The sequence below is a fragment of the Leclercia barmai genome, assembly GCF_049312895.1.
Lineage (GTDB): Bacteria > Pseudomonadota > Gammaproteobacteria > Enterobacterales > Enterobacteriaceae > Enterobacter > Enterobacter barmai.
The window spans coordinates 1-103480 of sequence record NZ_JBMNWZ010000009.1; the positions used below are offsets into that span (position 1 = coordinate 1).

Sequence of the window (103480 nt, forward strand, 5' to 3'; positions counted from 1 at the left end):
AGCGTTCATCGCTGAACCCCGCTGACCCGGCGGCTTGCGTGCCGTTGTTCCGTGTCAGTGGAGGCGCATTATAGGGAGTTCTCGGACGGTGACAAGCGCTAAATTAAAAAAAACTTTCAACCGTCTGTTTTTTGCTCAAAACCGTGCTATAGCGCTAGTTTTTCGAGCGTTTCGAAGCCATAACGATGCAAAACGGGTAAAAGTTGCTCAGTTACCGGGGTCAATGCCATGCAATAAGCGATATTCGCGTCGGTGGATTTCGCATCTGGCGCTTCATGTTCAAGCAGCCATGCCGTGCGACGGGCAATTGCCGCTCCCGAATCCACCAACCGGGTACCTTCCGGAAGTACGGCAAGCAGCTCTTCCTGTAATAGCGGGAAATGCGTGCAGCCCAGCACCACCGTATCTGGCGGCTCCGCCATCCGCAGCCATGGACGCAGAATACGGCGCAGCTCTTCCAGCGATACCGCCTGGCCGTGCAGTTTAGCTTCGGCCATCTCAACCAGCTCAGCAGAACCTAACATCGCAATCTGGCATTCATTGGCAAAGCGCTCGATCAGCTCACGGGTATAAGGACGTTTAACCGTCCCGCGCGTCGCCAGCAGTCCCACCACGCCATTCGCCGTCAGGCGCGCGGCAGGTTTAATCGCCGGAACGACGCCGACAACCGGGAACGGGAATTTTTCACGCAGTGCCGGAAGGGAGACTGTACTGGCGGTATTGCAGGCAATCACCGCCAGTGCGAGAGGATACTGCTGTTGTACGGCGGTAACGATCTCGACGACGCGCTCGACAATAAACGCTTCGCTCTTTTCCCCATACGGGAAAGCCACGTTATCGAACGCATAGATATAATGAAGATCCGGCAGAAGTTGCCGAATCTCATCATAGACTGAAAGCCCACCGACACCGGAGTCAAACACCAGTACGGTGGGACGTGGGTCAGAAGGTGTAGCTGCCAGACAAGGTGTATTCCCGTCCTGCAGTTTCGTAGCCATAAACTGTCTCGTAGTCTTTATCGAACAGGTTGGCTATTTTACCACGAACTGTAAGGTGAGAGGTGACAGGATATGAAACGGCGAGATCCCACAGGCTTACGCCGCCCATCTTCACTCTGCGAGAGTTGTCATAATCATAGTCGTAGCGCTCACCCATATATTGATAAGTCACATCCCAGCCCAGATCGTAGATCTGGCCAGTAAGATCGTATTTCACCTGCTGCTTCGCACGGCGATAAAGCTGCTGGTCGGTTTCATCATCACGCGGATCAACGTATTGCAACGTCAGACGATGCACTACAGGTCCGGTCGTGAAATCGCCCGTCCACTCCAGCCCTTTAATGGTGGCAGATTTGACGTTGAAGTATGCGTTATTGTTGTAATCGATCAGGTTATCAATTTCGTAGCGATACGCTGACAGGCGCCAGTCGAGAGGACCCGTCTCACCTTCCAGACCCGCTTCCCACTGTTTCGACTCTTCCGGTTTCAGGTTCGGGTTAGAGGCGATACCAAAACGTTCAGCACCAAATTGCTGCCCCAGGGAAGGAGCCAGGAAACCTGTTCCGTAAGAGAGGGTGACTTTATAGTCTTGCACAAATTCCCAGCCGGCTGCCGTTTGCCAGGTTCCATGCCAGCCAAACTGTTCGTCATGATCTTCCCGACCAGAAGCCTCAAGCGTTACGCTTTCAATCTGCTGCTGACCGGTAAGATACAGGCCGGTGTTGTCTCGCTTATAGTCATCTGTGCTGGTTGTGCCCAGAGAGCTTAACTTCTCTTGTTTCCAGTCAACTCCGCCACTGACCGAGCCATGCCCAACGATTACGTTGTTCCCCCACTGGATATAACGCTGTTCCATGTCATCCAAAGAGTGGCCTGGCGCGTAGCGACCGGTCTCACTGCTGTAGTTATAATCTTTTATCCGCTGATAGTTAGCGACCAGCTGAGAAGAATAGATCCCGGAGTGGAAGCGCATCGCAGTATCCCAGGACTGGGTATAGTTCTGATGTTCATCGCCGCCGCCAGGATATCCCCAGTTACCCTGGTCATAATCCGCATTGCTGGCATAACCGTAGCCGCGGAAATAGCCGTCAACGTTTTCGTTGAACTTGTGCTCAACACCGCCCCAGAACAGTTTATTACGGTAGCCATCGCGATCGCTGTCGCCGCTATAAGATGAATTTGGCTGAACGTTAAAGCCTTTCGTTGTCTGGTAAGCACCTGCAGCAGTAATGACAGTGTCGTCAAAGCGCTGACGGTATGTCCCGTCATATTGCTGATAGCCTTTAGAGCCAACACCAGCATTAATCTGTGAGCGCTCTTCGCCCGTCATAGTAATGATATTAACGACGCCGCCAATGGCACCTGAGCCATAAACTGCAGAGCGCGGCCCACGGATATACTCAATTCGCTGGACCAGTGATACCGGGATCTGGTCGATATCAGAGCTATTAGAGATGCCCGGGCGCGCAACGGGGATCCCATCGACTAATACCAGAACATGTTTTGCCTCAGTACCGCGAACGAAAAGCGAAGAGCTTTGCCCCATTCCCCCGTTTTGTGCGATATCCACACCCGGCAGACGGCGCATAACATCCAACACCGTTTTTGATTGCCAGCGATCGATATCCTCACGGGTAACAATATCGGTAGGTGCCAGAACGGTATTTACTGGCTGTTGAAAACGGTTTGCCGTCACCACCAACGAGTCTGCGCTATCCTGCGCCCAGCCCGAAAATGCCGTGACGGAAAGCGCCGTCAACAGCGATACTTTTTTTATCATTGTAAAAGCATCCACAATATAAGAAGGATGCCGCAGGCCCCACCCATAGCACGCGATGATGAAACCAAATGCGACGTGATCCCGGCAGGTCTTCGGGCTAGGTGGCGTTAACTGGATGACGACTTCCCATTTTCACAGTGCCGATTAACTCATCCCGCCAGTCTTTACCGCTGCGCGTCAGCTCCAGATTTGCACTGGATTCCCTTTTCACTCATAAGAGACCGGAAACATAATGCTACATTTAGACACGTATAGATGTCCAGACTGCCGTTAACCATTAGGGCTGGACATCCCCTGTACAATCCCTACAATCCCCGCGTAATTCATCTTCAACAGGAAGCATCATGACTCCAGAACACCTCCCGACAGAACAGTACGACGCGCAACTGGCAGAGAAAGTCGTCCGCCTGCAAAGTATGATGACGCCTTTTGCTGCGCCTGCGCCTGAGGTGTTCCGCTCCCCGGTCAGCCATTACCGTATGCGTGCCGAATTCCGTATCTGGCATGATGGCGACGATCTGTACCACATCATTTTCGATCAGCAGACCAAAAGCCGTATCCGCGTGGACAGCTTCCCGGCGGCCAGCGAGCTGATTAACCAGCTGATGACCCTGATGATGGACGGCGTGCACAATAATCCTGTTCTGCGCCATAAGCTGTTTCAGATTGACTACCTGAGTACCCAAAGCAATCAGGCTATCGTCTCGCTGCTGTACCATAAAGCGCTGAATGACGAGTGGCGCCAGGCGGCAGAAGCCCTGCGCGATGCGCTGCGCGCGCAGAACATTAATGTGCATCTGATTGGCCGCGCGACAAAAACCAAAATTGCCCTGGATCAGGATTACATCGATGAACGCCTGCCGGTAGCGGGAAAAGAGATGATTTACCGCCAGGTTGAGAACAGCTTTACGCAGCCGAACGCTGCCATGAACGTGCAGATGCTGGAGTGGGCATTGAAGGCCACCGAAGGTTCCACTGGCGATCTGCTGGAGCTGTACTGCGGTAATGGCAACTTCTCCCTGGCGCTGGCGCGTAACTTCGAACGCGTGCTGGCTACCGAAATTGCCAAGCCGTCGGTCGCCGCCGCGCAATACAACATTGCGGCAAACCACATTGATAATGTGCAGATCATTCGTATGTCGGCGGAAGAGTTTACTCAGGCGATGAACGGCGTGCGGGACTTTAACCGTCTGCAGGGGATCGATCTGAAGAGCTATCAGTGTGAAACGATTTTCGTCGATCCGCCGCGCAGCGGGCTGGACAGCGAAACCGAGAAGATGGTGCAGGCGTACCCGCGTATTCTTTATATCTCCTGTAACCCGGAAACCTTATGCAAGAACCTGGAAACATTAAGCCAGACGCACAAGGTTGAACGTCTGGCGTTGTTCGATCAGTTCCCGTATACGCACCATATGGAGTGCGGGGTGTTACTGACGGCGCGGTAACCCGTTATTGCCGGGTGGCGCTGCGCTTACCCGGCCTACAACTACAAAACAGAACCGTTACTCTGGCAGCTGCTGCTTACGGTTACGCATTTTAAAGCCAATCCAGAACACCAGCGCCACCGACAGTACAGCCGGCAGGAAGTTAGAGCCAATGTCCGGGTACTCTGCGCGCACTACGGTGCTATACAGCAGGACGCCCAGAACAAAGAACGCTGCCGACAGCGCCGGTAAGCCTACCGGCATGGTGCGATTCTGATAACGCTGATGCAGACAGTAGACCGTCAGCACCAGAGAGATCATCGGGAAAACCGAGAACGGTACAATGGAGCTAAAAATCGCTGCGAACGTACCGTTAATGGATAAGCCAGCGATCAATGCCAGCAACAATGTTCCTTTATCCTGTCCTGTCTGTTTCATTACTCACCTTTCACTCATCGGATTGATGCGCCAGTTTTTCTTGTTCACGGCGATACCAGTAATAAGCCCCTTTAGAGATCATCCGCAGTTGCAATACCAGTCGCTCTTCGAGTTGCTTGCGTTGTTCAACGCTCACATCCAGTGCTTCGGCGCCCGCACTGAAGACTATTGTGACCATCGCCTCGGCCTGCGCCTCTGTGAAGGCGCGCGGCATATGGTTTTCGAGTTCAAGATAGTCGGCAAGTTCCGCAATAAAATGCTGAATCTCGCGGGCCACAGCGGCACGGAATGCTGCCGAGGTGCCAGAGCGTTCCCGTAACAATAAACGAAACGCGTTGGGATTATTGCCGATAAACTCCATAAAAGTGGAAACGGAGGTGCGGATCACGCTGCCCCCTTTGGCGATACGCTGACGCGCCTGGCGCATCAGCTGGCGCAGCATCAGCCCGCTCTCATCCACCATGGTCAGACCCAGTTCATCTACGTCACGGAAATGACGATAGAAAGAGGTAGGCGCAATCCCGGCTTCGCGTGCGACCTCGCGCAGGCTCAGACTGGCAAAACTCCGCTCAGCACTCAGTTGACTGAATGCGGCTTCCACCAGCGAACGCCGGGTTTTCTCTTTTTGTTGTGCTCTTACGCCCATCACGATAGTTGAATCCTTCCAAAGGCCCGCTGGCACTATACCAGAGAATAAAATTAATCGGTTTACCTGGCTTACAGAATGAAGGTTTCCATGTGGTTTGTGCTCCACCACGCGAAAAGAGCACAACGATAATTGGGTTATCCCGCCAATGATGTTACTATTCTGTTGCTTTTATGTATAAGAACAGGTAAGCCTTACCATGTCACATTCCTACGATTACGACGCAATAGTTATTGGTTCCGGCCCCGGCGGCGAAGGCGCTGCTATGGGACTGGTTAAACAGGGAGCCAGAGTAGCGGTTATTGAGCGCTACCATAACGTTGGCGGCGGCTGTACCCACTGGGGCACCATCCCTTCCAAAGCCCTCCGCCACGCCGTCAGCCGCATTATTGAATTCAACCAGAACCCTCTCTACAGCGACCACTCCCGTCTCCTCCGCTCTTCTTTTGCCGATATTCTCAATCACGCGGATAACGTGATTAACCAGCAGACGCGGATGCGCCAGGGTTTTTATGAACGTAACCACTGCGAAATTCTGCAGGGCAGCGCGCATTTTGTAGATGAGCATACGCTGGCGCTGGAGTGCCATGACGGTTCTGTTGAGACGATCACCGCAGAGAAATTTGTTATCGCCTGTGGCTCACGCCCGTATCGTCCGGCCGATGTCGATTTCTCTCATCCGCGCGTCTACGACAGCGACTCCATTCTGAGCCTGCACCACGAGCCGCGCCACGTGCTGATCTACGGTGCCGGGGTGATCGGCTGCGAATATGCCTCTATCTTCCGCGGCATGAACGTGAAGGTCGACCTGATTAACACCCGCGACCGTCTGCTGGCCTTCCTCGATCAGGAGATGTCCGACTCGCTTTCGTATCATTTCTGGAACAGCGGCGTGGTGATTCGCCACAACGAAGAGTACGAGAAGATCGAACCCTGCGATGATGGCGTGATCATGCACCTGAAATCCGGTAAAAAGCTGAAAGCAGACTGCCTGCTGTACGCTAACGGCCGTACGGGTAACACCGATTCGCTGGCGCTGGAGAACATCGGTCTCACCACCGACAGCCGCGGGCAGATCAAGGTTAACAGCATGTACCAGACCGCTCTGCCGCATATCTATGCCGTAGGCGATGTGATTGGCTATCCAAGCCTGGCGTCAGCGGCTTACGACCAGGGACGCATTGCGGCTCAGGCGCTGGTGAAAGGTGAAGCGACGGCGCATCTGATCGAAGATATTCCGACCGGCATTTATACCATTCCGGAAATCAGCTCTGTCGGGAAAACCGAGCAGCAGCTGACGGCCATGAAGGTGCCTTACGAGGTGGGTCGCGCCCAGTTTAAACATCTGGCGCGGGCGCAAATCGTGGGGATGAGCGTGGGTACGCTGAAGATTTTGTTCCATCGCGAGACGAAAGAGATCCTCGGCATTCACTGCTTCGGTGAGCGGGCGGCGGAAATCATTCATATCGGCCAGGCGATCATGGAGCAAAAAGGTGGTGGTAACACCATCGAATACTTTGTTAATACCACCTTTAACTACCCGACCATGGCAGAAGCTTATCGGGTAGCGGCGCTGAACGGCTTAAACCGCCTGTTTTAATTTACCGTCGAAATGGCCATCCATTGCACCACGGATGGCCTCTGCCAGCTGCTCATAGCGGCTGCGCAGCGGTGAACCCGGGCGATAAACCAGGCCAATGGTACGGCGCGGCTCCGGCTTGATGCAGGGCAGATAGACCACCCCATCACGCTTACGCTCGCGCGGCACGGCCAGCGCAGGCAGCAGCGTAATGCCGCTTCCCGCCGCCACCATGTTACGCAGCGTTTCCAGGCTGGTTGCGCGGAAGTGGGTATCTTCATCAGCACCCGCTTCAAAGCAGAAGCCCATCGCCTGATCGCGCAGACAGTGACCATCTTCCAGCATCAGCAGCTTTTCGCCGGCCAGATCGGCCATCGGGACGCGATCGCGGCTCGCCCACGGATGATCTTCATAGATCGCCAGCATCATCGGCTCATCAAACAGCGGCACTTCGATAAAGGCTTCGCTCTCTTTAACCAGCGCCAGAATGGCACAGTCGAGCTTGCCGCTATCAAGCTGCGCCAGCAGCTGATGGGTTTGCGCTTCATGCAGGTACATTTCGAGTTTCGGGAAGGTCTGATGCAGCATCGGAATGATGTGCGGCAGCAGGTATGGGCCAACGGTTGGGATCAGGCCAATATGCAGCGGGCCGGACATGGTCTCCCCCTGCTGGCTTGCCATTTCCTTGAGCACTTTGACCTCGCGCAACACGGTGCGCGCCTGATCCACCAGCAGGAGGCCTGCCTGGGTGAACAGCACTTTACGACTGGTGCGCTCCAGCAGCATTACGCCGAGCTCGTCTTCCAGCTTACGGATCTGACCGCTAAGCGTAGGCTGACTGACGTGGCAGGAATCTGCCGCGCGGCGGAAATGGCGATGTTCGGCTAACGCCACCAGGTATTCAAGATCACGAATATTCATTATTCATCCTCCGTCGCCACGATAGTTCATGGCGATAGATAGCATAGCAACGAACGATTATCCCTATCAAGCGTTCTGTTGAATAATGCATCACAGAGACGAGGCGGCACCGATTACCCTTGAAGTCCTGTCCCGTCTCACGAGTTTCTCTCAAAACTCGAACAACTAAAGCCAACGTGAACTTTTGCGGACCCCGTGGTCCGCATTTTTTTTGCGTAAAAAAGCCAGCGCATGGCTGGCTTTTTCCCCGGCGGCGCTACGCTTGCCAGGGCTACTCATTTTGTAGGTCGGGTAAGGCAAAGCCGCCACCCGACATATCACGGATCACACCAGACGGTTTTTCGCATCCGCGATGGCCTGCGCCACCTGCTTCGGCGACACGCCGCCTTTTGCGGCACGCTTGTCCAGGCACGACTGCAGGGCCAGAATCGGATAGACATCATCGCCAATCACGCTGCTGAATTTCTGCAGATCGGAAAGCGGCAGGTCTTCCAGCGCTTTGCCCTGACGAATGGCTTCCACTACCGCTTCCCCCACAATGTGGTGCGCTTCACGGAACGGCACGCCTTTAGACACGAGGTAATCCGCCAGCTCGGTGGAGTTAGCATAACCCTGCTGAGCCGCTTCCTGGCAGCGCGGACGTTTCACCTGGATGCCGTCCAGCACCAGGGTCGCCATATGCAGGCAGTCCAGCCAGGTGTCGAGCGCGTCGAACAGGCCCTCTTTGTCTTCCTGCATATCTTTGTTATACGCCAACGGCAGCCCTTTCAGGGTCATCATCATACCGGTCAGCGCGCCCTGCACACGGCCACACTTGCCGCGGATCAGCTCCAGCGCATCCGGGTTTTTCTTCTGCGGCATCAGGGAAGAGCCGGAGGTTACGCGATCCGACAGTTCAACAAACCCGGCTTCACCAGAGTTGAAGAAGATCAGGTCTTCGGCGAAGCGCGACAGGTGCACCATACCAATAGAGGCATTAGAAAGCAGTTCCAGCACGTGGTCGCGATCGGAGACGCTGTCCAGGCTGTTGCGGGTGGCAGAGGCGAAGCCCAGCCAGCCCGCCAGCTGTTCGCGGTCGATTTCATAGGCAGTACCTGCCAGCGCGCCGCTGCCCAGCGGGCTCACGTCCAGACGCTTTAAGGTATCCTGCAGACGGCTTTCATCACGCGCCAGCATCTCAACGTAGGCCAGCGACCAGTGGGCAAAGGTAACAGGCTGCGCACGCTGCAGGTGGGTATAACCCGGCATCACCGCATCCTGGTTGTTCTGCGCGGTTTCCACCAGCGCGCTCTGCAACTGACGGTTAGCCGCCAGCAGTTCCACCACGGTATCTTTGCACCACAGCTTCAGATCGGTCGCCACCTGGTCGTTACGGCTCCGGCCGGTATGCAGCTTTTTACCCAGCTGGCCGACTTTGTCGATGAGCTTCCCTTCCACCCAGCTGTGAATATCTTCGGCGTCGCTTTCGAGGATTTGCTGCGGGTTAAGACGCACCTCTTCCAGCAGATTATTCAGCGCCTCTTCCAGCTGCAGCTGTTCGTCTGCGGTCAGCACGCCAACGGTGACCAGCGCTTTGGACCAGGCCACAGAGCCGACGATATCCTGTTCGGCCAGGCGGTAGTCGAAGCGCAAAGAGTCGTTGAACTGTTTGAACCGTTGATCCGCTGCCTGTGTAAAACGCCCACCCCAAAGTGCCATAACATGCTTCCTTTATTCGTTAGTTCCGCCGGGTGGCGCTACGCTTACCCGGCCTACGGTCATTCAATAAAATCTTACGCCAGAATACGCGTGCCGATCGGCGTGCCGTTAAACAGCGCCGGCAGCTGCTCCGCGTGACGCCAGGAGGCGATATCCACCGGGCGACCCAGCGTGCGCGCAGCGTCCAGCGCCGCGTTCACTTTCACGATCATGCCGTCGGTGATAATCCCCTGGTCGATCAGCTGTTCGGCTTTCGCCGCGGTCATCTCCGCGATGCGCTGGCCTTTGCCGTCCAGAATTCCGCTCACGTCAGAGAGCAGGATCAGGTCTGCGCCCAGCGTCGCCGCCAGCGCGGTCGCCGCCTGGTCAGCGTTGACGTTCATCAGTTGGCCTTCTTCGGTCACGCCGATAGAGCTCACCACCGGCAGGAAACCGCCTTCCAGCAGCGTATTAATGAGTTTTGGCGAGCCCGGCTGCGCCAGACCGACGTGGCCAAGCTCTTCGTCGAGCTGGGTCACTTTAACGCTGTCGCCATCGCCCAGGTAGAGGCCCACGGATGCGATATGGTGTTTCTTCGCCCATGAAAGCAGGGTTTTGTTGGCCGTACCCGCCAGCGCACCGGTAATGATGTCAATCTGATCGGCAGGCGTCACGCGCAGGCCGTTCTTCTTTTTCACCGGCAGGTTCAGGCCTTTCATTAACTCATCCACCACACAGCCGCCGCCGTGAACAATCACCAGCGGACGTTGATGTGATTCGCGATAGTTGACCAGCGCGGTAAACAGACGCTCCAGCGCCTCTTCGCTGTCCAGCAGTACACCACCAAGCTTGATAATTAATGGGTTCATCATCACACCTTAAATAAGAGACTGCGTTTCAGCATAGCCAAAACGAATATTTGCGCACTGCATTGCCTGGGCGGCTGCGCCTTTGAGTAAGTTATCTTCTGCGGCCACCACAATCAGGTGCTCGCCCTGCACGGCAAAGCCGATATCGCAGAATGGCAGGCCAACCACGTTTTTCAGCGCCGGCACGCCTTTGTCATACAGACGCACCAGCGGCTTATCCGCGTACGCCCTCGTGAAGACCTCTTTCACCTGGTCTTGGGTCACGCCCGGTTTCAGGCGGCAGGTAATAGTTTCGAGGATGCCACGCGGGAAGCTGCCCAGATGCGGAGTGAAAATCACGTCCGTACCCAGATGAGTGGTGATTTCCGGATGATGGCGGTGGTTAAACACGCCATACGGTTGCAGGCTCACTTCGCAGAAGCTGTTGGAGATAGCCGCCTTGCGCCCGGCTCCGCTCACGCCGCTGGTGGCGTTGATCACCGGCCACTGGTTCAGATCCAGCAGGCCTGCGTCGATCAGGGGTTTCAGGGCGAGCTGCGCGGCCGTAGGGTAGCAACCCGGTACGGCGATCAGGTTCGCCTCTTTCAGCGCATCTGCGCTCCACTCCGCCAGACCATACACCGCTTTTTCAAGCAGATCCGGGTGCTGATGAGTGAAACCGTAGTATTTTTCATAGAACGCGGCGTCGTTCACACGGAACGCACCGGAGAGATCGAATACCACGCAACCGGCCGCCAGGAACTGCGGCGCCAGATCGTGGCTGACTTCGTGAGCGGTGGCTAAAAACACCACGTCCACGCCGTCGGTAAACTCGCTGATATCCGACATCGGCTGCAATGGCAGATCGACAACCCCTTTAAGTTGCGGATGTAAATCGGAAATTAACTTTCCTGCATCATTGCTTTGCGCTGAGACAGTCAAAGCGGTTATGGTCATATGAGGATGGCGATTCACGTAGCTTACAAGCTCTGCGCCCGCATAACCGCTAGCGCCTACAATCAGCGTATTCAACATCGGGTTCCTTTATGCTCAACGTTAATGTATTTTTATTCACATTTATTGCATGAATATTGATACTATCACGACCTAAGGTGTGTCAACAATGAAAATGAATTTACCGCCATTTATCGAGATCTACCGCGCCCTGATTGCCACGCCGTCCATCAGCGCAACGGAAGAAGCGCTGGATCAGAGTAATGAGACTTTAATCAATCTGCTGGCGGGGTGGTTCAGCGATCTCGGCTTTAAGGTGGAGGTTCAGCCGGTACCGGGAACCCGTAATAAATTTAACCTGCTCGCCAGTACCGGCCAGGGCGCGGGCGGTCTGCTGCTGGCGGGACACACCGACACCGTTCCGTTTGATGACGGGCGCTGGACGCGCGATCCCTTCACCCTGACCGAGCACGACAACAAGCTCTACGGGCTGGGCACCGCCGACATGAAAGGCTTCTTCGCCTTTATCCTCGACGCGCTGCGTGACGTTGACGTCACCACTCTGAAAAAGCCGCTCTATATTCTGGCTACCGCCGACGAAGAGACCAGCATGGCGGGCGCGCGATACTTCTCGGAAAACACGGCGATTCGCCCGGATTGCGCGATTATCGGCGAGCCAACGTCCCTGCAACCGATCCGTGCCCACAAAGGCCATATCTCTACGGCGGTGCGCGTGCTGGGCCAGTCCGGCCACTCCAGCGATCCGGCGCGCGGCGTCAACGCCATTGAACTGATGCACGACGCCATCGGCCGCATCATGACCCTGCGTGACGATTTGAAAGAGCGCTATCACTACGACGCCTTCACCGTGCCGTATCCCACGCTGAACCTCGGCAGCCTGCACGGCGGCGATGCGTCTAACCGTATCTGCGCCTGCTGTGAACTGCATATGGATATCCGTCCGCTGCCGGGCATGACTCTGAGCGATCTGAATGGCTTACTGACCGAAGCGCTGGCACCGGTGAGTGAACGCTGGCCGGGCCGTCTGACGGTGTCCGACCTGCATCCGCCGATCCCGGGTTATGAGTGCCCGCCGGACCACCAGCTGGTGGAAGTGGTGGAGAAACTGCTCGGCGAGAAAACCGACGTGGTGAACTACTGCACCGAAGCGCCGTTTATTCAGACCCTGTGCCCGACCCTGGTGCTCGGCCCGGGCTCCATTAACCAGGCCCATCAGCCGGATGAGTATCTGGAAACGCGCTTTATCAAGCCCACCCGCGAACTGATTACCCAGGTTGTGCATCACTTCTGCTGGCATTAATCACGCCTCCCCTCTCTTCGGAGAGGGGAAAATCCCGCGATCTTCGTCACATTCTCATAAGCATCTCTTATCTGACGCAAAGCGAATTAAATTTCGTAAATTGCCCGCATTTATTCGTTTGCTGAACCGTTTTCGCAGCAATTGACGACGGGGGTTTTACGTGGCTTTATAAAGGGAGATGACAAAATAATGTCCGTTAGATGTCTGGCAGGGCATAAACAAAAATGATGGGGTGACTGGGTTTTTATGAACGAACAATATTCCGCGTTGCGTAGTAATGTCAGTATGCTCGGCAAAGTGCTTGGAGATACCATCAAAGACGCGTTGGGGGAAAACATCCTCGATCGCGTTGAAACTATCCGCAAGCTGTCCAAATCTTCCCGTGCAGGTAACGAAGCCAATCGTCAGGAGCTGCTCACCACCCTGCAGAACCTCTCCAATGACGAACTGCTGCCTGTTGCCCGTGCCTTCAGCCAGTTTCTGAATCTGGCGAACACCGCCGAGCAGTACCACAGCATTTCGCCGAACGGCGAAGCGGCAAGCAACCCGGAAGTGATTGCCCGTACGCTCAGAAAGCTCAAGGACCAACCCGATCTCAACGAAGCCACCATTAAAAAGGCCGTCGAGTCCCTGTCGCTGGAGCTGGTGCTCACCGCCCACCCGACCGAGATCACCCGTCGTACCCTGATCCACAAAATGGTGGAAGTGAACAACTGCCTGAAGCAGCTGGATAACAAAGAGATCGTTGACTACGAACGTAACCAGCTGATGCGCCGCCTGCGCCAGCTGATTGCCCAGTCCTGGCATACCGATGAAATTCGTAAGCACCGCCCAAGCCCGGTAGATGAAGCCAAGTGGGGCTTTGCGGTGGTGGAAAACAGCCTGTGGGAAGGGGTGCCAAACTACCTGCGCGAGCTGAATGAACAGCTGGAAGAGAACCTCGGCTATCGCCTGCCGGTGGATTTTGTCCCGGTCCGCTTCACCTCCTGGATGGGCGGCGACCGCGACGGCAACCCGAACGTCACTGCCGACATCACCCGCCACGTGCTGCTGCTGAGCCGCTGGAAAGCGACCGATCTGTTCCTGAAAGATATTCAGGTTTTAATCTCTGAACTGTCGATGGTTGAAGCCACCCCGGAACTGCGCGAGCTGGCCGGTGAAGAGGGTGCGAGCGAGCCTTACCGCTATCTGATGAAAAAGCTGCGCGGCCAGCTGCTGGCAACGCAGGCCTGGCTGGAAGCGCGTCTGAAAGGTCAGCGCCTGCCGAAGCCGGAAGGACTGCTGAGCCAGAACGAGCAGCTCTGGGATCCGCTGTACGCCTGTTATAAATCTCTGCAGGCGTGCGGCATGGGCATCATCGCCAACGGCGAACTGCTCGACACCCTGCGTCGCGTGAAGTGTTTTGGCGTGCCGCTGGTGCGTATCGACGTACGTCAGGAAAGCACCCGTCATACCGAAGCGCTGGGCGAGCTGACCCGCTACCTTGGCATCGGCGACTACGAAAGCTGGTCAGAAGCCGACAAACAGGCCTTCCTGATCCGCGAGCTGAACTCCAAACGTCCTCTGCTGCCACGCAACTGGGAGCCGAGCAACGACACCCGCGAAGTGCTCAACACCTGCAAAGCGATCGTTGATGCCCCGAAAGGATCGGTGGCCGCCTATGTGATCTCCATGGCGAAGACCCCGTCCGACGTGCTGGGTGTTCATCTTTTGCTGAAAGAAGCCGGTATCGACTATGCCCTGCCGGTGGCACCGCTGTTCGAAACCCTTGATGACCTGAACAACGCCAATGACGTGATGACCCAGCTGCTGAACATCGACTGGTATCGCGGCTTTATTCAGGGCAAACAGATGGTGATGATTGGCTATTCCGACTCCGCAAAAGACGCGGGCGTAATGGCTGCCTCCTGGGCGCAGTATCAGGCGCAGGACTCCCTGATCAAAACCTGCGAGAAAGCGGGCATTGAGCTGACCCTGTTCCACGGTCGCGGCGGCTCTATCGGTCGTGGCGGCGCGCCAGCGCATGCGGCGCTGCTTTCACAGCCACCGGGCAGCCTGAAAGGCGGTCTGCGCGTGACCGAACAGGGCGAGATGATCCGCTTCAAGTACGGCCTGCCGGAAGTGACCATCAGCAGCCTGTCGCTGTACACCAGCGCCATTCTGGAAGCCAACCTGCTGCCACCGCCGGAGCCAAAAGAGGCCTGGTGCCATATCATGGACGAGCTGTCAGATATCTCCTGCGATCTGTACCGCGGCTACGTGCGTGAAAACAAAGACTTCGTGCCTTACTTCCGCTCGGCCACACCTGAGCAGGAGCTGGGTAAACTGCCGCTCGGTTCCCGTCCGGCCAAGCGTCGTCCGACCGGTGGCGTTGAGTCCCTGCGTGCCATCCCGTGGATCTTCGCGTGGACGCAAAACCGCCTGATGCTCCCGGCCTGGCTGGGTGCCGGCGCCGCCCTGCAGAAAGTGGTGGATGACGGTAAGCAGAGCGAACTGGAAACCATGTGCCGCGACTGGCCGTTCTTCTCCACCCGTCTGGGCATGCTGGAGATGGTGTTTTCCAAAGTCGACCTGTGGCTGGCGGAGTACTACGATCAGCGTCTGGTGAAACCGGAGCTGTGGAAGCTGGGTACCGAACTGCGTGAACTGCTGGAAGGCGACATCAAAGTAGTGCTGGCTATCGCCAACGATTCCCATCTGATGGCCGACCTGCCGTGGATTGCGGAGTCTATCCAGCTGCGTAACATCTACACCGATCCGCTGAACGTTCTGCAGGCCGAACTGCTGTACCGTTCGCGTAAAGCAGAAGAAGAGGGTCAGGAGCCGGATCCACGTGTGGAACAAGCGCTGATGGTGACCATCGCGGGCGTTGCGGCGGGGATGCGTAACACCGGTTAATGTTTTATGCCCGGCGGCGCTGCGCTTGCACGGGCCTACGATAAGTAGGCCAGGTAAGCGTTAGCGCCACCCGGCAATTCTGGTACTCCCACCATGCCCCACGATATCACCTCAATCCTGACCGATCTGATCAACGGCACGTCGCCCCTGCATCAGGTGCGATTTGCATCTCCGGTCGACCCGATCCCAAACGCTTCTCCTCGTCTTACGATTGTTCTTGAAGGCGAAACGCATGACGCGATGTTCTCTTCCGTCGGGTTTATTGCTGACCTTCAGCCCGCCACCCTGCTCAGCATCATTTTCGGGAAGCAGCAACTGACGCTTCAGCTCCAGCGCGACACCACCGTGTTGCTTCAGCAGCAGGTCGCCAGACGCGGGCCAAGAATCGGTGCCTTTTTGCTGCAAACCCTCGCTGAATTGCAAATGCAGCCGGACGAGCAGGCCACGGCGAGACTGGTGGTGTTAAGTCTGCTCAGCCACTGCCGCGATCTGCTGGGCAGCGACATTCACACCGCCTCCCGCAGTCGGGCACTTTTTGAAGCTATTCGCAGCCATATCGAAGAACATCATGCCGCACCGCTTACCCGTGAGTCGGTGGCGCAGGCGTTTTACATTTCACCCAACTACCTTTCTCACCTTTTTCAAAAGACCGGCAGCGTGGGGTTCAATGAATACCTGACCAGAACCCGTCTCGAGCATGCCCGACAGCTTCTCAAAGGCTATGACCTGAAAATTAAGGACATTGCCGCACACTGCGGCTTCACGGACAGCAACTACTTTTGCCGCCTGTTTCGCAGGCACACCGAGCGCTCACCTTCGGAATATCGCCGCCAGTATCACAGCCAGATTACCGCCAAAAACTAGCATTGTGATCGCCCTCTCACTTCGCTAAGGACCTTACATTTGTCCAGTATTTGGCAAATTTGACCTCTGGCTCACCCCGTCAGGGCCGCCGTATCCTTAATTCATACCCGCTGACTTAAGGAAAAATAATGGAATTGTATCTCGATACCGCCAACGTGGCGGACGTTGAACGCCTCGCCCGCATCTTCCCCATTGCGGGTATCACCACTAATCCGAGCATTATTGCCGCCAGCGGTGAACCGCTCTGGGATGTCCTGCCGCGCCTGCAGAAAGCCATCGGCCCCCAGGGGACCCTGTTCGCCCAGACCATGAGCCGCAGCGCCGAAGGGATGGTTGCCGAAGCCAGACGCCTGCGTGATGCGATCCCCGACATCGTGGTCAAAATCCCGGTAACCGCAGAAGGGCTTGTCGCCATCAAAGCGCTTAAAAAAGAGGGCATTACCACGCTCGGCACCGCAGTGTACAGCGCATCTCAGGGTCTGCTGGCGGCGCTGGCCGGGGCGAAGTACATCGCGCCGTACGTTAATCGCGTGGATGCTCAGGGCGGAGACGGGATCCGCACGGTGCAGGAGCTGCAAACCCTGCTGGAACTGCATGCGCCAGACAGCATGGTGCTGGCTGCCAGCTTCAAAACGCCGCGTCAGGCGCTGGACTGCCTGCTTGCTGGCTGTGAGGCGATCACCCTGCCCACTGATGTCGCGCAACAAATGCTCAATACGCCAGCGGTAGAGTCAGCCATAGACAAGTTTGAGCAGGACTGGAAAAACACGTTTGGTAGCCTCAACCTGTAAAGGAGATATGTGATGGATCGTATTATTCAATCGCCCGGCAAATACATTCAGGGTGCAGACGTGCTCTCACGCCTCGGTGATTACCTGAAACCGCTGGCCGCGCGCTGGCTGGTAGTGGGCGATAAATTTGTACTGGGCTTTGCCGAAGAGACGCTACGCCAGAGCTTTAAACAGGCGGAACTGTACGTAGAAATCGCGCCCTTTGGCGGCGAATGTTCCCAGAACGAGATTGACCGGCTGCGTCAGCTGGCGAAGAGCGCCGACTGCCAGGCGATCCTCGGCATCGGCGGCGGTAAAACGCTGGATACCGCTAAAGCGCTGGCGCATTTTATGGATGTCCCGGTCGCTATCGCCCCGACTATCGCCTCCACCGATGCGCCCTGCAGCGCGCTCTCCGTCATCTACACCGACAGCGGGGAATTCGATCGCTACCTGATGCTGCCCCACAACCCGAACATCGTGATTGTGGATACCAAAGTGGTGGCCGGTGCCCCTGCGCGCCTGCTGGCAGCTGGTATTGGCGACGCGCTGGCGACCTGGTTCGAAGCCCGGGCCTGCTCGCGCAGCGGTGCGACTACCATGGCGGGCGGTAAATGCACACAGGCGGCCCTGGCGCTGGCCGAGCTGTGCTATAACACCCTGATTGAAGAGGGTGAAAAAGCGATGCTGGCCGCGGAGCAGCATGTGGTGACTCCTGCCCTTGAGCGGGTGATTGAAGCGAATACCTATCTGAGCGGCGTTGGGTTTGAAAGCGGCGGGCTGGCGGCGGCGCACGCCATTCACAACGGGCTGACCGCCATCCCGGATGCCCATCATTACTATCACGGCGAGAAAGTGGCGTTCGGCACCCTGACCCAGCTGGTACTGGAGAATGCCCCGGTTGAAGAGATAGAAACCGTCGCGGCGCTCTGCCACAGCGTGGGGTTACCCATCACCCTGGCACAGCTGGATATCACCACCGATATCCCGGCCAAAATGCGCCTGGTGGCGACGGCATCCTGCGCGAAAGATGAAACCATCCACAACATGCCGGGCGGCACCACGCCGGATCAGGTATATGCGGCACTGCTGGTTGCCGACCAGTACGGTCAGCGATTTATGCAGGAGTGGGAGTAGCGGCTGTTGCCCGGCGGCGCTGCGCTTGCACGGGCCTACGGGTTTTGTAGGACGGGTAAGGCGTAGCCGCCACCCGGCAAAAAAAATCCCCGCCGAAGCGGGGATTTTCCTTTTACAGCAGATCAAACCGGTCGAGATTCATCACTTTCACCCATGCCGCGACAAAGTCGTTCACAAACTTCTCGTGAGCATCGCTGCTGGCGTAAACCTCTGCCAGGGCACGCAGTACGGAGTTAGAACCAAATACCAGGTCGGCACGGCTTGCCTGATATTTCACTTCTCCACTCACGCGGTCGCGGCCTTCAAACAGCTCGCTGGATTCATCAGTAGCTTTCCACTGCGTGCCCATATCCAGCAGATTGACGAAGAAGTCAGTGCTGAGGACGCCCACGCGATCGGTAAAGACGCCGCTCTTACCGCCGTCAAAGTTAGCGCCCAGCACACGCAGCCCGCCCAGCAGCACCGTCATCTCTGGCGCGGTCAGGGTCAGCTGCTGCGCTTTATCAATCAGCAGCGATTCGGTAGTCGACACGTCGATGGCCGCACGGTAGTTACGGAAGCCATCGGCAACCGGCTGCAGCAGCGAGAACATGCCGATATCGGTCTGATCCTGACGCGCATCTACGCGGCCTGGCGTAAAGGGAACGGTGATGTTGAAGCCCGCCGCTTTCGCCGCCTGCTCGACGCCCACCACACCGGCCAGCACGATGATGTCCGCCAGCGACGCTTTATGCGCAGATTTATAGATGCCTTCCAGCACCGGCAGAACGCGTGCCGCTACGGCGTTAACATCCCAGCTGCGCTGCGGCGCCAGTGCCAGACGTGCGCCGTTGGCACCGCCACGCTTATCGCCACCGCGGAAGGTGGAGGCCGACGCCCATGCTACGGACACCAGTTCACTCACCGACAGTCCGGAAGCCGCAATATCTTCTTTCAGGCTCTGGATATCGTCAGCGGACGGGTGGAAGAATGGCTGCGGCAGCGGATCCTGCCAAATCAGCTCTTCTTTCGGTACTTCCGGTCCGATATAACGGGAAATCGGCCCCATATCACGATGGGTCAGTTTGAACCACGCCCGGGCGAAGGCTTCGTTAAATGCCTGCGGATCGTTCAGGAAGCGGCGTGAGATCTTGTCGAACTCAGGATCGAAGCGCAGCGTCAGGTCGGTAACCAGCATGGTCGGCTTACGTTTTTTCGACGGGTCGAACGGATCGGGCATGATTTCCGGCGCGTTCACCGCTTCAAACTGAATCGCCCCGGCCGGGCTGCGGGTTTGCACCCAGTCGTATTTATAGAGGTTCTCGAAGAAGTAGTTGCTCCACTGGGTCGGCGTCTGCGACCAGATCACCTCCAGGCCGGAGGTAATCGCATCCGCCCCGATACCGGTACCGTGGGTGCTGGTCCAGCCCAGGCCCTGCGCCTCAAGCGGACCGCCTTCCGGATCGACCCCCACATGGCTGGCTTCCCCTGCCCCGTGAGTTTTACCCAGGGTATGACCACCGGCGATCAGCGCGACGGTCTCTTCATCGTTCATCCCCATATTGCCGAAGGTGGCGCGAATAGCCGCCGCCGCCGACAGCGGTTCGCCGCTGGCGTTTGGCCCTTCCGGGTTCACGTAAATCAGCCCCATTTCGGTAGCTGACAGCGGATTCTTCGCCAGCGCTTCCGGGTCACGATGGGTTAACCAGGCTTTTTCATCCCCCCAGTTAACGTCCAGATCCGGTTCCCACACGTCTTCACGTCCGGCACCAAAGCCAAATGTTCTGAAGCCGGAGTTTTCCAGCGCTACGTTGCCCGCGAGAATAAACAGGTCAGCCCAGGAAATTTTCTGGCCATATTTTTGTTTGATCGGCCACAGCAGACGACGCGCCTTATCGAGGCTGACGTTATCGGGCCAGGAGTTGAGCGGAGAGAAACGCTGCTGACCACGGCCCGCGCCGCCGCGTCCGTCGACTGAACGATAGGTTCCTGCACCGTGCCACGCCATACGAATGAACAGACCGGCATAGCTGCCCCAGTCCGCAGGCCACCATGGCTGTGAATCGGTCAGCAGGGCTTTAAGATCGCCCTTCAGCGCGGAATAATCGAGTTTGCTGAACTCTTTGCGGTAATTGAAATCTTTACCCAGGGGGTTAGAACGTTCGGAATGCTGATTGAGAAGGTCGATACGAAGTTGTTTAGGCCACCAGTCCCGGCTGTTGGTGCCAGCACCCGCACTCTTGTCATAACTGCCCTGGTGGAATGGGCATTTACCTGAATTCTGATTCTCGTCGGACTTACTCATCGCTCTGCTCCCTCTATGATTTTACCGTTAGGATATACACCACCGGGAGCAAGAGATAATTGAAACCATCCACAGATTTGATAGTTATTTCCGTCGAAATCGGACGAAAACAAAAAATCCCTCATATTTATGAGGGATTTGCTTTTACAGGCCCGGGCGAACCCCTAAAGTGTGGCAGATCGCGTAGCTCATTTCGGCGCGGTTGAGGGTATAGAAATGGAAATCTTTTACCCCTTCGCGGCTGAGAATTTTCACCATGTCCATAGCGATATTCGCGCCCACCAGCTTGCGGGTTTCAGCGTCATCGTCCAGACCTTCATACATTTTTGCCATCCACAGCGGGATACGCACGTTGGTCATGTCGGCAAATTTCTTCGCCTGTTTGAAGTTAGAGACCGGCAGGATCCCCGGGATAATCTCCACGTCGATACCGGCTGAAACACAGCGGTCACGGAAGCGCAGATAGCTTTCCACATCAAAGAAGAACTGGGTGATAGCGCGGTTCGCACCGGCATCCACTTTGCGTTTCAGGTTGAGCAGATCCGCCTGGGCGCTTTTCGCCTCCGGGTGAACTTCCGGGTAGGCCGCGACGGAGATATCGAAGTCACCGACCTTTTTCAAAAGGGCAACCAGATCGGTGGCGTACATTTCCGGCTTGCCGCTGCCTGGCGGCAGGTCGCCGCGCAGGGCCACGATATGACGAATACCGTTGTTCCAGTAATCCTGGGCGATGGCGCGCAGCTCGTCACGGGTGGCGTCAATACAGGTCAGATGCGGGGCAGCTTCCAGACCGGTACGGTCCTTAATCCCCTTGATGATGCTGTGCGTGCGGTCGCGCTCGCCGGAGTTGGCGCCGTAAGTTACGGAGACAAATTTTGGCTTCAGGCTGCTCAGGCGATCGATAGAGGCCCACAGGGTCTGCTCCATTTCACTGGTGCGCGGCGGGAAAAATTCAAAAGAGACGTTAATCTGGCCGTTTACTTCAGCCAGGCTCTGATTCAGGGCTTCCCGCTGGTTGGCGTGAAAAAAGCTCATACCTTACCTCATCAATCGCGTGTCGTTGTTTGTTGTATTCGAACTTCTATACGTTTAGACGTCCAGATGTAAAAATGACGGAAAAGCGGACTGGCGTCAACTGAAAATATCATCAATAACGGTGAGGAATGCTCAGGGAAAGTGAAAAACGTTCAGGATGGGGTAACTATTCCCTCTCCCCTTAGGGGAGAGGGGGAAAACACAAAGATTACAGCAGCTGCGCCAGACGGTTGATATCTGACTGGATTGCCCCGGCGGTCACGTCGCGGCCCGCACCCGGACCACGGATAACCAGCGGGTTATCGCGATACCAGCGGCTTTCGATGGCAAAGACGTTATCGCACGGCAGCAGCGCCGCCAGCGGATGTTCAGGGCGCACGGCCTCAACCCCAACGCGCGCTTTGCCGTTGGCATCGAAACGCGCCACGTAGCGCAGCACCAGGCCCATTTCGCGAGCCGCTTCCAGACGCTGTAGCATCTGCTCGTTCAGCGCATCGCCGTTCTCGAAGAAGTGATCGACAGATCCCTCTTCGCAGCCCGCTGGCACCAGCGACTCCACACGTACCTGATTCGGCTCGATGTCGTAGCCCGCCTCACGCGCCACAATCACCAGCTTACGCATCACGTCTTTCCCGGAGAGGTCAACGCGTGGGTCCGGCTCGGTCAGCCCCTGCTGCCACGCCTGATCCACCAGGTCGGTGAACGGCACGGTGCCATCAAACTGCAGGAACAGCCAGGAGAGAGTGCCGGAGAAAATACCGCTGATCGCCAGAATGCTGTCGCCGCTTTCGATCAGGTCGCGCACGGTGTGGTTAACCGGCAGACCCGCGCCGACGGTGGCATTGTACAGCCAGTGACGGCCCGTTTTTTCAAACGCGTCATGAATCTGACGGTAGTTGCGGGTATTGCTTGCACCCGCCAGTTTGTTGGCACTGATGACGTGGAAACCGTGGCTGGCAAAATCAAGATACTGATCGGCCAGCTGCTCGCTGGCGGTCACATCCAGCACCACCAGGTCGTCATACGGATGGGCACGCATCCACAGAAACAGCGACTCTTCATCCTGCTCAATGGCTTCGTCGTTGAAGAAGGCCAGCGCACGGCTGGCGTCCAGCCCTTCATAGCTGAGCAGGCTGCGGCGGCTGTCCACTACCCCCGCCAGCACAAATTCAAAGCCGGTACGCGCGGAAAGCGTGGTCTGTTCGCGGGCAAACAGCTCCAGCCAGCGGGAACCGATATTGCCTTTCCCGAACAGCATCAGGCCGATACGTTTTTCGGCGCGGAACAGCGACTGGTGCAGCCCCTGGATCAGGCTCTCCGTTGGCCCGGTACGCATCACCGCCACCAGGCTGATGCCCTCTTCGGACTGCCAGGTAAATTCAACCGGCTGGCCTTTCAGCTGCTGCCAGAAACGGTGGCAGTGCAGCGGGTTACGGGTGACGCCCGCGCCGACCATGGCGATCAGCGCCAGCCCCTGACGCAGACGAAGCTCGCCCGGCAGGCCCGCTTCATCGAGAATTTTCAGCGCGCTGTCGGCCACTTCTGCGGTGTAGCAGAACTGCAGCAGGTGACGGTCAGTATGCACACCCACGGCCAGCGGACGCACCTGAGCACGCTTGAGGATCAGATCAATCTCTTTATGCGCCTGTTTGAAATCCTGCCCGGCCGGAACGAGGAACTCGATCAGGCAGATATCGTCATGGCTGGTAACGATACGCGCCCCCGTGCCGGAGGCCAGCACGCGCTCAATGCGGGTTGACCCCTGATCCGGCGTATAGCTACAGCGCAGCTGCAGGTCGATATCGCTGCCGGAGACCGGCTGCAGGGTACGGGCGTGAAGAACCGGGGCCGCGAGGCGCGCCAGTTCGCTGGCTTCGTCGAGACGCAGCAGCGGCAGCAGGCACGCATCTTTCACCTTACGCGGGTCGGCACTGTAGACGCCGGCCACGTCGCTCCAGATGGTGACGCGGGAGACGCCCGCCAGGGCACCGATCTGCGTCGCGGAGTAGTCGGAGCCGTTACGTCCCAGCAGCACGGTTTCACCCGCGTTGCTGCGGCTGATAAAGCCGGTTACGACAATACGTTTGTTCGGATGCTGCACCAGCAGCTGCTGAAGCAGCGGATAGGAGAGGCCTTCATCCACCTGCGGCTGAGCGCCACGTTCGGCACGCAGGAAATCACGCGCGTCCAGCCATGCGGCCTCCAGCCCCTGCTGTTGCAGGACGGCCGCCATCAGACGGGCAGACCACACTTCGCCGTGGCCCACCACTTCTGCGTAGACGGCATCGGTCACGCCGCTGTCAAGTAACGCGGCCAGCCGCTCCAGATCCTGGATAAAGTTGCTAATCAGGCCATCGGCTACGTCAGCAGGCAATAAACCGGCGATCAGTTCACTCTGATAACGGCGTAACGCTTGTTGAACCTGATGCGCAGAGAGACGATCGGTCTGGCTTAACTTCAGCCAGCTAATCAACTGGTTGGTGGTGCTGCCCGCCGCGGAGACAACCATCATGTCCCCCGGCATCGAATACTCTGCCATGATCCCCGCGACCCGCAGGTAACATTTCACATCAGCAAGACTACTACCACCAAACTTGTGCAGCTGACGACCCTTCGCCCCTGCCTGCGCTATCACACTCATGATTACCCCTTGGCTGCGACCTGGAAGCCATTTTCCAGATCGGCAATTAAATCTTCACAATCTTCAATACCGGTTGAGATACGCAACAGCGTCTCAGAGATCCCGGCGGCGGCACGCGCTTCTGGCGCCATGCCTGCGTGCGTCATGGTGGCGGCGTGGGAGATCAAGCTTTCAACCCCACCTAAAGATTCCGCCAGCGTAAACAGTGACAACCCGCTCAGGAAGCGACGCAGCGTCTGCTCATCGCCATCCAGTTCAAAGCTTAACATCGCGCCAAAACCCTTTTGCTGACGCGCCGCAATCTCGTGCCCCTGATTCTCCGGCAGCGACGGGTGATAAAGCTTTTTCACCAGCGGCTGGGTCTTCAGGAAATCGACAATCGCCTGGGCATTACGCTGCGCCACGTCCATACGCGGCGACAGGGTGCGCAGACCACGCAGCAGCAGATAGCTGTCGAACGCGCTGCCGGTGACGCCGATGTTATTCGCCCACCATGCCAGTTCGGTGACAACTTCCGGATCTTTTGCAATCACCACCCCGGCAACCACATCCGAGTGGCCGTTCAGATATTTGGTGCATGAATGCAATACCAGATCTGCTCCCAGTGCCAGCGGGTTCTGCAGCGCCGGACTGAGGAACGTATTATCCACTACACTTATCGCTCCCGCATCCCTCGAAAGCTGACAAATTTTTGCGATGTCCACAACGCGCAGCAGCGGGTTGCTTGGACTTTCGATTAATACCAGCTTCGGTTTTTCTGCCAGCGCCTGTTTCAGCGCCTGCTCATCACCCTGATCGACAAACAGCACGCGATAGCAACCGCGCTTCGCCAGGCTGTCGAACAGACGGTAGCTGCCACCGTAACAGTCGTGCGGGGCCACCAGCAGATCGCCAGGTTTCAGGAACACGGTGGTCACCAGATGAATCGCCGACATGCCGGTGTTGGTCATCACCGCGCCTGCGCCACCTTCCAGTTCCGCCAGCGCACGCTGGGTGACATCACGCGTAGGGTTGCCACGGCGCGAGTAGTCATGGGCGCGTGGTTCATTAAATCCGGTGAAGTTATAGGTACTGGAGAGATGAATCGGCGGGACAACGCAGCCGTACTGTTCGTCGTCATTCAATCCGCTACGCACTGCGATGGTGGCCTGTTTACGCGTCATGGTGAAGGCTTCCTGGCTTAATGGATGAAAAGTCAGGCACCAGAGTAAACATTGATTATATGGACGTCAATACATCTGGACATCTAAACTTCTTTGCGTATAGATTGAGCAATGCGCAAATAGCCGTTAAAATTATATGCTTTAGCGCATACCGCAGAGGCAATATCCGTGTCACGACGGCGTCTCTACGGTAAACTACGCGAGATTATGGCGCGAAACCCTGCGAACCGCTGCGGTGTCGGCCTCATATTAATGACAGAGAGGATTAAAGGTATCTCATGGCTGAATGGAGCGGCGAATATATCAGCCCATACGCTGAGCACGGTAAGAAGAGTGAACAAGTAAAAAAAATTACGGTTTCCATTCCTCTGAAGGTGTTAAAAATCCTCACCGATGAGCGCACGCGTCGTCAGGTGAATAACCTGCGTCACGCTACCAACAGCGAGCTGCTGTGCGAAGCGTTCCTGCACGCGTTTACCGGCCAGCCTTTGCCGAACGATGAAGACCTGCGCAAAGAGCGTAGCGATGAAATTCCGGAAGAGGCGAAGGTGATCATGCGTGAACTGGGTATCGACCCGGATACGTGGGAATACTGATTTGCAGATACAAAAAAAGCGCCTTGCGGCGCTTTTTTTTCGGGATGCATCTTACTTAGAAGAGCCAGGGATGCTGAAACGCTTGTTGAAGCGGTCAACACGGCCACCGGTTGCAACATCACGCTGCTTACCAGTGTAGAACGGGTGGCACTGGCCGCACACGTCCAGGTTCAGATCGTGACCCACGGTGGAGCGGATCTGGATAGAGTTACCGCAAGAACAGTTTGCAGTAATCATTTCGTATTTAGGATGGATATCTTTTTTCATGGGAGAACCTCAGTTAAGGCCGCGTCGCTCTTCCAGCCCTAACGCCAGACACCACGCGATGTTGAATGTAAGTTCTTTGATGCAAAGTGCACCAAAGGCGGCGAATCATACAGAATTTAACCAGGGTATGCAAACTGATCCGCACGCCGCCTTTCACTAATGTGTATACTAACGCGCCACTTTTCAAGTCAGGAAGATTCGATGCCCGTTGCTCACGTTGCCCTGCCCGTTCCGCTTCCCCGCACCTTCGACTACCTGCTGCCGGACGGCATGCAGGCCGTAGCGGGCTGTCGCGTGACGGTGCCGTTTGGCAAACAGCAGCGTGTGGGCGTTGTGGTTTCCGTCAGCCAGCAAAGCGAACTGCCTCTCAGTGACCTGAAGAGCGTGGTTGAGGTGCTGGACAGCGAGCCGGTCTTTTCCACCAGCGTCTGGCGACTGCTGCTGTGGGCCGCCGACTATTATCATCATCCCATTGGCGACGTGCTGTTTCACGCCCTACCCATTCTGTTACGTCAGGGCAAAAGCGCCAGCCACGCGCCGATGTGGTACTGGTTTGCCACCGAGCAGGGCCAGGCGGTGGACATTAACAACAGCCTGAAACGCTCCCCGAAACAGCAGCAGGCGCTGGCGGCGTTACGCCAGGGCCGGATCTGGCGGCACCAGGTTGAGAGCCTCGATTTTAACGACGCGGCGCTGCAGAGCTTGCGCAAAAAAGGGCTGAGCGAGCTGGCCTGCGAAGCGCCGGCGCTTATCGACTGGCGCGACGGCTTTAGCGTGGCGGGCGACCGTCTGCGGCTGAATACCGAACAGGCAACCGCCGTTGGCGCGATCCACAGCGCCTCCGATCGCTTCTCGGCCTGGCTGCTGGCGGGCGTCACCGGTTCCGGTAAAACCGAAGTCTATCTGAGCGTGCTGGAAAATGTGCTGGCTCAGGGCAAACAGGCGCTGGTGATGGTGCCGGAAATCGGCCTGACGCCGCAGACCATCGCCCGTTTTCGCGAGCGGTTTAACGCCCCGGTCGAGGTACTGCACTCCGGCTTAAACGACAGCGAGCGCCTCAGCGCCTGGCTGAAAGCCAAAAATGGCGAAGCGGCGATTGTGATTGGCACCCGCTCATCCCTGTTCACGCCGTTTAAAAATCTCGGCGTCATCGTTATCGACGAAGAGCACGACAGCTCTTATAAACAGCAGGAAGGCTGGCGCTATCACGCCCGTGACCTGGCGGTCTACCGCGCCCACAGCGAGCAGATCCCGATTATTCTTGGTTCGGCGACCCCTGCGCTGGAGACGCTGCATAACGTGCGCCAGCGTAAATACCATCTATTACGCCTGACGCGACGGGCGGGTAATGCCCGGCCAGCCATGCAACACGTGCTGGATCTGAAAGGTCAGCAGGTGCAGGCGGGATTAGCCCCGGCGTTAATTACCCGCATGCGCCAGCATCTGCAGGCCAACAACCAGGTGATCCTGTTTCTCAACCGTCGCGGCTTTGCCCCGGCGCTGCTGTGTCACGACTGCGGCTGGATAGCCGAGTGCCCGCGCTGCGATCACTATTACACCCTGCATCAGGCGCAGCACCATTTGCGCTGTCACCACTGCGACAGCCAGCGTCCGGTGCCGCGCCAGTGCCCTTCCTGCGGCTCCACCCACATGGTGCCGGTCGGTCTGGGCACAGAGCAGCTGGAGCAGGCGCTGACCCCCTTCTTCCCCGGCGTGGCCATCTCACGTATCGACCGCGATACCACCAGCCGCAAAGGGGCGCTTGAGCAGCAGCTGGCGGAGGTGCATCGCGGCGGGGCGCGCATCCTGATTGGTACCCAGATGCTGGCGAAAGGGCACCACTTCCCGGACGTCACCCTGGTGGCACTGCTGGACGTTGACGGCGCGCTGTTCTCGGCGGATTTCCGTTCTGCAGAGCGCTTTGCCCAGCTCTATACCCAGGTGGCGGGCCGTGCCGGGCGCGCCGGTAAACAGGGCGAAGTGGTGCTGCAGACCCACCATCCCGAGCATCCGCTGCTGCAAACCCTGCTGCATAAAGGCTACGATGCCTTTGCCGAGCAGGCCCTGGCGGAGCGTCAGACCCTGCAACTCCCGCCGTGGACCAGCCATGTGATTATCCGCGCCGAGGATCACAACAACCAGCAGGCGCCGCTGTTCCTCCAGCAGCTGCGCAATCTGCTGCAGGCCAGCCCGCTGGTGGATAATCAGCTGTGGATTTTAGGTCCGGTTCCGGCATTAGCGCCCAAACGCGGCGGACGCTATCGTTGGCAAATTCTGCTGCAACACCCTTCGCGGGTGCGTCTGCAACATATCGTCAGCGGAACACTGGCGTTAATAAATACCCTGCCGGAAGCACGTAAGGTGAAGTGGGTGCTGGACGTCGATCCCATTGAAAGCTAAAAAATGGTGGGAGGCGGATCGAAAAATTCAACATGACTCACACTTTTTATGAAAATTCTGTAACCGCTTCCATTCGCAATCTGATAAAACTGATTCAGTCAGAAGAGCGGTGATACGCCTGCGAGGAGAAGAGGTTGAAGTCCAGGAAAGAGGTTGCCTCGGCGACCATGAAAGATGTTGCCCTGAAAGCAAAAGTCTCAACGGCAACGGTATCCCGAGCCTTAATGAATCCCGACAAAGTCTCGCAAAGCACGCGTAATCGCGTTGAGCAGGCTGCGCTGGAGGTGGGTTATCTGCCCCAGGCCATGGGCCGAAACGTCAAACGAAACGAATCCCGCACCATTCTGGTCATTGTGCCCGACATCTGCGATCCCTTTTTCAGCGAAATCATCCGCGGCATCGAAGTGACCGCCGCCGCCCAGGGCTACCTGGTGCTGATTGGCGACTGCGCGCACCAGAACCAGCAGGAAAAGACCTTCATCGACCTGATTATCACCAAGCAGATCGACGGCATGCTGCTGCTCGGTTCCCGTCTGCCTTTTGATGCCAGCATTGAAGAGCAGCGCAATTTACCGCCAATGGTGATGGCCAACGAGTTTGCTCCTGAGCTGGAGCTGCCGACCGTCCATATTGATAACCTCACCGCCGCGTTCAATGCCGTGAACTATCTGCAGGAGCTCGGCCATAAACGCATCGGCTGTATCGCCGGACCGGAAGAGATGCCGCTGTGCCACTATCGCCTGCAGGGCTATGTTCAGGCGCTGCGCCGCACCGGGGCGACGGTGGATCCGCACTATATCGCCCGGGGCGACTTTACCTATGCCGCAGGCGGCCTGGCGCTGGAAAAACTGCTGTCGCTGCCGCAACCGCCTACTGCGGTGTTCTGCCATAGCGACGTAATGGCGCTGGGCGCACTCTCTTACGCCAAACGGCGCGGCCTGAATGTGCCGAAAGACCTGTCGATTATTGGCTTCGATAACATTTCTCTGTCTGAATTTTGCGATCCGCCGCTCTCGACGGTGGCGCAACCCCGCTATGATATTGGCCGGGAAGCGATGCTGTTGCTGCTGGATCAGCTGAACGGACAAACGGTTAGCAGCGGCTCCCGTTTACTGGACTGTGAATTGATTGTTCGGGGTTCAACCCAGGCACTGACTTAAAGTAAACGCCTTTCAGACGTCCTCATCTGGTCAAAGGCCCGTCGCTTAAGTAACATGACGGGCTGACAAACGAAAAAATACAGCGAAACGATAGTGGCACAACGAGATTATGTACGTCGCGGCCAGCCGGCACCTTCGCGACGCAAAAAGAGTAGCTCACGGAAACCGCAACGCAGCCTTCCTGCGGTCTCGCCTGCCATGGTCGCGATTGCGGCGGCGGTACTGGTGGCATTCATCGGCGGCCTCTGGTTCATTACGCACCATAAAAAAGAAGAAGCAGAAGCGCTGCAGGGCAACAAAGTTGTCGGCAACGGCTTGCCTCCGAAACCGGAAGAGCGCTGGCGCTATATTAAAGAGCTTGAAAGCCGCCAGCCGGGCGTGCGTGCACCAACCGAGCCTTCTGCCGGTGGCGAGGTGGTGGATCCTACCCAGTTAACCAATGAACAGCGCCAGTTGCTGGCCCAGATGCAGGCCGATATGCGCCAGCAGCCTACCCAGCTCAACGAAGTGCCGTGGAACGAGCAAACGCCGGCACAGCGCCAGCAAACGCTGCAGCGTCAGCGCCAGGCGCAGCAACAGGTTCAGCAACAACAGCAGTGGGCGCAGACCCAGACGGTACAGCAGCAGAAAGCGCAGCCGCGGGCAACGGAACAGCCGTACCAGCAGCCACGTACCGCGCAGACGCAACCGGCGCAACAGCCGAAGACGCAGCCTGCGAAGCAAAATAGCAACGCGCAGCCGTATCAGGATCTGCTGCAAACGCCTGCGCATACCACCGCCCAGCAGCCGAAGGCCGCGCCGGTCACTAAAGAGACCGAAGCACCGAAGCAGACGGCAGAGAAGAAAGACGAACGTCGCTGGATGGTACAGTGCGGTTCATTTAAAGGCGCGGAGCAGGCGGAAACCGTGCGTGCCCAGCTGGCCTTTGAGGGCTTTGACTCACGCATCACCACCAATAACGGCTGGAATCGCGTGGTGATCGGCCCGGTAAAAGGCAAAGAAAATGCCGATGGCACCATCTCTCGTCTGAAGATGGCTGGTCACGCAAACTGCATTCGACTCGCTTCCGGGGGTTGAAACCCCCAAAATCCCCCCCATCTATCATTCTATTCAGCCCTGAGCACTGGCTCGGGGCCTCTATTCCGAATTTGTAACCAGGGGGTCTGCTCGTGACAACAATAGTAAGTGTACGCCGTAACGGCCAGGTGGTGATTGCCGGTGATGGCCAGGCCACGCTGGGTAATACCGTCATGAAAGGCAACGTGAAAAAAGTGCGTCGTCTGTATAACGACAAAGTGATCGCCGGTTTTGCGGGCGGTACCGCTGACGCCTTCACGCTGTTTGAGCTGTTTGAACGTAAACTGGAAATGCATCAGGGCCATCTGGTGAAAGCCGCCGTTGAGCTGGCGAAAGACTGGCGTACCGACCGTATGCTGCGCAAGCTGGAAGCGCTGCTGGCGGTTGCCGATGAAAATGCCTCGCTGATCATCACCGGTAACGGTGACGTGGTGCAGCCAGAAAATGACCTGATTGCTATCGGTTCCGGTGGCCCGTACGCCCAGGCCGCCGCCCGTGCGCTGTTGGAAAACTCCGACCTGAGCGCGCGCGATATCGCTGTGAAGGCGTTGGATATTGCAGGGGATATCTGCATCTATACCAACCACTTCCACACCATCGAAGAATTGCCGTCTAAGGCGTAAGGATTTCTCATGTCTGAAATGACCCCACGCGAAATTGTCAGCGAACTGAACAAACACATTATCGGCCAGGATAACGCCAAGCGTTCTGTGGCGATCGCCCTGCGTAACCGCTGGCGTCGTATGCAGCTGGACGAAGTGCTGCGCCATGAAGTGACGCCAAAAAACATTCTGATGATCGGCCCGACCGGTGTCGGTAAAACCGAGATCGCCCGTCGTCTGGCGAAACTGGCCAACGCGCCGTTCATCAAAGTCGAAGCGACTAAGTTCACCGAAGTGGGCTATGTCGGGAAAGAAGTGGACTCTATCATCCGCGATCTAACCGATTCCGCGATCAAAATGGTTCGCGTCCAGTCCATTGAGAAAAACCGCTATCGCGCCGAAGAGATGGCGGAAGAGCGCGTCCTGGATGTGCTGATCCCACCGGCGAAGAACAACTGGGGCCAGGCAGAGCAGCCTGCCGAGCCGTCTGCTGCGCGCCAGGCGTTCCGCAAAAAACTGCGTGAAGGCCAGCTGGACGACAAAGAGATTGAGATCGATCTCGCTGCCGCGCCAATGGGCGTAGAAATTATGTCTCCGCCGGGCATGGAAGAGATGACCAGCCAGCTGCAGTCCATGTTCCAGAACCTGGGCGGGCAGAAGCAGAAGCCGCGTAAGCTGAAAATCAAAGACGCGATGAAGCTGCTGATTGAAGAAGAAGCGGCGAAGCTGGTGAACCCGGAAGAGCTGAAGCAGGACGCTATCGACGCGGTTGAGCAGCACGGCATCGTATTTATCGATGAGATCGATAAAATCTGTAAGCGCGGCGAATCCTCCGGCCCGGACGTTTCCCGTGAAGGCGTACAGCGTGACCTGCTGCCACTGGTTGAAGGCTGCACCGTCTCCACCAAGCATGGCATGGTGAAAACCGACCACATTCTGTTTATCGCCTCCGGCGCGTTCCAGGTGGCCAAGCCGTCTGACCTGATCCCGGAACTGCAGGGTCGTCTGCCGATCCGCGTTGAGCTGCAGGCGCTGACCACTGAAGATTTCGAGCGCATCCTGACCGAGCCGAACGCCTCCATCACCGTGCAGTACAAAGCGCTGATGGCGACCGAAGGCGTGAACATCGAGTTCACCGAAGACGGTATCAAGCGTATCGCACAGGCCGCATGGCAGGTTAACGAAACCACCGAGAACATCGGTGCGCGTCGTCTGCATACCGTGCTGGAACGCCTGATGGAAGACATCTCTTATGATGCCAGCGACCTTAACGGCGAGAGCATTACCATTGATGCCGACTATGTGAGTAAGCACCTTGATGCTTTAGTAGCAGATGAAGATCTGAGCCGTTTTATCCTATAATCGCGGTCATTGCATATTCATCACTGATGATGGGGCTGAAAAGCCCCATTTTTATTGGCTAAATAACTATGACTGAAATCAGCCGTACACGTGCCTGGCTGGAAAGCCTGCGTCCTAAAACTCTTCCTCTCGCTTTCGCCGCCATTATTGTCGGCACCGCCCTCGCGTGGTGGCAGGGACATTTCGACCCGCTGGTGGCCGCACTGGCGCTGGTTACCGCCGGTCTGCTGCAAATCCTCTCTAACCTTGCCAACGATTATGGCGATGCCGTTAAGGGCAGCGATAAGCCTGACCGTATCGGGCCCCTGCGCGGGATGCAGAAGGGGGTGATCACCCAGGAGCAGATGAAACGGGCGCTGATTATCACCGTCGCGCTGATCTGTCTTTCCGGAATTGCACTGGTGCTGGTGGCCTGTAAAACGCCGGCGGATGCGGTTGGCTTCCTGGTGCTCGGCCTGCTGGCCATCGTCGCGGCGATCACCTATACCGTCGGCACCCGCCCTTACGGATACATTGGTCTGGGTGATATTTCCGTACTGGTGTTCTTCGGCTGGCTGAGCGTGATGGGCAGCTGGTATCTGCAGGCGCACACGCTGATCCCTGCCCTGTTCCTGCCGGCCACCGCCTGCGGCCTGCTGGCGACGGCGGTACTCAATATCAACAACCTGCGCGATATCGACAGCGATCGGCAGAACGGTAAAAACACCCTGGCGGTCCGTTTAGGGCCGGTGAACGCGCGCCGCTACCATGCCTGCCTGCTGATGGGTGCGCTGTTCTGTCTGGCGCTGTTTAATCTGCTGTCGCTGCACAGTCTGTGGGGCTGGCTGTTCATCCTTGCCGCGCCGCTGCTGTTCAAACAGGCACGTTACGTGATGCGCGAGCAGAGCGCCTCGGCCATGCCGCCAATGCTGGAACGCACGGTAAAAGGGGCGTTACTAACTAACCTGTTGTTCGTGATAGGGATTGTTCTCAGCCAGACGCTAAATTAGCTGACAAATATCAATTAACAATTGATGATTTTGCAAACAATGCATTTCGCGCGATATACTGAAATCACTTGCAGCAACAGAGCGTTAAACCTATGAAATACGATACCTCCGAGCTTTGTGACATCTACCAGGAAGATGTTAACGTCGTAGAACCGCTGTTCTCCAACTTTGGTGGACGGTCGTCATTTGGCGGACAAATCATCACGGTTAAATGTTTTGAGGATAACGGGTTGCTGTACGATCTGCTCGAACAGAACGGCCGTGGTCGCATTCTGCTGATCGACGGCGGCGGCTCCGTGCGTCGCGCGTTAATTGATGCCGAACTGGCCCGCCTTGCCATGCAAAACGAATGGGAAGGCATTGTGGTCTACGGCGCGGTGCGTCAGGTGGACGACCTCGAAGAGCTCGATCTGGGCATTCAGGCGATTGCTGCTATCCCGGTGGGTGCCGCAGGGGAAGGCATTGGCGAAAGCGACGTGCGCGTCAATTTCGGCGGTGTGACGTTCTTCTCCGGCGACCATCTCTATGCCGATAATACCGGCATTATCCTCTCTGAAGATCCGCTGGATATCGAGTAATAAAAAAGCCGGGTGGCGGCTTCGCCTTACCCGGCCTGCTCATTCTCTCTCACGCCGTTAAGCGTAAAAGATAACGGGAATCAGACTTCTTCCATACGTCCCAGCAGGGCATGCAGACGATCCTGCCAGCCGTTCTGCTGTTCGCGCAGGTGGTGGTTTTCACGCTCCAGCTCTTCGCGACCGTGCTGAGCAGTCTGAATTTCCTGCGACAGCGCGTTGTTTTTTTCTTTCAGCTCTTCGATTTCCATCTGCAGCAGGGTGATGGTATCAATCGCCTGCTGTACTTTGGATTCCAGTTTCTCAAACACTTCTAACGACATAATCCTACCTCTCCTGAATTTGCAAGGCGACGCTTGACGTAAACGCGCACAACACCTGGTGTCGATTGTATGGAGCCCCGCCCTCCCTGTCCAGCGGCAGACCGCGCAGATTGCGGTTTGCAACACTTTTCAGCCTCCTCCTGGTGCGTTCGCACCATATACCCCTAAATTGTTAACACTTTAGTTAACGGGATGCTTCTACCCACATTCGCTCATTAACGCTCGCACACACTTTATGGCGCGTTATCGCTCATTTTGTTGACGCGGCACACACATTTTAAGTTCGATATTTCTCGTTTTTGCTCGTTAACGATAAATTAACACTATGTCTACAGGACATCGTGGCGGTTTCGACAATCGTCGCGCCAACAATAACCATTAATTCTTTTCAGGATCCGATTATGAGTGAAACATCAACCTTAAAAGGCCAGTGCATCGCAGAGTTCCTGGGTACTGGGTTGTTGATTTTCTTTGGCGTAGGATGTGTGGCTGCATTGAAAGTGGCGGGCGCCAGTTTCGGGCAGTGGGAAATCAGCATCATCTGGGGTCTGGGCGTGGCGATGGCCATCTACCTGACGGCGGGTGTTTCTGGTGCGCATCTCAACCCTGCGGTCACCATCGCGCTGTGGCTGTTTGCCTGCTTCGACAAACGCAAGGTGATCCCCTTCATTGTTGCGCAGTTTGCCGGTGCCTTTTGTGCAGCGGCGTTAGTTTACGGGCTCTATTACAATCTGTTTATCGACTTTGAACAGACGCACCAGATGGTGCGCGGCAGTACCGAAAGCCTTGAGCTGGCGGGTATCTTCTCCACCTATCCGAATCCGCACATAAACTTTGTGCAAGCCTTCGCAGTGGAGATGGTGATTACCGCGATCCTGATGGGCGTCATTATGGCCCTGGGGGATGACGGCAACGGCATTCCACGCGGGCCGCTGGCACCGCTGCTGATTGGCCTGCTGATTGCGGTAATCGGTGCATCAATGGGACCGCTGACGGGCTTTGCCATGAACCCGGCGCGCGACCTGGGACCCAAGACGTTTGCCTTCTTCGCGGGCTGGGGCGACGTTGCCTTCACCGGCGGTAAAGATATTCCTTATTTCCTGGTGCCGCTGTTCGGCCCCATTGTAGGTGCTGCGCTGGGTGCCTTCGGCTATCGTAAACTGATTGGCCGTCACCTGCCGTGTGACACCTGTGTCGCCGAGGAGAAGGACACCTCCTCCGCCACACAACAAAACGCTTCGCTGTAATCTGACTACGGGACCACAACTATGACCGACAAAAAATATATCGTTGCGCTCGACCAGGGCACGACCAGCTCCCGCGCTGTCGTTATGGATCATGACGCGAACATCGTCAGCGTGTCACAGCGCGAATTCGAGCAAATTTATCCGAAGCCAGGCTGGGTCGAGCACGATCCAATGGAAATCTGGGCGTCGCAAAGCTCGACGCTGGTTGAAGTGCTGGCGAAAGCCGATATCAGTTCCGATGAGATTGCCGCTATCGGTATCACCAACCAGCGTGAAACGGCCATCGTCTGGGAGCGCGAAACCGGTAAGCCGATTTACAACGCTATCGTCTGGCAGTGCCGCCGCACCGCGGATATCTGCGAGAAGCTCAAGCGCGACGGTATGGAAGAGTACGTGCGTAGCGCCACCGGCCTGGTGGTGGACCCGTACTTCTCCGGCACCAAGGTGAAATGGATCCTCGACCACGTTGAAGGCTCCCGCGAGCGGGCAAAACGCGGCGAACTGCTGTTCGGCACCGTGGATACCTGGCTTATCTGGAAGATGACCCAGGGCCGCGTCCACGTGACCGACTACACCAACGCCTCGCGTACCATGCTGTTCAACATCAACACCCTGGAATGGGATGACAAGATGCTGGAGGCGCTGGACATTCCGCGCGCCATGCTGCCGCAGGTGCGTAAATCCTCGGAAATCTACGGCCAGACCAATATCGGCGGTAAGGGCGGCACGCGTATTCCTATCGCCGGGATCGCCGGTGACCAGCAGGCGGCGCTGTTTGGCCAGCTGTGCGTGAAGGAAGGGATGGCGAAAAACACCTACGGCACCGGCTGCTTCATGCTGATGAATACCGGCGAGAAGGCGGTGAAATCGGAGCATGGCCTGCTGACCACCATCGCCTGCGGCCCGCGCGGGGAAGTAAACTACGCCCTGGAAGGCGCGGTGTTTATGGCGGGAGCTTCCATCCAGTGGCTGCGCGACGAGATGAAGCTGATCAGCGACGCCTTTGACTCAGAGTATTTCGCCACCAAGGTGAAAGATACCAACGGCGTGTACGTGGTGCCAGCCTTTACCGGGCTGGGTGCGCCGTACTGGGATCCCTATGCGCGCGGGGCGATTTTCGGCCTGACGCGTGGGGTGAACTCCAACCACATCATTCGCGCCACGCTGGAGTCGATTGCCTATCAGACCCGCGACGTGCTGGAAGCGATGCAGGCCGACTCCGGCATTCGCCTGCACGCCCTGCGTGTGGACGGCGGCGCGGTTGCCAACAACTTCCTGATGCAGTTCCAGTCCGACATTCTGGGTACCCGCGTGGAGCGCCCGGAAGTGCGTGAAGTGACGGCGCTGGGTGCGGCTTATCTTGCCGGTCTGGCGGTGGGCTTCTGGCAGAATCTGGACGAACTGCAGGAAAAAGCGGTCATTGAACGCGAATTCCGCCCGGGCATCGAAACCACCGAGCGCAACTACCGCTACAGCGGCTGGAAGAAAGCAGTGAAACGCGCCCTGGCGTGGGAAGAGCACGACGAGTAAGACAAGCCTTACCCCTTACCCCTCACCCTAACCCTCTCCCCAAAGGGGAGAGGGAACTTGAACACCCTCGCCCCTTTGGGGAGAGGGCCGGGGTGAGGGGGACCCAGCCCGCACCCCACCCCACTCTGTGATAAACTTCGTGCAATTCCTTTTGATTGCACGAGTATCTGATGAAACGTGAACTTGCTATCGAGTTTTCCCGCGTAACCGAAGCTGCCGCCCTGGCAGGCTATAAGTGGCTTGGCCGTGGCGACAAAAATACCGCTGACGGCGCAGCCGTCCACGCCATGCGCATCATGCTTAACCAGGTCAACATCGACGGCACCATCGTGATTGGCGAAGGTGAAATCGACGAAGCGCCAATGCTCTATATCGGCGAGAAAGTCGGGACCGGCAAAGGCGATGCGGTGGATATCGCCGTGGATCCGATTGAAGGCACCCGCATGACCGCCATGGGCCAGGCTAATGCGCTGGCAGTGCTGGCCGTGGGCGATAAAGGCACCTTCCTCAACGCGCCGGATATGTATATGGAAAAGCTGATTGTCGGCCCTGGCGCAAAAGGGGTTATCGACCTCAATCTGCCGCTGGCGGATAACCTGCGTAACATCGCCGCCGCGCTCAATAAACCGCTGAGCGAACTAACGGTCACTATCCTGGCTAAACCGCGCCACGATGCAGTGATTGCCCAGATGCAGCAGCTCGGCGTGCGCGTCTTCGCCATCCCCGACGGCGACGTGGCGGCCTCCATTCTTACCTGCATGCCGGACAGCGAAGTTGACGTGCTGTACGGCATCGGCGGCGCACCGGAAGGGGTGGTTTCTGCCGCGGTGATCCGCGCCCTCGACGGGGATATGCACGGGCGTCTGCTGGCGCGCCATGACGTGAAAGGCGACAGCGAAGAGAACCGCCTTATCGGCGAGCAGGAGCTGGCCCGCTGCGCGGCAATGGGGATTGCAGCCAACACCGTGCTGCGTCTGGACGATATGGCCCGCAACGATAACGTCATCTTCTCCGCCACCGGGATCACCAAAGGCGATCTGCTGGACGGCATCAGCCGCAAAGGCAACATGGCCACCACCGAAACGCTGCTGATCCGGGGTAAATCACGCACCATTCGCCGCATCCAGTCGATTCACTATCTGGACCGCAAAGATCCCGACGTGCAGACCCACATTCTGTAAAACCGTTTGATCGATTGAGCTTTCCGGCCCGCCCGGGCTGGAAATCTCCCCTCCAGGAAAGGAAGATAGATCCCGACATAAGCACAGGAGAACATCATGGCAGACTGGGTAACAGGCAAAGTTAAAAAGGTAGAGTTCTGGACCGATGCGCTATTTAGTCTCACCGTTCACGCGCCCATCCACCCGTTCACGGCGGGGCAGTTTGCCAAGCTGGGGCTGGAGATCGACGGCGAACGCGTGCAGCGCGCCTACTCCTATGTCAACGCGCCGGATAACCCGGATCTCGAGTTCTATCTTGTCACCGTCCCCGACGGTAAACTCAGCCCGCGCCTGGCGGCGCTAAAACCCGACGATGAGATCCAGGTTGTCAGCGAAGCCGCAGGTTTCTTCGTGCTGGATGAAGTGCCGGACTGCGAAACGCTGTGGATGCTGGCGACCGGTACCGCCATCGGCCCTTACCTGTCGATCCTGCAGTACGGGCAAGACCTCGACCGCTTCAACAATATCGTGCTGGTGCATGCCGCGCGCTATGCCGCAGACCTGAGCTACCTGCCGTTGATGCAGGAGCTGCAGAAGCGCTATGAAGGAAAAGTGAAAATCCAGACGGTAGTGAGCCGCGAAACCGTCGCGGGATCACTCAACGGGCGCGTTCCGGCCCTGATTGAAAATGGCGAACTGGAAGCCGCCGTAGGTCTGAAAATGGATGCAGCCACCAGCCATGTGATGCTGTGCGGTAACCCGCAGATGGTGCGCGACACCCAGCAGCTGCTGAAAGAGACCCGGCAGATGACCAAACATTTACGCCGTCGGCCGGGCCATATGACCGCAGAGCACTACTGGTAATCAGCGGTACTTCACGTCGATCGTATCTTTACCGTATTTATTCTCGCCCTGGGTGCCAACGAACGCGCCCAGGTCGACAATCATCATCACAAAAATAACGGTGGGGATCAGCCTGCCAACCACCCACGGCAGCATGGAAGGGAGCATCGACCAGTTGCCAGCCAGCAGCATCCACGCCAGCACCACCAGCAGCGCCCACAGCCCTGAACGCCCACGATCGTGCAGACGTTTCACTAACACCGCTGCGGTCGGCCACAGCAGCGACACCAGCGCGAAGGCCGCCGTCTGGGTGCTCAGCCACGCGTTATTGGCAAAAATAAACAGAGCCAGCATGGCGACAATCCATACACCAATCCAGATCCAGAAATCACGGCGTCCAATACGCCCTTTGAATGCAAACAACCACTGCTGTATGGTCATGTCAGGTTCCTTAAAATCATTGCGGAGCGTAGTTTACCCTGGAGTCGCATCCTTTTGACAAGCCAGCCGGATCCCGTTTTAATCGTGGGCAGTAACATTCAGAGACTTTATTGATGAAGATGTGGTTTCACCTTATTTGGCTGGGTTTAACACTGTTAAGTGCGAGCTTTTCTCTACGTGCTGCCGAGACCTCCGCACCGGCTACCGCACCCTACGTGATGCCGGGCGCGCCGACGTTCGATCAGTCCATTAGCCTGTTCCGTGAAGCCTTTAATCAGGATAATCCAACCCTGCCGCTCAGTGAGTTTCGCTCCATCGACGGCGCGCGCGATACCCCGAACCTGACCCGGGCTGCCAGCAAAATTAATGAGAATCTGTACGCCTCCACAGCGCTGGAGCGTGGAACCCTCAAAATTAAGAGTATGCAGGTCACCTGGCTGCCGATTCAGGGGCCGGAACAGAAAGCCGCCAAAGCCAAAGCGCTGGAGTATATGAGCGCAATTTTGCGCGCGTTCACCCCGGCGCTGACCAAATCCCAGAGCCAGCAAAAACTGCAAAAGCTGCTTACCGCCGGTAAAAACAAACGCTACTACGCCGAAACGGAAGGCGCGGTTCGCTATGTGGTGGCAGATAACGGCGAAAAGGGGCTGACCTTCGCTGTTGAACCGATTAAGCTGGCGTTATCTGAGACGCTCGGCGGCTCGAATTAATGACAAAAAGCAAAGCCTTTCGAGGGAAAATCTCTATACTGATTCACAGACCATGCTGCCCAATCGGGTGGCCATATTCCTTAATTCGCTCTTGAGCGTGGAGAATTGAAATGCGACATCCTTTAGTGATGGGTAACTGGAAACTGAACGGCAGCCGCCACATGGTAAACGAACTGGTAGCTAACCTGCGTAAAGAGCTGGCTGGCGTGACTGGCTGTGCTGTTGCTATCGCTCCGCCGGACATGTACCTGGATATGGCTAAGAAAGCGGCTGACGGCAGCCACATCGTTCTGGGTGCTCAAAACGTTGACGTTAACCTGTCTGGCGCGTTCACCGGTGAAACCTCCGCTGAAATGCTGAAAGATATCGGCGCGAAATACATCATCATCGGCCACTCTGAGCGTCGCACCTATCACAAAGAGTCCGACGAGTTCATCGCTAAGAAATTCGCGGTGCTGAAAGAGCAGGGTCTGATCCCGGTTCTGTGCATCGGTGAAACCGAAGCAGAAAACGAAGCGGGCAAAACTGAAGAAGTGTGCGCACGTCAGATCGACGCAGTGCTGACCACTCAGGGCGCGGCAGCGTTCGAAGGCGCGGTCATTGCTTACGAGCCAGTATGGGCGATCGGTACCGGCAAATCTGCAACCCCGGCACAGGCTCAGGCCGTTCACAAATTCATCCGTGACCACATTGCGAAAGCCGACGCGAAAGTTGCTGAGCAAGTGATCATCCAGTATGGCGGTTCCGTAAACGCAGCGAATGCCGCAGAGCTGTTCACCCAGCCGGACATCGACGGCGCGCTGGTTGGCGGCGCATCCCTGAAAGCAGACGCTTTCGCGGTGATCGTTAAAGCAGCAGAAGCCGCTAAAAAGGCGTAATTGCCTTTGTGGCGGGTGGCGCTTCGCTAACCCGCCCTACGGTTCTGTAGGCCCGGTAAGCGCCAGCGCCACCGGGCTTTTTTACAGCCGTCCCAACATGCTAAACCACAGATAATCCAGCGGCAGCAGCACCAGATACGTTGCCACCGCCAGCGCCAGACAGAGCAGCATCCCCGCCCGCGCAGGCACCCTTCCCAGCCCCATCGCCACCACAATCGGCGACGCCTGATACGGCAGCAGCGGCGTGGAATACCCCAGCACCTGAATCATGATCACCGATAATAACGGAAAGCCGGTGGCATCCGAGAAGCTTTGCGCCAGCGTGGTGTACAGGGCCGGTACGCCGTTGGCTGTCATGATAAAGTTCAGCGCGGTGGTGATGCCGGTCAGCGCGAGGAAACTGGTAAACGGCGCGTCAGCATCCAGCGGCATCACCCGCATCAACGCCTCACCCACGGCATTGCCAATCCCGGTTTGCGTCACGGTGATCGCCAGCCCCAGAATGCCCGCCACGTAGATACAGGTGCGCATATTCACCCCGGCCGAGAACTCCTCCCCGGTAATAAAGCCCATGCGCGGCAGCATCACCACAACCGACGCCGCAAGCCCCGTCCACGCCGGGCCAATGCCGTGCCAGCTTTCGGTCACCCACATCACCAGCACCACCGCCAGCAGCCAGGCGAGGCGTTTTTCGTCGCGGCCCATAGGCTCCGACGGAGTCAGATCCTGCGCCGGTTTGGGCGCACCAGGAAACAGCCAGCAAATCAGGCCGATCAGTATCAGGCCCTTGAGAATACCCAGCACCGGGGTATGCAGCAGCAGGTACGGAACATAGTTGAGATGGATCCCGTACGAGCCCTCCGCCGCCCCGCTCATCACCAGATTGGGCACGTTGGCAGGCAGGATAGTGGCCGACAGCTGGAAGGTGCCAAACCCCACCGCCAGCGCCAGGCCGAACCACGCCCGGGAACCGTCGATAATGCCCGCCCGCTTCGCCATCGCCGCCACAATGGGCATCAGAAGGGCAATACGCCCCATGTTGGAAGGCATGACAAACGCCAGCGCATAGGTGAGCAGCACCACGCTTGCCACCATCAGCGGCCAGGAGTCGGTCAGCCTGGAGGATAATGCCCGCGCCGCCCTGTCCGCCAGCCCGGTTTTGCGGATCGCCACGCCCAGCACGAATCCGCTGAATACCAGCCAGAACGCCGACGATGCAAAACCGCCGAAGATCACCTCCGGCGGCGCAATTCTGGCGATCATCGCCGCGGTAAAAAACAGCAGCGCGGTGATAAATTCCGGCAGCAGCGAGGTGGCCCAGAGCACAATAGTGACGCCGACGATCAGCGAGGGCAGAAACAGCGGATGAGTTAACCAGAGCGACATACCTGTCTCCTGTAGAATTTTTCAGCAAGTCTACGGCGACAGGCGGGGCGAGTAAACGCTATTTATGGTGGGGTCAATTCAGGATATCGCATTGATGATCCTGCAATTCCTCAGCAGATGCGCGGTTAAGCGTCAGCAGATTGCGTTCGGTTGCCAGCAGCACAAACGACCCGTCGGACTGCTGCGCCATCGCCAGCGCAAAGCGTCCCATATGGTCGCGCGCTTCCGGCAGCTCTTCTGCCAGCATCATAAACGGACTGCGCTTCACCAGCTCAGCCTCCGTTACCCGGCGCGCCAGATACTCATGCCCTTCCAGCCCGCCGGGGAACGGCAGCCACTGGGTGCTGATTTGGCCCTGATTCGCATTGAGCTTCTCGCGCACGTCCGGGCGCAGGCAGGAGATGTGGATATGAAAATGGTTTTGCGTGCGCCCGGTCGGGGAGTTGATGGTCAGCGAAACCGCGCTGTCAGGCACGCTTCTCCCCCGCTTCATGCTCATAAAGTTGCGCGACTGCCACGCCAGCCAGAAGAAATTCGGCGTATGGGCCTCGATCAGAAGCGGGCTTTCGGTACCGTTGATGCGGTACGTTGGCATCAGCAGATACTGCAGCGGCCCGTTGCGGTCTTTAAACACCACATATCCCGCATCCGTCTTAACCTGCGCGCAGGGTGCCGGGTTACGGTTTTGCATCTGATTGGGCACACACTGGTCAAGAACGATATGCCGTAGCGCATTTGGGTTACCCGTTTTCATCCACAGCCAGCCGCCCGCAGCGAGCGCGATGACAATCAGCACCAGCACGATTATTTTTTTCACAGCGCGTTACCTGTATCCATTTGAAGTGAAAGAGTAACGCATAAAGATGACCAAATAAAAAACCCGGCGGATTTCTCGCACCGGGTCACCGTGTCGTTCTTTAAGAGACGATTAACGCTGGTTGATCTGATCGAAGGTGCCGCCATTCGAGAAGTGATCTTTCTGTGCTTTCGTCCAGCCGCCGAAGACCTGATCGATAGTGAACAGCTTCAGTTTCGGGAACGCGTTCTCATATTTCTTCGCCACCGCCTCATCACGAGGACGGTAGAAGTTCTTCGCGGCAATCTCCTGGCCTTCCGGGGTGTAAAGGTACTTCAGGTAGGCTTCCGCCACGGCCTGGGTGCCTTTCTTGTCCACCACTTTGTCGACAACGGAGACGGTTGGCTCAGCCAGAATGGATTCGCTTGGGGTGACGATTTCAAACTTGTCTTTGCCCAGCTCGTTGGTTGCCAGCAGCGCTTCGTTTTCCCACGCAATCAGCACATCGCCAATGCCGCGTTCAACGAAGGTGTTAGTCGCGCCGCGCGCACCGGAATCCAGCACTTCGACGTTCTTAAACAGCGCTTTTACGAACTCCTGAGCCTTGGCCTGATCGCCATTGTTCTGGTGCAGGGCGTAACCCCATGCCGCCAGATAGTTCCAGCGTGCGCCGCCAGAGCTTTTTGGGTTCGGGGTGATGACCGACACGCCCGGCTTAACCAGATCGTTCCAGTCATGGATCTGTTTCGGGTTGCCTTTGCGCACCAGGAACACGATGGTGGAGGTATAAGGTGCAGAGTTGTCCGGCAGGCGTTTGATCCAGTTTTTATCGATACGGCCGCGCTCTGCAATGGCATCCACGTCATACGCCAGCGCCAGGGTCACAACGTCGGCTTCGATACCGTTAATCACCGAGGTCGCCTGCTTGCCGGAGCCGCCGTGAGACTGGCGGATCACGACGTTATCGCCGGTTTCCTGTTTCCAGTGTGCGGCAAACGCTTTGTTGTACTGATCGTACAGCTCACGTGTCGGATCGTAAGACACGTTCAGTAACTGGATATCCTTTGCCAGAACGCTGGTCGATGCCAGCAATAAAGTTAACCCCACGCCCCATTTGTTCATCGTCCAACTCTCTTAATGTTGTGTTTGATGAATGCAGCGTGCCAGAAAGCAAACCAATGATTAAAGAATAAAAAAAGATTGGCTATAACTTGCGGGAATAAAAAGCAGTATTGTGCACAGAAAAAAGCCCGGTGGCGCACAGCGATCCGGGCCTACGAACCCTGCTTTTGTAGGCCGGGTAAGGCGCAGCGCCACCCGGCAACAAGCGGCTGATTAGTAAAGCTTTTTCGCGCAGTCCAGCCAGTCACCTTTGAACGGACGCTTCATGTTTTCGATAGCGTCGATGATGTCATGGTGAACCAGTTTTTCGTTCTGAATACCGACGCAACGACCGCCGAAGCCCTGCTGCAGCAGCTCAATCGCGTAGGCACCCATACGGGAAGCCAGGATACGGTCGTAAGGACCCGGTGAGCCGCCGCGCTGGATGTGGCCGAGAACGGTAGCGCGGGTTTCGCGTTTGGTTTCGGTTTCGATGTACTTCGCCAGCTCGTCCACGTCGCAGATGTGCTCGGTGATGGCAACGATAGCGTGTTTCTTACCTTTGGCGATACCGGCTTTGATTTCTGCCACCAGGTCTTCACGGCTGAATTCCACTTCCGGAACCACCACGAACTCACAGCCACCAGCAATGGCTGCCGCCAGGGTCAGGTCGCCACAGTAGCGGCCCATCACTTCAACGATGGAGATACGCTGGTGAGAAGAAGAGGTGTCGCGCAGACGGTCAATCGCTTCAACAACGGTACCCAGCGCAGTGAAGTAACCGATGGTGTAGTCGGTACCTTTGATGTCGTTGTCGATGGTGCCTGGCAGACCGATGCACGGGAAGCCCATTTCAGTCAGGCGTTTTGCACCCATGTAGGAGCCGTCGCCGCCGATAACAACCAGCGCATCCAGGCCACGTTTTTTCATGTTCTCGATAGCCACTTCACGGATGCGCTCGTCGCGGAATTCCGGGAAGCGTGCGGAGCCCAGGAAGGTGCCGCCACGGTTAATCATGTCGGAAACACTGTAGCGGTCGAGCTGCACCATACGATCTTCATACAGGCCCAGATAACCGTCATAGATACCAAAAACTTCCAGACCTTCCGTCAACGCAGCACGAACCACGCCACGAATTGCTGCGTTCATGCCGGGCGCATCACCGCCGCTTGTCAACACACCGATTTTCTTAATCATGACTACCTCTGAACTTAGGAATGCAAAAATGAAATCTGTTGCCGGAAGACGTCTATCGACCAACGAATACTGCAAATAGTATATCAACCACTTCCAGCTGAATTGATTCAGGTCAGACCAAATGGCGGTTATTTTTCCACAAAATGCTGCCCTGGTTCACTTTTTTACAACGAATTACGAAAGCTCAAAATGTCCATTGCCTGGCTTAGGTACGACTGAGCAGGGATCCTGGTGAATAATGACGTCTGACCCCGGGAAACGCTGCAAAATCGCCTGCTCAACCTGTTCAGCCACCAGATGTGCCTGAACGAGCGGCAGGTTATCTTCCATTTCTAAATGAATCTGAATAAAGCGGGTCGGCCCTGACTGCCGCGTGCGAAGATCGTGAGCGCCACTGACGCCTGGCCAGGAGGTCACAATTTCAAAGATTTCATGCCGTTCTGCGTCTGGCAGTGCGCGATCGAGCAGCGATTGCACCGCATCGTACCCCATACGTAACGCACTGTATAAAATATAGAATCCAATCCCTAACGCAAACAGCGCATCGGCCCGGTGCCAGCCATACCAGGCCAGACCGAGCGCAATAAGAATCGCGCCGTTCATCATAACATCAGACTGATAATGAAGCATATCCGCCCGTACCGCCTGACTTTGGGTTTTGCGTACCACCCAGCGCTGGAACGTTACCAGAACTAATGTGCTTATAAGTGCGATTATTGTCACCACTACGCCAACGCCGGGATCTTTCATCGGCGACGGGGTATACAGGTGCTGAATACCGGTCAAAAAGAGGAACAGCGCCGAACCGGAGATAAACATACTTTGCGCCAGCGCCGCCAGCGACTCCGCTTTGCCATGGCCAAAAGTATGCTCTTCATCTGCCGGCTGCAGAGAGTAGCGCACCACCCAGAGGTTAGTGACCGAGGCGGCAATATCCACCAGGGAGTCGACCAGCGCCGCCAGAATACTGACCGAACCGGTATACCACCACGCGAAGATTTTAATCACTAACAGGCACGACGCCATGATTGTCGCGGCGATTGCGGCCCGGCTGACCAGCCGTCCATAGGATTGATTCATAAACACTCCTGTCATGCTATGCCGCTAGTATAACGGATGCAGGGGAGTCAATAAGATGAATAAAGGATTAACGCATTTTAATGATGGGCAAAAAAAACCCCCTCATCATGAGGGGGAAGACAGGGATGGTGTCTATGGCAAGGAAAACAGGGTCTACTGGTTACTACGGGTATTGCTACTAAAAAGCGTCGATTCGGCGTTCTTCTGCATCCGTGCAACCTCGCGCAACTGATCCATACGTTGCTGGTGTTTCTGGTTCAAAACCGCTTGCTGCTCTGGCGTTAGCAGGTGAAACATCTGGTTGCGGACCCGGGCCATCTCGACCTGGCGGGCAACCTGTTCCTGCGCCATCTTATCTGCCTGAGCGCGTACAGCGTTTTCGTCAAAATTTTCTGCGGTGACAAGGCGATGCATTATCTCCATTTCGCTAACATTAACAGGGGGCTGGTCATGCCGGGCCCGCTGCATCAGATCTCGCATCTGTTGACGCTGATGTTCGGTTAAACTTATGCCGTCAAACATATGGCCCTGGCCGCTTTGCTGCGCAATACCCTCTGCTGAGGAACGGTTATCGCCGGTGATAGCTCCAGCAGCCTGGCTAAATGCACTAAACGCCAGCGTTGAGGCCATGACGGCAGCGGTAACTATGCGCATCACTTACTCCCAAAATCTTTCGTGTCGCGATTCAACGAGAGACAGTCTACGATTCAGGCTGCAAACATGCGTCAGGGGGTGTAAAACAACGTAAAGTCATGGATTAGAGAGCCTTGATGACGTAATTTCTGCCTCGGAGGTATTTAAACAATGAATAAAATCCTGTTAGTTGATGATGACCGAGAGCTGACATCCCTTTTAAAGGAGTTGCTCGACATGGAAGGCTTTGACGTGTCGGTTGCCCATGATGGGGAACAGGCGCTGAGTCTACTCGACGATAGCATCGACTTGCTTTTGCTCGACGTCATGATGCCGAAGAAAAACGGTATCGACACCCTTAAAGAGCTGCGCCAGACACACCAGACACCTGTCATTATGCTGACCGCACGCGGCAGCGAACTTGACCGCGTACTCGGCCTTGAGCTGGGCGCGGATGACTATTTGCCTAAACCTTTTAACGACCGCGAACTGGTTGCCCGTATACGTGCGATCCTGCGACGTTCCCACTGGAGCGAGCAGCAGCAGAACACCGACAACGGCTCACCAACGCTCGAAGTGGACTCCCTGAGCCTGAACCCAGGCCGCCAGGAAGCCAGCTTTGACGGCCAGGCGCTGGAGTTGACCGGCACCGAATTCACCCTGCTCTACCTGCTGGCACAGCATCTCGGCCAGGTGGTATCGCGTGAACATCTGAGCCAGGAAGTGCTGGGTAAACGCCTGACGCCTTTCGACCGCGCCATTGATATGCACATTTCCAACCTGCGCCGTAAATTGCCGGAACGCAAAGACGGTCACCCGTGGTTTAAAACCCTGCGTGGACGCGGTTATCTGATGGTTTCCGCTTCATGATAGGCAGCTTAACCGCCCGCATCTTCGCCATTTTCTGGCTGACGCTGGCACTGGTTTTAATGCTGGTTTTGATGTTGCCAAAACTCGACTCACGCCAGATGACGGAGCTCCTCGACAGCGAGCAACGTCAGGGTGTGATGATCGAGCAACACGTAGAAGCAGAGCTGGCCATCGATCCGCCCAACGATTTGATGTGGTGGCGCAGGCTGTTTCGCGCGATTGAAAAATGGGCGCCTCCCGGGCAGCGCCTGCTGCTGGTCACCAGCGAAGGCCGTGTGATTGGTGCGGACCGCAATGAAATGCAGATCATCCGTAACTTCATTGGCCAGGCCGATAATGCCGATCATCCGCAGAAGAAGAAATACGGTCGTGTGGAGATGGTGGGGCCGTTCTCCGTCAATGACGGGGAGGATAATTACCAGCTCTACCTGATTCGCCCGGCGAGCAGTTCCCAGTCCGACTTTATCAACCTGCTGTTCGACCGCCCGCTGTTGCTGCTGATTGTCACCATGCTGGTGAGTTCACCGCTGTTGTTATGGCTCGCCTGGAGTCTGGCGAAGCCGGCTCGCAAACTGAAAAACGCTGCGGATGAAGTGGCGCAGGGCAACCTGCGACAGCATCCTGAGCTGGAAGCCGGGCCGCAGGAGTTCCTGGCGGCGGGTGCCAGCTTTAATCAGATGGTAACGGCGCTGGAGCGGATGATGACCACCCAGCAGCGCCTGCTCTCGGACATCTCCCACGAACTGCGCACTCCGCTGACGCGCCTGCAGCTGGGTACCGCCCTGCTGCGTCGTCGCAGCGGTGAGAGCAAGGAGCTGGAGCGTATCGAAACGGAAGCGCACCGTCTGGACAGCATGATCAACGACCTGCTGGTGATGTCGCGCAATCAGCAGAAAAACGCCCTGGTCAGCGAAACGGTGAAAGCCAACCACCTCTGGCATGAGGTGCTGGATAACGCGGCATTCGAAGCGGAGCAGATGGGGAAATCCTTCACCGTCAACTTCCCGCCGGGCCCGTGGCCGCTGTACGGTAACCCCAACACGCTGGAAAGCGCGCTGGAGAATATCGTTCGTAACGCCCTGCGCTATTCGCATACCAAAATCGAGGTGGCGTTCTCGGTGGATAAAGACGGCATCACCATTAACGTGGATGACGATGGTCCTGGCGTCAGCCCGGAAGATCGTGAGCAGATTTTCCGTCCGTTCTACCGTACCGACGAAGCCCGCGACCGTGAATCTGGCGGCACCGGCCTCGGTCTGGCGATTGTTGAGACCGCCATGCAGCAGCACCGCGGTTGGGTCAAAGCGGACGACAGCCCGCTGGGGGGATTACGCTTAACCCTCTGGCTGCCGCTCTACAAACGTTCCTGACGCGTATCCCCGGCAATAGCGCTATTGCCGGGGATGTCCTGCCTTAAACTTCTGCAGTCACTGCCGCGAGCTTCTGCTTTTTGATCCGCCTTACCAGCAGCGTGGAGCAGGCAAAGCCCATCAGGCTGAACCCAATCATCACGCTAAAGACATAGTTGTAGCCCGCGATCCCGCTGTGAGTGTCGAGCAGCCAGCCGTATAACGTATAGGCGAACATGGCGGGCATGTAACCGATAATGCAGCCGAAGGCCATCGCCGATCCGGCATATTCACGCGGTGTGCCGATCTCGTCCATCGGTGCAAAGAAAATGGCGCGCTGAGAGAAAATAATCGCCCCGAACCCCAGCGTTGCCGCCATCCCGATATAGACGTTCATCGACTGGTGAGGCAGCTGCATAAAGACAATCATCGCCGCGGCGGCAATCAGGAACGTCCACTTCAGATAGACGGTTGGCGATTTAGCCACTTTGTCCGCCAGGAAGCCGCCCACCGGTCCCCCCACCATCTTCAGGGCATACTGGTTGATGATGCCGTAGGCACCCACCAGAGCCACCGGCAGCATGTAGATATCTTTCAGGAACGGGATGAAGTAAGTGAGCCCGCAGTAGGCGGCGTAGACGAAGAAAATGCCAAACGCGGCCAGCCAGACGTTGGTGCAGGAGAGAATATGCTTGATGCCCTTTAACACTTCCATGTTGGCACTGCTGTTTTCACCGCCCTTGACCTTATCGTCATCGACAATGAAGTAGGTGATTACGCCGGCGGCAAGGGTAATCAGCGTGTAGTACAGCAGCCCCGCCTGCATGCCCGCTTTGCCTTCACCGAAGTGAACAAAGACAAACAGCGCCCCGGAGGCAACGATAACGTCCACCACGCCACGCCCGGCCTCCAGGAAGCCAAACATGCGCCCCTGCTCCTCCTGCGTCCCCAGCAGACGTACCGCTTTCAGCAATACCGGCCAGTACACCACGTCGGCGAAAAAGGCCATCGCCGCAAAGCAGATTAAATACCCGGTAAACGAGGGCAGCGTGGATAAATAGAGGCCGCACAGCCCCACGCCGATTAAACCAAAAGGCAGAAGGATTTTTTTGGAATAGCGATCGGCAATATACAGCGAGAGAAAAAGCCCGGTGGTTTGTACAATGGTATAGACCGTGAAACTCAAACCGATTTGCGTATTGGTTAAGCCCCAGTCGCTCTGCATTGGCACATAAAAAACATCTTTCATGCTGGAAAGTTTAAATATGGTGCCGCCGCCTAAAATCAAAAAGCAGAGCCGTGCCCATTTATTCATGAACATAATAAACACCCTCACTGTAGGTTGAGAAGTTATTCCCAATCAAAAAATGAATATAAAGATCCAAAGCCAGTCCAGATATGGAATAGCCTTCCTGCCCCATCGTTATTTAATATAAAAAGTTATCTGCTATTTATAAATTTATCACACAGGTTACGAATAAAATGGATTTGTGAAAGGGCGTGCTCTTTTTCCTCGGCAAGACGCGCATCCACCAGCGCGCTATCCGGCAGCGGTGTATAGCTCGCATTTCGCCATGGGATCCACGGATTATTCCCTTCATCATCGAAACGGAAGGCAGGCGCATAATACTCAACCTCTTCTTCAAGGCCGAATGAGGTCACCTGGGGTGCTTCTTCCCCTAAAAGTAATAATCTTTTCAGCATCTCTTCAATGGGTAAATCACCCTGTCCGGTACGGCAGGCTTCATGTCCCCAGCCTTTTCCTTCTTTCAGACATCGCGCGTCTTTAATATGCACCTGAGTGATCAGCGGCGACATCACCTCTAATGCCGCAAGCGGCTGCTCATTGGCGTTAATCATATTGCCAAAGTCGAACAGAATAGAGAGGTTCTTCATGCCGCTGTTTTTCACCAGCGCTACCAACTCATGGCCCTGTAAATCTTCGTGCTGCTCGATGGTAAAGCTCAGGCCGCAGTCATCGAACTGCGATAAATAAGCGATATCACCGGCGATTTTATCCAGCACCTCGTTCAGATAGCCCTCATAGCGCGGATAAAAGCGCACCGAGGTAGCGCCCGTCGCCCGGGCGATGCGGATCGCATCATCGAGCGTCGCTTTATCCGAGGCGCTGGTTTCAATATGGATATCCAGCTTGTAGCCCTGGGCCTTCTCTTTAAAATTCTGTAACTGCTGGTCGTTTATATTTTGCAGAGACTGCGTTTCTCCATCTTCGACATGAATTTTCACCCCCTTTAATTTTTGCTGATGAGCAATATCCAGCAGATCGCCAGGAAGAATACGCTCGTAGCGCATATTTAAATGAAAAGCATAGGCGTGCAAATAAAGAGGAATATTTCTGGCACGTTCAGCAAGTCGCTTTTGTTCACTCTTTTCCATTTTTTCTCACTCCTCACGAATAACCAGTTCCACTGATTCAAGACGCCAGTATTCAAAGTCAACCTGAACCACTTTTTTGTCACGGGTCGCACGATGTTTTTCCACCAGAATACCGTAGGTGTTCGGCGCAACCCCGAGCTCTTTACAGGCCATTTCCGGCAAATTAACCGGCTTGAAGATCATCTCTTTAATGGTCAGGGCGTGACCAAATTCGTCTTCCCATATTCTGGCAAACGCGTGGTTATCCAGTTTATGAATAAAATCCGGCGCGGTTTGCGCGTCGATATAAGACTCATGGTAGAAGACTTTATGTTCATCCAGTCCACACCATCCCGTCACCCGATAGCGGTCGCCTGACGCAGGAAAAACGTTTTCCACGTGATGCGGCACGCTGTCGACGCTCTCTCTGGATAAATAGCCCCAGGAGGGATTGCGCCCCTGCGCCCGGGCCTCAGCATTAAAACTGGAGAGCGATTTCGGGTTATAGATAAAGCGCTTAGCGGAAATAAACCAGCCGCTGCGATTCTTGCGGAATATCCGCGCATCCACTTCAAGCTCAATTAGCACCTGGCGCAGGGTCATGCGTTTTGCGTCGAGCAGTTCGCAAAGCTCACGCTCGGACGGTAATTTGGAGCCTGCCGGTAAGTTCTGTTCGCTCAGCCAGCGTTCGAAACGCTCTCTGAGGACATCCACGTAGTTTTTCTCTTTCATCTCGACCAATCTGGTTTAAACCAATTTGATCATAAGATATTTGAGCCGGAATAATTCTCAAGTTTTTTTACGAAACCAACACTTTTTTTGTGGGCCAGGTATCAAGAATGGCGCAGGAAGAGGGGCAGCAGGCGTGGGGGCAGGTCGCCCCCATCAGAGAAGAGAAAATGCAGGAAGGAGAACCTACTTACCCCACAATCTCCGGGAATTGTCTTCGATCTTGTTGCTAAGACGCCGCTTCTGCATGGTTCGCGTCCAGCTGGTCGACAGACCCGCCGCAGACAGCAGGCGCTGATACTGTTCGTCATCAAAGGGCATATGCCAGGCGATGGCGCAGGCATCATGCACCGATACGTCGCTCAGGCGGGAGACGAGCGTCAGCGGCGCATCCGCCGATACCTGCCCTGCCAGCACCACGCGATAGAGCCAGCCGGTTTTCGCCGCGTTCTGCATTTGCGTGGCCATGTCGTTAATGCCGAAATGGAAGTTGAGCTTGAAGCAAGGGGAACGCGGCTGGGTCACCTGGATCAGGGCCTCGCCCCAGCGAAAGATATCGCCGATAAAGACGTTCTTCTCCGTCAGCCCCTCGGTTGACAGGTTTTCGCCAAACGCCGGAGCGACGAACAGATCGGCCTGAGCGGGATATTCGCTCGCCCAGTGCTGATAATGCTCGCGCGGATAGTGACACAGCGCGCGCTCTGGCCCGCCGTGGATTTTCTTTTCCGCCTGCTCATCGCCCGCCAGACCCAGCTCGGTTAACGTCAGTTCGCCATCAACCTGCAGTTTGGCAATCGCGCTCGGGCGGCTACCCTCGTAGTCCCTTATTTTTCCGGTGAATACATTAACGGGATAGTCCATCGCGGCTCCTTGTGCAGATTGTGGGTATAAAAAAAGCGAGTCATCAGACTCGCTTCTCACAGAAGGCTTTGCAACCTTATTTTTTAGCAGCGAAACGTGCCGCAGCTTCGTCCCAGTTTACAACGTCCCAGAAGGCTTTGATGTAGTCCGGGCGACGGTTCTGGAATTTCAGGTAGTAAGCGTGTTCCCACACGTCCAGGCCCACGATTGGGAAACCGGATGCGCCAGAGATCGCTTCGCCCATCAGCGGGGAGTCCTGGTTAGCAGTAGAAACTACCGCCAGCTTGTCGCCTTTCAGAACCAGCCACGCCCAGCCAGAGCCGAAACGGGTAGCAGCCGCTTTTTCGAACTCAGCTTTGAAGTTCTCAACGGAGCCGAAGTCGCGCTCGATAGCGGATTTCAGGTCGCCCTGCAGGGTAGTGCCGGTTTTCAGGCCTTTCCAGAAGAAGCTGTGGTTAGCGTGGCCGCCCGCGTTGTTACGCAGTACGGTTTTCTTGTCAGCTGGCAGTTGCTCCAGTTTGGTGATCAGCTCTTCAGCAGACAGGTTGGCGAATTCTGGCAGGCTTTCCAGCGCCGCGTTGGCGTTGTTAACGTAAGTCTGGTGGTGTTTGGTGTGATGGATCTCCATCGTCTGCTTGTCGAAATGCGGCTCAAGGGCGTCGTAAGCGTACGGCAGGGATGGCAGGGTATAGCTCATAATCATCTCCATTATTGTCGGGCGGCAAACGTGTTAATGCCGCGTAAGCAGTTGGTTCATTATAGTTAATTAAATGATATTGAAAATGTTTATCAATGCCGTAGTTTTAATAAGGTTATAACTTTTCGTTATGTCACTGATCTGGCGGGGCGTGCGGAGAACTCAGGGGGTTGGTGAATATTCTATTACGCTGCGTTATGGCTGCGATGCCGCCACTGAACCGGCGTCATCCCCACTTCGCGGTTAAACACCACCGAGAAGTAGTTGCTGTCCTCAAAGCCGCACTGCATGGCCACTTCGCTGACCATCAGTTCGGTATGCTGCAGCAGATACTGCGCATGGCAGATGCGCAACTGGCGCAGATAGTGGTTGACCGTCATGCCGGTCTGGGTACGAAACTGCTGGCGCAGGGCGCGCTCGCTGCACTGCTCCTGCTCGCAAAACTTCTCCAGTACAAAGCTGCGGTTCAGGCTGCCGGAAAGGGCGGTGATGAGCTTATCCAGCAGCGCTTCCGGCTCGCTGGCTTCGGGGTTATCCGGGGCGTAGCGGTAGCGCCTGAGCATGATGGTCAGCTGGGCAAACAGCAGTTCCGCCAGTTCAAACGCATGAGGGTCGTCCTTCAGGCTCTCCTGCTCCAGCTGGGCGATGACCTGGCGCACCTGAGCCATGCCGTTGCTGCCGAGCCGCCAGTGCGCCGCGCCGCGGGCATTCAGAAAGCCGGGGATGTTGGCCCCCCAGTCCACGTTGAGCTTCAGCCGGTCGGGGCAGTAGATGATGTTCTGCAGCACCAGATCGTTCACCGAGGCGTAGGAGTGTTTGTCCTCGGCGCGGATATAAAACAGGTCGCCGCGGGTGATGCGATAAGGGCGATCGTTGAGGATATGCAGGCCGTTGCCGCGCCACACCAGCACCAGCTCGCAGAAATCATGGGTGTGTTCGGCAAAGACATTTTGCGGATAGCGGTCCGCCACCGCGACGGCCTGAGCAGCGGATGCAAAAAAATCGGCTCTGCGAAGAATCAACTGTCCTGCCACGTCACAACCTCTACCGGGGAATAACCTGACATTATTACCCGCTTTGCGGCAATAAAACGGTGATTTTCCTCGCGTTACTGAAGGGAGGCATCCCGGCCCTGGCGAATATCGCGCGGCGACCAGTTGAACTCCCGGCGAAACAGGGTCGAAAAGTGGTTACTGTCGCCAAAACCGCAGCGATAGGCGATATCCGTGACGCTATCATCGGTATGACGCAGCAGATGGCGGGCTTTGATCAGCCGCAGACGGTTCAGGTAGCGCTGGGGCGTCTGGCCGGTGTGCTGTTTCAGCTGACGATGCAGGGTGCGCAGCGACAGCGAGAAGTTATCCGCCAGCGTCTCCCAGCAGACATCTTCCGCATAGTGATCTTCCAGCCAGGCCATCAGCTGATTGAGCCGGGCGTCGTTATTCGCGGCCCCTTCCACCAGACTGCCCCGGCGCAGCAGCACCAGCAGCTGCATAAACAGGATTTCACGGCTGGCGAGGGCGTGGGTCTCCTGGCCCTCTTCCGACTGCTCCATCTGGCTTACCAGCTGACGCACCTGTTGCAGCGTGGACTGGTTTACCCGCCAGTGTGACGGATAATGGCCATCCTGCTCCTGAGGCAACAGCTGGTTTAATCCCGACAAAAACTGGAACGCTTCCGGAGAGCGATAGAGCACGTTAGTCAGGCACAGGTTGTCGGTATGTTCGTACATGTGCCGGTCGTGATCGCGCACAAAGCACACCGTCCCGCCGCTGATGGTGTACGGCTGTCCGTTGAAGACATGGATGCCCGTCCCGTGCTCCACGATCACAATCTCATGAAAATCATGATGATGTTCCGGAAACGCAGCCTGGGGCAGCCGCGGCTCAATCGCCACAGGCGAGTGGCCTGAAGGGAAAAAATCCACGCTGTGCAGTACGGTCATAACGGGTCACCACCAGATGATAAGAGTTCTCAAAATAGTAATTTAGGGTTCCCCGGCTCACCTTAAATTTTCGACAGCAAATGGCGCAAACCCTGTCGCTTTTTCAAGAAACGGCGGGAAAGATCCGGAAATGCGGACACCGTCACACCGCCTGTTTTTGCCGCTAAAAACCGAAATTGTGAACTCTCTCACGTTCATCTTTGAATTCTTGCCAGCGCCTGAAATGCGCTGTCACTGGCAAGAAGGTCGCTTTCCCTTCCCTTTTTTACACTCACCGGCAATGACTTCAATAAGGATCGGACCATGACTTTCCGCCATTGCGTGGCTGTCGATTTAGGTGCCTCCAGCGGCCGGGTGATGCTGGCAAGCTACCAACGCGAGGAGCGCACGCTTGTGCTTCGCGAAATCCACCGTTTCATTAACTGCCTGCAAAAGCAGGATGGTTTTGACTGCTGGGATATCGACACTCTGGAAGCGGAGATCCGCGCCGGGCTGAATAAGGTATGTGAAGAAGGCATTCGCATCGACAGCATCGGGATTGATACCTGGGGCGTGGATTACGTGCTGCTGGACAGCAACGGCCAGCGCGTGGGCCTGCCGGTCTCCTACCGCGATGACCGCACCGACGGAGTGATGACCCACGCCCTGGAGCAGCTCGGCAAAGCGGAGATCTATGGCCGCAGCGGCATTCAGTTCCTGCCCTTTAATACGCTCTATCAGCTGCGCGCCCTGGTGGAACAGCAGCCGGAGCTGGTGGCGAACGTCGCCCACGCCCTGCTGATCCCGGACTACTTTAGCTACCGCCTCACCGGCCAGATGAACTGGGAATATACCAACGCCACCACCACCCAGCTGGTGAACATTAATTCCGATAACTGGGACGAGAACCTGCTCCGCTGGACCGGCGCGCCGCGCGACTGGTTTGGCACCCCGACCCATCCGGGCAATGTGATTGGTCACTGGATCTGCCCGCAGAAACATGCCATCCCGGTAGTCGCCGTCGCCAGCCACGATACCGCCAGCGCGGTGATTGCCGCGCCGCTGGCCTCAAAGGATGCGGCGTATCTCTCCTCCGGCACCTGGTCTCTGATGGGCTTTGAGAGCAAAACCCCCTACACCAGCGAGCGCGCCCTGGCGGCCAACATCACCAACGAGGGCGGCGCAGAGGGTCGCTACCGGGTGCTGAAAAACATTATGGGCCTGTGGCTGCTGCAGCGGGTGCTGAAGGAGCAACGCATCAGCGACCTGGCGACCCTGATTAGCGAGACGCAAGCCCTGCCGGCGTGCCGTTTCCTGATCAACCCTAACGACGACCGCTTTATCAACCCGGCCAACATGAGCGCCGAGATCCAGGCCGCCTGCCGCGACACCGCCCAGCCGGTGCCGGAGAGCGCCGCCGAACTGGCGCGCTGCATCTTCGACAGCCTCGCCCTGCTGTATGCCGAGGTGCTGAACGAGCTGGCAACCCTGCGCGGGAAGCCGTTCAGCGAGCTGCACATTGTCGGCGGCGGCTGCCAGAACCAGCTGCTCAACCAGCTGTGCGCCGACGCCTGCGGCATTCCTGTGTTAGCCGGGCCGGTTGAGGCCTCGACCCTCGGCAATATCGGCATCCAGCTGATGACTCTCGATGAATTGACCAACGTCGACCAGTTCCGCCAGGTGGTGACCGGCAACTACGGCCTGACCACCTTTAACCCGAATCCCGATCATGAGATTGCCCGCTACCAGGCGCAGTTTCAGCAACAACGACCGACTAAGGAGCTTTGCGCATGACCACTCAACTTGAACAAGCCTGGGAACTGGCTAAACAGCGTTTCGCCGCCGTGGGCGTGGATGTCGAGGAGGCTCTGCGTCAGCTCGACCGTCTGCCCGTCTCTATGCACTGCTGGCAGGGCGACGACGTCGCCGGTTTTGAGAACCCGGGCGGCGCGCTGACCGGCGGGATCCAGGCCACCGGTAACTATCCGGGCAAGGCGCGTAACGCCGCCGAACTGCGTGCCGATCTGGAGCTGGCCCTGAGCCTGATCCCGGGCCCGAAACGCCTGAACCTGCACGCCATCTATCTGGAGTCCGACGAGCCCGTCGAGCGTAATGCCATCAAGCCGGAACATTTTAAGAACTGGGTTGAATGGGCGAAAACCAACAAGCTGGGGCTGGATTTTAACCCCTCCTGCTTCTCGCATCCCCTGAGCGCCGACGGGTTCACCCTCGCCCACGCCGATGACGAGATCCGCCAGTTCTGGATTGACCACGTGAAGGCCAGCCGTCGCGTGTCGGCGTACTTTGGTGAGCAGCTGGGCACCCCGTCGGTGATGAACATCTGGATCCCGGACGGAATGAAAGACATTACCGTTGACCGTCTCGCCCCGCGTCAGCGTCTGCTGGCGGCGCTGGATGAAATCATCAGCGAAAAACTCAACCCGGCGCACCACATCGACGCCGTGGAGAGCAAGCTGTTCGGCATTGGCGCCGAAAGCTACACCGTCGGCTCTAACGAGTTCTACATGGGTTACGCCACCAGCCGCCAGACCGCGCTGTGCCTGGATGCGGGTCACTTCCATCCAACCGAAGTGATTTCCGACAAGATCTCCGCCGCGATGCTGTACGTGCCGCACCTGCTGCTGCACGTCAGCCGCCCGGTGCGCTGGGACAGCGACCACGTGGTGCTGCTGGATGACGAAACCCAGGCCATCGCCAGCGAGATTATCCGCCATGACCTGTTCGACCGGGTGCACATCGGCCTCGACTTCTTCGACGCCTCCATCAACCGCATCGCGGCATGGGTTATCGGCACCCGCAACATGAAAAAAGCCCTGCTGCGCGCCCTGCTGGAGCCTACCGCCGAGCTGCGCGCGCTGGAAGCCGCAGGCGATTACACCTCGCGCCTGGCCCTGCTGGAAGAGCAAAAATCACTGCCGTGGCAGGCGGTATGGGAGATGTACTGCCAGCGTAACGATGCCCCGGCGGGCAGCCAGTGGCTGGATAACGTCCGGGCGTACGAGCAGGACGTTCTCAGAATTCGCAAGTAAACAACATTGCCGGGTGGCGCTTCGCTTACCCGGCCTACGTTTAGCTGTAGGCCCGGCAAGCGAAGCGCCGCCGGGCATTTTCAAAGGAAACACAGAATGCAGACCATCACTCAATCCTGGTTCGTCCAGGGCATGATCAAAGCCACCTCCGACGCCTGGCTGAAAGGCTGGGACGAGCGCAACGGCGGCAACCTGACGCTGCGCCTGGATGAAGCGGATATCGCCCCGTTTGAGGCGGATTTCCACGCCAAACCGCGCTACATCGCCCTGAGCCAGCCGATGCCGCTGCTCGCCAACACGCCGTTTATCGTCACCGGTTCCGGCAAATTCTTCCGCAACGTGCAGCTCGACCCCACCGCGAATTTAGGGGTGGTAAAAGTGGACAGCGACGGCGCGGGCTACCACATTCTTTGGGGGCTGACTGACGAAGCGGTACCAACCTCTGAACTGCCGTCCCACTTCCTCTCCCACTGCGAGCGTATCAAAGCCACCAATGGGAAAGATCGCGTGATCATGCACTGCCACGCCACCAACCTGATCGCCCTGACTTTTGTACTGGAGAACAACTCAGACGTCATCACCCGCCAGCTGTGGGAAGGCAGCACCGAGTGTCTGGTGGTGTTCCCGGATGGCGTAGGCATTCTGCCGTGGATGGTGCCGGGTACCGACGAAATCGGCGAAGCCACGGCGGCCGAGATGCAAAAACGCTCCCTGGTGCTGTGGCCGTTCCACGGCGTGTTCGGCAGCGGCCCGACGCTGGATGAGACCTTTGGTCTGATCGACACTGCCGAGAAGTCTGCCGAAGTGCTGGTAAAAGTCTATTCGATGGGTGGCATGAAGCAGACCATCACCCGGGAAGAACTGATTGCGCTGGGCAAACGCTTTGGCGTTAACCCTGTGCAGTCAGCGTTAGATCTGTACAAATAAGAACATCGCGCCCCGCTCATCGGGACGGGGCGAACCTACACCTGCAAACCCTACAAAACTCAATTAAGTGGAGTAAAAGCAATGAAAATAAAGACAAGCTTGATCCTCACCGTTGCCGCCCTGGCGTTGTCCGGTTCTGCTTTAGCTGAAGTGAAAATCGCCCTGGTGGCGAAATCGTTAGGTAATGGCTTCTTCGAAGCGGCAAACGTGGGTGCCCAGGAGGCAGCCAAAGAGTTGGGTGATGTCAAAGTGATCTATACCGGCCCGACGACCACCACCGCCGAAGCCCAGATCGAAGTGCTGAACGGGTTGATCGCCCAGGGCGTGGATGCGATCGCAATCTCCGCCAACGATCCTGATGCCGTGGTGCCGGTGCTGAAAAAAGCGATGCAGCGCGGGATCAAAGTGGTGTCGTGGGATTCCGGCGTGGCGAAAGCCGGTCGCCAGATCCACCTCAACCCGTCTAACAACGCGCTGATTGGCGAGACCAACGTCAAGCTGGCAGCTGAGGCGCTGAAAGCGCTGAACGTGGAAAAAGGCGACGTGGCGGTGCTGAGCGCCACGCCAACCTCCACCAACCAGAACACCTGGATTGCCGAGATGAAAAAGGTGCTGCCGCAGTACCCGTCCGTCAATCTGGTGACCGTGGCCTATGGCGACGATCTCTCTGACAAGAGCTACCGCGAAGCGGTGGGCCTGCTGAAAACCTACCCGGACCTGAAAGTGATCGTCTCGCCGTCGTCGGTGGGCATCGTGGCGGCGGCGCAGGCGGTGAAAGATCAGGGCAAAATCGGCAAGGTGTATGTCACCGGCTTAGGGCTGCCGTCTGAGATGGCCGGCGCGGTGAAATCCGGCGCCAGCAAGAGCTTCGCCATCTGGAACCCGATCGACCTCGGGTATGCCGCTACCTACTTAGCGGATGACCTGGTGAAAGGCACGGCAACCAAAGAGGAAGCCAGCATGGGCAAACTGGGCAAAGTGAAGCTGGATGCCGACGGCAGCGGCGCCATGGCTGAGCCGTTTGTTTACGATGCCAGCAATATTGATAAGTTCTCGAAAATCTTCTAACAACTTCGCCCCTCACCCCGGCCCTCTCCCCATAGGGGAGAGGGTGTAATTGTTCCCTCTCCCCTTTGGGGAGAGGGTTAGGGTGAGGGGTAATGGAATTTCTGGAGAACTATCATGACCCCATTATTGGCGCTTAACGGCATCACTAAGGTTTTCCCTGGCGTGCGCGCCCTTGAGAACGTGCAGCTTGAGCTCTGGCCCGGCAAAGTCACCGCCCTGATCGGTGAAAACGGCGCGGGCAAATCGACGCTGGTCAAAGTGATGACCGGCATTTACCAGCCCGACGCGGGTGAAATCCTCTATAAAGCGATCCCTATTCAACTGCCGACCCCTGACTCGGCGCATAAGGTGGGCATTACCGCCATTCACCAGGAGACCGTGCTTTTCGATGAGCTGTCGGTCACCGAAAACATTTTTGTCGGCCAGTACCTCTATAAAGGCATTTTCAAAAAGCTCGACTGGCCGGAGATGCACCGCCGGGCGCAGGCGATCCTCACCCGTCTGGAGGTGCAGATTGATCCGCGCGCGACGCTGAAAACCCTGAGCATCGCCCAGCGGCATATGGTGGCGATCGCCCGGGCGCTGTCGTTTGACGCCCAGGTGGTGATCCTCGATGAACCCACCGCCGCCCTGTCCCAGCACGAAATCCTCGAGTTCTACCAGATCGTCGAACGCTTAAAGCAGGAGGGAAAAGCCATCCTGTTTATCTCCCACAAGTTCGACGAGATTTTTGAGCTGGCGGATCACTACACCATCCTGCGCGACGGCGTGTTTGTCGGCGCCGGGGCCATCAACGACATCACCGAAGAGCGGATGGTGGCGATGATGGTGGGCCGCGCGATAACCCAGACCTTCCCGAAAGTGGAATGCGAGAAAGGCGACACCGTGCTGGAGGTGAAGGATCTCTGCCATCCGACCGAGTTCGCCAGGATCTCCTTTACCCTGCGCAAAGGCGAAATCCTCGGCTTCTACGGGCTGGTGGGCGCCGGACGTACCGAACTGATGCAGGCGCTCTCCGGCGTTTCGCGCCCCTCTTCCGGCAGCATTGTGCTGAACGGTAAAGAACAGCATTTCCGCCAGCCGGCGGACGCCATCAAAGCCGGGATCGTCTGCGTACCGGAAGAGCGCCAGAAGCAGGGGGCGATTATTGAGCTGTCGATTGCGCAGAACATCAGCCTGCCGCAGCTCAGCAAGCTCAACGCCAACGGCGTGCTGAACGACGATCGCGAGTGGCAGCTGGCGGACGAATACGCCAAACGCCTGCAGGTGAAAGCCTTTAGCTGGAAACAGGCGGTGGAGACCCTTTCCGGCGGCAACCAGCAGAAAGTGGTGATCGGCAAATGGCTGGCGACCCACCCGGACGTCATCATTCTCGATGAACCGACCAAAGGGATCGATATCGGCTCCAAGGCGGCGGTGCACCAGTTTATGTCCGAGCTGGTGGGTCAGGGGCTGGCGGTGATCATGGTCTCCTCCGAACTGCCGGAAGTGATGGGCATGGCCGACAGAATTATCGTCATGCATGAAGGGTTAATGGTGGCGGAATACCAGGCGGGGGGCGCGACGGCGGAAACCATCGTCAGCGCCGCCAGCGGTGCCAGACAGGAGGCCGCATAATGGTGCAACAACTGCTTAAACACCGCGAAGCGCTGCTGGCGGCGGTGATCGTGTTGATGGTCATCGCCATCGGCACCCGCGTCCCGTCGTTTATCGCCCCGGGCAACCTGGTGGAGATGTTTAACGACACCTCGATTCTGGTCATTCTCGCTCTGGGGCAGATGATGGTGCTGCTGACCAAAGGCATCGACCTGTCGATGGCGGCAAACCTGGCCCTGACCGGGATGATTGTCGCCCTGATCAACTTTAACTATCCCGAGGTGCCGGTCTGGGTGCTGCTGATCCTGGCCACCGCTCTGGGCCTGCTGATGGGCGTCATCAACGGCCTGCTGGTGTGGAAGATGGGCATTCCTGCGATTGTGGTGACGCTCGGCACCATGAGCATCTACCGCGGGATCATCTTTTTGCTCTCCGGCGGCGGCTGGGTCAACTCTAACCAGATGGGGGCTGATTTTCTCGGCTTGCCGCGTGCGTCGGTGCTGGGGTTACCGGTACTGAGCTGGTGCGCCATTGCCGCCCTGCTGCTGGTGGGCTATTTCCTGCGCTACAGCCGTACCGGACGCGCGCTCTACACCGCGGGCGGTAACGCCACGGCGGCGTACTACACCGGGATCAACGCCGGCAAAATGCAGTTCGTCAGCTTCTGCCTCTCCGGGGCGCTGGCCGGGTTCTGCGGCTATCTGTGGATCTCGCGCTTCGCGGTGGCCTATGTCGATGTGGCGAACGGCTTCGAGCTTCAGGTGGTGGCGGCCTGCGTGATTGGCGGCATCAGCACCATGGGCGGTACGGGCCGGGTGTTAGGTTGCCTGTGCGGCGCGCTGTTCCTTGGGGTCATCAACAACGCCCTGCCGGTAATTGGCGTGTCGCCGTTCTGGCAGATGGCGATTTCCGGGACGGTGATTGTGATTGCGGTGCTGCTCAATGAACGCGGCAACAAACGCAAAGGACGGCTGATCCTGCGCGATGCGGCGCTGGCACGTCAAAAACAGGCGGTGAGATCATGAGTAAAATTATGACGTCTGAAGAGATCAAAAATACGCCCGCTGCGTCGGGCATTTTCCAGCGCCTGCTGTGCTGGGAAGGTTTTCTGCTGGCGGTCACCCTGGCCGTGTTCGTGGTCAACGCGCTGGCCTCCCCCTACTTCCTTAATATCTGGAACCTGTCGGACGCCACGTTCAACTTCACCGAGAAAGCGATCATCGTGCTGCCCATGGCGATGCTGATTATCGCCCGTGAAATTGATCTGTCGGTGGCCTCCACCATCGCACTCAGCTCCACGGTGATGGGCTTTTGCGCGGCCGCCGGGCTGGATACGCCGTTGCTGGTCTGCGTGGGGTTAGGCGTAGGCCTGCTGTGCGGGCTGTTCAACGGTCTGCTGGTGACCCGCTTCAACCTGTCGTCGATTGTCATCACCATCGGCACCATGAGCCTCTATCGCGGCATCACCTACATCCTGCTGGGCGACCAGGCGTTAAACACCTGGCCGGAGAGCTTCGCCTGGTTTGGCCAGGGGTACGTCTGGGGTGCGCTGTCGTTTGAGTTCGCGCTGTTTATCGTGCTGGGGGCGGTGTTCGCCTTCGTGCTGCACAAAACCAACTTCGGGCGTCGCACCTACGCCATCGGCAATAACCCGACCGGAGCATGGTATTCCGGCATCAACGTCAAGCGTCACAACCTGATCCTCTTTGCCCTGGTGGGGCTGATGGCCGGGCTGGCCTCGGTGCTGCTCACCTCGCGTCTGGGCAGTACCCGCCCGACCATTGCGATGGGCTGGGAGCTGGCGGTGGTGACCATGGCGGTGCTCGGCGGGGTCAATATTCTCGGCGGTTCCGGCAGCATGGTGGGCGTGATTATCGCCGCCTTCCTGATGGGGCTGGTCACCTTCGGCCTGAGCCTGCTCAACGTGCCGGGCATCGTGATGTCGGTGATTATCGGCGCGATGCTGATTGTGGTGATCTCCCTGCCGATTATCACCCGCCGGATTATGCAGCGAAGACGGATCTAAATGCCGGGTGGCACTGCGTTTACCCGGCCTACGAACCGTAGGCCCGTGCAAGCGCAGCGCCGCCGGGCATAAAAATCACCGTAATTAAGGAGAATTATCATGAGCTTTATGTTGGCGCTGCCGAAAATCAGCCTGCACGGCGCAGGCGCAATCGGGGATATGGTTAAGCTGGTGGCGAACAAACAGTGGGGCACCGCGCTGATTGTCACCGACGGTCAGCTGGTGAAAATGGGCCTGCTCGACAGCCTGTTTACCGCCCTCGACGCGCAGCAGATGTCTTATCACCTGTTTGACGCGGTGTTCCCGAACCCGACGGAAGCGCTGGTGCAGCAGGGCTTTGCCGCGTTTCAGGATGGGCAGTGTGATTACATTATTGCCTTCGGCGGCGGCAGCCCGATCGACACCGCCAAGGCGATTAAGATCCTCACCGCCAATCCTGGTCCGTCTACCGCTTACTCCGGCGTCGGCAAAGTGCTCAACCCCGGCGTGCCGCTGGTAGCGATCAACACCACTGCAGGCACGGCGGCAGAGATGACCAGCAACGCGGTGATCATCGATTCGGCGCGTCAGGTCAAAGAGGTGATCATCGACCCGAACATTATCCCGGACATTGCCGTGGATGACGCCAGCGTGATGCTCGATATTCCGGCCGCCGTGACGGCAGCCACCGGCATGGATGCCCTGACCCACGCCATCGAGGCCTATGTCTCCGTCGGCGCCCACCCGCTCACCGACGCCAACGCGCTGGAGGCGATTCGCCTCATCGCTCACTGGCTGCCGGAGGCGGTCAACAACGGCCACAACCTCGTGGCACGGGAGCAGATGGCCTTCGGCCAGTATCTGGCGGGGATGGCCTTTAACAGCGCCGGTCTGGGGCTGGTGCATGCCCTGGCCCACCAGCCGGGTGCCACGCACAACCTGCCGCACGGCGTCTGCAACGCCATCCTGCTGCCGATCATCGAAAACTTTAACCGCCCTAACGCCGTAGAACGCTTTGCCCGCGTGGCGCAGGCGATGGGCGTGGATACCCGCGACATGAGCGACGAAGCCGCCAGCATGGAGGCGATCAACGCCATTCGCGCCCTGAGCACCCGCGTCGGGATCCCGTCCGGCTTCAGCAAGCTGGGCGTGACCAAAGCCGATATCGAAGGCTGGCTCGACAAAGCCCTCGCCGATCCTTGCGCCCCCTGCAACCCGCGCAGCGCCAGTCGCGACGAGGTGCGCGAACTCTATCTGGAGGCATTATGATCCGCAAAGCCTTTGTGATGCAGGTAAACCCTGACGCACACGAGGAGTACGAACGTCGCCACAATCCGATCTGGCCAGAACTGGAAGCGGTGCTGAAAGACCACGGCGCACACCACTACGCCATCTGGCTCGATAAAGAGCGTAACCTGCTGTTTGCCACGGTGGAGATTGAATCGGAAGAGCGCTGGAATGCGGTGGCGAACACCGACGTCTGCCAGCGCTGGTGGAAATATATGGGAGAAGTGATGCCCTCTAACCCGGATAACAGCCCGGTGAGCGCCGGGCTGAAAGAGGTGTTTTATTTAGCGTAACAATAATGCAGGTGATACAAGGCAAGTATCACCTGCGTTTAGCGTACTGTCCTGAGCCCATAAACAGCGGCATTATGTTCCCATATGATGGTTTCGTTTTTTTCTTTTGCATCACGACAGTGCTGCTCAATGACTGAGATCTGCTCGGGCGATAACGCACAATAGGGTTTGATATAGCGATAAATATCGAGTTCTTCTACTGAACAAACACGTCTGGCATTCTCAAACAGCCCTACCTTTCTCATGACATTCAGAAGATTGATATCAAGGGCTTCAATGACAAGTTCAATCTTGTTTATCTTGACTCTTATCGTATCGATGGCTGTTCTTGCATCATTAACATTAGGCGCTTTAACCCATATAGGTTCATGATGGGATATACGGTTTCTGTACTCTCTCAGTTCAAAGATGATATCGATCAGCTCTTTTCTGACCTTTTGGGGATTCGTGTTGATTCTGGCGTAGTTCTTAAACACCTTACTCAATGATTTTGGCCACAAATAGAGCGGGTTTTCTCGCGGTGCAGGGGTGTTGTATTCATTATTTAATACATAATGCCAGGTGCTGAAATCCGTTGATGCAATGATCTGATCGTGAGTCCAGTCCGGCACAGGTTGTGCCGGTGCGCGTGTACCTCGCCTGCGTCTCATCTCTTTTTTGCGCCATTCACGGTTTAGACAATCTTTCGCCTTTTCGATGTTTTTATGGAAATGACATTCATCGCAAACTTTATTGCTATGAATTTTTTCCCACCACATGTCACCAAATCTTGCCCTGGCTTCTCTATCAACGGCATTTCTTAAAGAAATCTCAAGGTTTTGTAGGAGCGGATAAGATAAATAGAAGCTGCCGCATGCTGAGACCAGATATAAATACCGTAAAGTTCACATTCATCAACTGGACGAAAAGTAGTTCGATAACTATCAAGACGTATTGATGAGATCAATGAAATAATCGGTTTATAATGAGTAGCTTGCGGCATTTATTCTTGCTCCCATAACAATGGGCCGAAGCATACCATATACTTGAAGAAAGGGTTGACGGTGGATCCATGGCCCTATAGTATCTGCTCCCAACAGCCTGTACTGTCTACTTCCCCTTTAATAGGTTCTAGTTGCGTACATCATAGGCAAAGCGATTTATGAAACCCACCTCCGGTGGGTTTCGTCGTTTTCGCGGGCCGCAAATTTTTCAGGGGCTTACGTTAATTTGCTTCCACCGTATTACTACGCGCCGCGATCTCCCGCTTACCGCTCAACGTAAACGCCGACACCAGCGTAATCGCCAGCACAAAACAGCCCAGCATCAGATAGGTATCCTGGAAGCCGATCCGGTCATACATATTCCCGGCAAAGGCGGAAAGGAAGATCGCCGCCAGCTGCTTGGCAAAGTTGAAACCAATCAGGTAGATGGTCGCTGACAGCCGGGTATCAAACACCCCGGTGATGTACTTAAATGCGCCCACCAGCAGGAACGGCACTTCCAGCGCGTGCAGCATCTTCAGGGCTACCACTTCCACGGCGGTGGTGGCAAATGAAGACCCGATAATGCGCGTCGCCATAATCAGTCCGGCAATCAGCAGCGTATTTTTCGCACCAATGCGGTTAATGATCCACGGCGAGCAGAACATGATGATGGCGTTACAGATTTCGCCCGCGGTGGTTGCAAAACCAAACGCCCGCGTGCCCGCCTCCGGCGTGGCGAAGAAGGTTTTAAAGAAGGTGGCGAACTGCTGATCGAAGACGTCATACACGCAGGCCACGCCAATCACATACAAAATGAACATCCACATTTTGCGCTGGCGGAACAGGTTAATCACCGTTCTGACGGTGATCTGCGGCTGGTTAGCGCCTAATGCGTTCATCACCTGGGCGGTCTGGTTGGGCTTCGGTTTTGCCACCACTAACAGCACCATCAGCACCAGCGCCGCGGCGGACCCCATCCAGAACACATACGAAGGATCGATGCCGAACAGGATGCCGCCCGTCGAGGCGCACAGTCCCCAGCCCAGGCAGCCGAACATGCGCGCCTTGCCGTATTCAAAGAAGCTGTTGCGGCTCACGCGCTCGATGTAAGCCTCGATAGCACCCGATCCCGCCGAGAAGACAAAGCCGATATAGAGCCCACCGCTCAGCGCCCCGAGCCAGATATTGGTTTTCAGCAGGGGAGCGAAAACGTAGAGGAAGAACGGCGCGAACAGAAACAGCAGCACCGCGATGATCCACAAAAGGTGTTTTTTCAGCCCCAGCTTGTCGGACACCACGCCCAGCACCGGCTGGAACGAGATGGCGGAGAGCGAGATGCAGGAGAAGACAATCCCGGTATGGGTTTTATTCAGGCCGATGATATCCGACAGCCAGATCGGCAGGAACGGAAAGCAGGTGGCCATGATGAAGAAGTAGAGAAAGAAGAACGATCCGAAAATCCAAAAGTTCGGATTGTCTTTGTGGGTACAGGCAGTCGTGTTCATTATTTTTATCCTCAACTCAGGGCCGCTTGCCCGGCCCATTGCCCTTATACGCGTTCAACGCCAATCAGAATGGCGGTTTCCGGATCCAGAACCGGCAGCGCCAGCCCCGCCTGCATCAGCCATTCGCCGCTCACCGTTTGCGGTGCCTCCATCCAGGCCGGCAGCTTGCGCATGGTATGTCCCCCTTCGCCGGTCAGGCGGATATTGGGGTGATCCAGCAGCGTGATGCGGTACCGGGCGTTGGCCGCCAGTCCCGGCATGCGCAGCGGCATCATCAGGGTGTAATCCGGCATCGCCATCTGGCTGACGAGAAACAGCCCCTGGGCCTGATCCTGGCTCACGATCCCCTGCGCCAGGGTGGTGCTGTCGGGCATATCCATGCGCCACTGGGTGCCGCGATGGATCACCTCGCGCCACTGCTTATGCAGCGCCGCATAGTGCCGGTAGCCCTCGCGCTCCTGCTCGTCCACGGCGAGCGGGTCCAGCTCCAGCCCCATATGCCCGAACAATGCCGTCAGGCCGCGGAAGGCGATGCTGTGCTGGCGGAAGGTGGCGTGGCATTTATGATGACCGATATGCGCGCCCATCACCTCCGGTGGGAAGAAGTAGCTCATGCCGCGCTGGATGGTATTCCGTTCCAGGGCGTCGTTGTTGTCGGACGCCCAGAAGCGATGGCAGCGGGTCAGCACTTCATAGTCGATACGTCCCCCGCCGGAGGAGCAGGATTCAAACTCCACGTGCGGGAAGCGCTCGCCCAGAGCATCCAGCAGGCGGTAGAACTGTCGGGTCTGGGCATCGGCGGCGGCCTTGCCGTTATGCCCCGGCTGCACCAGCTCGCGGTTCATGTCCCACTTCACATAGTCAATCTTATGCTCACCCAGCAGCCAGCTCATCCGCTCCAGAAGGTAGTTGAAGGCGGCAGGAATGTTAAGGTTCAGCACCCACTGATGGCGTCCGGTGGCCTGTTCGTACCCCGGCAGGGCCAGCACCCAGTCCGGGTGCGCGCGGTAGAGATCGGAGTTGGGGTTAATCATCTCCGGCTCGACCCAGATACCAAACTCCATCCCGAGATCTTTCACATGGTTAATCACCGGCGTTAGGCCGTTGGGGTATTTTTGCTCGTCGAGAGTCCAGTCGCCCAGCGCGGCCTGGTCATTGTTACGCCCCTTAAACCAGCCATCATCAATGATAAAGCGCTCGACGCCCAGCGAAGCCGCCTCGGTGGCCATGCGCATGATGTACTCAGGATCGTGATTAAAGTAGATCCCCTCCCAGGTGTTGAGATGCACCGGGCGCGGTTTGTTCTCCGGGAAGCGAATGATGTTGCTGCGCAGATAGCGGTGGAACTGCTGGCTCATGCCGTTCAGCCCTTGCGCGGAGTAGCTGGCGTAGAGGCGTGGCGTCCAGAGCGTTTCGCCCTCGCTAATCGCCATCTCACCCGGCAGATAAAGCGCTTCGGCCTGCAGATAACGACGGCCATCGGTTTTGGCCTCGGCGCGCAGGCGATGGTTGCCGCTCCAGCCCAGATGCACGCCCCAGACGTCGCCCTGCATTTCGCTGAAACCCGGCGTGCCGCTAATCAGCGCCGGGAAATGTTCGTGGGAGGTTTTCCCCCGGCGGTTTTCGATAACAAAGCTGTCGTGCTCCAGCAGCAGGCGATGCGGCTGGAACTCGCGGATCCAGCGGCCATGAAACGCCATCACTTCCCGGGCGCGTTCCGCCAGCGGCACGGTGACGGCCAGGCGCTCAACCTGCCACGGCTGGCTTTTGAGATTGGTCAGACCGTGGCGAACGGCCAGCACGCCGCTGTCATCAAGGGCAATCTCGCTGGTCAGACGCAGACCGGCATTTTGGTCTTCGGCGGTTAGGGTCAGGGTTTGCCCCTGCTGCGATACCGCAACGGTACTGAACTTCGGCGAACCATCCAGCCCCTGGCGGTGGCCTTCAATGCCCGGCGCGCCAAACAGGCCGTGGGCCAGCTCCGCCATCAGTGTAACCGGCGAGTCAACGTCCAGTCTACCGTTGGCAACCGGGCGGGAAAGCGTGGCCGCATCCTGCGGCGAAAAGTGGCGAAGGTGGGGTCCCCAGTAAAGAATTTCGGCGAACGGGTGGGTTTTGATCACCACATCCACCGTTTCGCTCGCCAGTCGTAAAATAGCCTCTTGCATCGGACATCTCCTGTCATCGGGATATCCTGAGTTTTGATCCGAAACGTTTCGGATACAAACCAAAACGTTTCGGTTTTGTGATCGGCTTTAGAAATTGGGGAAAATTATGCCGTCTGGCCCGGAGAGAATTCCGGCTGCCACAGCACCTGCAGCTGACTGAGTTCGCCGCCGTTAATCAGCTGCAGCACCATGTCGGCAATCTGCTTGCCCACCCCCTGACGAGTGGACTGGATCACCGCCGCCACGTCGATATCGACAATGCTGTCCTGCGGCAGGCCATCGTAGACCACCAGCGATACGGCGTGCTCGCCGGTTAAACGCCCCATCTGCGCCAGCGCCATCGCCGCGCCATCGCCGTGGGTGTTGCAGTCGGTGACGATCGCCGTCGGCGGGACATCCAGCGCCAGCAGTTCCTGCGTGGTGGTGTAGCCCGCGCGGCGTGAAGGCGGCATGGTGCGCAGCCATTCGCTGGAGAGTCCCGCCTCTTTCAGGGCATCAAGGTAGCCCTGACGGCGCTGGGTGATGAACGCCTGATTGTGGCTTTCCCCCAGGTAGGCGATGCGCTGATGCCCGCGCGCAATCAGACGCTGGGTGGCGGTGTGGGTGCCCGCATAGTTATCAAAATCAAACCAGGCGTAGGGCTCCGGCAGATGGCTACGACCGAGCGCCAGGAAGGGGAACCCGGCGGCCTGCAACTGTTCGAGACGCGGATCGTTATCGAGCGTGTGCGCCACAATCAGCGCATCCACGCGACGGCTTTGCACCATGCGCATATAGCTGTGCTTGTCGGCCAGGTCGTCGTCGGCAATCAGCAGTAAGTCGATCTCATGTCGCGCTAACTCGTGGCTAATTTCGCCGACCATCTCCATAAAAACGCTGTTATTGAGCGGAACGGGATGGACCGGAAAGACCAGCCCCACGGCGTCGATCTTGCCCATCTTCAGACGGCGGGCAAGGGTGTTCGGCCGATAGCCACGTCGCTGCGCTTCGGCCTCCACGCGGGCGCGCGTCTCGCTGGAAACGTCAAAATAGCCGTTGAGGGCGCGGCTTACCGTCGTTACCGACAGTCCCAGTTCTTTAGCAATGGCTTTAAGCGACATGATTATCCGTGTCTTTGGGTATTAGTTTTGTTCCGACACCATGAGCGCATAGGTATCGGGCTCAAGGGCTTTGAAGATGTGCGCCTGGTCGGCAGGATAGCAAATATAGTCCCCCTGCCCCAGTTCCTCGGGTGCGTCGATCAGGCCAATCAGCGCCCGCCCCTTCATCACAATAATATGTTCGACCGAACCCGGCGGGTGCGGATGCGAGATACGGTCGGCGCCGGGCTGGGCCATCAGAATGTAGATATCGCGTCGGGCGCCCGGCGGGCAGGCCGCCAGTAAAATTGCCTCATAGTTTGCCTGTTCAGCCACCACTTTGGTGCCTTCGCCGAGGCGGATAACCTGGGTGGCAGGCTGATGAGGTTCAAGCAAACGGGCAAAGGGGATATCCAGCGCCACGCACAGCGACCACAGGGTTTCGAGGCTGGGATTGCCGTTGCCGGACTCCAGCTGCGAGAGTGTGGATTTGGCGATCCCGGCACGACGGGCAATTTCCGCCAGTGAAAGCCCGGTTCGCATGCGTTCTCGCACCAGACTTTTGGCGATCACGCTAATTGGCTGCGTCATAAAACGGCCTCTTTTACTGTTATATCGAACGAATCGTTCATCTTGATAAACGAATTTATTGCGTTCATTATAATGGATACTCGTTCGATATGGCTAAATTTGTATGAAACACTCTCTCTCAAGTCTTAAAGGCGACACCATCAAAGCGATTATCCTGGTGTGCCTGGCGGTGGGGGTCGTGGGAATGTCCTACGGCTCGCTGGCGATGGCGTATGGTTTTCCGCTGTGGGTGCCGTTTGTGCTCTCCATTTCGGTGCTGGCGGGCGCGTCGGAATTTATGTTTATCGGCATTGTTGCCAGCGGCGGCAATCCGCTTGCCGCCGCCGCCGCCGGGCTACTGGTCAATGCCCGCCATGTGCCCTTTGGCGTAACGGTGCGCGAGCTGGTCGGCAAGCGCGGCGCCAGCTTGCTGGGCTGCCACATTATGAACGACGAAAGCGTGGTGTTTGGCCTGTCGCAAAAAACGCCGGAACAGCGCAAGGCCGCCTACTGGCTCTGCGGTCTGGGCGTGGCAATCATCTGGCCGCTGGGCACACTGCTGGGGGCGATGGTCGGCAAGCTGCTGCCCGACCCGGAAACCATCGGGCTGGATGCGGTATTCCCTGCCATTTTGCTGGCCTTAGTGGTGCCCGCCTTCAAAAATCGCACAACGCTAATCCGCGCCTGTAGCGGTGCGGCGCTGTCGCTGGCCGCGGTTCCCTTTGCGCCGGTGGGCCTGCCGGTGTTGCTCTCTCTGCTTGGCCTTGCGACGAGGAAGAAATAATGGAAAACATGACCGTCTTTATTCTGGGCATCGCCCTGCTCTCTGCGGGAACCTATCTGATGCGTCTCGGTGGAGCAAAACTGGGCAGCCGGTTAGCGCTGTCGGAACGCTCCCAGGCGCTGCTCTCGGATGCGGCAACGGTACTGCTGTTTTCGGTGGCGCTGGCGACCACCTTCTACGAAGGGGAACATTTTGCCGGAATGGCGCGGGTGTTGGGCGTGGCGTTTGCGGTATTCCTCGCCTGGCGCAAAGTACCGTTGATTTTCGTGATCGTGGCGGCGGCAGTGGTGACGGCGCTGTTACGCCTGGCGGGCATAAACTAAAAAAGCGCCCCGGGGGCGCTCTTTCGACAGATGCTTTGTGCTTATTTGCTCAGTTCAGCGGTCATGTGCACACGGTTACCGGTGAAAGCCTGAGTAATAGTGTAAGACGATGCGCCAGCCTGCTGAGCCTGCGCGGCAATTTTCGCTTCTGCGCCGTCAATGGTGCTGGCAGATGCGGTGACAGACTGGGCAGCGAAAGAACCGAAAGAAGTAGCCAGAGCGATAACAGCGACAAAAGTTTTGATGTTTTTCATGATAGAGACCCTTGCGATAAGTTGTTTTTTGTAAGGCGTTGTGCCTTGATGTGATAAATAATAGGCCTCATCACCGACAACTGATAGCGGAAGGATTTGCTAATATCATTCAAAATTACTGATCAATAATCAGGCGTTGCGGATGGGTATATACCGTGGCTTTTCCTGGCTTACAGAAACCCACCAACGTCAGGTTGCAGCGCTCGGCCACCTCAACCGCCAGGGTGGTGGCTGCGGATACCGCAAACAGGATCTCCACGCCGCACATCGCCGCTTTTTGCACCATCTCATAGCTTGCCCGGCTGGAGACCAGCGCGGCTCCCTGCTGCCAGAAGGCGCTTTCGCCAGCCCGTCGGCCCAGCAGCTTATCCAGCGCCACGTGGCGTCCGACGTCTTCGTGCCCGCCGGCAATCTCGCCCGACGGCAGTACCCAGGCGGCGGCGTGGGTACACCCGCTCAGGTTCCCTACCGGCTGTACCGAGTTAAGATTTTGCAGCGCAATATTGAGGTTGGTCAGGGTAAAGGTCTGGGTGAAGGGCAGCGGCGCGATGGGTTTGCCGATGTCGTTCAACTGCTCCACGCCGCAAACCCCGCAGCCGGTCCGCCCGGCCAGCGCGCGGCGGCGCTCCTTGAGGGCCATAAAGCGTCGGCTGGAGAGCTCGATTTGCACTTCCATACCGTTACAGACCGGGACCACATCCATCCCGTAGATCTCCTGCGGGTGGTCGATAATCCCTTCCGAGAGCGAAAAACCGAGGGCAAACAGGGGCAGATCTTTTGGCGAAGCCATCATCACGACGTGCGAGATACCGTTATAAACCAGCGCCACAGGCACTTCCTGCGCCAGCCAGTCCGCAATGGGTTGATTGAGCTGCGGGGGTCTGCGCACCTCACAGGTCACAACGCCGACGGGCTGGGAGGGGGTATCTCGGTTCTCTTTTGACACGACTTCATTCCTGGGCAACTTCGCAAGTAAGAGCGCTATTGCACCACAAATAGCGGGATTTCGCGCCGGAGATGGATCAATTTTTCAGTAGAGCAACTGTCAGGCGGCCTTACTCCCTGTGGGGGAGCCCGTTGAGCGGGTTGCTACAGCCTTGTAACACGCAGGGTTAATAAAGTGATTTAGTTCACATTTTTAAATTAGCACGCTTAGATTTCGTTCACGTTGTTTTAACTCCATTCAAACAAGCCTACCGACAATGTGGTATTCTGAGCCATATCCCTCGCGGAATTGAGGGAATAAAAGATCCCATCCCTTTCCGGTTATTTTGTAACCGTAAAGTAAAACTATATGCACCTGAATAATGCGCGTTGCAGGTAAGCAGCAAAACGCACCTGCGACACGCCCTGTAAAAGGTGGCAATGTCGAAACAAGGAGTGACCCATGCAGGTCAGCAGAAGGCAGTTCTTTAAGATCTGCGCTGGCGGTATGGCAGGCACCACGGCAGCAGCACTGGGCTTTGCGCCCGGCGTCGCGCTGGCGGAAACACGGCAGTACAAACTGCTGCGCACCCGCGAAACCCGTAATACCTGTACGTACTGCTCCGTCGGTTGTGGGCTGTTAATGTATAGCCTCGGCGACGGTGCGAAAAACGCCAAAGCATCTATCTTCCATATCGAAGGCGACCCGGATCACCCGGTTAACCGCGGCGCGCTGTGCCCGAAAGGGGCAGGTCTGGTGGACTTCATCCACTCGGAAAGCCGTCTGAAATTCCCGGAATATCGCGCTCCTGGCTCCGACAAATGGCAGCAAATTAGCTGGGAAGAGGCGTTCGATCGCATCGCCAAGTTAATGAAGCAAGACCGCGATGCCAACTTCATGGCGCAAAACGCCGAAGGCACCACCGTCAACCGCTGGCTCTCCACCGGCATGCTGTGTGCGTCTGCCTCCAGTAACGAAACCGGCTATTTAACTCAGAAATTCACGCGCGCACTCGGTATGCTCGCGGTCGACAACCAGGCGCGTGTCTGACACGGACCAACGGTAGCAAGTCTTGCTCCAACATTTGGTCGCGGTGCGATGACCAACCACTGGGTCGACATGAAAAACGCCAACCTCATCGTTGTGATGGGTGGGAACGCGGCAGAAGCGCATCCGGTGGGGTTCCGCTGGGCGATGGAAGCCAAAATCCACAATGGCGCGAAGCTGATTGTCGTCGATCCGCGTTTCACGCGTACGGCGTCGGTTGCCGACTTCTATGCTCCAATTCGTTCCGGTACTGACATTACTTTCCTGTCAGGCGTATTGCTGTACCTGCTGACTAACGAAAAATATAACCGTGAATACACCGAGGCCTACACCAACGCCAGCCTGATCGTGCGTGAGGATTACAGCTTCGACGACGGCCTGTTCAGCGGCTATGACGCGCAGGCACGCAAGTACGACAGAACCAGCTGGAACTATGAGCTGGATGAAAACGGCTTTGCGAAACGCGATACCACCCTGCAACATCCGCGCTGCGTGTGGAACCTGCTGAAAACGCACGTCTCCCGCTATACGCCGGAGATGGTCGAGACCATCTGTGGTACGCCGAAGGCCGACTTCCTGAAGGTGTGCGAGTACATCGCCGAAACCAGCGCTCACGACAAAACCGCGTCGTTCCTCTATGCCCTTGGCTGGACGCAGCACTCCGTCGGCGCGCAGAACATCCGTACCATGGCGATGGTGCAGCTGCTGCTCGGCAACATGGGGATGGCGGGCGGCGGCGTAAACGCCCTGCGCGGTCACTCAAACATTCAGGGCCTGACCGACCTCGGCCTGCTGTCGCAAAGCCTGCCGGGCTACATGAACCTGCCGAGCGAGAAACAGACCGATCTCCAGACCTATCTGACGGCCAGCACGCCTAAGCCGCTGCTGGAAGGCCAGGTTAACTACTGGAGCAACTACCCGAAATTCTTCGTCTCGATGATGAAGGCTTTCTATGGGGATAAAGCCACAGCCGAGAACAGCTGGGGCTTTGACTGGTTGCCGAAGTGGGACAAGGGTTACGACGTTCTGCAGTACTTCGAGATGATGAACCAGGGCAAGGTCAACGGCTATCTGTGCCAGGGCTTTAACCCGGTGGCCTCGTTCCCGAACAAGAACAAGGTTGTGGCGTCGCTGTCGAAGCTGAAGTTCCTGGTGACCATTGATCCGCTCAACACCGAAACCTCGACCTTCTGGCAGAACCACGGCGAGTCGAACGACGTTGATCCATCGAAGATCCAGACCGAAGTGTTCCGTCTGCCCTCCACCTGCTTCGCGGAAGAGAACGGTTCTATCGTTAACTCCGGTCGCTGGCTGCAGTGGCACTGGAAAGGTGCGGACGCCCCGGGTATCGCCATGAACGACGGCGAGATCCTGGCCGGTATCTTCTTGCGTATGCGTAAGATGTACGCGGCTGAAGGCGGCGCCAATCCGGAGCCGGTGCTGAACATGACCTGGAACTACGCGACGCCGGAAAATCCGCAGCCAGAAGAAGTGGCGATGGAGAGCAACGGCAAGGCGCTGGCGGACGTGATCGACCCGGCCACCGGCACCGTGCTGGCGAAGAAAGGCGATCAGCTCAGCACCTTCGCCCACCTGCGCGATGACGGCACCACCTCCAGCGGCTGCTGGATCTTCGCCGGTAGCTGGACGCCGAAAGGCAACCAGATGGCCAACCGCGATAACGCCGACCCGTCGGGCCTCGGCAACACGCTGGGCTGGGCATGGGCATGGCCGCTGAACCGCCGCATTCTCTATAACCGTGCCTCCGCAGACCCGCAGGGCAAGCCGTGGGATCCGAAGCGTCAGCTGCTGAAGTGGGACGGCGCGAAGTGGGGCGGCGTGGATATTCCGGACTACAGCGCCGCCGCACCGGGCAGCGATGTCGGGCCGTTTATCATGCAGCCGGAAGGGATGGGCCGCCTGTTTGCCATCGATAAGATGGCGGAAGGGCCGTTCCCGGAACACTACGAGCCGTTTGAGACGCCGCTCGGCACCAACCCGCTGCACCCGAACGTGATCTCTAACCCGGCCGCCCGAATCTTTAAGGGCGATCTTGAAGCGCTGGGTAAAAAGGACAAGTTCCCGTACGTGGGCACCACCTACCGTCTGACCGAGCACTTCCACTACTGGACCAAGCATGCGCTGCTCAACGCTATCGCGCAGCCGGAACAGTTCGTGGAGATCGGCGAGAAGCTGGCGAACAAGCTTGGCATCGTTCAGGGCGATACCGTGAAGGTCTCCTCCAACCGCGGCTATATCAAGGCCAAAGCGGTGGTGACCAAGCGTATTCGCACCCTGAACGTTCACGGACAGCAGGTGGACACCATCGGTATCCCGATCCACTGGGGTTACGAAGGGGTGGCGAAGAAAGGGTTTATTGCTAACACCCTGACGCCTTTCGTCGGCGATGCGAACACGCAGACGCCGGAGTTTAAGGCCTTCCTCGTGAACGTGGAAAAGGTGTAACGGAGACGACTTATGGCTTATCAATCGCAAGACATTATTCGTCGTTCCGCGACTAACGGTCTTACCCCCGCGCCTCAGGCGCGGGACCACCAGCAGGAAGTGGCGAAGCTTATCGACGTGACCACCTGTATCGGCTGTAAAGCCTGTCAGGTGGCCTGTTCGGAGTGGAACGATCTGCGTGATGAAGTGGGTCACAACGTCGGGGTTTACGATAACCCTGCCGATCTGACCGCCAAATCCTGGACGGTAATGCGCTTCTCGGAAGTCGAACAGAACGACAAACTGGAATGGCTGATCCGCAAGGATGGCTGTATGCACTGCGCCGATCCGGGCTGCCTGAAGGCCTGTCCGTCTGAAGGCGCTATCATTCAGTATGCCAACGGTATCGTCGACTTCCAGTCTGAGCAGTGCATTGGCTGCGGCTACTGCATCGCCGGCTGTCCGTTTGACGTGCCGCGACTGAACCCGGAAGACAACCGCGTCTACAAATGTACGCTGTGCGTCGACCGCGTGAACGTCGGCCAGGAGCCGGCCTGCGTGAAGACCTGCCCAACCGGCGCTATCCACTTTGGCTCCAAAGAGGATATGAAAACGCTGGCGGGCGAGCGCGTAGCCGAGCTGAAAACCCGTGGTTACGACAACGCAGGCCTGTACGATCCGGCCGGTGTTGGCGGTACGCACGTGATGTACGTGCTGCACCACGCCGACAAGCCGAATCTCTATCACGGCCTGCCGGAGAACCCGGAAATTAGCGCCACGGTTAAATTCTGGAAAGGCATCTGGAAACCCCTGGCCGCCGTCGGCTTTGCGGCAACCTTCGCTGCCAGCATCTTCCACTATGTCGGTGTCGGTCCGAACCGTGCAGACGAGGATGAAGACAACCTGCATGAAGAGAAAGACGAGGTGCGCAAATGAAAAGACGTGACACCATCGTGCGCTACACGGCGCCGGAACGTATCAACCACTGGGTCACCGCCTTATGCTTCATGCTGGCGGCGATAAGCGGGCTGGGGTTCTTCTTCCCCTCCTTCAACTGGTTGATGCAGATCCTGGGTACGCCGCAGCTGGCGCGCATCCTGCACCCGTTCGTCGGGGTGGTGATGTTCGCTTCATTCATCATCATGTTTTTCCGCTACTGGCACCACAACCTAATCAATCGGGATGATATCTTTTGGGCGAAGAATATTCGTAAGATCGTCGTCAACGAGGAAGTGGGTGATACCGGACGCTATAACTTCGGCCAGAAATGCGTATTCTGGGCGGCGATTATCTTCCTGGTACTGCTGCTGGTGAGTGGCGTGATCATCTGGCGTCCGTATTTCGCGCCTGCTTTCTCAATCCCGGTGATCCGATTTGCGTTAATGCTGCATTCATTTGCAGCAGTGGCGTTAATTGTGGTTATCATGGTGCATATTTACGCCGCCCTCTGGGTGAAAGGCACCATTACCGCGATGGTGGAAGGCTGGGTAACTAAGACGTGGGCGAAGAAACATCACCCACGCTGGTACCGGGAAGTCCGCCAGAAACAGGAAAAGCCATCTGAATGAGTATTCGCATAATCCCGCAAGATGAGCTGGGTTCGAGCGAGAAACGCACGGCGGAAGTGATTCCGCCGTTACTGTTCCCCAGACTTAAAAACCTCTACAACCGCCGCGCGGAACGCCTGCGCGAGCTGGCTGAGAGCAACCCACTCGGCGACTATCTGCGCTTTGCGGCGCTGATCGCCCACGCCCAGGAAGTGGTGCTGTACGACCATCCGCTGCAGATGGACCTGACCGCGCGCATCAAAGAGGCGAACGCCCAGGGCAAACCGCCACTGGATATCCACGTTCTGCCGCGCGATAAACACTGGCACAAGCTGCTGCACTCCCTGATTGCCGAGCTGAAGCCAGAGATGAGCGGCCCGGCGCTGGCGGTGATCGAGAACCTCGAAAAAGCCTCTGAGCAGGAGCTTGAGCTGATGGCGAGCGCGCTGTTTGCCTCAGATTTTGCCTCCGTCAGCAGCGACAAGGCCCCGTTCATCTGGGCGGCGCTGTCGCTCTACTGGGCGCAAATGGCCAGCCTGATCCCAGGGAAAGCCCGTGCCGAATACGGTGAAGCGCGCCAGTTCTGCCCGGTGTGCGGTTCGATGCCGGTGTCGAGCATGGTGCAAATCGGTACCACCCAGGGCCTGCGCTATCTGCACTGCAACCTGTGTGAAACCGAGTGGCACGTGGTGCGCATCAAATGCAGCAACTGCGAGCAGACCCGCGACCTGCACTACTGGTCGCTGGAAAACGAACAGTCTGCGGTGAAAGCCGAAAGCTGCGGCGATTGCGGCACCTACCTGAAGATTCTTTATCAGGAAAAAGACCCGAAAGTGGAGGCCGTCGCCGACGATCTCGCCACGCTGATTCTGGACGCAAAAATGGAGCAGGAAGGCTTTGCCCGCAGCTCTATCAACCCGTTCCTGTTCCCGGGTGAAGGGGAGTAATTCCCTGTAATCGTGCCGGGCGGCGCAGGCTTGCCCGGCCTACAGTTGATAAGGCGAAACGACCCCTGCTATCCCGGCGAAATCTTTTGTATTTCGTGAGATTAATGGGCAATTTCTGCTTTGAGCTGTAGCCAGAATAATGGCATCCGGCAGTTTCATTCCATGCTTACCACTCCTCACGCAGTTTACGCTCGTACCCAAGCCCGTCTTCTTGCTCATTGCCCCAAAGACCCAGCGCATCACGAATAACTGAAGAACTTTGCTGGTCGAGATACTGCTCTATTGCTTCTCGTAGCAACTCAGCGCGAGGCTGGTTTCGCAGCTGTTTGAGGTTATCGAGTCGCTGAATGACGTCATCCGACAAATCGATCAGTATTCTGCCCATTTCAAGTTTCGCCAATAGAGTCATATATCATCCCAGCATCTCGTCAACGGTTAATTTTCAGGCAAAATACACGTTATTAATTTGTGGTTAAAGCGAATTATTATGGCAGCGCGAGCTTTTGCGAGCCGCTTTCCAGATTTAAATCCCCACCAAAATCCTCTGTTTTCATCTGCATAAAACCAGGCTATAAAACTGTTTATTCATACAGGTAAAGGAAAGCACTCATGGCACTGGAAAAAGGTATTGATCAACTGGTTCAGGAGTTTATCGCCGCAGGGAAACCCTCTTCGCGTAGCCAGAGTATTGATGACCGGAGAGCAGGCTACGTTGCCAGTACGGTGCTTGCCGGGGAGAGTGAAACTCGTGTTCAGGCAACAACGCAGGAGCTCGACGGAATCACTTTTCGCTTTTTTTTCGCCGCTCAACGCACCTGAAAGGCTGCCCGCCATTATCTATTATCACGGCGGGTGTTTTGTCAGTAAGGGGAATAAATTAAGAATAACCATAATGACGATAAAGTAATTAAAGTTTGCACCGCCAAAATCTGCACAGCAGAATAAATCGCCCAAAGCAATGTGATAAAGGAAGAATAATCATCACATTCCCCTCCCACCATTATTGTTAATTATCTAACTTCTTTGATTAATGGATTATATCAATGAATAAATTTTCTCTGGCGATTTTACTGACAGCCTCCCTCACCAGCAGTATGGCACTGGCAAATAATCACACTTTTTCTGTTGGTTTTGCGCACAGCGAAGTGCACGGCTTTGACAACCTGAACGGCGTAAATGCCCAGTACCGCTATGAATTCGGCTCACCATTTAGCCTGCTTGGCTCGTTCTCCTGGATGAAAGCGCACGCTAAGCAGGCATATTTAACGGGCAGCGATATTGTTCATAATGATATAGATCTGAATTATTACTCTTTGCTGGCAGGCCCGGCGTATCGTTTAAATGATTACGTCTCTTTCTATGCCGTTGGCGGCACAGCCTGGGTGAAGGCAACCGGAAATACTCGCTGGATGACTTACGGTAATAATGAAGTGAACCATAACGGTATTTCTGAAAAATCAGCGTCTTTTGCGTGGGGCGTCGGAATGGTAATGAACCCGTTCAACGCGCTCTCTATTAATCTCGGCTATGAAGGCACGAAAGCAAATCTGGATCGCAACAAAGCAATAAATGGTTTCAACGTCGGCATGGGCTACCGTTTTTAAACCAGCGGGCTGGCTTTAAACGAGAGTTACCCGTTTCACCTGGGTAACTCTCAACGCTGGATATTACTCTTCCTCGTTCCCGCCCTCTTCATAGGCGCCAAACGGCTTTGCGGGCAGCACGATATAGGTTCCTTCAAACACCGCGCCTGAGGTCTCGTCGCCAAACAACTCCACCAGCATCTGCACGCGGGCTTTGCGACCGCGCGCCAGGCGATCGAGATCGCCGCTCAGCGAGCCTAAATCGGCCACGGCACTCGGTTTGCCGGTGATGGGACGACTGTAGCGGATATGGGCGTCGGCCAGAATGATGGTGCCGCCAAGGTGGCGCTCACGCAGCATCAGCCAGATAAGCCCCCAGCCTGTAAGCGTGGCCAGCGAGAACAGGCTGCCGGCAAACAGCGTGTGGTGCGGATTCTGGTTGCCGATTTCCGGCATGGTGGTGATAAATTTCTGCCCGGTATACTGCTGAATGCGCACACCCATCTTTTCACTCAGGGGAATGTGCTGATACCAGGCCTGCTGCAGCTGACCGCACCAGTCGGCGCGATGGAGAATATCATCCAGCGAGGCGATAGGTTTGATCATCAAAAAGTGACGAATCGGGGTGGTTTGCGGCGCGGTGATTTCGCCCTGATTAATGAAACCCAGCTTGGCAAAGAACTCCACCGCGTCTTCACGCGCGCTACAGGTGACGCGCTTCACGCCCTCCTGACGGGCCACGGACTCCAGCGTCATCGCCATCAGCGTGCCGAGACCTTTATCCTGCACGGAAGGGTGCACCGCCATAAAGCGGATAGAGGCTTCATTATCGGCATTGATATACAGCCGTCCTACGGCGACAAGATTGCCCTCTTCATCCATCACCATCTGGTGATGCGCCATGGCGTCCCAGGCGTCGCGTTCCGACCCTTTCGGCTGATGTAATGGCTTACGCAGCATCTCCCAGCGGAACTGGTAGTAAAGCGCTAACTCTTCTTCTGTTTGCGGTACTCGAAGGTGATACATAGCTGTACTCTCTCTGGTTACCCGCGGCCATACCGTCAGCTCACTCATATCTGGAGCCAGAAAGTGACAGGGCCATCATTGACCAGCGAAACCTGCATATCTGCAGCGAATCGTCCGGTCTGTGTATGCATATCCTGCTGGCGGCAACGCTCGACAAAATAGTCATAAAGCGCTTCTGCCCGATCCGGCGCGGCCCCCTTAGAGAAGCCCGGGCGCATGCCGCGCTCGGTATCGGCTGCCAGCGTAAACTGTGACACCACCAGCACGCTGCCACCCGCCTGCTGGACGTTAAGGTTCATCTTGCCATCCGCATCGCTGAAGATGCGGTAACCCAACACGCGCTCGCACAGGCGGTTGGCTTTTTGCTCGTCGTCATCCCTTTCGACACCCAACAGGACTAAAAGTCCCGGACCAATTTCGCCCGTCACGTCCCCCTCCACGGTGACGCTGGCACGGGTTACGCGCTGAATCAATGCAATCATGGTTGGTCTGCTTCTCGTTGTTTTTCGGCTTCTGCTGCTTTTTTTAGCTCGCGGTATACCCCGAGAGTGACAGTAATTTCCGCGCCAAGCAAGACGATACACCACGTCCAGTATACCCAGACGAATAAAATGGGGATCACCGCCAGCACGCCATAAATCAGCTGATAGGAGGGGAACATGGTGATGTAAAGCGCGAACCCTTTCTTGCCCAGTTCAAACAGCAGAGCGGCAACCAGCGCCCCTGTCATCGCATCCCGGTTAGGCACGCGCGTCGTCGGAACAATGCTGTAAAGCAGCCAGAAAGAGAGCCACGAGAGGAGAAGCGGGAAGATACGCAGCACATCGTCAATCACGCTGTTGAGTTCGCTGGCCCAGCGTAACGAGAGCAGATAGGAGCTGATCGCCAGGCTGGCCCCGGCCAGCAACGGCCCCAGGGTCAGGATCATCCAGTAAACCGCAAACGAATATACTTTCGGACGCGCGCGGGTGCTGCGCCAGATAGTATTCAGCGCACTGTCAATGGCATACATCAGCAGCAGCGCGGTGACGATAAGCCCGCAGGCACCTACCGCCGTCATCTTGCTGGAGTTAGCAACAAACTGCTCAATGTAATTCTGGATGACATCACCGGTTGCCGGCATGAAATTAGCAAACACAAAATGCCGCAGCTGCAGGCTGACATCAGAAAACATCGGAAAGGCGGCAAAAAGGGCAAAGATGACAGCCACCAGCGGCACAAGGGAGAGCAGCGACACGTAGGCAAGATTGCCTGCCAGCGTCGTCATGTTGTCCTCGTCGATGCGGTGCCAGAGAAGTTTTAGCCACGCACGAAACGGCCTGGTGTGGTGGCTGGCTTTTTGATGAACGTTTTTTAGCATAACTGCTTCGCAAAGTAGTCGGGTATCGTCTGTTTTCCGGTCACCAGAATTGACGTGATACCCAACTGGTTAGCTCCCTCTATATTATCGACGTTATCGTCAAAAAAGACGGCATCCCCGGCAGAGAATCCTTCAGCCTGCAGAACGGCCTGGTAGATGCGCGCTTCCGGCTTACGCATTCCCATCTCCTGGGAGAGATAGATCTTATCCGCTGCTGCCTTCACTTCTGGATACTCTTCCGGCCAGAAGGTTGTGTGCAGACGATTGGTATTGGAGAGCACCACCACCCGATGCCCCTGCTCGCGCAGTTTGTGCATGATGGCAATCACGTCAGGGCGGATACCGACAAAGATAGCCTGCCAGCCGTGGGAAAATTGTTCGTAACTGAGCGAAAGCTCCATCTCCTGACAGAGCTTTTCGGCAAAGACTTCATCTGAAATCTCGCCGCGCTCATGCTGATGGAAAGCCTCGCCCATGGTAAAACTTTGCTTTAGCGTGGCCAGCGGAACGCGGCTGAAATCACTCCATGCACCCAGCACACGATTGAAGTCGATATCGACGATTACGTTTCCTAAATCAAAGATATAGAGCATGTATTTCTCCTTTTCGCCGTGAAAAGTAACTGTAGCGGGAAAGAAGATGTTTGGCTATGAGGCGCGGAGCACGCCTGAAAAGAAAAAACCCCGCCAGAAGGCGGGGTTTCAGAGGACGGAGAGAAGAAAATTAATCTTCTTTCGGACCGCGCATTGCGCGTTTACGATCGTTCTCAGTCAGGTGACGTTTACGGATACGGATAGACTGTGGAGTCACTTCTACCAGTTCGTCGTCATCGATGAATTCCAGAGCCTGTTCCAGAGTCATCTTAACCGGTGGAACCAGAACCGTTGCTTCGTCAGTACCGGACGCACGCATGTTGGTCAGTTTCTTACCGGTCAGGCAGTTTACAGTCAGGTCGTTAGAACGGCTGTGAATACCGATGATCTGGCCTTCATAAACTTCTGCACCGTGACCCAGGAACAGCTTACCGCGATCCTGCAGGCTGAACAGGGCGAACGCAACTGCTTTACCCTGACCGTTGGAGATCAGAACGCCGTTGTTACGCTGGCCAACTTCGCCCGGACGAACGTCGTCGTAGTGGCTGAAGGTGGAGTACAGCAGACCAGTACCGGAAGTCATGGTCATGAACTCTGAACGGAAGCCGATCAGACCACGGCTTGGGATCACGTAGTCGAGACGTACGCGGCCTTTGCCATCTGGATTCATGTTTTTCAGGTCGCCTTTACGCTCACCCAGTGCCTGCATTACAGAACCCTGGTGCTGCTCTTCGACGTCCAGCGTTACGTTTTCGAACGGCTCTTGTTTACGGCCGTCGATTTCGCGGAAGATAACTTTCGGACGGGAAACCGCCATCTCGAAACCTTCACGACGCATGTTTTCGATCAGAACTGACAGGTGCAGCTCACCACGACCGGAAACACGGAATGCGTCAGCATCCGGCGTTTCTTCAACACGCAGCGCAACGTTGTGCACCAGCTCTTTGTTCAGGCGGTCAAGGATCTGACGGGAGGTAACGAACTTACCTTCTTTACCACAGAACGGAGAGGTGTTGACGTTGAAGAACATGGATACGGTTGGTTCATCAACGGACAGGGCCGGCAGCGCTTCGACGTTCTGCGGATCGCAGATGGTGTCGGAGATGTTCAGCTCACCCAGACCGGTGATGGCGATGATGTCGCCCGCTTCAGCGATGTCGCTATCGATACGCTCCAGACCCAGGTGAGTCAGAACTTTACCGACTTTACCGTTACGGGTTTTGCCTTCGCTATCGATGATAGTAACCTGCTGGTTAGGCTTCACTTTACCGCGCTTGATACGACCAATGCCGATTACACCAACGTAGTTGTTATAGTCGAGCTGAGAGATCTGCATCTGCAGGGTACCGTCGAGATCGACGTTTGGCGCAGGAACACGGTCAACAATCGCCTGGTACAGCGGGGTCATGTCTTCAGCCATGTCTTCGTGGTCCAGACCTGCGATACCGTTCAGCGCAGAAGCGTAAACGATCGGGAAGTCCAGCTGTTCGTCGGTGGCGTCCAGGTTTACGAACAGGTCGAAGACCTGATCAACAACCCAGTCAGGACGCGCGCCAGGGCGGTCAACTTTGTTGATAACCACGATTGGCTTCAGACCATGGGCAAATGCCTTTTTGGTTACGAAGCGCGTCTGCGGCATTGGGCCATCCATTGCGTCAACGACCAGCAGCACGGAATCGACCATGGACATTACACGTTCAACTTCACCACCGAAGTCGGCGTGCCCCGGGGTATCCACGATGTTGATACGGTAGTCATTCCATTTGATAGCGGTGTTTTTAGCGAGGATGGTAATCCCACGCTCTTTCTCCAAATCGTTGGAGTCCATCACGCGTTCTTGAGTTTCGGCACGCGCATCGAACGTACCGGATTGCTGCAGCAGCTTATCAACCAGGGTAGTTTTACCATGGTCAACGTGCGCGATGATGGCGATATTACGCAGATTTTCGATCACAACTTTGCCTCAGGCATTTAGAAATAGCGCGTTATTGTACACGGATTAATCGCACTACAAAACAGGATCACAAACATCCCCCGCAAACAAGTATCGCAGAGATGCTTTGTGATCGCTTTCACGGAGCGGTAAAGGGGCACTTTAACGTAAATTGCACCAATATGGTGCTCAGTGTTCACATTGAAGCACTATACTGGTGCAATAAAACCATCCTGGTGCAGCCCTTTTGCACTATGGTGCGCATGATAACGCCTTTTTGGGGTGTTTTAAAAGTTGGCACAGATTTCGCTTAGTAAAAATACGGCAACAAAAGGCAACATCGCCTGCCTTACACAGAATTTGAAGACCTCGTTACCACGACGACAATGACCAATCTGGAGAGTTAAGTATGTCCGCTGAACACGTTTTGACGATGCTGAACGAACATGAAGTGAAGTTTGTTGATCTGCGCTTCACCGATACCAAAGGTAAAGAACAGCACGTCACAATTCCTGCTCATCAGGTGAATGCCGAATTCTTTGAAGAAGGCAAAATGTTTGACGGCTCCTCGATTGGTGGCTGGAAAGGTATCAACGAATCCGACATGGTACTGATGCCTGACGCATCTACCGCGCTCATTGACCCGTTCTTCGAAGAGTCTACCCTGATCATCCGTTGCGACATCCTCGAGCCAGGCACCCTGCAGGGCTACGACCGCGACCCACGCTCCATCGCTAAACGCGCTGAAGAGTACCTGCGCTCAACCGGCATCGCAGACACCGTTCTGTTCGGGCCAGAGCCAGAGTTCTTCCTGTTCGACGACATCCGTTTTGGTGCGACCACGTCCGGTTCCCACGTTGCTATCGATGATATCGAAGGCGCATGGAACTCCTCCACCAAATACGAAGGCGGTAACAAAGGTCACCGTCCAGCCGTTAAAGGCGGTTACTTCCCGGTTCCACCGGTTGACTCATCACAGGACATCCGTTCTACCATGTGTCTGATCATGGAAGAGATGGGCCTGGTTGTTGAAGCACACCACCATGAAGTTGCAACTGCTGGCCAGAACGAAATCGCCACCCGTTTCAACACCATGACCAAAAAAGCGGACGAAATTCAGATCTACAAATACGTTGTTCACAACGTTGCGCACCGCTTCGGTAAAACCGCGACCTTCATGCCAAAACCAATGTTTGGCGACAACGGTTCCGGTATGCACTGCCACATGTCCCTGTCCAAGAACGGGACTAACCTGTTCGCTGGTGACAAGTATGCGGGTCTGTCCGAGCAGGCTCTGCACTACATTGGCGGCGTAATCAAACACGCTAAAGCGATCAACGCCCTGGCGAACCCAACCACTAACTCCTACAAGCGTCTGGTCCCAGGCTACGAAGCTCCAGTTATGCTGGCGTACTCTGCCCGTAACCGTTCTGCTTCTATCCGTATTCCAGTGGTTGCTTCTCCGAAAGCGCGTCGTATCGAAGTGCGCTTCCCGGACCCGGCTGCTAACCCATACCTGTGCTTCGCAGCGCTGCTGATGGCTGGTCTTGACGGTATCAAGAACAAGATCCACCCGGGCGAAGCAATGGACAAAAACCTGTACGACCTGCCGCCAGAAGAAGCGAAAGAGATCCCACAGGTTGCAGGTTCTCTGGAAGAAGCCCTGCTGGAGCTGGACAAAGACCGTGAGTTCCTGACTGCAGGCGGCGTGTTCACTGACGAAGCGATCGACGCTTACATCGCCCTGCGTATGGAAGAGAACGATCGCGTTCGCATGACTCCGCACCCGGTTGAGTTCGAACTGTACTACAGCGTCTAATCATTAATCCCTGTCGCGCGGCCTTTTTCCGCGCGAGATTGATAGCCGTTTTTTTGTTGCCGTGGAAACTTTTCAGCCCATCTTCGGATGGGCTTTTTTCACCGTCAACAAGCTGATCTCACGCGCTTTTTACCGCGGAAACGCTATACTGCACTAAAATGGTGCAAACGACTCCAGGAGACTGCTGAATGGCAACTGGCACGCTGCCCGATGCTGGGCAGATCCTCAATTCTCTCATCAACAGCATATTACTGGTCGACGACGAGCTGGCGGTGCATTACGCCAATCCCGCGGCCCAGCAGTTGCTGGCGCAAAGTTCACGCAAACTGTTTGGCGCGCCGCTGCCCGAGCTGTTGAGTTATTTTTCCCTGAACATCGGCCTGATGCAGGAGAGCCTGCAGGCAGGACAGGGCTTTACCGATAACGAAGTTACGCTGGTGATCGACGGGCGCTCGCATATTCTGTCCCTGACCGCGCAGCGGCTGCCGGAAGGGCTGATTCTGCTGGAAATGGCGCCCATGGATAACCAGCGCCGCCTGAGCCAGGAGCAGCTTCAGCATGCCCAGCAGATTGCGGCCCGCGATCTGGTGCGTGGCCTCGCCCATGAGATTAAAAATCCACTTGGCGGCCTGCGCGGTGCGGCACAGCTGCTCACCAAAGCCCTACCCGACCCGGCGCTGGCGGAATACACCAACGTTATTATTGAGCAGGCCGATCGCCTGCGTAACCTGGTGGATCGCCTGTTAGGGCCACAGCAGCCCGGCATGCATGTTACCGAAAGCATTCACAAAGTGGCCGAGCGCGTCGTGAAGCTGGTGTCGATGGAGTTGCCGGACAACGTCAGGCTGATTCGCGATTACGATCCCAGCCTGCCGGAACTGCCGCACGATCCCGACCAGATTGAGCAGGTATTGCTGAATATCGTGCGCAATGCCCTGCAGGCATTAGGCGCGGAAGGCGGAGAGATTATTCTGCGCACCCGCACCGCGTTCCAGCTGACGCTGCACGGTACACGCTATCGCCTGGCGGCACGTATCGACGTTGAAGATAACGGTCCGGGCATCCCTTCCCATTTACAGGACACGCTGTTTTACCCGATGGTCAGCGGCCGTGAAGGCGGGACCGGGCTTGGCTTATCGATTGCCCGTAATTTGATAGATCAGCATTCCGGCAAAATTGAATTTACCAGTTGGCCGGGTCATACCGAGTTTTCGGTTTACCTGCCAATCAGGAAATAGAGGGTTAGGTTATGCAACGAGGGATAGTCTGGGTAGTTGATGACGATAGCTCCATCCGCTGGGTGCTCGAACGGGCGCTTACCGGAGCAGGTTTAAGCTGCACCGCGTTTGAAAGTGGCGCTGAGGTGCTTGATGCCCTCACCACCAAAACCCCGGATGTGCTACTGTCCGATATCCGTATGCCGGGGATGGACGGGCTGGCGCTGTTAAAACAGATTAAGCAGCGCCATCCGATGCTTCCGGTCATCATAATGACCGCCCACTCCGATCTGGATGCGGCCGTCAGCGCCTATCAGCAGGGTGCGTTCGATTATCTGCCAAAACCGTTCGATATTGACGAAGCGGTGGCGCTGGTTGAGCGCGCCATTAGCCACTATCAGGAGCAGCAGCAGCCGCGCAATGCCCCGGTTTTCGGCCCCACCACCGACATCATTGGCGAAGCGCCAGCGATGCAGGATGTGTTTCGCATCATTGGCCGCCTGTCACGCTCTTCTATCAGCGTGCTGATCAACGGCGAGTCGGGTACCGGTAAGGAACTGGTCGCGCATGCCCTGCATCGCCACAGTCCGCGTGCCAAAGCCCCGTTTATCGCCCTGAATATGGCGGCGATCCCCAAGGATTTGATTGAGTCCGAACTGTTCGGCCATGAAAAAGGCGCCTTTACCGGGGCCAATACCATCCGTCAGGGTCGCTTTGAGCAGGCCGACGGCGGGACGCTGTTCCTGGATGAGATCGGGGATATGCCCCTCGACGTCCAGACACGTCTGCTGCGCGTGCTGGCGGACGGCCAGTTTTACCGCGTGGGCGGCTATGCGCCGGTTAAAGTGGATGTGCGCATTATTGCCGCCACCCACCAGAACCTCGAACTGCGCGTCCAGGAGGGGAAATTCCGTGAAGACTTATTCCACCGCCTGAACGTCATTCGCGTTCACCTCCCGCCGCTGCGTGAGCGTCGTGAAGATATTCCGCGTCTGGCGCGCCATTTCCTGCAGGATGCCGCCCGCGAACTGGGTGTCGAAGCCAAACTGCTGCACCCGGAAACCGAAGCGGCGCTGACGCGTCTGGCCTGGCCGGGGAACGTGCGTCAGCTGGAGAATACCTGTCGCTGGCTGACGGTGATGGCCGCCGGTCAGGAAGTGTTGATTCAGGATCTTCCGCCAGAGCTTTTCGAAACCCATGTTCCGGAAAGCAGCACCGGGCAGATCCTGCCCGACAGCTGGGCGACGCTGCTGGCGCAATGGGCCGATCGCGCCCTGCGTTCCGGTCATCAAAACCTGCTTTCTGAGGCACAGCCCGAGATGGAACGCACGCTGCTTACCACCGCGCTGCGCCATACTCAGGGCCATAAACAAGAGGCAGCACGCCTGCTTGGCTGGGGTCGCAATACCCTGACGCGTAAGTTAAAAGAGCTGGGGATGGAGTGATGCTCTCTTGCAGTGTAAAGAGAGTTAATCGAACGCAAACTGGTGTTATTTTGCGCTTTACTGTTCCGATGCGTTAAGTATGATCTCGCCCGGGAAAACGGGGGGATCATCATGCTGGAATCAATCGTGAATATGTTGTCTGGCGCAGCAGTCGAAAGCCATACGCCGCAAACGGCCGTTGCCGCGGTATTGTGTGCGGCGCTGGTTGGGCTGTTTAGTTAGATGCTTCGCTTACCCGGCCTGCATTTCGCGCTTTTGTAGGCCGGGTAAGGCGAAGCCGCCACCCGGCAGTACGGCTTAAATCACGCGCGAGAACTGCTGCATACGGGCTTTCTGCCGCAGATAGGCGTCAAAGCACATACAGATATTACGAATCAACAGACGTCCTTTCGGCGTCACCTCAATCGCACTCTCCGTCACATCCACCAGCCCGTCTTTCGCCAGCGGCGCCAGCAGCTTCATGTCTTCCACAAAGTAATCGGTAAAGTTGAGATCCCACTGCGCTTCGACCGCGCTGAAGTCGAGACGGAAGTTGCAGATCAGCGCTTTGATCACATCCCGGCGAATGCAGTCGTCGCGGGTTAACGCGATGCCGCGCCACAGGGCGTTGCCGGTCGCATCCACCTGCTGGTAGTAGAGCTTCAGCTCTTTCTGGTTTTGCGCATAGCAGTCGCCAATCATGCTGATGGCCGAGACGCCCATCCCCAGCAGATCCGTATCGCCCTGAGTGGTATAGCCCTGGAAGTTGCGGTGCAGGACACCTTCGCGCTGGGCAATGGCCAGTTCGTCATCCGGACGGGCGAAGTGATCCATACCGATAAACTGGTAGCCGGTCTGGGTCAACGAGGTGATGGTTTCCTGCAGGATATCCAGCTTTTGCTGGGCGGAAGGCAGGTCGGCATCCTTGATTTTGCGTTGGGCAGCAAAAAGCGTCGGCAGATGTGCATAGTTAAACACGCTCAGGCGATCCGGATTCAGCTCCGCCACGCGCTTCAGCGTAAAGGCAAAGCTCTCAGGTGTCTGCTTCGGCAGGCCATAAATCAGGTCAATATTGGTGGAGGTGAAGCCAATCTCCCGGGCATGATTCAACAGGGCAAAGATAAACTCTTCATCCTGCTCGCGGTTGACCAGGCGCTGGACCTCTTTGTTAAAGTCCTGCACGCCCATACTCAGGCGGTTAAAACCTTCGGCACGCAGATGATCGAGCACATCCAGCTCGATTTCGCGCGGATCCACTTCGATAGAGATCTCAGCATCCGCATTGAAACGGAAGTTATCCCGCAGCAGGGTCATCAGGCGGCTGATTTGCGCTTTATTCAGATAGGTTGGCGTACCGCCGCCCCAGTGCAGTTGGCTGACATGACGGCCGGCAAACTGCGGCGCACGATGTAGGATCTCCTGTTCAAGCGCATCCAGATATTGGTCCGCCTTATGCTGCTGACGGGTCACAATTTTATTGCAGCCACAGAAATAGCAGAGCTTGTGACAGAACGGGATATGAACGTACAGAGAAAGCGGGCGGTCAGGATAACGCGCCACGGCCTGCTGAAATTGGCTATCACCGAAGGCGTCGGAAAACTCCAGCGCAGTAGGATAAGAGGTATAACGCGGCCCGGAATAGTTATATTTCTGGATGAGGGCCAGATCCCAGTCGATGGTTGGTACAGACATGCTCACTCCTTCCGTTGGTGTCGCGTTCGTATACGGCGGCCCGTTCTGACCCCTGTGCGGGCCACGAATCGGGTGCGCAGCCACTTCTGTCGCCGCGACAACCGCCGTAGTTTAACGAATAACCACACCAGATAACATATAACCGGAAGGGTTATAAGCAGGACGAGTGAGCCTGCCGGGTGCAAATGTTAGTTTCCACCTTTCAACAGGCGCATCATATCTTCCTGTTTTTCTTCTTCTTCATCTTCGTCTTCATCATCATAGGAGAGACCCAACTGTTGCATCAGTTCATCGATACGATCCAGTTTGGCATCAACCCATGATTGCTCTTCAGCATTCAGGGCTTCGCCCTCTTCAAGACGTTCCAGCAGCGCGTCCAGGCGCTCATCGTTCTCCAGCATATCCAGCTCGGCCTGCGGTGAAAGCATAGGTTTCTCGCTCTTCGGTTTGTGCTGCCTGGTGACCGGGGCATCGGTCACGCCTAATGGAACAGGTGTTTTACTGCCGATACGCGGGTCTTTCTGCTGTTTGTTCTTCGCAGACGCGCCCGAAGTACCGCCACTCGCGCGGCTACCCGCAGCATGACCACGATGCTTTTTATCGCGTTTGCGATCGCGCGCTTCCTGATTCAGTTCTTCGCGCGTTTTGCGGCGTGCTTTTGCAGGACGTTTAGCGCCTGCAGCGGAGGTCGGTTTTTTCATGTTGTTTTGTCTTTAAGTCGTTTTCTTCAGTATAGAATTGCGGCGAAATCTAGCAGAAAGCAAGCAAAGAAAAAAGGCGACAGAGCAATCTGTCGCCTTTTTTCCTGACTCATAACCCATTACGGGTCTGACAATCCCTGTTTGCTTACAACTCACCCTGTTTGTCCGTTAGCAGGTACCGTCCGTGATATGTTCCGTTTCCCTTTAAAACGCCTCCAGGCGTACGTCTTCCTGACTGTCCTGTGTCTTCGCCTCCTGGCGCTCCTGACCCTCATCCTTGAGTCCGGTTCCTGTCGGCATCCTCGCCGTTGAGCGCTACTTTACCGTTTCCAGCTGTACGTACAAGCCACAAACGCCGTTTATCCGCGACTTTCAGACTAAGACTAAACGTTAATGGATTGATTTTAATAGTTTTGCCTTTTTAACGCTCTGCGATTTTTCTTAAATCTCCCATAGTTCAAATGGCAGATCTCTCACAAAGCCAGGGGTTTTTACTTACAGCCGTATTGCCGATGGGAAAAGCCTTTTCTCTCTGTTCAGGTATAATCCCCCCAACGTTACGAATTTCTGGAGACAACCACGTGACCAACCTGAATTATCACCAGACGCATTTTGTTCTTAGTGCGCCTGATATTCGCCATTTACCCGCCGATACGGGTCTCGAAGTGGCATTTGCTGGCCGGTCTAACGCGGGGAAATCCAGCGCTCTGAATACCCTGACCAATCAGAAAAGCCTGGCCCGTATCTCTAAAACGCCTGGCCGTACCCAGCTAATCAACCTGTTCGAAGTCGCGCCGGGCAAGCGCCTGGTGGACCTGCCAGGTTACGGCTATGCAGAAGTTCCGGAAGAGATGAAGCTCAAGTGGCAGCGCGCCCTGGGTGAATATCTGGAAAAACGCCTGTGCCTGAAGGGCCTGGTTGTCCTGATGGATATTCGTCATCCGCTTAAAGATCTCGATCAGCAGATGATCTACTGGGCCGTCGAAAGCGGGATCCAGGTGCTGGTGTTGCTCACCAAAGCTGACAAGCTGGCCAGCGGCGCGCGTAAAGCGCAGGTAAACATGGTGCGCGAAGCGGTTCTGGCGTTTAACGGTGACATCCAGGTCGAAGCGTTTTCTTCGCTGAAGAAGCAGGGCGTGGATAAACTGCGTGAGAAACTGGATACGTGGTATAGCGAACTGGAACCCGCTACAGAAGGGGATCAGTAAAGATGAGCGCGGCGATGTCCGCGCTTTTTTTTGCGCTGTTATTTTCTTTGCCGCAATAAAAAACGCCCCAGTCATTACTGACTGGGGCGGCTAAAATATTCAGCCAAATCCGATTACGTGAAGTAAAAGGTCTGAAAGATAGAACATCTTACCTCTGTACCCTACGTGAATAACTCTACCCTTTTTTAGACTACAGACAAAGCACTTTTTGTAGTTTTTTTTCATTCTTTACATAGGGAATTCTAATGATCATCACAAAACGTTCATGGATATGTTGCTTACTTACAGAAACAGTTGATATGCCATAAACACTTAGTGAGCTTGATCCCAGTTTTCTCCGTGACCCACTTCCACCAGCAACGGCACATCCAGCTTCACGCTGTTTTCCATTAATTCGTGGATCTTTTTCGACACGGATTCAAGATCGTCTTTATGCACTTCGAACACCAGTTCATCGTGAACCTGCATGATCATCCGCACCCGCGGCTGCTCTTTCTCCAGCCAGGCGTCAACAGCAATCATTGCACGTTTAATAATGTCCGCAGCCGTTCCCTGCATTGGGGCGTTGATTGCAGCACGCTCAGCGCCGGCACGTCGGGCAGCATTGCTGGATTTGATGTCCGGCAGATAGAGGCGACGCCCTTCCAGGGTCTCGACATAGCCTTTTTCTTTCGCCTGAGCACGCGTATTTTCCATATATTGCAGAACGCCCGGATATCGCTCGAAATAGAGATCCATATACTTCTGCGACTCTTTACGCGGAATGTTGAGCTGGCGGGAGAGACCAAAGGCGCTCATGCCGTAGATCAGACCAAAGTTGATCGCTTTAGCACTGCGACGCTGTTCGCCGGTAACGCTCTCCAGCGACATACCAAATACTTCCGCCGCCGTTGCCCGGTGAATGTCCTGCCCTTCAGCAAAGGCGGTCAACAGGCCTTTATCCCGGGAGAGGTGCGCCATGATGCGCAGCTCAATCTGTGAATAGTCAGCAGAGACAATGATGTAATCCTCTGGCGCAATAAACGCCTGACGAATACGACGCCCTTCTTCATTACGCACCGGAATGTTTTGCAGGTTAGGATCGGTTGAGGACAGGCGCCCGGTGGCCGCCACGGCCTGATGATAAGAAGTATGCACGCGGCCCGTCTTCGGGTTGATCATCAGCGGCAGCTTATCGGTGTAGGTCGATTTCAGCTTTGCCAGGCCACGGTACTGAAGGATCACTTTTGGCAGCGGATAGTCCAGCGCCAGCTCCTCAAGCACCTCTTCTGAGGTGGACGGCGCGCCGCCAGGGGTTTTCTTCAGCGGCTTGATACCCTGCTTTTCAAACAGGATGGTCTGCAGTTGTTTGGTGGACGAGAGGTTGAACGGCTCGCCGGCAATCTCATGCGCTTTTTGCTCCAGCTCGTTCAGGCGCAGGGCGATCTCCTCCGAGTGCTTATGCAATACAGCCGGATCGATCTTAACGCCGTTGCGCTCGATGCGGGACAGCACCGGCACCAGCGGCATCTCGATATTCTGGAACACGTTCAGCGGCCCGGCGTCTTTTTCGAGCTTAGGCCACATCTTCAAATGCAGTTGCAGGGTGACATCGGCATCTTCCGCAGCATAGTGTCCGGCCTCTTCCAGCGCGATCTGGTTAAAGGTCAGCTGATTCTTGCCCTTACCCGCGATCTGTTCAAAGGTAACGGTTTTATGCTTTAGCCAGCGGTCAGAGAGGGAATCCATATCGTGACGACCGGCTACGCTGTCGAGGATATAAGACTCCAGCATGGTATCGAACGCAATACCGCGCAGCTCGATGCCGTAGTTTTGCAGGATACCGCGATCGAACTTCAGGTTTTGCCCAACCTTCAGTGCTTTTTCATCTTCAAGGAGCGGCTTGAGGAGTTCGAGCACGCGTTCACGTGTGAGCTGCACAGGTGCGTCGAGATAGTCGTGAGCCACCGGCACATAGGCGGCGACGCCAGGTTCTGTTGCAAATGAGAGGCCCACCATATTGGCGGAGACGTTATCGAGGCTGTCGGTTTCGGTATCAAAGGCAAATACCGGCGCCTGCTTCAGTCTTTCAATCCAGCCCTGTAGCTGTGCTTCATCAAGGACGGTTTCGTAATGCTCGGAAGAGAGAATGCTGGCGGCTTCTTCTACCGCATCTTCTGCATCAATCACCAGGGTCTCTTTTGGCTTCGCCGCTGGTTTAGCCCCTTTTGCCTGCAGCCATTTCCCCGCTTCAACGTCGGTGATCCAGCGTTTGAACTCATATTGCTTAAACAAGCCCAGCAGCTCTTCAGCAGCAGGTTGCTGCACTTCAAGCTGATCGCAGGTCAATTCCAGTTCGACGTCCGTTTTGATGGTTGCCAGCTGATAGGAGAGGTATGCCACCTCTTTGTTCTGCTCAAGCTTCGCGGCCATGGTTTTTGCACCGCGGAAGGTCAACCCGGCAATTTTATCCTGCTCGCTGTAAAGCGTATCCAGCCCGCCCAGCCCCTGTAGCAGCGCCTGAGCCGTCTTCTCACCCACGCCCGGCACGCCAGGAATGTTATCGGAGGAGTCGCCCATCAATGCGAGGAAATCGATGATCAGTTCTGGCGGCACGCCATACTTCGCCACCACCTCTTCAGGTCCAAGAATGGTGTTGGTCATGGTGTTAATCAGGGTGATCCCCGGCGTGACCAGCTGCGCCATATCTTTATCGCCAGTACTGATCAGTACCGGACGGCCCATCTTCTCGGCTTCTCGCGCCAGCGTACCGATAACGTCGTCAGCCTCTACGCCCGAGACGGCCATTAAAGGCAGCCCCATCGCTTTTACCATCTTATGCAGGGGTTCAATCTGCGCGCGCAGATCGTCCGGCATGGGCGGACGATGGGATTTGTAATGCTCGAACAGCTCATCCCGGAAAGTTTTGCCTTTCGCATCGAAGACTACGGCAGCATGGCTCGGCTGATACTGCATGATCAGACTACGCAGCATATTCAGCACGCCATACATTGCGCCCGTAGGCTCTCCTGCGCTGTTAGTCAGCGGAGGAAACGCATGATACGCCCGGTAGAGGTAAGACGAACCGTCGACGAGAATAAGCGGATTTTCGGGGATCTGAACCATAATGTCCGTGCCTTTAAGGAATTTATGGATAAAGGATGCCACAGAAGGATGAAAACATCAGTTTTTCACGGTCAATACAGCCAAAGATTTTGTGATCCTCAGGATCGCTCGCAAATCAAATCTGTGGATAAGTTTGTGAATACTTTCTAACACCTGGATTAATTGTGCTGAAAGTGGATCGTTTATCTAAATATTATTATTAATAATCAGATAATTATCATTCGATCGCGATCTCATATTTTCGGTTGATGACAATTTACTCCATGTGGATATAAGCCACGCCATTTTGGCGACACAGGATTTTTCTCCACAACGCGTGCAAATCATTCGTCCCGCCAAGTTAAAGCGCCATCATTTGGCAGTTTTCTGGTAAAATCAGCGCCCGGTGTCTGTTTATCAGGCGCTTACCATAGCTAACTACCTGAAAACATTCATCATGCCTAGACTGCTGGCTGCGATCATACTCCTGTTAAGCATCGCATTAACTATTCTGGTCACCATTGCCTGTTCTGTGCCGATCATCATCGCCGGAATAATTAAACTGCTTTTACCCATTCCCGTCGTCTGGCGTGCTGTATCTGCATTCTGCAACTTTATGATGTACTGCTGGTGTGAAGGCCTGGCGGTACTGCTCCGCCTTAACCCGCATCTGAAATGGGACGTTCAGGGTCTGGATGGTCTCAACAAGAAAAACTGGTATTTGCTCATCTGCAACCACCACAGCTGGGCCGATATCGTGGTGTTATGCGTGCTGTTCCGCAAACATATTCCGATGAACAAGTATTTCCTCAAGCAGCAGCTTGCCTGGGTACCCTTTATTGGCCTGGCCTGTTGGGCGCTGGATATGCCTTTCATGAAGCGCTACTCCCGCAGCTATCTGATTCGCCATCCTGAACGCCGCGGCAAAGATGTTGAAACAACCCGTCGCTCTTGCGAGAAGTTTCGCGCGCACCCCACCACCATCGTCAATTTTGTTGAAGGCTCTCGCTTTACCGAAGAGAAAAAGCAGCAGACCCGCTCATCCTATAGCAACCTCCTGCCACCAAAAGCGGCCGGCATCGCCATGGCGCTGAACGTACTGGGTCAACAGTTCGATAAATTACTGGACGTGACGCTGTGTTATCCGGAAAACGATAAGACCCCGTTTTACGATATGCTCAGCGGTAAGTTAACGCGGATCGTGGTGCGTATTAATCTGGTGCCAGTGGCGGAAGAGTTACATGGGGATTATGTTAACGATAAGAACTTTAAGCGACGTTTCCAGCTCTGGCTGAATACGCTATGGACGGAAAAAGACGCGCTAATCACCAGGATTAAAGCCCAATACAACAACGCCGGTCATTGACCGGCGTTTTCTTTATTACTTCTTCTCAACCAGATATTTCACGGTGTCAGCATACTGCTGCACGAAGATGTCCATGCTGCTGGTATCCATACCCTGCATATTCAGCTGGTATTTACCGTTAACGTACATGGCCGGAACACCACGCAGTTGCAGATCGGCCGCCGCTTTTTCCTGCTGCGCGACCAGGGATTTCACCACAAAGCTATTCCAGGCTGCATCGTATTCTTCACCCTTCACACCCGCATCGACAAATACTTTACGGATATCGGCAGTGGTTTGTACGGCCTGAGTTTTCTGCACGGCTTCAAACATTGGTGCAGTAATTTTGTCTTCCACACCCAGGGCCATCGCTACCGCCCACGCCTGCGTTAAGTCTTTACCCAGCGGGCCAAGGAACTCAACGTGATACTTGGTCATTTTGGTGCCTTCTGGCAGCTTTTTCTTCACGTTATCGGAAACATGAAGAACCTGCTCGAACTCATAGCAGTGCGGGCAATAGAATGAGAAGAACTCGAGAACCTGAGGTTCTCCGGCAACAGGTTTGTCGAGGGTAATGTACTGCTTACCATCGGTGAACTGTGCAGCCGAAGCGCTAAATGCCAGAATCATACCTGCCAGCGCCAGCCATATTTTTTTCATGATCAACTCTCTCCTGGATGTGTTCGATTAATACATTGGCGTTAATTGCAAAGGGGGTTCCTGCAGAACCTTTACCTGTTCAATAAATGTGGATATCTGGTTACGCCAGTAATCTTCCCCGGTTAGCCACGGGAAGTTTCTGGGGAAAGCGGGGTCGTCCCAACGCCTGATTAACCATGCAAGATAATAAACAAAACGCATGGCGCGTAAAGGTTCGATTAATGCAATTTCGTCTGAATTAAAGGGACTGAACTCTTCATAGGCTTCGATAATCGTCTCAAGCTGCATCCGCTGCTCGGCTTTATCGCCATTCAGCAGCATCCAGAGATCCTGAATAGCAGGTCCCATTCTCGCATCATCGAGATCGACAAATAATGGCCCGTCACGCCAGAGGATATTTCCGGCGTGGCAATCGCCGTGCAGGCGCAGCGTTTTGACGTTGTTATCCCAGCGCGCGATAACGGCATTAATTAAGCCATCCGTCGCGGCAAGAAAATCAGCTTTCAGACCTGAAGGGATAAGCGCGGATGTTTCAAATACCTGGCGCGGTTCGAGAAGATATTCCTGAATACCGATGACAGGACGCGAGGTAAAAGCACTCTTCCTTCCCGTCTGGTGAATGCGCCCCAAATAACGGGCAACCCATTCCATCTGATCGATATTATCGGCTTCAAATTGCCGACCACCGAGACTGGGAAAGACAGCAAAATAAAATCCCTGGTGCGACAGCAGCGTCTGACCATTGAATTTAAGAGGTGCAGCAACGGGAACGTCATCGGCGACCAGGTCGAGCGCGAACTGATGCTCTTCCTGAATCTGATCGGCTGACCAACGCTGCGGGCGATAAAATTTCACGACGAAGCGCTGACGATCCTCATCCTGAAACTGGTAGACGCGGTTTTCATAGCTGTTTAATGGGGTCAGACCTGAGTCCACCCGGATGCCCTGCTCAAACAGAGCATCCATAATGGTATCCGGGTGTAAGGTCTGGAAAGTAAAGGCCTGGTCGTTCATCCGATCATCCGGAAATTATACGAATGATTCAGGATATCATTTAACGGCGATTACGGTGGCGCCTCTTACAAGCTTTTACTCTTTAATTACGCCACGCGCGCGCAGCAGGGCCGTTTTGAAATCCTCTTCATAATCTTTCTGAATACCGGGGATCACGGCATCTTTGCCGGAATCGCGCATTTTCAGGTGATAGATCAGGATGTCATCAGAAAGGTCGGCTAGTTCACCCTCGTAGCCTGACTCCTGCGCCAGTTTCTGTAAGAATTGCACCAGGTTAAGTTCTGGCTCTTTTTGCCAGGCTGGCTGGAGAAGTTCGATAACTTCATTCAGACGTTTACATTTCATGGTAATACTCCTTTCATTTAGAGTGACACGTTATCAGGGTCAATCCCACAAGAAAAGAGGCGATATTCGTGAGCCAGATAAGCACGATCACCGGTGTAGTTTTAGCCGGCGGCAAGGCGTCCCGTATGGGCGGAGTTGATAAAGGTCTGCAGGAGCTGAACGGCATACCGTTATGGCAGCATGTTGCACAGAGGCTAAGTAAACAAGTGAGCTCACTCGCTATTAGTGCCAACAAAAATCTCGCCGTTTATCAGGCAAGTGGATATCCCGTCTATCCCGATTTGCTGGCAGATTTCCCCGGGCCGCTGGCTGGCATGCTTTCCGTTATGCAGCAGTGTGACGCGGAGTGGTTTCTGTTTTGCCCCTGCGATACGCCATTCATTCCTGATTATCTGGCTGAACGCTTTGTTCAACAGAGGGAAGCGGCAGCCGTTGTCTGGGCGCATGACGGCGAGCGCGATCATCCAACCATCGCGCTAATGCACCGTAGGCTGATGCCAGAATTACAGAACTACCTGGCTGCGGGAGAGCGTCGGGTGATGGTCTTCATGCGGCAGGCTGGCGGACATCCTGTCGATTTTAGCGAAATGAAACAGGCATTTATTAATATAAATACCCTCGAACAGATAGACACTATGCAGAGGCACCAATGATACCTGTTTTAGCGATCGCCGCCTGGAGCGGTACGGGTAAAACCACCCTGCTAAAAGCCATTATCCCGGCACTTTGTGTCAGGAGCGTGCGTCCAGGGCTTATCAAACATACCCACCACAATATGGATGTCGATATTCCCGGTAAAGACAGTTATGAACTACGCAAAGCTGGCGCGGCACAAACTATTGTCGCCAGCAGTCAGCGTTGGGCATTAATGACCGAGACGCCGGATGAAAGGGACGTTGATCTTCCTTATCTCATTAGCCGGATGGATCATTCGACGCTGGATCTGGTTCTGGTTGAAGGTTTTAAGCATGAGCCCGTGGCAAAGATCCTGCTGTTCCGCAGCGATACAGGGCATGACATTAATGAATTAACGCTTGATGAACATGTTATCGCGGTAGCCAGCGACATTTCACTGTCGCTTCAGGTACCGGTATTAGATATCAATGATGTGGAGGGCGTTGTCGATTTCATTCAACAATGGATGAGGTCTTTCC

The 103480-nt window shown here is 56.2% G+C and carries 95 protein-coding genes, 2 pseudogenes and 1 riboswitch; of the genes and pseudogenes, 48 read left to right on the forward strand and 49 right to left on the reverse strand.

Annotated features, from left to right (window positions below):
* Positions 1-146: 146 nt before the first annotated feature.
* Positions 147-998 (reverse strand): glutamate racemase, encoded by an 852-nt coding sequence (gene murI, locus ACOYA6_RS21675; RefSeq protein ID WP_138370870.1) that lies wholly within the window; start codon positions 996-998, stop codon positions 147-149.
* Positions 943-2778, reverse strand: a complete 1836-nt coding sequence (gene btuB / locus ACOYA6_RS21680; RefSeq protein WP_223075615.1) for a TonB-dependent vitamin B12 receptor BtuB — start codon at positions 2776-2778, stop codon at positions 943-945. Before btuB ends, murI begins: the two co-directional genes overlap by 56 nt.
* A 66-nt stretch (positions 2779-2844) precedes the next feature.
* Positions 2845-3019: riboswitch (cobalamin riboswitch) on the reverse strand.
* A 103-nt stretch (positions 3020-3122) separates the two neighbouring features.
* Between btuB and trmA the strand changes: the two genes are divergently transcribed.
* Complete coding sequence (gene trmA, locus ACOYA6_RS21685) at positions 3123-4223, forward strand: tRNA (uridine(54)-C5)-methyltransferase TrmA (protein ID WP_422655409.1); 1101 nt, start codon at positions 3123-3125, stop codon at positions 4221-4223.
* A 57-nt stretch (positions 4224-4280) separates the two neighbouring features.
* Here trmA and ACOYA6_RS21690 read toward each other — a convergent pair whose 3' ends face one another.
* Positions 4281-4640, reverse strand: a complete 360-nt coding sequence (locus tag ACOYA6_RS21690; protein ID WP_032615232.1) for a YijD family membrane protein — start codon at positions 4638-4640, stop codon at positions 4281-4283.
* Between the two features lie 10 nt (positions 4641-4650).
* Positions 4651-5289: an HTH-type transcriptional repressor FabR gene (gene fabR / locus ACOYA6_RS21695; RefSeq protein WP_032615233.1), complete on the reverse strand. Its 639-nt coding sequence runs from the start codon at positions 5287-5289 to the stop codon at positions 4651-4653.
* A 196-nt stretch (positions 5290-5485) separates the two neighbouring features.
* Here fabR and sthA point away from each other — a divergent pair, with 196 nt between their 5' ends.
* Entirely contained in the window at positions 5486-6886 is a 1401-nt protein-coding gene (gene sthA / locus ACOYA6_RS21700) for a Si-specific NAD(P)(+) transhydrogenase (protein ID WP_138370873.1), read from the forward strand.
* Here the strand turns inward: sthA and oxyR are convergent.
* The 4 genes from oxyR to argC form a co-directional block, all read right to left on the reverse strand.
* Positions 6869-7786 (reverse strand): DNA-binding transcriptional regulator OxyR, encoded by a 918-nt coding sequence (oxyR, locus tag ACOYA6_RS21705; protein WP_138370874.1) that lies wholly within the window; start codon positions 7784-7786, stop codon positions 6869-6871. The two genes, sthA and oxyR, sit on opposite strands and share 18 nt — an antisense overlap.
* Positions 7787-8110: 324 nt before the next feature.
* Entirely contained in the window at positions 8111-9484 is a 1374-nt protein-coding gene (gene argH / locus ACOYA6_RS21710) for an argininosuccinate lyase (RefSeq protein WP_138370875.1), read from the reverse strand.
* A gap of 74 nt (positions 9485-9558) precedes the next feature.
* Positions 9559-10335, reverse strand: a complete 777-nt coding sequence (gene argB / locus ACOYA6_RS21715) for an acetylglutamate kinase (protein ID WP_138370876.1) — start codon at positions 10333-10335, stop codon at positions 9559-9561.
* Between the two features lie 6 nt (positions 10336-10341).
* Positions 10342-11346 (reverse strand): N-acetyl-gamma-glutamyl-phosphate reductase, encoded by a 1005-nt coding sequence (gene argC / locus ACOYA6_RS21720; protein WP_422655410.1) that lies wholly within the window; start codon positions 11344-11346, stop codon positions 10342-10344.
* 88 nt (positions 11347-11434) lie between these two features.
* Between argC and argE the strand changes: the two genes are divergently transcribed.
* The 5 genes from argE (at position 11435) to gldA (ending at position 18255) form a co-directional block, all read left to right on the forward strand.
* Positions 11435-12586: an acetylornithine deacetylase gene (gene argE, locus ACOYA6_RS21725; protein ID WP_138370878.1), complete on the forward strand. Its 1152-nt coding sequence runs from the start codon at positions 11435-11437 to the stop codon at positions 12584-12586.
* Positions 12587-12832: 246 nt separating this feature from the next.
* Entirely contained in the window at positions 12833-15484 is a 2652-nt protein-coding gene (ppc, locus tag ACOYA6_RS21730; protein WP_138370879.1) for a phosphoenolpyruvate carboxylase, read from the forward strand.
* A 93-nt stretch (positions 15485-15577) separates the two neighbouring features.
* Positions 15578-16348, forward strand: coding sequence for a helix-turn-helix transcriptional regulator (locus ACOYA6_RS21735; protein WP_422655411.1), 771 nt, complete (start codon positions 15578-15580; stop codon positions 16346-16348).
* 128 nt (positions 16349-16476) lie between these two features.
* The gene (gene fsa, locus ACOYA6_RS21740; RefSeq protein WP_138370881.1) at positions 16477-17139 is read left to right on the forward strand and encodes a fructose-6-phosphate aldolase; all 663 of its coding nucleotides are present in this window, start codon (positions 16477-16479) and stop codon (positions 17137-17139) included.
* A 12-nt stretch (positions 17140-17151) separates the two neighbouring features.
* On the forward strand, positions 17152-18255 hold the full coding sequence (gene gldA / locus ACOYA6_RS21745; RefSeq protein WP_138370882.1) for a bifunctional L-1,2-propanediol dehydrogenase/glycerol dehydrogenase: 1104 nt from the start codon (positions 17152-17154) through the stop codon (positions 18253-18255).
* 112 nt (positions 18256-18367) lie between these two features.
* Here the strand turns inward: gldA and katG are convergent, their stop codons facing one another.
* From katG to metB, 4 genes are all read right to left on the reverse strand, one after another.
* Entirely contained in the window at positions 18368-20539 is a 2172-nt protein-coding gene (katG, locus tag ACOYA6_RS21750) for a catalase/peroxidase HPI (protein ID WP_039032118.1), read from the reverse strand.
* A 144-nt stretch (positions 20540-20683) separates the two neighbouring features.
* Positions 20684-21574, reverse strand: a complete 891-nt coding sequence (metF, locus tag ACOYA6_RS21755) for a methylenetetrahydrofolate reductase (protein WP_422655412.1) — start codon at positions 21572-21574, stop codon at positions 20684-20686.
* Between the two features lie 208 nt (positions 21575-21782).
* Positions 21783-24215 (reverse strand): bifunctional aspartate kinase/homoserine dehydrogenase II, encoded by a 2433-nt coding sequence (locus tag ACOYA6_RS21760; protein WP_039032120.1) that lies wholly within the window; start codon positions 24213-24215, stop codon positions 21783-21785.
* Between the two features lie 2 nt (positions 24216-24217).
* A complete protein-coding gene (gene metB / locus ACOYA6_RS21765) occupies positions 24218-25378 on the reverse strand; it encodes a cystathionine gamma-synthase (RefSeq protein ID WP_223075618.1) in 1161 nt (386 codons plus the stop codon).
* Positions 25379-25656: 278 nt separating this feature from the next.
* On the opposite strand from metB, the gene metJ reads away from it, so the two are divergent.
* Entirely contained in the window at positions 25657-25974 is a 318-nt protein-coding gene (gene metJ / locus ACOYA6_RS21770; protein WP_007369220.1) for a met regulon transcriptional regulator MetJ, read from the forward strand.
* Positions 25975-26025: 51 nt separating this feature from the next.
* On the opposite strand, the gene rpmE is transcribed toward metJ, so the two are convergent.
* Positions 26026-26241 carry a 50S ribosomal protein L31 gene (rpmE, locus tag ACOYA6_RS21775; protein ID WP_039032122.1) on the reverse strand — a complete coding sequence of 72 codons (216 nt, stop codon included), beginning with the start codon at positions 26239-26241 and terminating at the stop codon, positions 26026-26028.
* 201 nt (positions 26242-26442) lie between these two features.
* Between rpmE and priA the strand changes: the two genes are divergently transcribed.
* The 7 genes from priA (at position 26443) to rraA (ending at position 34409) form a co-directional block, all read left to right on the forward strand.
* A complete protein-coding gene (priA, locus tag ACOYA6_RS21780) occupies positions 26443-28641 on the forward strand; it encodes a primosomal protein N' (RefSeq protein ID WP_422655413.1) in 2199 nt (732 codons plus the stop codon).
* A 134-nt stretch (positions 28642-28775) separates the two neighbouring features.
* Positions 28776-29801: a DNA-binding transcriptional regulator CytR gene (gene cytR / locus ACOYA6_RS21785; protein WP_039032124.1), complete on the forward strand. Its 1026-nt coding sequence runs from the start codon at positions 28776-28778 to the stop codon at positions 29799-29801.
* Positions 29802-29894: 93 nt separating this feature from the next.
* Positions 29895-30878 carry a cell division protein FtsN gene (gene ftsN, locus ACOYA6_RS21790; RefSeq protein WP_039032125.1) on the forward strand — a complete coding sequence of 328 codons (984 nt, stop codon included), beginning with the start codon at positions 29895-29897 and terminating at the stop codon, positions 30876-30878.
* Between the two features lie 92 nt (positions 30879-30970).
* Positions 30971-31501 (forward strand): ATP-dependent protease subunit HslV, encoded by a 531-nt coding sequence (hslV, locus tag ACOYA6_RS21795; RefSeq protein ID WP_039032126.1) that lies wholly within the window; start codon positions 30971-30973, stop codon positions 31499-31501.
* A 9-nt stretch (positions 31502-31510) separates the two neighbouring features.
* On the forward strand, positions 31511-32842 hold the full coding sequence (gene hslU, locus ACOYA6_RS21800) for an HslU--HslV peptidase ATPase subunit (protein WP_039032127.1): 1332 nt from the start codon (positions 31511-31513) through the stop codon (positions 32840-32842).
* A 62-nt stretch (positions 32843-32904) separates the two neighbouring features.
* A complete protein-coding gene (gene menA, locus ACOYA6_RS21805) occupies positions 32905-33831 on the forward strand; it encodes a 1,4-dihydroxy-2-naphthoate polyprenyltransferase (protein WP_139563834.1) in 927 nt (308 codons plus the stop codon).
* 92 nt (positions 33832-33923) lie between these two features.
* On the forward strand, positions 33924-34409 hold the full coding sequence (rraA, locus tag ACOYA6_RS21810) for a ribonuclease E activity regulator RraA (RefSeq protein ID WP_039032129.1): 486 nt from the start codon (positions 33924-33926) through the stop codon (positions 34407-34409).
* Between the two features lie 80 nt (positions 34410-34489).
* Here rraA and zapB read toward each other — a convergent pair whose 3' ends face one another.
* Entirely contained in the window at positions 34490-34729 is a 240-nt protein-coding gene (zapB, locus tag ACOYA6_RS21815) for a septal ring assembly protein ZapB (RefSeq protein ID WP_039032130.1), read from the reverse strand.
* A gap of 401 nt (positions 34730-35130) precedes the next feature.
* On the opposite strand from zapB, the gene ACOYA6_RS21820 reads away from it, so the two are divergent.
* The 4 genes from ACOYA6_RS21820 to fpr all read left to right on the forward strand — a co-directional run bounded on the left by ACOYA6_RS21820 (position 35131) and on the right by fpr (position 39530).
* The gene (locus ACOYA6_RS21820; protein ID WP_039032131.1) at positions 35131-35976 is read left to right on the forward strand and encodes an MIP/aquaporin family protein; all 846 of its coding nucleotides are present in this window, start codon (positions 35131-35133) and stop codon (positions 35974-35976) included.
* A 21-nt stretch (positions 35977-35997) separates the two neighbouring features.
* Positions 35998-37506 carry a glycerol kinase GlpK gene (glpK, locus tag ACOYA6_RS21825; protein ID WP_039032132.1) on the forward strand — a complete coding sequence of 503 codons (1509 nt, stop codon included), beginning with the start codon at positions 35998-36000 and terminating at the stop codon, positions 37504-37506.
* A gap of 170 nt (positions 37507-37676) precedes the next feature.
* Positions 37677-38687, forward strand: coding sequence for a class II fructose-bisphosphatase (glpX, locus tag ACOYA6_RS21830; protein WP_039032133.1), 1011 nt, complete (start codon positions 37677-37679; stop codon positions 38685-38687).
* A gap of 96 nt (positions 38688-38783) precedes the next feature.
* Positions 38784-39530, forward strand: a complete 747-nt coding sequence (fpr, locus tag ACOYA6_RS21835; protein WP_039032134.1) for a ferredoxin--NADP(+) reductase — start codon at positions 38784-38786, stop codon at positions 39528-39530.
* On the opposite strand, the gene ACOYA6_RS21840 is transcribed toward fpr, so the two are convergent.
* Entirely contained in the window at positions 39531-39950 is a 420-nt protein-coding gene (locus tag ACOYA6_RS21840) for a DUF805 domain-containing protein (RefSeq protein WP_138370890.1), read from the reverse strand.
* A gap of 113 nt (positions 39951-40063) precedes the next feature.
* Here ACOYA6_RS21840 and ACOYA6_RS21845 point away from each other — a divergent pair, with 113 nt between their 5' ends.
* Both ACOYA6_RS21845 and tpiA read left to right on the forward strand, forming a co-directional pair.
* A complete protein-coding gene (locus tag ACOYA6_RS21845; protein WP_039032136.1) occupies positions 40064-40660 on the forward strand; it encodes a DUF1454 family protein in 597 nt (198 codons plus the stop codon).
* Between the two features lie 110 nt (positions 40661-40770).
* Positions 40771-41538 (forward strand): triose-phosphate isomerase, encoded by a 768-nt coding sequence (gene tpiA / locus ACOYA6_RS21850; protein ID WP_039032137.1) that lies wholly within the window; start codon positions 40771-40773, stop codon positions 41536-41538.
* An 81-nt stretch (positions 41539-41619) separates the two neighbouring features.
* On the opposite strand, the gene ACOYA6_RS21855 is transcribed toward tpiA, so the two are convergent.
* The 6 genes from ACOYA6_RS21855 to cpxP form a co-directional block, all read right to left on the reverse strand.
* A complete protein-coding gene (locus ACOYA6_RS21855; RefSeq protein ID WP_039032138.1) occupies positions 41620-42924 on the reverse strand; it encodes an SLC13 family permease in 1305 nt (434 codons plus the stop codon).
* Between the two features lie 73 nt (positions 42925-42997).
* Positions 42998-43741 (reverse strand): CDP-diacylglycerol diphosphatase, encoded by a 744-nt coding sequence (locus tag ACOYA6_RS21860; protein WP_039032139.1) that lies wholly within the window; start codon positions 43739-43741, stop codon positions 42998-43000.
* A gap of 111 nt (positions 43742-43852) precedes the next feature.
* On the reverse strand, positions 43853-44842 hold the full coding sequence (locus tag ACOYA6_RS21865) for a sulfate ABC transporter substrate-binding protein (protein WP_039032140.1): 990 nt from the start codon (positions 44840-44842) through the stop codon (positions 43853-43855).
* Positions 44843-45055: 213 nt separating this feature from the next.
* Positions 45056-46018, reverse strand: a complete 963-nt coding sequence (gene pfkA / locus ACOYA6_RS21870; protein ID WP_039032141.1) for a 6-phosphofructokinase — start codon at positions 46016-46018, stop codon at positions 45056-45058.
* Positions 46019-46192: 174 nt separating this feature from the next.
* A complete protein-coding gene (gene fieF / locus ACOYA6_RS21875; RefSeq protein WP_039032142.1) occupies positions 46193-47098 on the reverse strand; it encodes a CDF family cation-efflux transporter FieF in 906 nt (301 codons plus the stop codon).
* A gap of 153 nt (positions 47099-47251) precedes the next feature.
* A complete protein-coding gene (gene cpxP, locus ACOYA6_RS21880) occupies positions 47252-47752 on the reverse strand; it encodes a cell-envelope stress modulator CpxP (protein ID WP_039032143.1) in 501 nt (166 codons plus the stop codon).
* Positions 47753-47902: 150 nt separating this feature from the next.
* On the opposite strand from cpxP, the gene cpxR reads away from it, so the two are divergent.
* The gene (gene cpxR / locus ACOYA6_RS21885) at positions 47903-48601 is read left to right on the forward strand and encodes an envelope stress response regulator transcription factor CpxR (protein WP_039032144.1); all 699 of its coding nucleotides are present in this window, start codon (positions 47903-47905) and stop codon (positions 48599-48601) included.
* Positions 48598-49971: an envelope stress sensor histidine kinase CpxA gene (cpxA, locus tag ACOYA6_RS21890; protein ID WP_039032145.1), complete on the forward strand. Its 1374-nt coding sequence runs from the start codon at positions 48598-48600 to the stop codon at positions 49969-49971. The genes cpxR and cpxA overlap by 4 nt, the downstream gene beginning before the upstream one ends.
* Before the next feature lie 43 nt (positions 49972-50014).
* On the opposite strand, the gene ACOYA6_RS21895 is transcribed toward cpxA, so the two are convergent.
* The 7 genes from ACOYA6_RS21895 to rhaS (ACOYA6_RS21925) form a co-directional block, all read right to left on the reverse strand.
* Entirely contained in the window at positions 50015-51265 is a 1251-nt protein-coding gene (locus tag ACOYA6_RS21895; protein WP_156126925.1) for an MFS transporter, read from the reverse strand.
* A gap of 125 nt (positions 51266-51390) precedes the next feature.
* Entirely contained in the window at positions 51391-52347 is a 957-nt protein-coding gene (locus ACOYA6_RS21900; RefSeq protein WP_039032147.1) for a sugar phosphate isomerase/epimerase family protein, read from the reverse strand.
* Between the two features lie 6 nt (positions 52348-52353).
* Complete coding sequence (locus ACOYA6_RS21905) at positions 52354-53058, reverse strand: UTRA domain-containing protein (RefSeq protein WP_039032148.1); 705 nt, start codon at positions 53056-53058, stop codon at positions 52354-52356.
* A gap of 183 nt (positions 53059-53241) precedes the next feature.
* Entirely contained in the window at positions 53242-53916 is a 675-nt protein-coding gene (gene yiiM / locus ACOYA6_RS21910) for a 6-hydroxyaminopurine reductase (RefSeq protein WP_422655414.1), read from the reverse strand.
* 76 nt (positions 53917-53992) lie between these two features.
* Positions 53993-54613: a superoxide dismutase [Mn] gene (gene sodA, locus ACOYA6_RS21915; protein WP_422655415.1), complete on the reverse strand. Its 621-nt coding sequence runs from the start codon at positions 54611-54613 to the stop codon at positions 53993-53995.
* Between the two features lie 185 nt (positions 54614-54798).
* A complete protein-coding gene (gene rhaR, locus ACOYA6_RS21920) occupies positions 54799-55647 on the reverse strand; it encodes an HTH-type transcriptional activator RhaR (RefSeq protein WP_139563839.1) in 849 nt (282 codons plus the stop codon).
* Between the two features lie 74 nt (positions 55648-55721).
* Positions 55722-56558 carry an HTH-type transcriptional activator RhaS gene (gene rhaS, locus ACOYA6_RS21925; protein ID WP_139563840.1) on the reverse strand — a complete coding sequence of 279 codons (837 nt, stop codon included), beginning with the start codon at positions 56556-56558 and terminating at the stop codon, positions 55722-55724.
* Positions 56559-56861: 303 nt separating this feature from the next.
* On the opposite strand from rhaS (ACOYA6_RS21925), the gene rhaB reads away from it, so the two are divergent.
* From rhaB to rhaM, 9 genes are all read left to right on the forward strand, one after another.
* Positions 56862-58331, forward strand: coding sequence for a rhamnulokinase (rhaB, locus tag ACOYA6_RS21930; protein ID WP_422655416.1), 1470 nt, complete (start codon positions 56862-56864; stop codon positions 58329-58331).
* Positions 58328-59587 carry an L-rhamnose isomerase gene (gene rhaA / locus ACOYA6_RS21935; protein ID WP_039032154.1) on the forward strand — a complete coding sequence of 420 codons (1260 nt, stop codon included), beginning with the start codon at positions 58328-58330 and terminating at the stop codon, positions 59585-59587. The genes rhaB and rhaA overlap by 4 nt, the downstream gene beginning before the upstream one ends.
* Positions 59588-59683: 96 nt before the next feature.
* Positions 59684-60514: a rhamnulose-1-phosphate aldolase gene (gene rhaD / locus ACOYA6_RS21940; protein WP_223075630.1), complete on the forward strand. Its 831-nt coding sequence runs from the start codon at positions 59684-59686 to the stop codon at positions 60512-60514.
* Positions 60515-60595: 81 nt separating this feature from the next.
* Positions 60596-61582 (forward strand): rhamnose ABC transporter substrate-binding protein, encoded by a 987-nt coding sequence (gene rhaS / locus ACOYA6_RS21945; protein ID WP_032615332.1) that lies wholly within the window; start codon positions 60596-60598, stop codon positions 61580-61582.
* 114 nt (positions 61583-61696) lie between these two features.
* A complete protein-coding gene (locus tag ACOYA6_RS21950) occupies positions 61697-63199 on the forward strand; it encodes a sugar ABC transporter ATP-binding protein (RefSeq protein WP_039032156.1) in 1503 nt (500 codons plus the stop codon).
* Positions 63199-64203 (forward strand): ABC transporter permease, encoded by a 1005-nt coding sequence (locus ACOYA6_RS21955; protein WP_039032157.1) that lies wholly within the window; start codon positions 63199-63201, stop codon positions 64201-64203. The genes ACOYA6_RS21950 and ACOYA6_RS21955 overlap by 1 nt, the downstream gene beginning before the upstream one ends.
* Positions 64200-65204: an ABC transporter permease gene (locus ACOYA6_RS21960; RefSeq protein WP_039032158.1), complete on the forward strand. Its 1005-nt coding sequence runs from the start codon at positions 64200-64202 to the stop codon at positions 65202-65204. Before ACOYA6_RS21955 ends, ACOYA6_RS21960 begins: the two co-directional genes overlap by 4 nt.
* Before the next feature lie 99 nt (positions 65205-65303).
* Entirely contained in the window at positions 65304-66452 is a 1149-nt protein-coding gene (gene fucO / locus ACOYA6_RS21965; RefSeq protein WP_138370904.1) for a lactaldehyde reductase, read from the forward strand.
* Positions 66449-66763: an L-rhamnose mutarotase gene (gene rhaM, locus ACOYA6_RS21970; RefSeq protein ID WP_039032160.1), complete on the forward strand. Its 315-nt coding sequence runs from the start codon at positions 66449-66451 to the stop codon at positions 66761-66763. Before fucO ends, rhaM begins: the two co-directional genes overlap by 4 nt.
* A gap of 38 nt (positions 66764-66801) precedes the next feature.
* Here rhaM and ACOYA6_RS21975 read toward each other — a convergent pair whose 3' ends face one another.
* From ACOYA6_RS21975 to ACOYA6_RS21995, 5 genes are all read right to left on the reverse strand, one after another.
* Positions 66802-67521, reverse strand: a complete 720-nt coding sequence (locus tag ACOYA6_RS21975) for a hypothetical protein (protein ID WP_422655417.1) — start codon at positions 67519-67521, stop codon at positions 66802-66804.
* A 446-nt stretch (positions 67522-67967) separates the two neighbouring features.
* Positions 67968-69233 carry an MFS transporter gene (locus ACOYA6_RS21980; protein ID WP_422655418.1) on the reverse strand — a complete coding sequence of 422 codons (1266 nt, stop codon included), beginning with the start codon at positions 69231-69233 and terminating at the stop codon, positions 67968-67970.
* A 44-nt stretch (positions 69234-69277) separates the two neighbouring features.
* A complete protein-coding gene (locus tag ACOYA6_RS21985; protein WP_422655419.1) occupies positions 69278-71401 on the reverse strand; it encodes an alpha-galactosidase in 2124 nt (707 codons plus the stop codon).
* A 104-nt stretch (positions 71402-71505) separates the two neighbouring features.
* Positions 71506-72501, reverse strand: coding sequence for a LacI family DNA-binding transcriptional regulator (locus ACOYA6_RS21990; RefSeq protein WP_422655420.1), 996 nt, complete (start codon positions 72499-72501; stop codon positions 71506-71508).
* A 21-nt stretch (positions 72502-72522) separates the two neighbouring features.
* A complete protein-coding gene (locus tag ACOYA6_RS21995) occupies positions 72523-73071 on the reverse strand; it encodes a helix-turn-helix domain-containing protein (protein ID WP_039032164.1) in 549 nt (182 codons plus the stop codon).
* Between the two features lie 103 nt (positions 73072-73174).
* Between ACOYA6_RS21995 and ACOYA6_RS22000 the strand changes: the two genes are divergently transcribed.
* Both ACOYA6_RS22000 and ACOYA6_RS22005 read left to right on the forward strand, forming a co-directional pair.
* Positions 73175-73834 carry an AzlC family ABC transporter permease gene (locus ACOYA6_RS22000; RefSeq protein WP_039032165.1) on the forward strand — a complete coding sequence of 220 codons (660 nt, stop codon included), beginning with the start codon at positions 73175-73177 and terminating at the stop codon, positions 73832-73834.
* On the forward strand, positions 73834-74157 hold the full coding sequence (locus tag ACOYA6_RS22005; RefSeq protein ID WP_103825275.1) for an AzlD domain-containing protein: 324 nt from the start codon (positions 73834-73836) through the stop codon (positions 74155-74157). The genes ACOYA6_RS22000 and ACOYA6_RS22005 overlap by 1 nt, the downstream gene beginning before the upstream one ends.
* A 41-nt stretch (positions 74158-74198) precedes the next feature.
* Here the strand turns inward: ACOYA6_RS22005 and ACOYA6_RS22010 are convergent, their stop codons facing one another.
* Both ACOYA6_RS22010 and fdhD read right to left on the reverse strand, forming a co-directional pair.
* Positions 74199-74411 carry a YdgH/BhsA/McbA-like domain containing protein gene (locus tag ACOYA6_RS22010; protein ID WP_223075635.1) on the reverse strand — a complete coding sequence of 71 codons (213 nt, stop codon included), beginning with the start codon at positions 74409-74411 and terminating at the stop codon, positions 74199-74201.
* A 115-nt stretch (positions 74412-74526) separates the two neighbouring features.
* The gene (fdhD, locus tag ACOYA6_RS22015; protein ID WP_422655421.1) at positions 74527-75357 is read right to left on the reverse strand and encodes a formate dehydrogenase accessory sulfurtransferase FdhD; all 831 of its coding nucleotides are present in this window, start codon (positions 75355-75357) and stop codon (positions 74527-74529) included.
* Positions 75358-75798: 441 nt separating this feature from the next.
* Between fdhD and fdnG the strand changes: the two genes are divergently transcribed.
* The 4 genes from fdnG to fdhE are packed head-to-tail and all read left to right on the forward strand — an operon-like array spanning position 75799 to position 81322.
* The gene (gene fdnG / locus ACOYA6_RS22020) at positions 75799-78849 is read left to right on the forward strand and encodes a formate dehydrogenase-N subunit alpha (protein WP_138370908.1); all 3051 of its coding nucleotides are present in this window, start codon (positions 75799-75801) and stop codon (positions 78847-78849) included.
* Positions 78850-78861: 12 nt separating this feature from the next.
* Complete coding sequence (gene fdxH / locus ACOYA6_RS22025; protein WP_039032172.1) at positions 78862-79764, forward strand: formate dehydrogenase subunit beta; 903 nt, start codon at positions 78862-78864, stop codon at positions 79762-79764.
* Positions 79761-80396, forward strand: a complete 636-nt coding sequence (gene fdoI / locus ACOYA6_RS22030; protein WP_422655422.1) for a formate dehydrogenase cytochrome b556 subunit — start codon at positions 79761-79763, stop codon at positions 80394-80396. Before fdxH ends, fdoI begins: the two co-directional genes overlap by 4 nt.
* Positions 80393-81322, forward strand: a complete 930-nt coding sequence (gene fdhE, locus ACOYA6_RS22035) for a formate dehydrogenase accessory protein FdhE (protein ID WP_039032174.1) — start codon at positions 80393-80395, stop codon at positions 81320-81322. The genes fdoI and fdhE overlap by 4 nt, the downstream gene beginning before the upstream one ends.
* A gap of 39 nt (positions 81323-81361) precedes the next feature.
* Here the strand turns inward: fdhE and ACOYA6_RS22040 are convergent.
* A pseudogene (locus ACOYA6_RS22040) lies at positions 81362-81490 on the reverse strand (PIN domain-containing protein); the annotation flags it as partial.
* Positions 81489-81731, reverse strand: a complete 243-nt coding sequence (locus tag ACOYA6_RS22045) for a ribbon-helix-helix protein, CopG family (RefSeq protein ID WP_422655423.1) — start codon at positions 81729-81731, stop codon at positions 81489-81491. The gene ACOYA6_RS22045 and the pseudogene ACOYA6_RS22040, both read right to left, overlap by 2 nt.
* A gap of 200 nt (positions 81732-81931) precedes the next feature.
* Here ACOYA6_RS22045 and ACOYA6_RS22050 point away from each other — a divergent pair.
* Both ACOYA6_RS22050 and ACOYA6_RS22055 read left to right on the forward strand, forming a co-directional pair.
* Positions 81932-82193: pseudogene (locus ACOYA6_RS22050) on the forward strand (alpha/beta hydrolase); the annotation flags it as partial.
* A gap of 172 nt (positions 82194-82365) precedes the next feature.
* A complete protein-coding gene (locus tag ACOYA6_RS22055; protein WP_039032177.1) occupies positions 82366-82926 on the forward strand; it encodes an Ail/Lom family outer membrane beta-barrel protein in 561 nt (186 codons plus the stop codon).
* A gap of 63 nt (positions 82927-82989) precedes the next feature.
* On the opposite strand, the gene fabY is transcribed toward ACOYA6_RS22055, so the two are convergent.
* The 5 genes from fabY to typA all read right to left on the reverse strand — a co-directional run bounded on the left by fabY (position 82990) and on the right by typA (position 87838).
* A complete protein-coding gene (gene fabY / locus ACOYA6_RS22060) occupies positions 82990-83931 on the reverse strand; it encodes a fatty acid biosynthesis protein FabY (protein ID WP_039032178.1) in 942 nt (313 codons plus the stop codon).
* Positions 83932-83975: 44 nt separating this feature from the next.
* Entirely contained in the window at positions 83976-84413 is a 438-nt protein-coding gene (dtd, locus tag ACOYA6_RS22065) for a D-aminoacyl-tRNA deacylase (RefSeq protein WP_422655424.1), read from the reverse strand.
* A complete protein-coding gene (locus ACOYA6_RS22070) occupies positions 84410-85291 on the reverse strand; it encodes a virulence factor BrkB family protein (RefSeq protein ID WP_039032180.1) in 882 nt (293 codons plus the stop codon). Before ACOYA6_RS22070 ends, dtd begins: the two co-directional genes overlap by 4 nt.
* Positions 85285-85884: a glucose-1-phosphatase gene (gene yihX, locus ACOYA6_RS22075; protein WP_422655425.1), complete on the reverse strand. Its 600-nt coding sequence runs from the start codon at positions 85882-85884 to the stop codon at positions 85285-85287. The genes ACOYA6_RS22070 and yihX overlap by 7 nt, the downstream gene beginning before the upstream one ends.
* Positions 85885-86014: 130 nt before the next feature.
* Positions 86015-87838: a ribosome-dependent GTPase TypA gene (gene typA, locus ACOYA6_RS22080; RefSeq protein WP_039032182.1), complete on the reverse strand. Its 1824-nt coding sequence runs from the start codon at positions 87836-87838 to the stop codon at positions 86015-86017.
* A gap of 388 nt (positions 87839-88226) precedes the next feature.
* Here typA and glnA point away from each other — a divergent pair, with 388 nt between their 5' ends.
* The 4 genes from glnA to ACOYA6_RS22100 all read left to right on the forward strand — a co-directional run bounded on the left by glnA (position 88227) and on the right by ACOYA6_RS22100 (position 92520).
* A complete protein-coding gene (gene glnA, locus ACOYA6_RS22085) occupies positions 88227-89636 on the forward strand; it encodes a glutamate--ammonia ligase (RefSeq protein WP_039032183.1) in 1410 nt (469 codons plus the stop codon).
* A 188-nt stretch (positions 89637-89824) separates the two neighbouring features.
* On the forward strand, positions 89825-90874 hold the full coding sequence (gene glnL / locus ACOYA6_RS22090; protein ID WP_139563862.1) for a nitrogen regulation protein NR(II): 1050 nt from the start codon (positions 89825-89827) through the stop codon (positions 90872-90874).
* A gap of 11 nt (positions 90875-90885) precedes the next feature.
* Positions 90886-92298: a nitrogen regulation protein NR(I) gene (glnG, locus tag ACOYA6_RS22095; protein ID WP_422655426.1), complete on the forward strand. Its 1413-nt coding sequence runs from the start codon at positions 90886-90888 to the stop codon at positions 92296-92298.
* A gap of 111 nt (positions 92299-92409) precedes the next feature.
* Positions 92410-92520, forward strand: a complete 111-nt coding sequence (locus ACOYA6_RS22100) for a YshB family small membrane protein (protein ID WP_072036742.1) — start codon at positions 92410-92412, stop codon at positions 92518-92520.
* A gap of 75 nt (positions 92521-92595) precedes the next feature.
* On the opposite strand, the gene hemN is transcribed toward ACOYA6_RS22100, so the two are convergent.
* Positions 92596-93969: an oxygen-independent coproporphyrinogen III oxidase gene (hemN, locus tag ACOYA6_RS22105; RefSeq protein WP_139563864.1), complete on the reverse strand. Its 1374-nt coding sequence runs from the start codon at positions 93967-93969 to the stop codon at positions 92596-92598.
* Positions 93970-94157: 188 nt separating this feature from the next.
* Complete coding sequence (gene yihI / locus ACOYA6_RS22110) at positions 94158-94670, reverse strand: Der GTPase-activating protein YihI (protein WP_139563865.1); 513 nt, start codon at positions 94668-94670, stop codon at positions 94158-94160.
* 581 nt (positions 94671-95251) lie between these two features.
* Here yihI and yihA point away from each other — a divergent pair.
* On the forward strand, positions 95252-95878 hold the full coding sequence (gene yihA / locus ACOYA6_RS22115) for a ribosome biogenesis GTP-binding protein YihA/YsxC (protein WP_039032188.1): 627 nt from the start codon (positions 95252-95254) through the stop codon (positions 95876-95878).
* 99 nt (positions 95879-95977) lie between these two features.
* Here yihA and spfP read toward each other — a convergent pair whose 3' ends face one another.
* Positions 95978-96025: a small protein SpfP gene (spfP, locus tag ACOYA6_RS23105; protein WP_071892919.1), complete on the reverse strand. Its 48-nt coding sequence runs from the start codon at positions 96023-96025 to the stop codon at positions 95978-95980.
* A 165-nt stretch (positions 96026-96190) separates the two neighbouring features.
* Positions 96191-98983, reverse strand: coding sequence for a DNA polymerase I (polA, locus tag ACOYA6_RS22120; RefSeq protein WP_422655427.1), 2793 nt, complete (start codon positions 98981-98983; stop codon positions 96191-96193).
* Positions 98984-99419: 436 nt separating this feature from the next.
* Here polA and ACOYA6_RS22125 point away from each other — a divergent pair, with 436 nt between their 5' ends.
* Entirely contained in the window at positions 99420-100328 is a 909-nt protein-coding gene (locus ACOYA6_RS22125; protein WP_039032190.1) for an acyltransferase, read from the forward strand.
* 15 nt (positions 100329-100343) lie between these two features.
* On the opposite strand, the gene dsbA is transcribed toward ACOYA6_RS22125, so the two are convergent.
* From dsbA to ACOYA6_RS22140, 3 genes are all read right to left on the reverse strand, one after another.
* Positions 100344-100967 carry a thiol:disulfide interchange protein DsbA gene (dsbA, locus tag ACOYA6_RS22130; RefSeq protein ID WP_039032191.1) on the reverse strand — a complete coding sequence of 208 codons (624 nt, stop codon included), beginning with the start codon at positions 100965-100967 and terminating at the stop codon, positions 100344-100346.
* 27 nt (positions 100968-100994) lie between these two features.
* Positions 100995-101981, reverse strand: a complete 987-nt coding sequence (locus ACOYA6_RS22135) for a serine/threonine protein kinase (protein ID WP_422655428.1) — start codon at positions 101979-101981, stop codon at positions 100995-100997.
* 75 nt (positions 101982-102056) lie between these two features.
* The gene (locus ACOYA6_RS22140) at positions 102057-102326 is read right to left on the reverse strand and encodes a YihD family protein (RefSeq protein ID WP_039032193.1); all 270 of its coding nucleotides are present in this window, start codon (positions 102324-102326) and stop codon (positions 102057-102059) included.
* Positions 102327-102394: 68 nt separating this feature from the next.
* On the opposite strand from ACOYA6_RS22140, the gene mobA reads away from it, so the two are divergent.
* Both mobA and mobB read left to right on the forward strand, forming a co-directional pair.
* Positions 102395-102979 (forward strand): molybdenum cofactor guanylyltransferase MobA, encoded by a 585-nt coding sequence (mobA, locus tag ACOYA6_RS22145; protein WP_422655429.1) that lies wholly within the window; start codon positions 102395-102397, stop codon positions 102977-102979.
* On the forward strand, positions 102976-103480 hold a 505-nt coding region (gene mobB / locus ACOYA6_RS22150), incomplete at its 3' end, for a molybdopterin-guanine dinucleotide biosynthesis protein MobB (protein WP_422655430.1). The genes mobA and mobB, both read left to right, overlap by 4 nt.

What these genes read in the sequence shown, in the direction of transcription:
- murI (WP_138370870.1), bottom strand. Translation starts at nt 998, where the DNA reads ATGGCTACGAAACTGCAGGACGGGAATACACCTTGTCTGGCAGCTACA.
- btuB (WP_223075615.1), bottom strand. Translation starts at nt 2,778, where the DNA reads ATGATAAAAAAAGTATCGCTGTTGACGGCGCTTTCCGTCACGGCATTT.
- trmA (WP_422655409.1), top strand. Translation starts at nt 3,123, where the DNA reads ATGACTCCAGAACACCTCCCGACAGAACAGTACGACGCGCAACTGGCA.
- ACOYA6_RS21690 (WP_032615232.1), bottom strand. Translation starts at nt 4,640, where the DNA reads ATGAAACAGACAGGACAGGATAAAGGAACATTGTTGCTGGCATTGATC.
- sthA (WP_138370873.1), top strand. Translation starts at nt 5,486, where the DNA reads ATGTCACATTCCTACGATTACGACGCAATAGTTATTGGTTCCGGCCCC.
- oxyR (WP_138370874.1), bottom strand. Translation starts at nt 7,786, where the DNA reads ATGAATATTCGTGATCTTGAATACCTGGTGGCGTTAGCCGAACATCGC.
- argH (WP_138370875.1), bottom strand. Translation starts at nt 9,484, where the DNA reads ATGGCACTTTGGGGTGGGCGTTTTACACAGGCAGCGGATCAACGGTTC.
- argB (WP_138370876.1), bottom strand. Translation starts at nt 10,335, where the DNA reads ATGATGAACCCATTAATTATCAAGCTTGGTGGTGTACTGCTGGACAGC.
- argC (WP_422655410.1), bottom strand. Translation starts at nt 11,346, where the DNA reads ATGTTGAATACGCTGATTGTAGGCGCTAGCGGTTATGCGGGCGCAGAG.
- argE (WP_138370878.1), top strand. Translation starts at nt 11,435, where the DNA reads ATGAAAATGAATTTACCGCCATTTATCGAGATCTACCGCGCCCTGATT.
- ppc (WP_138370879.1), top strand. Translation starts at nt 12,833, where the DNA reads ATGAACGAACAATATTCCGCGTTGCGTAGTAATGTCAGTATGCTCGGC.
- ACOYA6_RS21735 (WP_422655411.1), top strand. Translation starts at nt 15,578, where the DNA reads ATGCCCCACGATATCACCTCAATCCTGACCGATCTGATCAACGGCACG.
- fsa (WP_138370881.1), top strand. Translation starts at nt 16,477, where the DNA reads ATGGAATTGTATCTCGATACCGCCAACGTGGCGGACGTTGAACGCCTC.
- gldA (WP_138370882.1), top strand. Translation starts at nt 17,152, where the DNA reads ATGGATCGTATTATTCAATCGCCCGGCAAATACATTCAGGGTGCAGAC.
- katG (WP_039032118.1), bottom strand. Translation starts at nt 20,539, where the DNA reads ATGAGTAAGTCCGACGAGAATCAGAATTCAGGTAAATGCCCATTCCAC.
- metF (WP_422655412.1), bottom strand. Translation starts at nt 21,574, where the DNA reads ATGAGCTTTTTTCACGCCAACCAGCGGGAAGCCCTGAATCAGAGCCTG.
- ACOYA6_RS21760 (WP_039032120.1), bottom strand. Translation starts at nt 24,215, where the DNA reads ATGAGTGTGATAGCGCAGGCAGGGGCGAAGGGTCGTCAGCTGCACAAG.
- metB (WP_223075618.1), bottom strand. Translation starts at nt 25,378, where the DNA reads ATGACGCGTAAACAGGCCACCATCGCAGTGCGTAGCGGATTGAATGAC.
- metJ (WP_007369220.1), top strand. Translation starts at nt 25,657, where the DNA reads ATGGCTGAATGGAGCGGCGAATATATCAGCCCATACGCTGAGCACGGT.
- rpmE (WP_039032122.1), bottom strand. Translation starts at nt 26,241, where the DNA reads ATGAAAAAAGATATCCATCCTAAATACGAAATGATTACTGCAAACTGT.
- priA (WP_422655413.1), top strand. Translation starts at nt 26,443, where the DNA reads ATGCCCGTTGCTCACGTTGCCCTGCCCGTTCCGCTTCCCCGCACCTTC.
- hslU (WP_039032127.1), top strand. Translation starts at nt 31,511, where the DNA reads ATGTCTGAAATGACCCCACGCGAAATTGTCAGCGAACTGAACAAACAC.
- rraA (WP_039032129.1), top strand. Translation starts at nt 33,924, where the DNA reads ATGAAATACGATACCTCCGAGCTTTGTGACATCTACCAGGAAGATGTT.
- zapB (WP_039032130.1), bottom strand. Translation starts at nt 34,729, where the DNA reads ATGTCGTTAGAAGTGTTTGAGAAACTGGAATCCAAAGTACAGCAGGCG.
- ACOYA6_RS21820 (WP_039032131.1), top strand. Translation starts at nt 35,131, where the DNA reads ATGAGTGAAACATCAACCTTAAAAGGCCAGTGCATCGCAGAGTTCCTG.
- glpK (WP_039032132.1), top strand. Translation starts at nt 35,998, where the DNA reads ATGACCGACAAAAAATATATCGTTGCGCTCGACCAGGGCACGACCAGC.
- glpX (WP_039032133.1), top strand. Translation starts at nt 37,677, where the DNA reads ATGAAACGTGAACTTGCTATCGAGTTTTCCCGCGTAACCGAAGCTGCC.
- fpr (WP_039032134.1), top strand. Translation starts at nt 38,784, where the DNA reads ATGGCAGACTGGGTAACAGGCAAAGTTAAAAAGGTAGAGTTCTGGACC.
- ACOYA6_RS21840 (WP_138370890.1), bottom strand. Translation starts at nt 39,950, where the DNA reads ATGACCATACAGCAGTGGTTGTTTGCATTCAAAGGGCGTATTGGACGC.
- ACOYA6_RS21845 (WP_039032136.1), top strand. Translation starts at nt 40,064, where the DNA reads ATGAAGATGTGGTTTCACCTTATTTGGCTGGGTTTAACACTGTTAAGT.
- tpiA (WP_039032137.1), top strand. Translation starts at nt 40,771, where the DNA reads ATGCGACATCCTTTAGTGATGGGTAACTGGAAACTGAACGGCAGCCGC.
- ACOYA6_RS21855 (WP_039032138.1), bottom strand. Translation starts at nt 42,924, where the DNA reads ATGTCGCTCTGGTTAACTCATCCGCTGTTTCTGCCCTCGCTGATCGTC.
- ACOYA6_RS21865 (WP_039032140.1), bottom strand. Translation starts at nt 44,842, where the DNA reads ATGAACAAATGGGGCGTGGGGTTAACTTTATTGCTGGCATCGACCAGC.
- pfkA (WP_039032141.1), bottom strand. Translation starts at nt 46,018, where the DNA reads ATGATTAAGAAAATCGGTGTGTTGACAAGCGGCGGTGATGCGCCCGGC.
- fieF (WP_039032142.1), bottom strand. Translation starts at nt 47,098, where the DNA reads ATGAATCAATCCTATGGACGGCTGGTCAGCCGGGCCGCAATCGCCGCG.
- cpxP (WP_039032143.1), bottom strand. Translation starts at nt 47,752, where the DNA reads ATGCGCATAGTTACCGCTGCCGTCATGGCCTCAACGCTGGCGTTTAGT.
- cpxR (WP_039032144.1), top strand. Translation starts at nt 47,903, where the DNA reads ATGAATAAAATCCTGTTAGTTGATGATGACCGAGAGCTGACATCCCTT.
- cpxA (WP_039032145.1), top strand. Translation starts at nt 48,598, where the DNA reads ATGATAGGCAGCTTAACCGCCCGCATCTTCGCCATTTTCTGGCTGACG.
- ACOYA6_RS21895 (WP_156126925.1), bottom strand. Translation starts at nt 51,265, where the DNA reads ATGAATAAATGGGCACGGCTCTGCTTTTTGATTTTAGGCGGCGGCACC.
- ACOYA6_RS21900 (WP_039032147.1), bottom strand. Translation starts at nt 52,347, where the DNA reads ATGGAAAAGAGTGAACAAAAGCGACTTGCTGAACGTGCCAGAAATATT.
- ACOYA6_RS21905 (WP_039032148.1), bottom strand. Translation starts at nt 53,058, where the DNA reads ATGAAAGAGAAAAACTACGTGGATGTCCTCAGAGAGCGTTTCGAACGC.
- yiiM (WP_422655414.1), bottom strand. Translation starts at nt 53,916, where the DNA reads ATGGACTATCCCGTTAATGTATTCACCGGAAAAATAAGGGACTACGAG.
- sodA (WP_422655415.1), bottom strand. Translation starts at nt 54,613, where the DNA reads ATGAGCTATACCCTGCCATCCCTGCCGTACGCTTACGACGCCCTTGAG.
- rhaS (WP_139563840.1), bottom strand. Translation starts at nt 56,558, where the DNA reads ATGACCGTACTGCACAGCGTGGATTTTTTCCCTTCAGGCCACTCGCCT.
- rhaB (WP_422655416.1), top strand. Translation starts at nt 56,862, where the DNA reads ATGACTTTCCGCCATTGCGTGGCTGTCGATTTAGGTGCCTCCAGCGGC.
- rhaA (WP_039032154.1), top strand. Translation starts at nt 58,328, where the DNA reads ATGACCACTCAACTTGAACAAGCCTGGGAACTGGCTAAACAGCGTTTC.
- rhaD (WP_223075630.1), top strand. Translation starts at nt 59,684, where the DNA reads ATGCAGACCATCACTCAATCCTGGTTCGTCCAGGGCATGATCAAAGCC.
- rhaS (WP_032615332.1), top strand. Translation starts at nt 60,596, where the DNA reads ATGAAAATAAAGACAAGCTTGATCCTCACCGTTGCCGCCCTGGCGTTG.
- ACOYA6_RS21950 (WP_039032156.1), top strand. Translation starts at nt 61,697, where the DNA reads ATGACCCCATTATTGGCGCTTAACGGCATCACTAAGGTTTTCCCTGGC.
- ACOYA6_RS21955 (WP_039032157.1), top strand. Translation starts at nt 63,199, where the DNA reads ATGGTGCAACAACTGCTTAAACACCGCGAAGCGCTGCTGGCGGCGGTG.
- ACOYA6_RS21960 (WP_039032158.1), top strand. Translation starts at nt 64,200, where the DNA reads ATGAGTAAAATTATGACGTCTGAAGAGATCAAAAATACGCCCGCTGCG.
- fucO (WP_138370904.1), top strand. Translation starts at nt 65,304, where the DNA reads ATGAGCTTTATGTTGGCGCTGCCGAAAATCAGCCTGCACGGCGCAGGC.
- rhaM (WP_039032160.1), top strand. Translation starts at nt 66,449, where the DNA reads ATGATCCGCAAAGCCTTTGTGATGCAGGTAAACCCTGACGCACACGAG.
- ACOYA6_RS21975 (WP_422655417.1), bottom strand. Translation starts at nt 67,521, where the DNA reads ATGTGGTGGGAAAAAATTCATAGCAATAAAGTTTGCGATGAATGTCAT.
- ACOYA6_RS21980 (WP_422655418.1), bottom strand. Translation starts at nt 69,233, where the DNA reads ATGAACACGACTGCCTGTACCCACAAAGACAATCCGAACTTTTGGATT.
- ACOYA6_RS21985 (WP_422655419.1), bottom strand. Translation starts at nt 71,401, where the DNA reads ATGCAAGAGGCTATTTTACGACTGGCGAGCGAAACGGTGGATGTGGTG.
- ACOYA6_RS21990 (WP_422655420.1), bottom strand. Translation starts at nt 72,501, where the DNA reads ATGTCGCTTAAAGCCATTGCTAAAGAACTGGGACTGTCGGTAACGACG.
- ACOYA6_RS21995 (WP_039032164.1), bottom strand. Translation starts at nt 73,071, where the DNA reads ATGACGCAGCCAATTAGCGTGATCGCCAAAAGTCTGGTGCGAGAACGC.
- ACOYA6_RS22000 (WP_039032165.1), top strand. Translation starts at nt 73,175, where the DNA reads ATGAAACACTCTCTCTCAAGTCTTAAAGGCGACACCATCAAAGCGATT.
- ACOYA6_RS22005 (WP_103825275.1), top strand. Translation starts at nt 73,834, where the DNA reads ATGGAAAACATGACCGTCTTTATTCTGGGCATCGCCCTGCTCTCTGCG.
- ACOYA6_RS22010 (WP_223075635.1), bottom strand. Translation starts at nt 74,411, where the DNA reads ATGAAAAACATCAAAACTTTTGTCGCTGTTATCGCTCTGGCTACTTCT.
- fdxH (WP_039032172.1), top strand. Translation starts at nt 78,862, where the DNA reads ATGGCTTATCAATCGCAAGACATTATTCGTCGTTCCGCGACTAACGGT.
- fdoI (WP_422655422.1), top strand. Translation starts at nt 79,761, where the DNA reads ATGAAAAGACGTGACACCATCGTGCGCTACACGGCGCCGGAACGTATC.
- fdhE (WP_039032174.1), top strand. Translation starts at nt 80,393, where the DNA reads ATGAGTATTCGCATAATCCCGCAAGATGAGCTGGGTTCGAGCGAGAAA.
- ACOYA6_RS22045 (WP_422655423.1), bottom strand. Translation starts at nt 81,731, where the DNA reads ATGACTCTATTGGCGAAACTTGAAATGGGCAGAATACTGATCGATTTG.
- ACOYA6_RS22055 (WP_039032177.1), top strand. Translation starts at nt 82,366, where the DNA reads ATGAATAAATTTTCTCTGGCGATTTTACTGACAGCCTCCCTCACCAGC.
- fabY (WP_039032178.1), bottom strand. Translation starts at nt 83,931, where the DNA reads ATGTATCACCTTCGAGTACCGCAAACAGAAGAAGAGTTAGCGCTTTAC.
- dtd (WP_422655424.1), bottom strand. Translation starts at nt 84,413, where the DNA reads ATGATTGCATTGATTCAGCGCGTAACCCGTGCCAGCGTCACCGTGGAG.
- ACOYA6_RS22070 (WP_039032180.1), bottom strand. Translation starts at nt 85,291, where the DNA reads ATGCTAAAAAACGTTCATCAAAAAGCCAGCCACCACACCAGGCCGTTT.
- yihX (WP_422655425.1), bottom strand. Translation starts at nt 85,884, where the DNA reads ATGCTCTATATCTTTGATTTAGGAAACGTAATCGTCGATATCGACTTC.
- glnA (WP_039032183.1), top strand. Translation starts at nt 88,227, where the DNA reads ATGTCCGCTGAACACGTTTTGACGATGCTGAACGAACATGAAGTGAAG.
- glnL (WP_139563862.1), top strand. Translation starts at nt 89,825, where the DNA reads ATGGCAACTGGCACGCTGCCCGATGCTGGGCAGATCCTCAATTCTCTC.
- glnG (WP_422655426.1), top strand. Translation starts at nt 90,886, where the DNA reads ATGCAACGAGGGATAGTCTGGGTAGTTGATGACGATAGCTCCATCCGC.
- ACOYA6_RS22100 (WP_072036742.1), top strand. Translation starts at nt 92,410, where the DNA reads ATGCTGGAATCAATCGTGAATATGTTGTCTGGCGCAGCAGTCGAAAGC.
- hemN (WP_139563864.1), bottom strand. Translation starts at nt 93,969, where the DNA reads ATGTCTGTACCAACCATCGACTGGGATCTGGCCCTCATCCAGAAATAT.
- yihI (WP_139563865.1), bottom strand. Translation starts at nt 94,670, where the DNA reads ATGAAAAAACCGACCTCCGCTGCAGGCGCTAAACGTCCTGCAAAAGCA.
- polA (WP_422655427.1), bottom strand. Translation starts at nt 98,983, where the DNA reads ATGGTTCAGATCCCCGAAAATCCGCTTATTCTCGTCGACGGTTCGTCT.
- ACOYA6_RS22125 (WP_039032190.1), top strand. Translation starts at nt 99,420, where the DNA reads ATGCCTAGACTGCTGGCTGCGATCATACTCCTGTTAAGCATCGCATTA.
- dsbA (WP_039032191.1), bottom strand. Translation starts at nt 100,967, where the DNA reads ATGAAAAAAATATGGCTGGCGCTGGCAGGTATGATTCTGGCATTTAGC.
- ACOYA6_RS22135 (WP_422655428.1), bottom strand. Translation starts at nt 101,981, where the DNA reads ATGAACGACCAGGCCTTTACTTTCCAGACCTTACACCCGGATACCATT.
- ACOYA6_RS22140 (WP_039032193.1), bottom strand. Translation starts at nt 102,326, where the DNA reads ATGAAATGTAAACGTCTGAATGAAGTTATCGAACTTCTCCAGCCAGCC.